This is a genomic window from Pseudomonas sp. GW822-FHT03F08 (assembly GCF_058801265.1).
The window spans coordinates 1-115,343 of sequence record NZ_JBXANC010000014.1 but is presented as its reverse complement, the minus strand read 5'-3'; the positions used below and the strand labels follow the sequence as shown (position 1 = coordinate 115,343).

At 59.7% G+C, this 115,343-nt stretch carries 96 protein-coding genes, 3 tRNA genes, 1 other RNA gene and 2 pseudogenes (1 of these 102 running past the window's edge); 29 read left to right on the top strand and 73 right to left on the bottom strand.

Annotation, left to right across the window (positions count from 1 at the left end; translation table 11 throughout):
• Positions 1-774, bottom strand: the 5' end (the start) of a protein-coding gene (locus AC1RME_RS27920) for a DUF1631 domain-containing protein (RefSeq protein WP_096818849.1). Its footprint begins 1,416 nt before the window's first position; only the first 774 of its 2,190 coding nucleotides appear in the window; it begins with the start codon at positions 772-774; the stop codon falls past the left edge of the window.
• 255 nt (positions 775-1,029) lie between these two features.
• Between AC1RME_RS27920 and nadC the strand changes: the two genes are divergently transcribed.
• On the top strand, positions 1,030-1,878 hold the full coding sequence (gene nadC, locus AC1RME_RS27915) for a carboxylating nicotinate-nucleotide diphosphorylase (RefSeq protein WP_085711842.1): 849 nt from the start codon (positions 1,030-1,032) through the stop codon (positions 1,876-1,878).
• 51 nt (positions 1,879-1,929) lie between these two features.
• Here the strand turns inward: nadC and AC1RME_RS27910 are convergent, their stop codons facing one another.
• Positions 1,930-2,235, bottom strand: coding sequence for a DUF6388 family protein (locus AC1RME_RS27910; RefSeq protein WP_096819324.1), 306 nt, complete (start codon positions 2,233-2,235; stop codon positions 1,930-1,932).
• Positions 2,236-2,511: 276 nt separating this feature from the next.
• Here AC1RME_RS27910 and AC1RME_RS27905 point away from each other — a divergent pair, with 276 nt between their 5' ends.
• Entirely contained in the window at positions 2,512-3,015 is a 504-nt protein-coding gene (locus AC1RME_RS27905; RefSeq protein ID WP_096818848.1) for a hypothetical protein, read from the top strand.
• Positions 3,016-3,021: 6 nt separating this feature from the next.
• On the opposite strand, the gene AC1RME_RS27900 is transcribed toward AC1RME_RS27905, so the two are convergent.
• From AC1RME_RS27900 to rlmE, 16 genes are all read right to left on the bottom strand, one after another.
• Positions 3,022-3,097, bottom strand: a tRNA-Thr gene (locus AC1RME_RS27900).
• A 129-nt stretch (positions 3,098-3,226) separates the two neighbouring features.
• A complete protein-coding gene (pnp, locus tag AC1RME_RS27895; protein WP_096818846.1) occupies positions 3,227-5,332 on the bottom strand; it encodes a polyribonucleotide nucleotidyltransferase in 2,106 nt (701 codons plus the stop codon).
• Positions 5,333-5,526: 194 nt separating this feature from the next.
• A complete protein-coding gene (gene rpsO / locus AC1RME_RS27890; protein ID WP_011332409.1) occupies positions 5,527-5,796 on the bottom strand; it encodes a 30S ribosomal protein S15 in 270 nt (89 codons plus the stop codon).
• A 141-nt stretch (positions 5,797-5,937) separates the two neighbouring features.
• Positions 5,938-6,855, bottom strand: a complete 918-nt coding sequence (gene truB / locus AC1RME_RS27885) for a tRNA pseudouridine(55) synthase TruB (RefSeq protein ID WP_096818844.1) — start codon at positions 6,853-6,855, stop codon at positions 5,938-5,940.
• A gap of 4 nt (positions 6,856-6,859) precedes the next feature.
• Positions 6,860-7,261, bottom strand: coding sequence for a 30S ribosome-binding factor RbfA (gene rbfA, locus AC1RME_RS27880; RefSeq protein WP_096818842.1), 402 nt, complete (start codon positions 7,259-7,261; stop codon positions 6,860-6,862).
• A 159-nt stretch (positions 7,262-7,420) separates the two neighbouring features.
• Complete coding sequence (gene infB / locus AC1RME_RS27875; protein ID WP_102619400.1) at positions 7,421-9,940, bottom strand: translation initiation factor IF-2; 2,520 nt, start codon at positions 9,938-9,940, stop codon at positions 7,421-7,423.
• A 27-nt stretch (positions 9,941-9,967) separates the two neighbouring features.
• Positions 9,968-11,449, bottom strand: a complete 1,482-nt coding sequence (gene nusA, locus AC1RME_RS27870) for a transcription termination factor NusA (RefSeq protein WP_003221546.1) — start codon at positions 11,447-11,449, stop codon at positions 9,968-9,970.
• Positions 11,450-11,496: 47 nt separating this feature from the next.
• Positions 11,497-11,955 (bottom strand): ribosome maturation factor RimP, encoded by a 459-nt coding sequence (rimP, locus tag AC1RME_RS27865; RefSeq protein ID WP_039769696.1) that lies wholly within the window; start codon positions 11,953-11,955, stop codon positions 11,497-11,499.
• A gap of 138 nt (positions 11,956-12,093) precedes the next feature.
• Positions 12,094-12,170, bottom strand: a tRNA-Met gene (locus AC1RME_RS27860).
• 97 nt (positions 12,171-12,267) lie between these two features.
• Positions 12,268-12,353: transfer RNA gene (locus AC1RME_RS27855), tRNA-Leu, on the bottom strand.
• A 22-nt stretch (positions 12,354-12,375) separates the two neighbouring features.
• Complete coding sequence (gene secG, locus AC1RME_RS27850) at positions 12,376-12,759, bottom strand: preprotein translocase subunit SecG (RefSeq protein WP_011332406.1); 384 nt, start codon at positions 12,757-12,759, stop codon at positions 12,376-12,378.
• A 4-nt stretch (positions 12,760-12,763) separates the two neighbouring features.
• On the bottom strand, positions 12,764-13,519 hold the full coding sequence (gene tpiA, locus AC1RME_RS27845) for a triose-phosphate isomerase (RefSeq protein WP_096818836.1): 756 nt from the start codon (positions 13,517-13,519) through the stop codon (positions 12,764-12,766).
• Between the two features lie 65 nt (positions 13,520-13,584).
• Positions 13,585-14,922, bottom strand: a complete 1,338-nt coding sequence (gene glmM, locus AC1RME_RS27840) for a phosphoglucosamine mutase (RefSeq protein ID WP_102619399.1) — start codon at positions 14,920-14,922, stop codon at positions 13,585-13,587.
• Positions 14,923-14,938: 16 nt separating this feature from the next.
• The gene (gene folP, locus AC1RME_RS27835) at positions 14,939-15,790 is read right to left on the bottom strand and encodes a dihydropteroate synthase (protein ID WP_096818832.1); all 852 of its coding nucleotides are present in this window, start codon (positions 15,788-15,790) and stop codon (positions 14,939-14,941) included.
• Positions 15,791-15,798: 8 nt separating this feature from the next.
• Positions 15,799-17,706: an ATP-dependent zinc metalloprotease FtsH gene (gene ftsH, locus AC1RME_RS27830; RefSeq protein WP_096818830.1), complete on the bottom strand. Its 1,908-nt coding sequence runs from the start codon at positions 17,704-17,706 to the stop codon at positions 15,799-15,801.
• Positions 17,707-17,908: 202 nt separating this feature from the next.
• Positions 17,909-18,538, bottom strand: a complete 630-nt coding sequence (gene rlmE / locus AC1RME_RS27825; protein ID WP_096818828.1) for a 23S rRNA (uridine(2552)-2'-O)-methyltransferase RlmE — start codon at positions 18,536-18,538, stop codon at positions 17,909-17,911.
• A gap of 101 nt (positions 18,539-18,639) precedes the next feature.
• On the opposite strand from rlmE, the gene AC1RME_RS27820 reads away from it, so the two are divergent.
• Positions 18,640-18,948 carry a YhbY family RNA-binding protein gene (locus AC1RME_RS27820; protein ID WP_011332401.1) on the top strand — a complete coding sequence of 103 codons (309 nt, stop codon included), beginning with the start codon at positions 18,640-18,642 and terminating at the stop codon, positions 18,946-18,948.
• Positions 18,949-18,957: 9 nt separating this feature from the next.
• Here the strand turns inward: AC1RME_RS27820 and AC1RME_RS27815 are convergent, their stop codons facing one another.
• The 8 genes from AC1RME_RS27815 to grpE form a co-directional block, all read right to left on the bottom strand.
• Complete coding sequence (locus AC1RME_RS27815) at positions 18,958-19,362, bottom strand: MFS transporter (protein WP_096818826.1); 405 nt, start codon at positions 19,360-19,362, stop codon at positions 18,958-18,960.
• Between the two features lie 28 nt (positions 19,363-19,390).
• On the bottom strand, positions 19,391-19,867 hold the full coding sequence (gene greA / locus AC1RME_RS27810; protein WP_096819323.1) for a transcription elongation factor GreA: 477 nt from the start codon (positions 19,865-19,867) through the stop codon (positions 19,391-19,393).
• Between the two features lie 2 nt (positions 19,868-19,869).
• Positions 19,870-23,091, bottom strand: a complete 3,222-nt coding sequence (gene carB / locus AC1RME_RS27805) for a carbamoyl-phosphate synthase large subunit (RefSeq protein WP_096818824.1) — start codon at positions 23,089-23,091, stop codon at positions 19,870-19,872.
• Between the two features lie 126 nt (positions 23,092-23,217).
• Positions 23,218-24,354 carry a glutamine-hydrolyzing carbamoyl-phosphate synthase small subunit gene (carA, locus tag AC1RME_RS27800; protein WP_096818820.1) on the bottom strand — a complete coding sequence of 379 codons (1,137 nt, stop codon included), beginning with the start codon at positions 24,352-24,354 and terminating at the stop codon, positions 23,218-23,220.
• Between the two features lie 257 nt (positions 24,355-24,611).
• Positions 24,612-25,418: a 4-hydroxy-tetrahydrodipicolinate reductase gene (dapB, locus tag AC1RME_RS27795; RefSeq protein ID WP_085729543.1), complete on the bottom strand. Its 807-nt coding sequence runs from the start codon at positions 25,416-25,418 to the stop codon at positions 24,612-24,614.
• Positions 25,419-25,427: 9 nt separating this feature from the next.
• The gene (gene dnaJ, locus AC1RME_RS27790) at positions 25,428-26,552 is read right to left on the bottom strand and encodes a molecular chaperone DnaJ (RefSeq protein ID WP_085711856.1); all 1,125 of its coding nucleotides are present in this window, start codon (positions 26,550-26,552) and stop codon (positions 25,428-25,430) included.
• A 296-nt stretch (positions 26,553-26,848) separates the two neighbouring features.
• On the bottom strand, positions 26,849-28,765 hold the full coding sequence (gene dnaK / locus AC1RME_RS27785; RefSeq protein ID WP_096818817.1) for a molecular chaperone DnaK: 1,917 nt from the start codon (positions 28,763-28,765) through the stop codon (positions 26,849-26,851).
• A gap of 102 nt (positions 28,766-28,867) precedes the next feature.
• Positions 28,868-29,437, bottom strand: a complete 570-nt coding sequence (grpE, locus tag AC1RME_RS27780; protein WP_096818814.1) for a nucleotide exchange factor GrpE — start codon at positions 29,435-29,437, stop codon at positions 28,868-28,870.
• A 240-nt stretch (positions 29,438-29,677) separates the two neighbouring features.
• On the opposite strand from grpE, the gene recN reads away from it, so the two are divergent.
• Complete coding sequence (gene recN / locus AC1RME_RS27775) at positions 29,678-31,351, top strand: DNA repair protein RecN (RefSeq protein WP_096818812.1); 1,674 nt, start codon at positions 29,678-29,680, stop codon at positions 31,349-31,351.
• A gap of 75 nt (positions 31,352-31,426) precedes the next feature.
• Here recN and fur read toward each other — a convergent pair whose 3' ends face one another.
• Entirely contained in the window at positions 31,427-31,831 is a 405-nt protein-coding gene (gene fur / locus AC1RME_RS27770; RefSeq protein WP_064119476.1) for a ferric iron uptake transcriptional regulator, read from the bottom strand.
• 97 nt (positions 31,832-31,928) lie between these two features.
• On the opposite strand from fur, the gene AC1RME_RS27765 reads away from it, so the two are divergent.
• Positions 31,929-32,456 carry an outer membrane protein assembly factor BamE gene (locus tag AC1RME_RS27765; RefSeq protein ID WP_096818809.1) on the top strand — a complete coding sequence of 176 codons (528 nt, stop codon included), beginning with the start codon at positions 31,929-31,931 and terminating at the stop codon, positions 32,454-32,456.
• A gap of 60 nt (positions 32,457-32,516) precedes the next feature.
• Here AC1RME_RS27765 and AC1RME_RS27760 read toward each other — a convergent pair whose 3' ends face one another.
• From AC1RME_RS27760 to AC1RME_RS27750, 3 genes are read right to left on the bottom strand one after another with little or no spacing between them, the layout of a single operon-like run.
• Complete coding sequence (locus AC1RME_RS27760) at positions 32,517-32,831, bottom strand: RnfH family protein (RefSeq protein ID WP_096818807.1); 315 nt, start codon at positions 32,829-32,831, stop codon at positions 32,517-32,519.
• Positions 32,824-33,258 (bottom strand): type II toxin-antitoxin system RatA family toxin, encoded by a 435-nt coding sequence (locus AC1RME_RS27755; RefSeq protein ID WP_003221509.1) that lies wholly within the window; start codon positions 33,256-33,258, stop codon positions 32,824-32,826. The genes AC1RME_RS27760 and AC1RME_RS27755 overlap by 8 nt, the downstream gene beginning before the upstream one ends.
• A gap of 7 nt (positions 33,259-33,265) precedes the next feature.
• The gene (locus AC1RME_RS27750; RefSeq protein ID WP_096818805.1) at positions 33,266-34,669 is read right to left on the bottom strand and encodes a sodium-dependent transporter; all 1,404 of its coding nucleotides are present in this window, start codon (positions 34,667-34,669) and stop codon (positions 33,266-33,268) included.
• Positions 34,670-34,788: 119 nt separating this feature from the next.
• On the opposite strand from AC1RME_RS27750, the gene smpB reads away from it, so the two are divergent.
• The gene (gene smpB, locus AC1RME_RS27745; protein WP_007915208.1) at positions 34,789-35,271 is read left to right on the top strand and encodes an SsrA-binding protein SmpB; all 483 of its coding nucleotides are present in this window, start codon (positions 34,789-34,791) and stop codon (positions 35,269-35,271) included.
• A 56-nt stretch (positions 35,272-35,327) separates the two neighbouring features.
• Here smpB and AC1RME_RS27740 read toward each other — a convergent pair whose 3' ends face one another.
• On the bottom strand, positions 35,328-36,095 hold the full coding sequence (locus AC1RME_RS27740) for an FCD domain-containing protein (protein ID WP_096818803.1): 768 nt from the start codon (positions 36,093-36,095) through the stop codon (positions 35,328-35,330).
• Between the two features lie 261 nt (positions 36,096-36,356).
• Between AC1RME_RS27740 and AC1RME_RS27735 the strand changes: the two genes are divergently transcribed.
• The 10 genes and pseudogenes from AC1RME_RS27735 to AC1RME_RS27690 form a co-directional block, all read left to right on the top strand.
• Positions 36,357-38,051, top strand: coding sequence for a lactate permease LctP family transporter (locus AC1RME_RS27735; protein ID WP_096818800.1), 1,695 nt, complete (start codon positions 36,357-36,359; stop codon positions 38,049-38,051).
• 150 nt (positions 38,052-38,201) lie between these two features.
• The gene (locus tag AC1RME_RS27730) at positions 38,202-39,026 is read left to right on the top strand and encodes a (Fe-S)-binding protein (RefSeq protein ID WP_096818798.1); all 825 of its coding nucleotides are present in this window, start codon (positions 38,202-38,204) and stop codon (positions 39,024-39,026) included.
• On the top strand, positions 39,023-40,477 hold the full coding sequence (locus AC1RME_RS27725) for a LutB/LldF family L-lactate oxidation iron-sulfur protein (RefSeq protein WP_096818796.1): 1,455 nt from the start codon (positions 39,023-39,025) through the stop codon (positions 40,475-40,477). Before AC1RME_RS27730 ends, AC1RME_RS27725 begins: the two co-directional genes overlap by 4 nt.
• Complete coding sequence (locus tag AC1RME_RS27720; protein ID WP_096818793.1) at positions 40,477-41,148, top strand: LutC/YkgG family protein; 672 nt, start codon at positions 40,477-40,479, stop codon at positions 41,146-41,148. Before AC1RME_RS27725 ends, AC1RME_RS27720 begins: the two co-directional genes overlap by 1 nt.
• Positions 41,145-43,967, top strand: coding sequence for an FAD-binding and (Fe-S)-binding domain-containing protein (locus AC1RME_RS27715; RefSeq protein WP_096818791.1), 2,823 nt, complete (start codon positions 41,145-41,147; stop codon positions 43,965-43,967). The genes AC1RME_RS27720 and AC1RME_RS27715 overlap by 4 nt, the downstream gene beginning before the upstream one ends.
• 127 nt (positions 43,968-44,094) lie before the next feature.
• Positions 44,095-44,373, top strand: coding sequence for a PA2433 domain-containing protein (locus AC1RME_RS27710; RefSeq protein ID WP_096818788.1), 279 nt, complete (start codon positions 44,095-44,097; stop codon positions 44,371-44,373).
• A gap of 96 nt (positions 44,374-44,469) precedes the next feature.
• Positions 44,470-44,859, top strand: a transfer-messenger RNA (tmRNA) gene (gene ssrA / locus AC1RME_RS27705).
• A 67-nt stretch (positions 44,860-44,926) separates the two neighbouring features.
• Positions 44,927-45,409 (top strand): isochorismatase family protein, encoded by a 483-nt coding sequence (locus AC1RME_RS27700; protein ID WP_096818787.1) that lies wholly within the window; start codon positions 44,927-44,929, stop codon positions 45,407-45,409.
• 874 nt (positions 45,410-46,283) lie between these two features.
• Positions 46,284-46,856 (top strand): poly(ADP-ribose) polymerase family protein, encoded by a 573-nt coding sequence (locus AC1RME_RS27695; RefSeq protein ID WP_141401758.1) that lies wholly within the window; start codon positions 46,284-46,286, stop codon positions 46,854-46,856.
• 211 nt (positions 46,857-47,067) lie between these two features.
• A pseudogene (locus AC1RME_RS27690) lies at positions 47,068-47,460 on the top strand (isochorismatase family protein); the annotation flags it as partial.
• A gap of 73 nt (positions 47,461-47,533) precedes the next feature.
• Here AC1RME_RS27690 and AC1RME_RS27685 read toward each other — a convergent pair.
• The gene (locus AC1RME_RS27685; protein ID WP_493092011.1) at positions 47,534-49,396 is read right to left on the bottom strand and encodes a hypothetical protein; all 1,863 of its coding nucleotides are present in this window, start codon (positions 49,394-49,396) and stop codon (positions 47,534-47,536) included.
• Positions 49,397-49,647: 251 nt separating this feature from the next.
• Here AC1RME_RS27685 and AC1RME_RS27680 point away from each other — a divergent pair, with 251 nt between their 5' ends.
• The gene (locus AC1RME_RS27680) at positions 49,648-50,004 is read left to right on the top strand and encodes a DUF6124 family protein (RefSeq protein WP_096818781.1); all 357 of its coding nucleotides are present in this window, start codon (positions 49,648-49,650) and stop codon (positions 50,002-50,004) included.
• Between the two features lie 138 nt (positions 50,005-50,142).
• Here AC1RME_RS27680 and AC1RME_RS27675 read toward each other — a convergent pair whose 3' ends face one another.
• Positions 50,143-50,721 (bottom strand): GNAT family N-acetyltransferase, encoded by a 579-nt coding sequence (locus AC1RME_RS27675; protein ID WP_096818780.1) that lies wholly within the window; start codon positions 50,719-50,721, stop codon positions 50,143-50,145.
• Positions 50,722-50,877: 156 nt separating this feature from the next.
• Here AC1RME_RS27675 and rimJ point away from each other — a divergent pair, with 156 nt between their 5' ends.
• Positions 50,878-51,465, top strand: coding sequence for a ribosomal protein S5-alanine N-acetyltransferase (gene rimJ / locus AC1RME_RS27670; RefSeq protein ID WP_096818778.1), 588 nt, complete (start codon positions 50,878-50,880; stop codon positions 51,463-51,465).
• 30 nt (positions 51,466-51,495) lie between these two features.
• Positions 51,496-52,971: an ArnT family glycosyltransferase gene (locus AC1RME_RS27665; protein ID WP_493092009.1), complete on the top strand. Its 1,476-nt coding sequence runs from the start codon at positions 51,496-51,498 to the stop codon at positions 52,969-52,971.
• Between the two features lie 64 nt (positions 52,972-53,035).
• On the opposite strand, the gene AC1RME_RS27660 is transcribed toward AC1RME_RS27665, so the two are convergent.
• Together AC1RME_RS27660 and pmrG are read right to left on the bottom strand one after the other, a co-directional pair.
• The gene (locus AC1RME_RS27660; protein WP_096818775.1) at positions 53,036-53,857 is read right to left on the bottom strand and encodes a phosphatase PAP2 family protein; all 822 of its coding nucleotides are present in this window, start codon (positions 53,855-53,857) and stop codon (positions 53,036-53,038) included.
• On the bottom strand, positions 53,854-54,525 hold the full coding sequence (gene pmrG, locus AC1RME_RS27655; protein WP_096818773.1) for a lipopolysaccharide core heptose(II)-phosphate phosphatase PmrG: 672 nt from the start codon (positions 54,523-54,525) through the stop codon (positions 53,854-53,856). The genes AC1RME_RS27660 and pmrG overlap by 4 nt, the downstream gene beginning before the upstream one ends.
• 253 nt (positions 54,526-54,778) lie before the next feature.
• Between pmrG and AC1RME_RS27650 the strand changes: the two are divergent.
• Positions 54,779-55,840: pseudogene (locus tag AC1RME_RS27650) on the top strand (methyl-accepting chemotaxis protein); the annotation flags it as partial.
• Positions 55,835-56,698 carry a methyl-accepting chemotaxis protein gene (locus tag AC1RME_RS27645; protein WP_371858302.1) on the top strand — a complete coding sequence of 288 codons (864 nt, stop codon included), beginning with the start codon at positions 55,835-55,837 and terminating at the stop codon, positions 56,696-56,698. The pseudogene AC1RME_RS27650 and the gene AC1RME_RS27645, both read left to right, overlap by 6 nt.
• Before the next feature lie 169 nt (positions 56,699-56,867).
• Here AC1RME_RS27645 and AC1RME_RS27640 read toward each other — a convergent pair whose 3' ends face one another.
• The 7 genes from AC1RME_RS27640 to AC1RME_RS27610 all read right to left on the bottom strand — a co-directional run bounded on the left by AC1RME_RS27640 (position 56,868) and on the right by AC1RME_RS27610 (position 66,784).
• On the bottom strand, positions 56,868-57,080 hold the full coding sequence (locus AC1RME_RS27640; RefSeq protein ID WP_096818767.1) for a FitA-like ribbon-helix-helix domain-containing protein: 213 nt from the start codon (positions 57,078-57,080) through the stop codon (positions 56,868-56,870).
• A 103-nt stretch (positions 57,081-57,183) separates the two neighbouring features.
• Positions 57,184-58,557, bottom strand: coding sequence for a DUF1329 domain-containing protein (locus AC1RME_RS27635; protein ID WP_096818764.1), 1,374 nt, complete (start codon positions 58,555-58,557; stop codon positions 57,184-57,186).
• Between the two features lie 31 nt (positions 58,558-58,588).
• Positions 58,589-60,547, bottom strand: a complete 1,959-nt coding sequence (locus AC1RME_RS27630) for a DUF1302 domain-containing protein (RefSeq protein ID WP_096818761.1) — start codon at positions 60,545-60,547, stop codon at positions 58,589-58,591.
• Between the two features lie 45 nt (positions 60,548-60,592).
• Complete coding sequence (locus tag AC1RME_RS27625) at positions 60,593-61,882, bottom strand: phospholipase C/P1 nuclease family protein (protein ID WP_096818757.1); 1,290 nt, start codon at positions 61,880-61,882, stop codon at positions 60,593-60,595.
• Positions 61,883-61,998: 116 nt separating this feature from the next.
• The gene (locus AC1RME_RS27620) at positions 61,999-63,567 is read right to left on the bottom strand and encodes an FGGY-family carbohydrate kinase (RefSeq protein WP_096819322.1); all 1,569 of its coding nucleotides are present in this window, start codon (positions 63,565-63,567) and stop codon (positions 61,999-62,001) included.
• Between the two features lie 20 nt (positions 63,568-63,587).
• Positions 63,588-65,183 carry a glycerol-3-phosphate dehydrogenase/oxidase gene (locus AC1RME_RS27615; RefSeq protein ID WP_096818755.1) on the bottom strand — a complete coding sequence of 532 codons (1,596 nt, stop codon included), beginning with the start codon at positions 65,181-65,183 and terminating at the stop codon, positions 63,588-63,590.
• 5 nt (positions 65,184-65,188) lie between these two features.
• Positions 65,189-66,784: an FAD-binding oxidoreductase gene (locus tag AC1RME_RS27610; protein ID WP_096818752.1), complete on the bottom strand. Its 1,596-nt coding sequence runs from the start codon at positions 66,782-66,784 to the stop codon at positions 65,189-65,191.
• A gap of 211 nt (positions 66,785-66,995) precedes the next feature.
• On the opposite strand from AC1RME_RS27610, the gene gliR reads away from it, so the two are divergent.
• On the top strand, positions 66,996-68,024 hold the full coding sequence (gene gliR, locus AC1RME_RS27605) for an AraC family transcriptional regulator GliR (RefSeq protein ID WP_096818750.1): 1,029 nt from the start codon (positions 66,996-66,998) through the stop codon (positions 68,022-68,024).
• On the opposite strand, the gene AC1RME_RS27600 is transcribed toward gliR, so the two are convergent.
• The 10 genes from AC1RME_RS27600 to mdaB all read right to left on the bottom strand — a co-directional run bounded on the left by AC1RME_RS27600 (position 68,021) and on the right by mdaB (position 78,719).
• Positions 68,021-68,389, bottom strand: a complete 369-nt coding sequence (locus AC1RME_RS27600) for a glyoxalase superfamily protein (RefSeq protein ID WP_085734057.1) — start codon at positions 68,387-68,389, stop codon at positions 68,021-68,023. The genes gliR and AC1RME_RS27600 overlap by 4 nt on opposite strands.
• Before the next feature lie 64 nt (positions 68,390-68,453).
• A complete protein-coding gene (locus tag AC1RME_RS27595) occupies positions 68,454-69,866 on the bottom strand; it encodes a hypothetical protein (RefSeq protein ID WP_096818747.1) in 1,413 nt (470 codons plus the stop codon).
• Positions 69,867-69,978: 112 nt separating this feature from the next.
• Complete coding sequence (locus AC1RME_RS27590; RefSeq protein ID WP_096818744.1) at positions 69,979-71,445, bottom strand: N-acyl-D-amino-acid deacylase family protein; 1,467 nt, start codon at positions 71,443-71,445, stop codon at positions 69,979-69,981.
• A gap of 25 nt (positions 71,446-71,470) precedes the next feature.
• Positions 71,471-72,109 (bottom strand): YdcF family protein, encoded by a 639-nt coding sequence (locus tag AC1RME_RS27585; RefSeq protein WP_096818741.1) that lies wholly within the window; start codon positions 72,107-72,109, stop codon positions 71,471-71,473.
• The gene (locus tag AC1RME_RS27580) at positions 72,106-72,777 is read right to left on the bottom strand and encodes an HAD family hydrolase (protein ID WP_255261899.1); all 672 of its coding nucleotides are present in this window, start codon (positions 72,775-72,777) and stop codon (positions 72,106-72,108) included. Before AC1RME_RS27580 ends, AC1RME_RS27585 begins: the two co-directional genes overlap by 4 nt.
• A 1-nt stretch (position 72,778) precedes the next feature.
• A complete protein-coding gene (locus tag AC1RME_RS27575) occupies positions 72,779-73,954 on the bottom strand; it encodes an MFS transporter (RefSeq protein WP_096818735.1) in 1,176 nt (391 codons plus the stop codon).
• A 64-nt stretch (positions 73,955-74,018) separates the two neighbouring features.
• Positions 74,019-75,740 carry a carbamoyltransferase family protein gene (locus tag AC1RME_RS27570; RefSeq protein ID WP_493092007.1) on the bottom strand — a complete coding sequence of 574 codons (1,722 nt, stop codon included), beginning with the start codon at positions 75,738-75,740 and terminating at the stop codon, positions 74,019-74,021.
• A gap of 419 nt (positions 75,741-76,159) precedes the next feature.
• Positions 76,160-77,053, bottom strand: a complete 894-nt coding sequence (locus tag AC1RME_RS27565; RefSeq protein ID WP_096818729.1) for an NAD-dependent epimerase/dehydratase family protein — start codon at positions 77,051-77,053, stop codon at positions 76,160-76,162.
• Positions 77,054-77,156: 103 nt separating this feature from the next.
• Complete coding sequence (locus tag AC1RME_RS27560; protein ID WP_096818727.1) at positions 77,157-78,068, bottom strand: LysR family transcriptional regulator; 912 nt, start codon at positions 78,066-78,068, stop codon at positions 77,157-77,159.
• Positions 78,069-78,128: 60 nt separating this feature from the next.
• On the bottom strand, positions 78,129-78,719 hold the full coding sequence (gene mdaB / locus AC1RME_RS27555; RefSeq protein ID WP_096818724.1) for an NADPH:quinone oxidoreductase MdaB: 591 nt from the start codon (positions 78,717-78,719) through the stop codon (positions 78,129-78,131).
• 201 nt (positions 78,720-78,920) lie between these two features.
• On the opposite strand from mdaB, the gene AC1RME_RS27550 reads away from it, so the two are divergent.
• Positions 78,921-79,235: a putative quinol monooxygenase gene (locus AC1RME_RS27550; protein ID WP_096818720.1), complete on the top strand. Its 315-nt coding sequence runs from the start codon at positions 78,921-78,923 to the stop codon at positions 79,233-79,235.
• On the opposite strand, the gene AC1RME_RS27545 is transcribed toward AC1RME_RS27550, so the two are convergent.
• Positions 79,225-79,989, bottom strand: a complete 765-nt coding sequence (locus tag AC1RME_RS27545) for a sulfite exporter TauE/SafE family protein (RefSeq protein ID WP_096818719.1) — start codon at positions 79,987-79,989, stop codon at positions 79,225-79,227. The two genes, AC1RME_RS27550 and AC1RME_RS27545, sit on opposite strands and share 11 nt — an antisense overlap.
• Positions 79,990-80,071: 82 nt before the next feature.
• Here AC1RME_RS27545 and AC1RME_RS27540 point away from each other — a divergent pair, with 82 nt between their 5' ends.
• The 3 genes from AC1RME_RS27540 (at position 80,072) to AC1RME_RS27530 (ending at position 81,970) form a co-directional block, all read left to right on the top strand.
• Entirely contained in the window at positions 80,072-80,953 is an 882-nt protein-coding gene (locus AC1RME_RS27540; protein WP_096818717.1) for a LysR family transcriptional regulator, read from the top strand.
• Positions 80,954-81,125: 172 nt separating this feature from the next.
• Positions 81,126-81,635, top strand: coding sequence for a flavin reductase (locus AC1RME_RS27535; RefSeq protein ID WP_007953834.1), 510 nt, complete (start codon positions 81,126-81,128; stop codon positions 81,633-81,635).
• Between the two features lie 59 nt (positions 81,636-81,694).
• Positions 81,695-81,970, top strand: coding sequence for a helix-turn-helix domain-containing protein (locus tag AC1RME_RS27530; protein ID WP_085713206.1), 276 nt, complete (start codon positions 81,695-81,697; stop codon positions 81,968-81,970).
• A gap of 52 nt (positions 81,971-82,022) precedes the next feature.
• Here the strand turns inward: AC1RME_RS27530 and AC1RME_RS27525 are convergent, their stop codons facing one another.
• The 7 genes from AC1RME_RS27525 to AC1RME_RS27495 all read right to left on the bottom strand — a co-directional run bounded on the left by AC1RME_RS27525 (position 82,023) and on the right by AC1RME_RS27495 (position 91,313).
• On the bottom strand, positions 82,023-82,580 hold the full coding sequence (locus AC1RME_RS27525) for a chorismate--pyruvate lyase family protein (RefSeq protein ID WP_096818714.1): 558 nt from the start codon (positions 82,578-82,580) through the stop codon (positions 82,023-82,025).
• 75 nt (positions 82,581-82,655) lie between these two features.
• Positions 82,656-83,021, bottom strand: coding sequence for an ArsR/SmtB family transcription factor (locus AC1RME_RS27520; RefSeq protein WP_007953843.1), 366 nt, complete (start codon positions 83,019-83,021; stop codon positions 82,656-82,658).
• 129 nt (positions 83,022-83,150) lie between these two features.
• A complete protein-coding gene (locus AC1RME_RS27515) occupies positions 83,151-84,602 on the bottom strand; it encodes an efflux transporter outer membrane subunit (protein ID WP_096818713.1) in 1,452 nt (483 codons plus the stop codon).
• 9 nt (positions 84,603-84,611) lie between these two features.
• Entirely contained in the window at positions 84,612-87,689 is a 3,078-nt protein-coding gene (locus AC1RME_RS27510) for a MexW/MexI family multidrug efflux RND transporter permease subunit (RefSeq protein ID WP_096818710.1), read from the bottom strand.
• Positions 87,686-88,786: an efflux RND transporter periplasmic adaptor subunit gene (locus AC1RME_RS27505; protein ID WP_493092006.1), complete on the bottom strand. Its 1,101-nt coding sequence runs from the start codon at positions 88,784-88,786 to the stop codon at positions 87,686-87,688. Before AC1RME_RS27505 ends, AC1RME_RS27510 begins: the two co-directional genes overlap by 4 nt.
• A 134-nt stretch (positions 88,787-88,920) precedes the next feature.
• Entirely contained in the window at positions 88,921-90,078 is a 1,158-nt protein-coding gene (locus tag AC1RME_RS27500; protein ID WP_493092005.1) for an acyl-CoA dehydrogenase family protein, read from the bottom strand.
• A gap of 230 nt (positions 90,079-90,308) precedes the next feature.
• Positions 90,309-91,313 carry an NAD(P)-dependent oxidoreductase gene (locus tag AC1RME_RS27495; RefSeq protein WP_493092004.1) on the bottom strand — a complete coding sequence of 335 codons (1,005 nt, stop codon included), beginning with the start codon at positions 91,311-91,313 and terminating at the stop codon, positions 90,309-90,311.
• A 26-nt stretch (positions 91,314-91,339) separates the two neighbouring features.
• Here AC1RME_RS27495 and AC1RME_RS27490 point away from each other — a divergent pair, with 26 nt between their 5' ends.
• Positions 91,340-92,485 (top strand): LLM class flavin-dependent oxidoreductase, encoded by a 1,146-nt coding sequence (locus AC1RME_RS27490; RefSeq protein WP_493092003.1) that lies wholly within the window; start codon positions 91,340-91,342, stop codon positions 92,483-92,485.
• A 42-nt stretch (positions 92,486-92,527) separates the two neighbouring features.
• On the opposite strand, the gene rfbA is transcribed toward AC1RME_RS27490, so the two are convergent.
• The 5 genes from rfbA to AC1RME_RS27465 are packed head-to-tail and all read right to left on the bottom strand — an operon-like array spanning position 92,528 to position 99,013.
• Positions 92,528-93,451 (bottom strand): glucose-1-phosphate thymidylyltransferase RfbA, encoded by a 924-nt coding sequence (gene rfbA, locus AC1RME_RS27485; protein ID WP_085734075.1) that lies wholly within the window; start codon positions 93,449-93,451, stop codon positions 92,528-92,530.
• A 42-nt stretch (positions 93,452-93,493) separates the two neighbouring features.
• The gene (rfbB, locus tag AC1RME_RS27480; RefSeq protein WP_217993300.1) at positions 93,494-94,576 is read right to left on the bottom strand and encodes a dTDP-glucose 4,6-dehydratase; all 1,083 of its coding nucleotides are present in this window, start codon (positions 94,574-94,576) and stop codon (positions 93,494-93,496) included.
• Positions 94,577-94,630: 54 nt separating this feature from the next.
• Positions 94,631-96,808 carry a prenyltransferase/squalene oxidase repeat-containing protein gene (locus AC1RME_RS27475; protein ID WP_096818699.1) on the bottom strand — a complete coding sequence of 726 codons (2,178 nt, stop codon included), beginning with the start codon at positions 96,806-96,808 and terminating at the stop codon, positions 94,631-94,633.
• Positions 96,809-96,830: 22 nt separating this feature from the next.
• Positions 96,831-98,081, bottom strand: coding sequence for a glycosyltransferase family 28 protein (locus AC1RME_RS27470; protein WP_096818698.1), 1,251 nt, complete (start codon positions 98,079-98,081; stop codon positions 96,831-96,833).
• A complete protein-coding gene (locus tag AC1RME_RS27465; RefSeq protein ID WP_255261897.1) occupies positions 98,078-99,013 on the bottom strand; it encodes a DapH/DapD/GlmU-related protein in 936 nt (311 codons plus the stop codon). Before AC1RME_RS27465 ends, AC1RME_RS27470 begins: the two co-directional genes overlap by 4 nt.
• 604 nt (positions 99,014-99,617) lie before the next feature.
• Here AC1RME_RS27465 and AC1RME_RS27460 point away from each other — a divergent pair.
• A complete protein-coding gene (locus AC1RME_RS27460) occupies positions 99,618-99,962 on the top strand; it encodes a cupin domain-containing protein (protein ID WP_096818693.1) in 345 nt (114 codons plus the stop codon).
• A 94-nt stretch (positions 99,963-100,056) separates the two neighbouring features.
• Here AC1RME_RS27460 and mmsB read toward each other — a convergent pair whose 3' ends face one another.
• A complete protein-coding gene (mmsB, locus tag AC1RME_RS27455; protein WP_493092002.1) occupies positions 100,057-100,944 on the bottom strand; it encodes a 3-hydroxyisobutyrate dehydrogenase in 888 nt (295 codons plus the stop codon).
• Positions 100,945-100,953: 9 nt separating this feature from the next.
• Positions 100,954-102,480 carry a CoA-acylating methylmalonate-semialdehyde dehydrogenase gene (locus AC1RME_RS27450; RefSeq protein ID WP_102619357.1) on the bottom strand — a complete coding sequence of 509 codons (1,527 nt, stop codon included), beginning with the start codon at positions 102,478-102,480 and terminating at the stop codon, positions 100,954-100,956.
• Positions 102,481-102,629: 149 nt separating this feature from the next.
• On the opposite strand from AC1RME_RS27450, the gene AC1RME_RS27445 reads away from it, so the two are divergent.
• The gene (locus tag AC1RME_RS27445; protein WP_096818685.1) at positions 102,630-103,577 is read left to right on the top strand and encodes a LysR family transcriptional regulator; all 948 of its coding nucleotides are present in this window, start codon (positions 102,630-102,632) and stop codon (positions 103,575-103,577) included.
• On the opposite strand, the gene yfiB is transcribed toward AC1RME_RS27445, so the two are convergent.
• The 6 genes from yfiB to recC form a co-directional block, all read right to left on the bottom strand.
• A complete protein-coding gene (gene yfiB / locus AC1RME_RS27440; RefSeq protein WP_176504814.1) occupies positions 103,574-104,074 on the bottom strand; it encodes an outer membrane lipoprotein YfiB in 501 nt (166 codons plus the stop codon). The genes AC1RME_RS27445 and yfiB overlap by 4 nt on opposite strands.
• A complete protein-coding gene (gene dgcN, locus AC1RME_RS27435) occupies positions 104,074-105,342 on the bottom strand; it encodes a diguanylate cyclase DgcN/YfiN (protein WP_493092001.1) in 1,269 nt (422 codons plus the stop codon). The genes yfiB and dgcN overlap by 1 nt, the downstream gene beginning before the upstream one ends.
• Positions 105,339-105,914 carry a regulatory sequestration protein YfiR gene (gene yfiR / locus AC1RME_RS27430; protein ID WP_096818680.1) on the bottom strand — a complete coding sequence of 192 codons (576 nt, stop codon included), beginning with the start codon at positions 105,912-105,914 and terminating at the stop codon, positions 105,339-105,341. The genes dgcN and yfiR overlap by 4 nt, the downstream gene beginning before the upstream one ends.
• A 122-nt stretch (positions 105,915-106,036) precedes the next feature.
• Positions 106,037-108,142, bottom strand: coding sequence for an exodeoxyribonuclease V subunit alpha (gene recD / locus AC1RME_RS27425; protein WP_096818678.1), 2,106 nt, complete (start codon positions 108,140-108,142; stop codon positions 106,037-106,039).
• Positions 108,139-111,828 (bottom strand): exodeoxyribonuclease V subunit beta, encoded by a 3,690-nt coding sequence (gene recB / locus AC1RME_RS27420; RefSeq protein WP_096818676.1) that lies wholly within the window; start codon positions 111,826-111,828, stop codon positions 108,139-108,141. The genes recD and recB overlap by 4 nt, the downstream gene beginning before the upstream one ends.
• Positions 111,825-115,277 (bottom strand): exodeoxyribonuclease V subunit gamma, encoded by a 3,453-nt coding sequence (recC, locus tag AC1RME_RS27415; protein WP_096818673.1) that lies wholly within the window; start codon positions 115,275-115,277, stop codon positions 111,825-111,827. Before recC ends, recB begins: the two co-directional genes overlap by 4 nt.
• Between the last annotated feature and the right edge of the window lie 66 nt (positions 115,278-115,343).

The following is a 115,343-nucleotide window of genomic DNA, read 5'->3' as shown; positions in this document are numbered from 1 at the left end:
CGCGTCCGCCGGGGATTGATCGAGATCGTCGAATTCGCTGTGTGCACTGGCCGAAGCATGATCCCTGGCGCGACGGGCCGGTGCCGGTTTCAGCTCGGGCAACACACCTGTAGCGACCAACAGTTGATTGGCCTCCGCGAAGAGCTGGTCGGTATCGGCCAGCACATAGCGCTCGAACAGTTTGAGCAGGATCAGTTTGACCTTGATCTCCACGCCCAGATTACGCCCGGCCTGCAGGAAATACTCACACAGCATCGCCGGGCCCAGCGGGTTGTGTTGATCATCGAGGGATTTGCCCAGCAGCGCGCTGAGCCGCGCGGTCAATTGATCGAGGGCGAAACCGTCGCGATTCAGCACACGGCCGACCATGGTCTCGATCGCTACGCTGCGCTCCATGTCGTCGGTGCGCGCCGTGGTGTCTTCGTACTGCAATGCATGAGACACGACATTCTGGGCGGGATCATATTGAGTGAGGCCGACAAAGGCCTCGAAGAATTGCTCGAGAAAGCCACGCTCGATGTTCTTGCGCTTGAGGCGCAGGTCGCGCATGGCTTCGAAAAAGATGTTCTGTTCGACGTCGTTGCGCGCCCGGTCGGCCATTTCGAACAGCGTGTCGTCGGCGTTATCGAACAGCTCCTGCAAACCGTTGCGCAGGCGCTGTGCAGCCTTGTCGCGAACCTGAAGCAGAATCACAGGCAGGCGGGCGAGCGGCGAGTGAGTCGCCTGATCGGTAGCAGCCTTGTGCAAAGGCACTACATTCCCGTCGTTGTGCATCCAAGCCTCCTGAAACGGTGATTTGCCGACGTCAAAGCTATGGCGTCAAATGCAAGGCGGATTATCTTGCAAAAGTTGCATCCGGCGCCAGAGGCGTCAGGGTTTCCCCTACACGCCGACGCCTTCAAGTGACCACCCGGGAATCGGGTTTGCTCAAAGAAATTCGACCGGATGCAAGCCAACAGGGAAGTTCTCGCCTTGGGTTGGTCGATGCCATGCCCCTATAATCGGGCCACTTAGTTTGTGGAGCCCGTTATGCCGAATCTACGTCTCGCCGATTTGACCGCCGAAATCGAAGCCAACGTGCGCCGTGCGTTGCTCGAAGACATCGGCAGCGGCGACATCACCGCGCAACTGATCCCGGCCGAACGCCTGGCCAAAGCCACCATCATCACCCGTGACGCTGCCGTGATCTGCGGCACAGCCTGGGTCGACACGGTGTTCCGTCAGCTCGATCCTCGGGTGGCGGTGCACTGGCAGGTACGCGATGGCGAACGGGTTTCGCCGAACCAGCCGTTGTTTCACCTGGAAGGCCCGGCCCGTTCGCTGCTGACCGGCGAACGCAGCGCCCTGAATTTTTTGCAGTTGCTGTCCGGCGTGGCCACCCGCGCGCAATACCTTGCGGACTTCGTCGCAGAAACCGACGTAAAACTGCTCGACACCCGCAAGACCCTGCCGGGCCTGCGTCTGGCGCAGAAGTACGCGGTCACCTGCGGCGGTTGCCATAACCATCGCATCGGCCTGTACGACGCGTTCCTGATCAAGGAAAACCACATCGCCGCCAGCGGCGGAATCCCGCAGGCCATTGCCGCCGCGCACAAGATCGCGCCGGGCAAACCAGTGGAAATCGAAGTGGAAAGCCTGGATGAACTGAAGGAAGCGCTGGCGGCAGGCGCCGACATCATCATGCTCGACGAACTGAGCCTCGATGACATGCGCGAAGCCGTGCGCCTGAACGGCGGCAAGGCGAAACTGGAGGCCAGTGGCGGCATCAACGAAAGCACGTTGCTGCCGATTGCACAGACCGGGGTGGATTACATCTCGATCGGTGCGATGACCAAGGATGTGAAGGCCGTAGACCTGTCGATGCGACTCAGCCTCTGAATCGAACGCGCAATAAAAAACGCCAGCCCTTTCGAGGCTGGCGTTTTTGTTTCAGACCACCAGATTGTTCATCTCGCAGTACTCTTCCCACTCGACGCCCAGCACTTCAGCCGCCTCCTTGTGCAGCTCCAGGCGCTTGGCCTCGAACTCTTCAGGGGTGCTGGTGTATTTGAGCGTCAGTTCCCACGGCTGCAATCCCTGGGCTTCGGCTTCGTCTTCGAACGCCCATTGGATCTGGTCTTTCTGCTCATCGGGACTCAGATCCTTGATCTCGTCCATGAGCTCCGACGCATCAAGTTTGTACTTTTCCAGCGCCTGTTCGTGCCTTTGCTCTTGGGTCAATTCTTTCACAGTCATGTCGTTCTCGCTGATCATGGGAATGGAAGATGGATCTGGATCATCAAGGATCTCTCTGACGCGGATTGTCCGGCCTTCGGAACCATTCGGGATCATCTGAAAACTGCTGGGCGATGCTCATGCAGACAACGAATATAGGACGTTTGGCGAGCGAATTACACGGGTCTTTACATCTCTCCCACAAAAAGTTGACCTGGGGAACATAAACCGGAATTCCAAGTCATAGCGATGTGCCATATCGGCACTTACCTTCGCTGTTCACAAGGAAACCCAGTGATGCGCAGCTTTTCGAAGATTACTTCTGTTGTGTCCGCCACCGCTCTGACCGCCCTGCTGGGCACCCTGGCCCTGCCGGCCAGCGCAATGGCAGTTGAACTGAGTAGCAGCAGCCCTTCCTATGGCGACCAGATCTCCGCCATTCACAACGATTTCGGCAAAGACGTAGTGATCAAGAGCGGCATCGGTGTCGAGGAACTGAAAAAGATGCGCGACACCGTCAACGACCAGTCGCGTCAGATCGAAGAGTTCAAGCGCAGCAGCGGTTCCAGCTCAAGCTCCAGCGGCAGAGAAATCGACGATCTGAAGAACAAGGTCAAGGAACAGGACCGTCAGCTCGATACGCTGAGCCGTCAGGTCGAGGACCTCAAGCGCAACAGCGGCTCCAGCTCCAGTTCGAGCAACAGCGAAATCTCCAGCCTCAAACAGAAGCTCAACGATCAGGATCGCGCGATGGATCAGCTCAAACGTACCGTCGAGGAGTTGAGCCGCAAGGTGAAATAAGAGAAGTGGTGCCCGAGACAGGAATCGAACCTGCGACCTTCGCGTTACGAGTGCGCTGCTCTACCGGCTGAGCTACACGGGCGGTGGGCTAAACCTAGCACTGGTCTTGAAGGTCGGCAACTTCGCCGAATGTCTCGATATTTCGCAGGCAAAAAAATGCCCCGCCGTTTTCACGGCGGGGCATTTTTATTGCGCTAAAGCGACGGGGTGATTAAACGCCCGAAGCCTTGGCCGCTGCCACGTCTTTGATGGACAGTTTGATACGGCCGCGGTTGTCCACGTCCAGTACCAGTACTTCCACTTCCTGGCCTTCTTTCAGGATGTCGGTCACTTTCTCTACGCGAGCGTCGCTCAGCATCGAGATGTGAACCAGACCATCCTTGCCTGGCAAGATGTTGACGAATGCGCCGAAGTCGACGATGCGCTCAACCTTGCCGACGTAGATCTTGCCGATCTCGGCTTCTGCGGTGATACCCAGAACGCGCTGACGTGCAGCTTCAGCCGCTTCCTTGGTTTCGCCGAAGATCTTGATCGAACCGTCGTCTTCGATGTCGATCGAAGCCTTGGTTTCTTCGCAGATCGCACGGATGGTCGCGCCACCTTTACCGATAACGTCACGGATCTTGTCGGTGTCGATCTTCATCGCGATCATGGTCGGAGCGTTGGCCGACAGCTCGGTACGCGACTGGCCGATGATCTGGTTCATCTGGCCGAGGATGTTCAGGCGCGCTTCCAGGGCTTGGCCCAGAGCGATTTCCATGATCTCTTCGGTGATGCCCTTGATCTTGATGTCCATCTGCAGCGCGGTGACGCCTTTGGCGGTACCGGCTACTTTGAAGTCCATGTCGCCCAGGTGGTCTTCGTCACCCAGGATGTCGGTCAGAACAGCGAATTTCTCGCCTTCTTTAACCAGACCCATGGCGATACCGGCAACCGGTGCCTTCATCGGGACACCAGCGTCCATCAGGGCCAGGGAAGCGCCGCAAACGGAAGCCATCGAGCTCGAACCGTTGGATTCGGTGATTTCCGAAACCACACGGATGGTGTACGGGAACACGTCAGCGGCAGGCAGCATCGCCGAAACCGAACGACGGGCCAGACGGCCGTGACCGATTTCACGACGACCGGCACCACCCATGCGACCACACTCGCCCACCGAGAACGGAGGGAAGTTGTAGTGCAGCATGAACGGGTCTTTTTTCTCGCCTTCCAGAGTGTCCAGCAGCTGTGCGTCACGGGCGGTGCCCAGAGTCGCGACTACCAGAGCCTGGGTTTCGCCACGGGTGAACAGCGCCGAACCGTGGGTCTTCGGCAGAACGCCGACTTCGATGTTCAGCGGACGCACGGTGCGGGTGTCGCGACCGTCGATACGTGGCTTGCCGTTTACGATGTTCTCGCGAACGGTGCGGTATTCGATTTCGCCGAAAGCGGCTTTAACGTCGGAAGCCGAAGGCTGGCCTTCTTCGCCGGACAGCTTGGCAACAACCTGATCCTTCAACTCACCCAGGCGAGCGTAACGGTCGGCCTTGATGGTGATGGTGTAAGCCTGGGAGATCGCTTCGCCGAACTCGGCACGGATAGCGCCCAGCAGTTCGGTGGCTTCTGGAGCAGGTGCCCAGGTCCAGGTTGGCTTGGCGGCTTCAGCGGCCAGTTCTTTGACTGCGTTGATCACAACCTGGAACTCGTCGTGAGCAAACAGTACCGCGCCCAGCATCTGGTCTTCGGTCAGCTCTTTGGCTTCCGATTCAACCATCAGCACGGCGTCCGAAGTACCGGCAACGACCATGTCCAGGCTCGAAGCAGCTTGCTGTTCGTAAGTCGGGTTCAGCAGGTAGCCGGTGCTTTCGTGGAAAGCAACGCGAGCGGCGCCGATCGGGCCGTCGAACGGAATGCCCGAGATTGCCAGGGCAGCCGAGGTACCGATCATCGCAGCGATGTCCGGATCGGTCTTCTTGCTGGTGGAAACGACGGTGCAGACAACCTGCACTTCGTTCATGAAACCTTCTGGGAACAGCGGACGGATCGGACGGTCGATCAGTCGGGAAGTCAGGGTTTCTTTCTCGGAAGGACGGCCTTCACGCTTGAAGAAACCGCCAGGGATCTTACCGGCAGCGTAAGTCTTTTCCTGGTAGTGAACGGACAGAGGGAAGAAACCCTTGCCCGGATCGGCTTGTTTTGCACCGACTACAGTCACCAATACGCTGACGTCATCGTCAACGGTGACCAATACTGCGCCGGAGGCCTGACGGGCGATACGGCCAGTCTCGAGGGTAACGGTCGACTGACCGAACTGGAATTTTTTGATTACCGGGTTCACGGTGTCCTACCTTCTTTGTGGCTCTTGGGGGAACTGGTTTCTTGCGAAATTCTTGGGCAATGCCGGGAATCGGCCCGACGTCTGTCCGGGGTAAAACGTGTATCCAGATAAAACTTGAGGCTGGGAGCCTGCCATGCGCCAGCGGGAATCCCACTGACGCACGACAGACAACCAACCTCTAGCGCAATCGCTGATTAGCGACGCAGACCCAGGCGAGCGATCAGAGCGCTGTAACGGCTCACGTCCTTGCCTTTCAGGTAGTCCAGCAGCTTGCGACGCTGGTTTACCATGCGGATCAGACCACGACGGGAGTGGTGGTCTTTACCGTTGGCCTTGAAGTGACCTTGCAGTTTGTTGATGTTGGCGGTCAGCAGTGCAACTTGCACTTCTGGCGAACCAGTGTCACCAACAGCTTGCTGGTAGTCAGCTACGATTTGAGCTTTTTCTTGAACGTCGAGAGCCATGAGGCAATCCTTTTATCAGGAAACTGTTTCAAAAACAGTTTCAACAGGCCAGGGACAAATCCCTGTATCTATAAATGAGTAGTGACCGTGCCTGTTAACAGCCACACTCGCCAGCCTGCTGTTACACAGGCTGGTTTCCGGTCATTCTGACCGAATCAGTCGACGCGGCGCGATACGCCCGTCTTCGCTCACTTCACCGATACCGATGAAGCGACCGTTGTGATCCTGTACCCGCACCATGCCGAACTTCGGAGCATCCGGAGCACGTACCGGCTGGCCGTTGAGCCAGTAGAACGCACTGTGTTCCGAGAAGTGCAGCAGTGGCCAATCCTGCAGGCCGCTGTCCGATGGCATCAGGAAGCGGTCGACCGCTTCGTTGCCGCCTTCGGCATGTACCGCTTCAAGCTCTTCGAGGGTCACGGTTTGCGCCAGGGTGAAAGGCCCGGCCTGGGTACGGCGCAATTCAGCGACGTACGCACCACAACCGAGTTGCTCACCGATATCCTCCACCAGGGTACGAATATAGGTGCCCTTGCTGCAATCCACCGCAAGACGCGCAGTATCGCCTTCGAAGGCCAGCAATTCCAAGCGCGCAATAGTAACAGAACGCGGTTCACGCTCCACTACTTCGCCTGCACGGGCCAACTTGTACAGCGGCTGGCCATCACGCTTGAGGGCCGAGTACATCGGCGGTATCTGACTGATTTGCCCGCGAAATTTCGGCAGGACCGCCTCAATGTCGGCCTGACCAACGGTCACCGGACGCTCCTGCAAAACCTCGCCTTCGGCGTCTGCCGTGGTGGTGGTCTTGCCCAGTTGCGCCAGGGTTTCGTAACCCTTGTCGGAATCGAGCAGGTATTGCGAGAACTTGGTCGCCTCGCCAAAGCACAACGGCAGCACGCCGGTGGCCAGTGGGTCGAGACTGCCGGTGTGCCCGGCCTTCTCGGCATTGAGCAGCCAGCGAACCTTCTGCAACGCGGCGTTGGAGGTGAATCCCAGCGGCTTGTCGAGCAGGATGATGCCGCTGACGTTACGACGGATACGTTTGACCTGAGCCACCGAGTTACTCCTTGGTGTCTTCGGGTTCTGCCGCAACCACGTGCTGATTGTCCTCAGCCACGGCGCGCTCGATCAGGGCCGACAGGTGCGCGCCACGCACGACGCTTTCGTCGTAGTGGAAGTGCAATTGCGGCACGCTGCGCAGCTTCATTTCACGGGCCAACTGCATGCGCAGGAAACCGGCGGCAGCGTTGAGCACCTTGATGCTTTGCGCGATGTCTTCAGCGTTGTCCTGCCCCATCACGGTGATGAAGATCTTTGCGTGACCGACGTCACGGCTGACTTCAACAGCGGTAATGGTGACCAGGCCGACGCGCGGGTCTTTGACTTCACGACGGATCAGTTGGGCCAGCTCACGCTGCATCTGATCGCCGATACGTTGGGTACGGCTGTATTCTTTTGCCATGATTTGTTACCTGTTACTGCCCAGCGGTGAAACCCGCAAGGTCTGAAAGCGGCAAACGCCCGGCCTGACAAAAGCCAGACCGGGCGTTGCGTTTAGAGTCCTGACGCCGTGCCGCGCATTTTCATGCGACGGCCCGACGTGGCCCTTGAAGTGCGCGAGTCAGAGGCTGCGAGCAACCTGAACCTTCTCGAAGACTTCGATCTTGTCACCGACTTTGACGTCGTTGTAGCTCTTCACGCCGATACCGCATTCCATGCCGGCACGTACTTCGGAAGCGTCATCCTTGAAGCGGCGCAGGGATTCCAGCTCGCCTTCGAAGATCACGATGTCTTCACGCAGTACACGGATCGGACGGTTACGGTGAACAGTACCCTCGATCACCATGCAGCCGGCGATAGCGCCGAACTTAGGCGAACGGAACACGTCACGTACTTCGGCCACACCGAGGATGTTCTCGCGAACATCGCTGCCAAGCATACCGGTCAGGGCTTTCTTGACGTCTTCGATGATGTCGTAGATTACGTTGTAGTAACGCATATCCAGACCTTCCTGCTCGACGATCTTCCGTGCGCCGGCATCGGCACGCACGTTGAAGCCGAACAGTACAGCGTTGGAAGCCAGTGCCAGGTTGGCGTCGGATTCGGTGATACCACCGACACCGCCACCGACCACGCGCACTTGCACTTCGTCGTTGCCCAGGCCGTTCAGAGCGCCCTGCAATGCTTCCAGCGAACCACGGACGTCGGATTTGAGGACGATGTTGAGCGTCTTCTTCTCTTCCTGACCCATGCTTTCGAAGATGTTTTCCAGCTTGCCGGCGTGAGCGCGAGCCAGTTTGACTTCGCGGAACTTGCCTTGACGGAACAGAGCCACTTCACGGGCTTTCTTCTCGTCGGCAACCACGCTCATCTCGTCGCCAGCATCAGGCGTACCGTCCAGGCCGAGGATCTCGACCGGAATGGCCGGACCTGCTTCCTTGATCGGCTTGCCGTTCTCGTCGAGCATGGCGCGCACGCGGCCGTAGTTCGAGCCGACCAGCACCATGTCGCCTTGACGCAGAGTACCGTCCTGAACCAGAACAGTCGCTACCGGGCCACGGCCCTTGTCCAGACGCGATTCAACCACGACACCACGGCCAGGAGCCGATGGGGTTGCAGTCAGTTCGAGAACTTCGGCTTGCAGCAATACAGCTTCAAGCAGTTCGTCGACGCCGGTACCCATCTTCGCGGAGACCGGAACGAATGGAGTGTCACCACCCCACTCTTCGGAGGTCACGCCGTGGGCCGACAGTTCGCTACGGATGCGATCGAGATCAGCGCCCGGCTTGTCGATCTTGTTCACCGCAACCACCAGCGGAACACCAGCAGCAACAGCGTGCTGAACGGCTTCGATGGTTTGTGGCATCACGCCGTCGTCCGCTGCAACCACCAGGATCACGATGTCGGTCGCCTTGGCACCACGGGCACGCATTGCGGTAAACGCGGCGTGACCAGGGGTGTCGAGGAACGTCACCATGCCACGGTCGGTTTCAACGTGGTACGCACCGATGTGCTGGGTGATGCCGCCGGCTTCGCCTGCAGCTACCTTGGCACGACGGATGTAGTCGAGCAGGGAAGTCTTACCGTGGTCAACGTGGCCCATTACGGTCACGACTGGAGCACGGGAAACGGCTTCACCTTCAAACTTCAGGGACTCGGCCAGGGAATCTTCCAGAGCGGTGTCGCTGACCAGGGTCACTTTGTGGCCCAGTTCTTCGGCTACCAGCTGAGCAGTTTCCTGATCAAGCACCTGGTTGATGGTCGCTGGAGTACCCAGTTTGAACATGAACTTGATGATTTCAGCAGCCTTCACCGACATCTGTTGAGCGAGATCGCCAACAGTGATGGTTTCGCCGATCTTCACTTCACGCACGACAGGACCGGTAGGGTTCTGGAAACCGTGGGCGTTGCGTTTCTTCAGCTTGGCCTTGCCGCGACCGCCGCGACGGAAGCCATCGCTTTCTTCGTCGGTAGTGCGTGGCGCCACACGTGGAGCCGGTGCCTTTTCCTTGACCGAAGCGCGATGCGGAGCGTTTTTGCGCTCGCCATCGCCACTGCCGCGACGGTTGTTGTCGTCGGCACGTGGTTTGTCCGGACGGCGCTGTTCGTCGCGCTTGCGAGCGTCGGCAGCTGGCGCTGCAGCCACAACCGGCGCAGCTTCGCGCACAGGTTCAGCGGCTGGCGCAGGTGCTGCAACAGGCTCGGAAGTGGCGGTCGATGCAGCAGCAGGCTGGCGACGCGCTTCTTCTTCGGCGCGAACACGGGCTTCTTCTTCAGCCTTTTGACGGGCAGCATTTTCTACTGCGCGACGCTCATCCAGTTCACGCTTGCGCTCGGCTTCGATTTCTTCCGGGCTACGCTGTACGAAAACTTTCTTCTTGCGGACTTCAACGCTGATGCTTTTGCTGCCAGCCACACGCAGGGTGCTGGTGGTTTTACGCTGCAGCGTGATCTTGCGTGGTTCTTCCACTTTCGCCTTGTGGCTGCTCTTCAAGTGAGTCAGCAGGGATTGCTTCTCACTGTCAGTCACATGTTCTTCGGCGGCGGTGTGCGGCAGACCTGCCTCACGCATCTGCTGCAACAGGCGCTCTACCGGTGTTTTGACCTCATCGGCCAGTTGTTTCACCGTGACTTGCGTCATGCATTTCTCTCCTCAGGCCGCGCCTAATTACTCGAACCAGTGGGCTCGGGCGGCCATGATCAACTTGCCGGCACGATCATCGTCAATGCCGTCGATGTCGAGCAGGTCGTCAATAGACTGCTCGGCCAGGTCTTCGCGGGTAATTACGCCGCGCACCGCCAGTTCCATCGCCAAATCCTTGTCCATACCCTCAAGCGAGAGCAGGTCTTCGGCCGGATGGGCGTCTGCCAGCTTTTCCTCAGTAGCGATGGCTTTGGTCAACAAGCGATCCTTGGCACGAGCACGAAGCTCGTTGACGATGTCTTCGTCAAAGCCGTCGATGTTGAGCATTTCTTCCAACGGTACGTAGGCAATCTCTTCCAGGCTGGTGAAGCCTTCGTCAACCAGCACCTGAGCCAGCTCTTCGTCGACTTCCAGCTCGTCGATGAAGTTGCGCAGGATGTCGCCGGTTTCCGCTTGTTGCTTAGCCTGGATGTCCGATTCGGTCATCACGTTCAGGGTCCAGCCAGTCAGCTGGCTCGCCAGACGCACGTTCTGACCACCACGACCGATGGCCTGAGCCAGATTGTCTGCGCCAACGGCGATGTCCATGGCGTGGGCATCTTCATCAACGATGATGGCCGCCACTTCTGCCGGCGACATGGCATTGATCACGAACTGCGCCGGGTTATCGTCCCACAGGACGATATCGACACGCTCGCCACCCAACTCGCCCGACACGGCCTGGACGCGCGAACCGCGCATACCGATGCACGCGCCCTGCGGGTCGATGCGTTTGTCCTTGGAGCGGACAGCGATCTTGGCGCGCGAACCCGGATCACGGGAAGCGGCCATGACTTCGATGAGGCCTTCAGCGATTTCCGGCACTTCGATACGGAACAGCTCGATCAGCATTTCCGGCGCGGTACGCGACAGGATCAACTGAGGGCCACGGTTCTCGGTGCGGATTTCCTTGAGCAGCGCACGCAGACGCACGCCAACACGGAAGGTTTCGCGAGAGATGATGTCTTCACGGGCCAGCAACGCTTCAGCGTTATTACCCAGGTCGACGATCACGTTGTCGCGGGTCACTTTTTTCACGGTGCCGGAGATGATTTCTCCCAGGCGCTCGCGATAAGCGTCAACCACTTGAGCGCGCTCGGCTTCGCGCACTTTCTGCACGATGACCTGCTTGGCGGTCTGCGCAGCAATGCGGCCGAATTCGATGGATTCGATCTTTTCTTCGACGACGTCACCAACCTTGGCGCCAGGATGCGTTTCAGCAACCTTGCTTGGCCAGGTTTCGATGGCCGGATCATCGAGATCATTCTCTTCGACGACCGTCCAGCGACGGAAAGTTTCGTAAGAACCGGTGTGGCGGTTGATTTCCACACGCAGATCAACTTCGTCTTCAAAACGCTTTTTGGTAGCAGTGGCCAGAGCCAGCTCCAGCGCTTCAAAAATTACGCTTGCCGGTACGCCCTTTTCATTGGATACCGACTCAACAACCAGCAGTACTTCTTTGCTCATCGTACGCCTCGCCTTTCGCAAGCCATTGGATCCGCGGGATCCGCGTCTCAGTCAAAACTGGGAATAATGTTGGCCTTGTCGATCATATCGATCGGCAACAGGAATTCATGGTCATCTACCTGCACCACGACATCCTGTTCTTCTACACCGCGCAGAAGGCCCTGAAAGTTGCGTCGTCCTTCAAAAGGCGAGCGCAGCTTGATCTTCACTTGTTCACCGACATATTTGGCAAACTGCTCAAGAGTGAACAGTGGGCGTTCCATGCCTGGCGAGGAAACTTCAAGGGTGTATTCAACGGATATCGGATCTTCAACATCCAGCACACCGCTGATCTGACGGCTGACGATGGCGCAATCGTCCACCAGTACGCCGCCTTCCTTATCGATATAAACGCGCAACATTGAGTGGCGACCTTGAGCCGAAAACTCAATACCCCAGCATTCATAGCCTAGGGCCACGACCACCGGGGCCAGCAAGGCCTGCAACTCTTCTAGCTTGCTCGACACCTGAACCCCCTCGTGCATGTATGTGCATGCTATGCAAAATAAAAAAATGGGCGAAACGCCCATCCTTGAAACGCCGTCGAACAGCGGCGTTGAAAGTGTCCAGCTAACAAAAAGCCCCTTAAAAGGGGCTCCTTAAACTGGTTGCGGGGGCCGGATTTGAACCGACGACCTTCGGGTTATGAGCCCGACGAGCTACCAGACTGCTCCACCCCGCGACAAAGCTGGGGCGGAAGTATACGACCGATCCCCAATAGGGTCAATGTAACCTTCCACCTGCAAGAAAGCCCGCAACAGCGGGCTCTCCTGACTAATTGGTACCGAGAAGGGGACTCGAACCCCTACACCCTATGGGCACAACCACCTCAAGGTTGCGTGTCTACCAATTCCACCACCTCGGCAATACTACGTTTGAAACCCTTCTTACTTCTGCTCTTGAGCTGGAGGTACGTCAGTCGCTGGAGTAGCCGACTTTTGCTCTTGAAGCACCGGGACATCATCAGAAGCCGGTTGTTGCTTTGGAACTTCCAACACTGCCGGGTTTGGCAAACCTGCCTGAGTCAGCTGATGAGCCTTCTCTTTAGCAAAGTATCCTAACCCCAAGCTGGTTATGAAGAAACCGGCGGCAAGTATAGCAGTAAACTTACTAAGAAAGGTAGAGGAACCTTGGCTTCCGAACACAGTATTTGAAGCACCTGCTCCGAAAGACGCGCCAGCGTCCGCACCCTTACCCTGCTGCAGCAAAACCAGAGCAACTACGCCCAATGCACCCAGCAGATGAAAAACGACTACGACTGTTTCCAGCATTTTTTCAGTTTCCCGCGGCGCGACAGATCGCACCGAACTCATCTGCATTCAGGGAAGCTCCACCAATGAGCCCCCCATCGATATCCGGCATGCCGAACAGTTCGACCGCATTGGCCGCCTTCACGCTGCCGCCGTATAGAAGCCGCACACCTCGTGCGACTTCAGAATTCTCTGCCGCCAACTGCTCGCGAATGGCCTTATGCACATCCTGAGCCTGTTGCGGCGTTGCAGTCAGCCCGGTACCAATGGCCCAGACCGGCTCGTAAGCGATCACTGCATTGGCAAAAGCACCGACACCCAGCTCCTCTATGATACTGCCCAGCTGACGCCCGACAACCTCAAGAGTTTTTCCAGCTTCGCGTTGCTCCAGGGTCTCCCCCACACACAACACCGGAATCAAGCCACATGCCTGTGCCGCTGCGAACTTGCGATTCAGCATCCCGTCTCGCTCGCCCATGATCTGGCGGCGTTCGGAGTGCCCGACAAGCACCAGGGAACAACCTGCATCCACCAACTGACTCGGTGCAACTTCACCGGTCAATGCACCTTGCATCGATTCCACCGCAGAGTTCTGCGCGCCGACCGAAATCGACTTTCCTTTCAAGCCATCAATCACTTGATTGATATGCAGACAAGGCGGGAATACCGCGACATCAACACCGCTTGGCAAGGCCAGATGACGAAGGCCGTTGATCAGCTCAGCGACGCTGGCGCGGGTACCGTGCATCTTCCAGTTACCAGCTACCATAGGGCGACGCATGCTGTACCTCGTCGGTCAAAGTGGGCGCAGATGTTACCCAACACAATCATGGCTGGCAAGCCGTATCAGGCAGAAACTTCAGTTACCAGTTTTGCCAGTTCTTCGGCATAGCTGCGAACCTGAGCTTCATCCTCGCCTTCGACCATGACACGCACCAGAGGCTCTGTCCCGGACTTGCGCAGAAGCACACGGCCACGACCCGCCATCGCCTCGGTTACACGCTTGCTGGCTTCCTTGACAGCCGGGTGGTCGAGCGGACTGTCGCCGCCGCCAAAACGCACATTGATCAACACCTGAGGACACTTGCGCAGCGCCTGGCGGGTTTGCGCCAGACCTTCGTTGCGGGTTTTCAATGCCATCAACACCTGCAACGCCGCGATGATCGCATCACCCGTTGTGGTGTGATTGAAGCAGACGACATGCCCGGAGTTCTCACCACCGACCAGCCAATCACGCTCCAGCAACTCGGCAATCACATAACGGTCGCCGACATTTGCGCGCACAAAAGGAATACCCAGATCCGCCAGGGCCAACTCCAGACCCAGGTTGCTCATCAGCGTACCGACCACGCCGCCCTGCAACTTGCCGCGCTCATGCAGATCGCGCGCGATGATGAAAATCAGCTCATCGCCATCAACAACCGCACCGGTGTGATCAACCATCAAGACCCGATCACCATCGCCATCGAAAGCGATACCCAGATCGGCGTGTTCGGAAAGCACCGCCGCCTGCAACGGCCCCATGTGCGTCGAGCCACAGTTGTCGTTGATGTTCAGGCCGTTGGGCTGGGCGGACAACACCACAACCTCGGCGCCCAACTCACGGAAGACGCTCGGCGCGACCTTGTAGGTTGCTCCGTGCGCGCAGTCGATCACGATCTTGAGACCGGCAAAACTGGTATTGGTCGGCACGCTGCTCTTGCAGAACTCGATGTATCGACCGGACGCATCGTTGATTCGCGAGACCTTGCCGATCTTGCTCGACTCGACGACTGTCATTGGAGTATCGAGCAGCTCTTCGATCATCAGTTCCAGCTCATCCGGCAACTTGGTGCCGCGACCGGAGAAAAACTTGATGCCGTTATCGTCGTGAGGATTGTGCGAAGCACTGATCACGATACCGGCCTCAGCCTGGAATGTGCGCGACAGGTAAGCGATAGCAGGCGTCGGCATCGGCCCGAGCAGCATCACGTCGGCACCTGCCGATGTGAGACCGGCCTCCAGAGCCGACTCGAACATATAACCGGAAATTCGTGTGTCCTTGCCCACGAGCACCTTGCAGGCGCCCATTTTTCGGAATGCCATCCCTGCTGCCCAGCCAAGCTTCAGCATGAAATCCGGAGTAATCGGGTACTCACCGACGCGACCACGAATACCGTCGGTACCAAAGTATTTCTTGCTCATAAGTGCTCCATCATTCTTATTCGGCTGATTCCACGGCCGCGATCATCCGCACGACATCCACCGTCTCTGCCACATCATGGACGCGCAATATACGCGCGCCCTTGACGGACGCCAGTGCAGCCAGGGCCAAACCACCATACAGGCGCTCGCCCACAGGGCGATTCAGTGCCTGCCCGATCATGCTTTTTCGCGAGACGCCGACCAACAGAGGTCGCCCCAATGCATGAAGGGCATCCATATGCCTGAACAAGCTTAGATTGTGCTGCAGGGTTTTGGCGAAACCGAAGCCAGGATCGAGAATGATCCGCTCCGCAGGTATGCCAGCCGACGCGCATCGCTCCATACGCTCGGCGAGAAACTCACCCACTTCCCGAGTGACATCCTGATATTGCGGGTTGTCCTGCATGTCACCGGGCTCACCCAGCATATGCATCAGACAGACCGGCAACCCCGTGGCCGCAGCGGCATCCAGCGCACCGTCACGCCGCAGTGATCGCACGTCGTTGATCAACCCGGCGCCCAGGCGTGCAGTTTCCCGCATGACGGCTGGAGTCGATGTATCGACAGAGATGATCACATCCAGCTCGCGATTGATCAGCTCCACGATTGGCGCCACACGCTCCAGCTCCTCAAGCGGTGAAACCGCTCGCGCACCAGGCCGCGTTGACTCTCCGCCGACATCAATCAGCGTCGCACCGGCCAACACCATCGCCTCGGCATGACACAAGGCAGCATCAAGCTGGCTGTATCGGCCGCCATCGGAGAAGGAATCGGGAGTGACATTGAGAATGCCCATGACATGCGTCCGGGCCAAATCAAGAACCCGGTTGCCGCAAGGCAACCGGGTCAGGGACTGTACAGAAGTCATTTCAAACCTTAAACGTCAGCAGCCGGACCGCCAATCGGTGTTTCCGGACGCTCCTGAACCACCGGAGGAGGCGTGCCAGTGCCGGTGCCACCCGACCAGTCGCGAGGTTCGCGTGGCGTGCGACCCGCCATGATGTCGTCGATCTGTTCGGCGTCGATCGTCTCGTACTTCATCAGGGCATCGGCCATGGCATCGAGCTTGTCGCGGTTGTCCGTAAGGATCTGTTTGGCGGTGCCGTAGCACTGATCGATGATGCTGCGCACTTCCGAGTCAATCAACTTCGCGGTTTCACCCGAGAAGCTGGCGTTCTGACCACCGCCGCCACGACCCAGGAACACCTCGCCCTCTTCTTCCGCATACATCAACGGACCGAGTTTTTCAGACAGGCCCCACTTGGTCACCATGTTCCGCGCAATCTGACTGGCACGCATGATGTCGTTGGAGGCGCCGGTAGTCACACCGTCGAAGCCCAGGGTCATTTCTTCAGCGATACGACCGCCGTACAGCGAGCAGATCTGACTGATCAACGCACGCTTGGACAGGCTGTAGCGATCTTCTTCCGGCAGGAACATGGTCACACCCAGCGCACGACCGCGCGGGATGATCGACACCTTGTAGACCGGATCATGCTCAGGCACGACGCGACCGACAATGGCGTGGCCGGCTTCGTGATAAGCCGTGTTTTGCTTCTCTTTCTCGGACATGACCATGGATTTGCGCTCGGCACCCATCATGATCTTGTCTTTGGCCAGTTCGAATTCCTTCATCTCGACAATGCGCTTGCCAGCACGGGCAGCGAACAGCGAAGCCTCGTTGACCAGGTTCGCAAGGTCTGCACCGGAGAAGCCTGGAGTACCACGAGCGATAACAGCTGGAGCAACATCGTCACCCATTGGCACTTTACGCATGTGCACTTTGAGGATTTGTTCGCGACCACGGATATCCGGCAGACCGACCACCACCTGACGGTCGAAACGACCCGGACGCAGCAAAGCTGGGTCCAGTACGTCAGGACGGTTGGTTGCCGCGATGACGATGATGCCGTCATTCATTTCGAAGCCGTCCATCTCGACCAGCAACTGGTTGAGAGTCTGCTCACGCTCGTCGTGACCGCCGCCCATGCCAGCGCCACGATGGCGACCAACGGCGTCGATCTCGTCGATGAAGATAATGCAAGGTGCGTGTTTCTTGGCCTGTTCGAACATATCGCGAACGCGGCTGGCACCGACACCGACGAACATTTCGACGAAGTCGGAACCGGAAATGGTGAAGAACGGCACTTTGGCTTCGCCGGCAATCGCCTTGGCCAGCAAGGTTTTACCGGTACCCGGAGGACCGACCATCAGTACACCGCGAGGAATACGGCCACCCAGACGCTGGAACTTGCCCGGATCACGCAGGAACTCGACGAGCTCGCCGACCTCTTCCTTGGCTTCGTCGCAACCGGCAACGTCAGCCAGGGTGGTTTTCACCTGGTCTTCGGACAGCAGGCGCGCCTTGCTTTTGCCAAAGCTCATCGGCCCGCCCTTGCCACCGGCACCGCCCTGCATCTGGCGCATGAAGAACATGAACACCGCGATGATCACCAGGATCGGGAAACTGGCCACCAGAAGCTGGGTCCAGATGCTTTGCTGCTCAGGCTGCTTGCCTTCGACCACGACGTGGTTGTCGACCAGGTCGCCGATCAGGCCATTGTCCTGAATTGCCGGACGAATGGTCTTGAAGCTGTCGCCATCGTTGCGCTTGCCGGTAATCACGTAGCCGTCGACGGCCACGCGCTCGACCTTGCCATCCTTGACCTGCTGGATGAAGTCGGAATAGTTGAGGGTCTGCGGCTCGTTAGGGCTGGAGAAGTTGTTCATCACCGTCACCAAGACAGCCGCGATGATCAACCACAGGATCAGATTCTTTGCCATATCGTTCAATTAACTACCCTCTGAAGCAAGCTCCGCTACTGGCGCGCGCTTCGCATGATATTCACCGGCCTAACTTACTACATTACCTACAGCTCTGGCAGGCGCCGTCTGTAACCCTTTGTGAAACACTTTCTACACAATATTCGCTTATGCGCGCGGGGCGAAATACGAAAAACCTATCACCCTGCCAAAAAACCACACTTTACTCGCTACGACCGCGATAGCCCCAAGCCAGCATGTATTGCTCACGGGAGCTGCCACGTGAAGAGTCCGGCTTGATCATCTGGATCTTGTCGAATTTCTTGCGAGCATCCTTCAGGTAAACATCAAACCCTTCGCCCTGAAAAATCTTGATCACGAAATTGCCACCCGGCTTGAGTATCCGCTCCGCCAGATCAAGCGCCAGTTCGCAAAGAAACATGGCTTTTGGCATATCCACTTCAGGCGTACCACTCATATTGGGGGCCATATCGGAAATCACAAGGTCCACCTGCGAATTACCCACGGCCTCAAGGATCTGAGCGAGCACTGCGTCCTCGGTGAAGTCACCCTGGATAAAGGTCACGTCCGGAATGCTGTCCATTTCCAGGATGTCCGAGGCGATCAGTCGCCCCTGACCACCGATCAGCCGACTGGTGACCTGCGACCAGCCACCTGGCGCCGCGCCGAGGTCGACGACGCTCATGCCCGGACGGATCAGCTTGTATTTCTCCTGGATCTCCAGAAGTTTGTAACTCGCACGCGAGCGGTAGCCATCCTTCTGCGCTTGCTTCACATAGGGATCGTTGACATGTCGTTTCAGCCAACCAAGGCTTGTCTTGGAACGCGCCATTGGGCACCTCGTTGATTAGGGTCGTGATTAATTGGGCGGATCCACGAGCCCTCGGGTAAAATGGCCGCCATTTTACAGAATCCAGACGAAAGGGTCAGATTATGCCGCTCACTCCAGAGCAGAAGAAACAGTACAAATCCATCGGTCACCACCTGAAACCAGTTTTGACGGTGGCTGACAACGGTTTGACTGAGGGTGTTTTAGCCGAACTCGAACGCGCATTGGCGGATCACGAGCTGATCAAGATCAAGCTCAACATCCTCGATCGCGAAGCACGCCTGGCGTCCGTTGCAGAGCTGTGCAAGGTCGGCAAGGCCGATCTGGTTCAAGTCATCGGCAAGATGGCACTGATTTACCGCAAGAACTTCAGCGTCAACAAGCAGCTGTCGAACGTCCATCGCTTCAAGTGATGGCAAGGGTCAAGGGTGTGCTTCGCGCACCCTGCCACTCCATCCCGGCACCGGCTGCAACACCAGCACCAGCCCGGAAAAACCCAGAACAAGATAGCTGAACACCTGCCAGCGCTGCGCATCCGGCCAGCCGACACGCACTGCGATATACATCGCACTCGCATACAACGCCATCAGCAGCACTTGCCCGCGAAAATCCCGCCATAGACTGGCAAGGCCTTCGGCCTGTACCAGCACCAAAGCCTGAAAAAACACGCACGCGGCAGCGAAACCCACCACCGGCACCTCAAACGCACTGGCGACTTCGTCGATCAGCAGCGGCGCCAGGCCAATCTTGCCCAGCACCGGCCGCAGACCAAGGTGCACCAGCCATAATCCGCCGACCCACAGCATCTGGGTCAGCTGCCAGAGCATGGCGCCCGCATGCAGCGGGCGCCCTGTTTCAGATGTGACGGACTTCGACAATCTCGTACTCGATAACGCCACCAGGCGTTTTCACGGCAACGACGTCGCCCTCTTCCTTGCCGATCAGGGCACGGGCCAGAGGCGAACCGACCGAAATCTTGCCGAGTTTGAAGTCTGCCTCATCCTCACCAACGATGTGGTAAGTGACGCTTTCATCAGTCTCGACGTTGGCGATTTCAACGGTGGTGCCGAAAATCACTTTGCCCGTGTGAGGAATGGTCGTGACATCAATCACGACCTGATTCTGGATCCGGCCTTCGATGTCACGGATGCGCGCCTCGACCATGCCCTGCTGTTCGCGGGCAGCATGGTATTCGGCGTTTTCCTTCAAGTCACCCAGCTCGCGGGCCGTACCGATGTCCTGGCTGAGCTTCGGACGAACGACCTTGGTCAGGTGAGTATGTTCTTCTTCCAGGGCGCGAGCGCCCTGAACAGTCATCGGGTACTTGGTTATGCTCATGCCTTCAATCCTGCGTGTAGATCCTGCAAGCGGCGTACGGTCTTCTCGGGACCGAACTTCAGCGCTTCGCAGATAGCTTCGCCAGCAGCAATGGTGGTGGTGCAGTAAATCTTGTGCTGCAGGGCGTTGCGGCGAATGGAATAAGAGTCGGCGATCGACTGACGACCTTCGGTGGTGTTGATGATCAGGGTGACTTCGTCATTCTTGATCATGTCGACCACGTGCGGACGACCCTCGGTCACCTTGTTCACGCGACGCACTTTCAGACCTGCGGCCTCAATCAGCTTGGCAGTGCCGGCAGTGGCGACCACTTCGAAGCCCAAGTTGATCAGATCACGGGCCACGCCCGCAACCAGCGGCTTGTCGTCATCACGTACGCTGATGAATGCGGTGCCGCCGGTCGGCAGCACTTCGCTCGCGCCCATCTGGGCTTTGGCAAAGGCTTCGCCGAAGGTATCGCCGACGCCCATCACTTCACCGGTGGACTTCATCTCTGGGCCGAGGATCGGGTCCACGCCAGGGAATTTGGCGAACGGGAACACCGCCTCTTTCACGCTGTAGAAGTTCGGGATGATTTCCTTGGTGAAGCCGATTTCCTTCAGGGTCTTGCCGGCCATTACACGGGCAGCAATCATCGCCAGGGAAACACCGATGCACTTCGACACGAACGGCACGGTACGGGAAGCACGCGGGTTGACTTCGATGACGTAGATGTCTTCGCCTTGCAGCGCCAACTGAACGTTCATCAGGCCGACCACGCCCAGTTCCAGGGCCATTTTCTTGACCTGTTCGCGCATCTCATCCTGGATGTGCGCCGGCAGCGAGTACGGCGGCAGCGAGCACGCGGAGTCACCGGAGTGAACGCCCGCCTGTTCGATGTGCTGCATGATCGCACCGATCACAACATCCTTGCCGTCGCAGACCGCATCCACGTCCATCTCGATGGCGCAGTTGAGGAAGTGGTCGAGCAGCACCGGACTGTCGTTCGACACTTGCACCGCGTCACGCAGGTAACGCTTGAGTTCTTCTTCCTTGTAGACGATTTCCATCGCCCGGCCGCCCAGTACGTAGGACGGACGAACCACCAGCGGGTAACCGATCTTCGCGGCAGCGCGAACGGCTTCGTCTTCGCTGCGCACGGTGGCGTTTGGCGGCTGACGCAGGTTCAGGCGCTCAACCATCTGCTGGAAGCGCTCACGGTCTTCGGCACGGTCGATGGCGTCAGGGCTGGTGCCGATGATCGGCACACCGGCCGCTTCAAGTGCGCGAGCCAGTTTCAGAGGGGTCTGGCCACCGTACTGGACGATCACGCCTTTCGGCTTCTCGACGCGGCAGATTTCCAGCACGTCTTCCAGGGTCACCGGTTCGAAGTACAGACGGTCGGAAGTGTCGTAGTCAGTGGACACGGTTTCCGGGTTGCAGTTGACCATGATGGTTTCGTAGCCGTCTTCGCGCAGGGCGAGAGCGGCGTGTACGCAGCAGTAGTCAAACTCGATACCCTGGCCGATACGGTTCGGACCGCCACCCAGAATCATGATCTTGTCGCGACCGGACGGCGCTGCTTCGCACTCTTCCTCGTAAGTCGAGTACAGGTAAGCGGTGTCGGTGGCGAACTCGGCGGCGCAGGTGTCGACGCGCTTGTAGACCGGGAACACTTCCAGTTTTTGACGGTGAGTGCGCAGGTTCTTCTCGGTGACGCCCAGCAGTTTGGCCAGACGTTGGTCGGAGAAGCCTTTGCGCTTGAGCTTGAACATCAGATCGCGATCAATAGCGGACAGACCGAGGGTCTTGACCTTCTCTTCGTCCTTGATCAGATCCTCGATCTGAACCAGGAACCACGGGTCGATCATGTTCATGCCGAAGATTTCTTCGACGGTCATGCCGGCGCGGAAAGCGTCCGCCACGTACCAGATACGCTCGGCGCCCGGCACGGTCAGCTCGCGCTTGAGCACGCTCATGCTTTCCGGATTGCTCAGGTCGACTTTCTCGTCCAGACCGCAAACGCCCACTTCCAGACCGCGCAGGGCTTTCTGCAGGGATTCCTGGAAGGTACGGCCGATGGCCATGACTTCGCCTACCGACTTCATTTGAGTGGTCAGGCGAGCGTCAGCGTTGGCGAACTTCTCGAAAGCGAAGCGCGGCAGCTTGGTCACGACGTAGTCGATGGACGGCTCGAAGGACGCCGGGGTCTTGCCGCCGGTGATGTCGTTCGACAGCTCGTCAAGGGTGTAGCCGACTGCCAGTTTGGCCGCGACCTTGGCGATCGGGAAACCGGTGGCTTTCGAAGCCAGGGCCGACGAACGCGATACACGCGGGTTCATTTCGATCACGACCATGCGGCCGGTGTCCGGGCAGATACCGAACTGAACGTTGGAACCGCCGGTCTCGACGCCGATCTCGCGCAGTACCGCCAACGAGGCGTTACGCAGGATCTGGTATTCCTTGTCGGTCAGAGTCTGAGCTGGAGCCACGGTGATCGAGTCGCCGGTGTGCACGCCCATCGGGTCGAAGTTTTCGATCGAGCAGACGATGATGCAGTTGTCCTTTTTGTCGCGGACAACTTCCATTTCATATTCTTTCCAGCCGATCAGCGATTCGTCGATCAGCAGTTCCTTGGTCGGCGACAAGTCCAGACCACGGGCGCAGATTTCTTCGAACTCTTCACGGTTGTAAGCGATACCGCCACCGGTGCCGCCCATGGTGAAGGACGGACGGATGATGCACGGGAAGCCCAGGCGCTCGAGCACCGCGTTGGCTTCTTCCATGCTGTGGGCGATACCGGAACGCGGGCATTCCAGGCCGATGGACTTCATCGCCTTGTCGAAACGCGAACGGTCTTCAGCCTTGTCGATGGTGTCGGCGTTGGCGCCGATCATCTCTACGCCGAACTTCTCCAGAACGCCTTCGCGCTCCAGGTCCAGGGCGCAGTTCAGAGCAGTCTGGCCGCCCATGGTTGGCAGCACCGCATCCGGACGCTCTTTTTCGATGATCTTGGCAACGGTCTGCCACTTGATCGGCTCGATGTAGGTGGCGTCGGCCATGTCCGGGTCGGTCATGATGGTGGCCGGGTTGGAGTTCACCAGGATGACGCGGTAACCCTCTTCGCGCAGGGCTTTGCAAGCCTGAGCGCCGGAGTAGTCGAATTCGCAGGCCTGGCCGATAACGATCGGGCCAGCGCCGAGAATCAGGATGCTTTTAATGTCTGTACGTTTTGGCATGGGTTTGTCACTCAAATCCGCAGGTCAGTCGGCAAGCCGTCTTGATCGATTTCTGAAGTCCCGAGGGGGCCGCCGGTTTCGGGGCCGCCCTCGAGGGGCTTCTCGCTACAGTCTCAAGGCGAACGCTTAGCGTCGCTTGGCCATCTCGTTGATGAAGCGGTCAAACAGTGGCGCCACATCGTTCGGGCCCGGGCTCGCTTCAGGGTGACCCTGGAAGCTGAACGCGCTCTTGTCGGTGCGCTCGATGCCTTGCAGGGTGCCGTCGAACAGCGATTTGTGGATCGCGCGAACGTTGGCTGGCAGGGTCGCTTCGTCAACCGCAAAACCGTGGTTCTGGCTGGTGATCATCACGACGCCAGTGTCCAGATCCTGTACCGGGTGGTTGGCACCGTGGTGGCCGTGGCCCATTTTCAGGGTCTTGGCGCCGGAGGCCAGAGCCAGCAGCTGGTGGCCGAGGCAGATACCGAAGACCGGAATTTCGGTTTCCAGCACTTCCTTGATTGCCTTGATCGCATAGTCGCAAGGCTCCGGGTCACCAGGGCCGTTGGACAGGAACACGCCGTCCGGCTTCAGGGCCAGTACGTCGGCAGCCGGGGTTTGCGCCGGCACTACGGTGACGCGGCAGCCGCGCTCGACCAGCATGCGCAGGATGTTGACCTTGACGCCGTAGTCGTAGGCAACCACGTGGTAAGGCAACTCGGAGGCTTCGATGGTCGCGTGGCTGTCGGTTTTCAGATCCCAGACAGTGGAGCGCCACTCGTATTGGGTCTTGGTGCTGACGACTTTCGCCAGGTCCATGCCCTTCAGGCCCGGGAAGCCTTGTGCGGCAGCAATGGCAGCGGCTTCGGAGATGTTGTCGCCGGCCATGATGCAGCCGTTCTGTGCGCCTTTTTCACGCAGGATGCGAGTCAGGCGGCGGGTGTCGATACCGGCGATCGCCACGACATTGTTGGCTTTCAGGTAGTCGGACAGAGACATCGTGTTACGCCAGTTGCTCGCTACCAGCGGCAGGTCACGGATGACCAGGCCAGCGGACCAGACGCGGTCGGACTCGGCGTCTTCCGGCGTGGTGCCGGTGTTGCCGATGTGCGGGTAAGTCAGGGTAACGATCTGTTGGGCGTAGGAAGGATCGGTAAGGATTTCCTGATAGCCGGTCATTGCGGTGTTGAACACCACCTCACCAACGGTCTGACCGTCGGCTCCAATGGCTTCGCCGCGAAAAATGCTGCCATCAGCAAGGGCGAGTATGGCTGGCTTAGTCAAGAAGACCTCCCGTAAATAACGCATGAAAGGGCAATCGCAGGTTGTAAAAAAGCGGAGTGACGTATGGACACGTCACCCCGCTTCTTCACTGAATTATTCTGCGCGCTTTTAGTGGACACACTAAAGCTGTAGCTTACAGAAAAAGGGATTTTTGGTCTACCGCCAATGAGCCTGAAAGGCCGGAGAATGCGACAGGGCGTCGCCGGGCGGAGTAAAACCGGCACAAACAGGGCGTTTGCGCCGGATTCAAGCAAGGCTCAACGCAAGTCGAGCACGTCCTGCATGTCATACAGACCGGGCTCGCGAGCATCCAGCCACAGCGCCGCACGCACCGCGCCCTTGGCGAACGTCATGCGGCTCGAAGCCTTATGAGTGATCTCCAGACGTTCGCCTTCACAAGCGAACAGCACCGTGTGATCGCCCACGACATCACCACCGCGAACAGTGGCGAAACCGATGGTTTCACGCTCACGCACACCGGTATGACCTTCACGACCATAGACCGCAACCTTCTGCAGATCACGATCCAGCGCACTGGCGATCACCTCGCCCATGCGCAGGGCGGTGCCCGACGGCGCATCGATCTTGTGACGGTGATGAGCTTCGATGATTTCGATGTCCGCATCATCACCCAGCACACGGGCTGCCATGTCGAGCAATTTCAGCGACAGGTTGACGCCAACACTGAAATTGGCAGCAAACACGATCGGAATATCCTTGCCCGCTTCGGCCAGCAACTGCTTCTGGGCAGCATCCAGACCGGTGGTGCCGATCACCATGGCCTTGCCGGCCTTGCGGCAGAACGCCAGGTTTTTCAGCATCACTTCCGGCAGCGTGAAGTCGATCAACACATCGAACTCTTCCGCTACCGATTCCAGGTTACCGGACAGCGGCACGCCGATTCGGCCGAGCGAAGCCAGCTCACCGGCATCCACCCCGATCAGCGTACTGCCAGGGCGGACAATGGCGGCCGTCAAACCGGTCAGCGGCGCGCGCTGCTGCACGGCCTCGACCAGAATCTTGCCCATGCGCCCAGCAGCGCCCATCACAGCTATACGTCGCATGCCGACTCCTTACAGATCGCCGAAGAAGCGCTTCACGCCATCGAACCAACCGGTGGTTTTCGGCGAGTGGCTGTTGTCGTCCGCCAGGGAGCTGCGGAATTCTTCGAGCAACTCACGCTGACGACGATTCAGGTTGACCGGGGTCTCGACCGCTACACGGCACATCAGATCACCTGCACCGCCACCACGCACCGGCGCCACACCTTTGCCACGCACACGGAATTGCTTGCCGGTCTGAGTCCCCTCGGGGATCTTCAGCTTGACGCGACCGTCGAGGGTCGGGATTTCCAGCTCGCCACCCAGCGCCGCATCGACAAAGCTGATCGGCACTTCGCAGAACAGGTGCTTGCCGTCACGCTGGAAGATCGCGTGCTCGCGCACGTTGATCACCACGTACAGGTCGCCGGTCGGGCCACCCTGGGTGCCCGCCTCGCCTTCGCCGGACAGGCGAATGCGGTCACCGGTATCAACACCGGCTGGCACTTTGACGGAGAGGGTTTTGTATTCTTCGACGCGACCGTCACCGTGGCAGGAGTCGCACGGATCGGAAATGATCTTGCCCTGGCCATGGCAGCGCGGGCAGGTCTGTTGTACGGAGAAGAAGCCTTGCTGCATGCGCACCTGGCCGATGCCGCCGCAAGTCGGGCACGTCGATGGCGACGAACCTTTCTTGGCGCCCGAACCATCGCACGGCTTGCAGTTGACCAGCGTCGGAACGCGGATATTCACGGTCGTACCGCGCACCGCTTCTTCCAGGTTCAGCTCCAGGGTGTAGCGCAAATCGCTACCGCGCTGGGCGCCGCCACGGGAACCGCCGCGACCGCCACCGAAGAAGTCACTGAAGACATCGCCGAAGATGTCAGAGAAGTTCTGACCGCCAAAGCCTGCACCGCCGCCGCCCATGCTCGGGTCGACGCCGGCATGGCCGTACTGATCGTACGCCGCACGCTTGCTGGAATCGGACAATACCTCGTAGGCCTCGTTGGCCTCCTTGAACAGTTCTTCCGACGCTTTGTCATCGGGATTACGGTCCGGGTGATGCTTCATCGCCAGACGGCGATAGGCCTTTTTCAGGTCTGCTTCGCTTGAGCCGCGCTCAACACCCAACACTTCGTAATAGTCACGCTTTGCCATAAGTCTTTGCACTCTTAAGGACGTTCGGCAAACCCCTCCTGAGCTTCGCCAAACTCGTTGAGCCCCAATACAGGCCCGGACCCAACTCACGTCAATTCAACGATCCTGGTCTTTGATTCATGCGGCACTTTCAGCTCGAAAAGCAGGAGCATTTCCGGCCATGCCACCAACACACGAAGCTTGTCGCATGCTGTAAAAATTCGCGTATTCCAGATACGCCAACGCGGGAGCAAGCTCCCGCGCGGCAACATCCTACCAGTCAGTGCCCAAAGGCAGTCAACCGGCCGACCAACAACTTACTTGTGGTCTTTGACTTCTTCGAACTCGGCATCGACAACATCGTCAGCCTTTTCAGCTTTCTCTGCGTGCGGAGCCGCGCCTTCGGCAGGCTGAGCCTGTTCGGCGTACATCTTCTGGGCAACCGGCGCGGAGACTTTCGACAGCTCTTCAATCTTCGCTTCGATGGCAGCCTTGTCGTCGCCTTTGACGGCAGCTTCCAGGGCAACCACGGCCGCTTCGATTGCAGTTTTCTCTTCTGCAGTCACTTTGTCGCCAGCGTCGGTGACCATTTTGCGAGTCGAGTGAACCAGCGCGTCACCCTGGTTACGGGCACCGGCCAGTTCTTCGAACTTGCGGTCTTCCTCAGCGTTCAGCTCGGCGTCGCGGACCATCTTCTGGATTTCTTCATCCGACAGACCGGAGTTGGCCTTGATGGTGATCTTCTGCTCTTTGCCGGTCGCCTTGTCTTTCGCGCCGACGTGCAGGATGCCGTTGGCGTCGATGTCGAAGGTCACTTCGATCTGTGGCACACCACGTGGCGCTGGTGGAATCTCGGCCAGGTCGAACTTGCCCAGGGACTTGTTCTGTGCGGCTTGCTTGCGCTCGCCTTGCAGCACGTGAATGGTCACGGCGCCCTGGTTGTCGTCGGCAGTCGAGAACACTTGCGATTTCTTGGTAGGAATCGTGGTGTTTTTCTCGATCAGCGCAGTCATCACGCCACCCATGGTTTCGATACCCAGGGTCAGCGGGCTGACGTCGAGCAGCAGAACGTCTTTCACGTCACCGGCCAGAACGGCGCCCTGGATCGCAGCACCCATGGCAACGGCTTCGTCCGGGTTGACGTCTTTACGAGCTTCTTTACCGAAGAAATCGGTAACCAGCTTCTGTACCAGCGGCATACGGGTCTGACCGCCGACCAGGATCACGTCGTTGATCGCGCCAACGTCGATACCGGCGTCTTTCATGGCGATGCGGCAAGGCTCGATGGTGCGCTGAACCAGGTCTTCAACCAGTGCTTCGAGCTTGGCACGCGAGATTTTCACGTTCAGGTGCTTAGGACCGGTGGCGTCTGCAGTGATGTACGGCAGGTTCACGTCGGTCGACTGAGCGGACGACAGCTCGATCTTGGCTTTTTCAGCGGCTTCTTTCAGGCGCTGCATGGCCAGCGGGTCACCCTTGAGGTTCATGCCGCTTTCTTTCTTGAATTCGTCAACGAGGTAGTCGATCAGACGAATGTCGAAGTCTTCACCGCCCAGGAAAGTGTCACCGTTGGTGGCCAATACTTCGAACTGGTGCTCGCCGTCAACTTCAGCGATCTCGATCACGGATACGTCGAAAGTACCGCCACCCAGGTCGTAAACGATCACGGTGTGATCGCCCTTGGCCTTGTCCATGCCGTAAGCCAGAGCGGCTGCGGTTGGTTCGTTGATGATACGTTTTACGTCCAGACCGGCGATGCGGCCGGCGTCTTTGGTCGCCTGGCGCTGGCTGTCGTTGAAGTAGGCCGGAACGGTGATCACCGCTTCAGTCACAGCTTCGCCGAGGTAGTCTTCGGCGGTCTTCTTCATCTTCTTCAGAATTTCAGCCGAGATTTGTGGCGGCGCCATTTTCTGGCCGTTCACTTCAACCCACGCGTCGCCGTTGTCAGCCTTGGCGATTTTGTAAGGAACCATCTGAATGTCTTTCTGTACGACTTCTTCTTCGAAGCGACGACCGATCAGACGCTTTACCGCGTACAGGGTGTTGTGCGGGTTGGTCACTGCCTGACGCTTGGCGGACTGGCCGACCAGAATTTCGCCATCGTTGGCGTAAGCGATGATCGAAGGCGTGGTACGCGCGCCTTCGGCGTTCTCGATAACTTTGGCCTGGCCGTTTTCAAGAATGGAGACGCAGGAGTTGGTAGTCCCCAGGTCGATACCGATAATTTTGCCCATGTTAACTCTCCTGAAACTTTGGATTTGGTTGCCGCAGCGGTTGTGGCCAACTGCGGTAGCACTTAAACGCTTGACTTCTAAATGGGGGCCTTGCGGCTAATTTCAAGCCTTCTCGTCAATCGAAGGCGAAACGGGTGCTGGCGCCTTGCTGACCACGACCATTGCCGGGCGCAGCAGACGACCGTTGAGCTGGTAGCCCTTCTGGAACACCTTCAGAATGCTGTTCGGCTCCAGATCAGCACTTTCCTGCATGGCCATTGCCTGATGTTCCACTGCGTTGAACGGCTCGCCTTCCTGCGGGCTGACAGCTACAAGCTGATAACGCGCGAGGGTGTCGTGAAACATTTTCAGGGTCAGCTCGATGCCTTCGCGCATCGGACGGATGCTTTCGTCGTCCGGGTTCGACAGCTCGAGGCCGCGCTCCAGGCTGTCGACGATCGGCAACAAATCGCCGGCGAATTTTTCCAGCGCAAACTTGTGAGCCTTTTCGACGTCCTGCTCGGCACGGCGGCGGACGTTCTGCAGATCGGCAGCTACGCGCAGAGATTGATCCTGCGCGGCGGCCAATTGCTCTTCGAGCACTTGTACACGGGTCGCCAGGTCATCACCCGCAGTCTCGGGCGCCTGATTGGCTTCTGCTTTTTGCGTATCTACTGTCTGTTCGTCAGCCATAGAATTCTCCTTTCAATAACGTCCGCGAGCTCGACTCGCGCTTCTGCCCCGGTATATGGGGCCGCAAAATCAGGCTTCAAGGGCTGACAATGATTAACCCTACAAAAAAGTGCTGCATTGTCATTCCCGGGCGCGATAAGCATTTGATCGGATCAAGCCAATCGAGCTAAGCGAGGGCATTGTCAGGCCGAAACAAAACACTGTATAAATAACCAGACCTAAAGCCTGGGAGCGGCCTTTATGCTGGTGCACCTGTCCGTACACAACTACGCCATCGTTGAACATCTCGATCTCGAACTCGATCGCGGGATGAGCGTGATTACCGGGGAAACCGGCGCCGGCAAGTCGATCATGCTCGACGCGCTGGGCCTGACCCTTGGCGATCGCGCCGACAGCGGCGTGGTTCGCCCGGGCGCCGACAAGGCCGATATCCTGGCGACCTTCGACCTGGCCGACATTCCCGAAGCCAGCGCCTGGCTGGCCGAGCGCGACCTGGAAATCGACGGCCCGTGCATCCTTCGCCGAGTCATCACCTCGGAAGGCCGCTCCCGTGGCTATATCAACGGCACGCCCTGCCCGCTCGGCGACCTCAAGGCCCTCGGCGAGCTGCTGATCGACATCCACAGCCAGCACGAACACCAATCCCTGCTCAAGACGGATACCCACCGTCGCCTGCTCGACGAATACGCCGGCGCCACCGATCTGGCCCGCCAGGTACAACTGGCCGCCCAGCGCTGGCGCCAGACCCGCCTGGAGCTGGAGCGCCTGTCCAACTCCGGTGACGAACAGCGCGCCCGTCATCAACTGCTCAGCTATCAGCTCGAAGAACTGGAGAACCTCGGTCTCGGCGAGAACGAACTGGAAGATCTGGAGCAGGAACACAAGAACCTGACCAACGCCGAAACCCTGCTGGGCATCTGCCGGCAAGTGGTCGAGCAGTGCAGTGAAAGTGATTCCGGCAATGTGCTGAATGCACTGACCGCCAGCCTCAATCGCCTGTCGAGCGTGAACAACTCGATCGGCGCTCTGGGCGAAGCCAGCAGCTTGCTGACCAGCGCGCAGATCCAGGTCGAAGAGGCTGTCGGCGAGCTCAACCGCTTCCTCGACAACTTCGACGCCGATCCGGCGCGCCTGCAGTATCTGGAAGAGCGTCTGGACGCCATTTACACCCTGGCACGCAAGCATCGGATCCAGCCGACCGAAGTCGCCGAGATGCAGCAAAAGCTGCTGGATGAAATCGAAACCCTCAACGCCAACGACGAATCCATCGAGCGTCTGGGCGAAGAACTTGCTTCGTACGCCCGCCACTACCAGGAAAAGGCCCGCGAACTGAGTGATCTGCGCCATCAGGCTGCAGGCAGTCTGGCCAGCGCAGTCGAGCAGGAGATTCAACGCCTCGGCATGCCTGGCGGACGCTTCACCATAGAGCTGCGCCCCAACGCCAGCGGCGAACTCCTGCCCAACGGCCTCGAACAAGTCGAACTGCTGGTCAGCGCCAACCCCGGCCAACCCTTGAAGGCCTTGGCCAAAGTGGCATCCGGCGGCGAACTCTCGCGGATCAGCCTGGCGATTCAGGTCATCACCGCCCAGACCTCGCGCGTGCCGACCCTGGTATTCGACGAAGTGGACGTGGGCATCGGTGGTCCGACGGCCGAGATTGTCGGCCAGCTATTGCGGCGCCTGGGCGAACGCGGACAAGTACTGACCGTTACGCACTTGCCACAAGTGGCCGCCCAGGGTCATCAGCATCTGTTCGTGCACAAGGTGCGAGGCGAGCAGGCGACGCACACCGCCGTCTCGAAGCTGAGTAAAAATGACCGTATAGAAGAAGTCGCGAGGATGCTCGGCGGCATTGATCTGACCAAAGAGTCTCTGGCGCACGCCAAGAAGATGGTCGTTACCGCAAAAGTTTAAGCACGACAGAAAGCACGAAGGCGACCCTTGGGTCGCCTTCGTTCGTTTCGCGAACCTGAAATTCGCGCGACATGCTTACTTTTTCTTGCGGACGTACAGCACCAGGTTGTGATCTACCAACTCGACACCGTGCTCCTCGGCAATTGCCTTCTGGAGCTTTTCGATTTCGATGCTGACGAATTCGACAACCTCACCGGTTTCCACGTTGACCATATGGTCGTGGTGGCCACCATCGGCCAATTCGAATACCGCGTGACCGCCATCGAAGTTATGACGGACCACGAGGCCAGCCGCTTCGAACTGGGTCAGAACACGGTAAACCGTGGCCAGACCGACGTCCTCGCCAGCTTCCATCAACGCCTTGTAGACGTCCTCGGCACTCATGTGACGCTGCTCGGTAGAGTCGAGCATTTGCAGGATCTTGACCCGTGGCAGGGTCACTTTGAGGCCGGCTTTGCGTAGTTCGCTATTTTCAACCATGGTCAGCTTTCTCGCGATGCTGCTTCGCAGCTTCTCTTAATGCGGGTATGATCGGCGTTTACGTTGTCCCAGCCAAGATAGTGGAAGTCGCCCACCGATGCAAAACACCAAGCTCTTGCTAACCAGTTTCACCTTTGTGGGACTGCTCGCACTCGCCGGTTGTTCATTCCCCGGGGTTTACAAAATCGACATCCAGCAGGGCAATGTCGTCACGCAGGACATGATAGACCAGTTACGCCCGGGAATGACCCGGCCGCAAGTACGGTTTATCATGGGCAACCCTCTGCTTGTCGACACGTTCCATGCCAATCGCTGGGATTATCTGTACAGCCTGCAACCTGGTGGCGGTGAACGCCAGCAGGAACGCATGAGTGTCATTTTCGACTCAAACGACCGCCTTGTCAGCCTGTCCGGTGACTTCATGCCGGGCGTGAGCCGTGACGAAGCCATTCTCGGCAAGGAAAGTGGCACTAACGTGACCGCTCCTGCTGAAAACGCCGAGAAGCCAAAACCGGAAAAACCGGTCAAGCCAGGTTCCTTGCTGGATCAGATCCAGAAGGACGTCGATGGTGTGGAAACCGTTCCGGTTCCGACACCAGAGCCGCTGGACACCTCGCCGCAATAATTTGCGACGCAATAAAAAACCCGGAAATTCCGGGTTTTTTATTGCCTGCAGATTGGCGCATCACTGATTTCTGGCTTTGGCCTCGGCAGCCTTGGCGGCACGCAATCGGCGCACCTCTTTCGGATCAGCCAGCAATGGTCGGTAGATTTCGAGGCGATCCCCCGCCTGAACAACCCGCACATCCGGATCGGCAACCACTTTGCCGAAAATCCCGACCGGGCAACCGGCCAGATCCAGTTCCGGAAACTCGCTATCAATGCCACTGGCCAACAGCGCAGTACGCACCGTCGCCCCCTCTGCCACGCTGATCGTGCGCAACACCTGACGATCAACCGCCGCGTACACCACTTCTATTTCGATCACCGGCTCAACCATGCATCTGCTTGGCGCGCTGGCAGAATGCATCCACCAGCGTGTTGGCAGCCTGATTGAACAGCGGCCCGAGCGTGGCACGCACCAACGGGCCGGCATAATCGAAGGACAGATCGAGGCTGATCTTGCAGGCTTTCTCGTTCAACGCCTTGAACACCCAGACACCGTGCAACTGATTGAACGGACCTTCCTCGAGGTTCATTTCGATCGATTGTCCCGGCACCAGGGTATTGCGTGTCACGAAGTGCTGACTGAGGCCGCCCTTGGCCACACCAACGCTGGCGCGCATGTGTTCAGGCGAGCTTTCCAGGACTTCTGCGGACGAACACCACGGCAGAAACTCCGGATAACGTGCCACGTCATTGACCAGGTCATAGAGAAATTGCGCCGGGTAAGGCAGCAGCGCTGATCGTTGAATATGTGTCGTCATGTAAGCGTCACTTCCAGAGCTGGGTGGCAAACACTACAAGAATGCCGATGGGCGCCACATAGCGCATCAAGAACAGAGACAAGGCGAATAGCGCCGGGCTGCGAATCGACAATTCGTCGCGCACCGCGTCACGCCCCATCACCCATCCGGCAAACAGTACAAAGCACAGCCCGCCGAGCGGCAGCATGATCCGTGAGGTGAAGAAGTCGATCACACCAAAGAAGTCCAGACCGCCTGCGGCACCCCATTGGTAGAGATGGAACATTCCGCCTTCGTTCACGAAAAATTTCGCTTCCTTCCAGATATTGAAGGAAAACACCGTGCCCAGGCCGACAAACCAGCAGGTGAACGCCAACCAGAACGTCACCCAGGCACGACTGATTTTAGTCCGCTCGACCAGATAGGCGACCATCGGCTCCAGCAGGGAAATCGCCGAACTCCAGGCAGCAATGGCTACCAGAACGAAGAACACCACGCCCATCAACTGGCCGAAAAGCACATTACCGAAAGCAAATGGCAGGCTGACGAACATCAACCCCGGGCCTTCGCTCGGGTTCAAACCGCCAGCGAACACAATCGGAAACAAGGCCAGACCGGCCACCAGCGAAACGAAGGTATCGAGCAGCGCCACACCCACGACCGTGCCGGACAGCGAAGCTTCCTTCGTCATGTAGGCGCCGTAGATCATGATCGAGCCCACTCCCACGCTCAGGGAGAAGAAGGCGTGCCCCATGGCCGGCAGCAAGCCGTCGAGGACTTTCTCCGGGTGGAAGTCGAACATGAAATGCACGCCCTCCATGAAGTGCCCGGTGGTCATGCTATAGCCCAGCAGGACGAGGACCATCACAAACAACAGCGGCATCATGATCCGCAGGCTGCGTTCAAGCCCGGCGACCACGCCTTTGGCGATCACCACGGCAGACAACAGCATGAAAACCGTGTGCCACAGCGTGATGCGCCAAGGGTCGGCGATGACATTGCCGAAATAGGCACCGACCTGATCGGCCGTCGCCCCCTGGAAATCCCCGCGCCCCATATCAATGATGTAATCCAGCGACCAGCCGCCGACCACACTGTAGAAAGACAGGATCAGCAACGCCGTGATCATCCCGGCGAACGCGCCCCACGACCACTTGCCCGAATGCCCGGCTTCGATTGCCAGCACCTTGAGGGCGTTGGCCGGACTCAGCCGCGCACGCCGGCCGATCAGGGTTTCCGCGAGCATCACCGGAATGCCGATCAGCGCGATGCAGGCCAGAAACATCAGCACAAAGGCGCCGCCACCGTAGACCCCGACCATGTAGGGGAACTTCCAGATGCTGCCCAATCCCACGGCCGAACCGGTCGCGGCGAATATGAAAACCCAGCGGCTAGCCCAACTGCCGTGGACAGAAACCTTGTCTGTCGACATCGTTTATCACGCCCAAGCGTTAGAAAAAGAGGCCGCATTGTCCGGGATTCACTCAACCTGCTCAAGCACGCAGCATCACCGTAGCCGACAGCCGTTTATCTCCATATAATGCCGCCCCTATGGCTAAACAGAAGAAACACCCAACAGGGACCATCGCGCAGAACAAAAAGGCGCGACACGATTACTTCATCGAGCACAAGTTCGAGGCTGGTCTGGTCCTGGCCGGCTGGGAAGTAAAAAGTCTGCGGGCAAGCAAGCTGCAACTGGTCGACAGTTACGTCCTGCTCAAGGATGGCGAAGCCTGGCTGCTTGGCAGCCACATCACGCCACTGATGACCGCCAGCACCCACGTCATCGCTGACCCGGTCCGCACCCGGAAGCTGCTGCTCAACCGGCGCGAGCTGGAGAAGCTGGCCGCCGCCGTGCAGCAGAAGGGTTACGCCTGCGTATGCCTGTCCTGGTACTGGAGCAAGCACATGGTCAAGTGCGAGATCGCTCTGGGCAAGGGCAAGAAGGAATACGACAAGCGTGATACCGAGCGCGAACGCGATGCCGGTCGCGAGTTGCAGCGTGCGGTGCGCAACAAGGGCAAGGAAGACTGATTCTTCTGCCTGAATGACCATTCCCGCGCTCAGCGCGGGAATGGTCATGCCTGAACCTACATCCCTTTGCGCCGCTCGGCCCGAGCCACGCGCTGAACTTCCTGGCGCACCTCTTCCAGCACTTCCTGCACATACAGTATGTGTCGACTGGAAACCTCTCGCGCCTGCTCTGCACGTCCTTCGATAATCGCCTGGTAAAGTTCCCGGTGCTGAGTGATCAGCATGTCGCGGGTTTCCGTGCGCTGCTTGTACATGCCGCCGATGTTGGTCACCACATTGCGCTTGAGCAGGTCGAACAGACCGCGAATGGTGTGCAGCAACACAGCGTTATGGCTGGCCTCGGCGATAGCCAAGTGAAACTTCGCGTCCGCCGCGCCCTCCTCCGCCCGACTCACTTCGTCATGGCGCGAGTAGCAATCCTGTAGCTCTTCGAACGCCGCGGTCAGCCGCTCGCGATCCACATCGGTGGCGCGCAATGCCGCGTAATAGGCACACGATGCCTCCAGCGTGTGGCGAAATTCCAGCAGATCGCGCTGGGCCTCGGGATTACTTTCCAGCAGTTGCAGCAATGGGTCGCTGAAGGTCGAGCCCAGGCTTTCCACCACGTAATTGCCGCCGCCCTGCTTGCTGACCAGCAGCCCCTTGGCCGCCAGCTTCTGGATTGCCTCGCGCAACGAAGGCCGGGACACACCGAACTGCTCGGCCAATGTGCGCTCGGCCGGCAGGCGCTCGCCGGACTTCAATGTCCCCTCGAGGATCATCCCCTCAAGCCGCTCGACAATATCGTCAGACAAACGGCGCTGACGTATCTGATCAAACCCCATCACTCAATTCTCCACGATCCCGACCACTCGCCGGGCTCTCTATTCTGGCCTATCGGCGCCTTGCCGACACCTGCCAGATGAAACGCCCCGGACCGGATCAGATCGAGCCTGCACCGGTCATTCGACAAAAGTTTTAGGGCGGCAAATTGACACACCGACATCAAGGCTTTTACCCTAGCCAACAGCGATTGTAAATTGGTCTTACCAATTAACCAAGAACGCTGACAGTGCCTGACCAACAACAATTAGGGGCCACCCCATATGCAAACCTGGCAACAGCTCTACAGCCCGCTCGGCAGTCTCGGCGTGTCCGCACTCGCGGCCGTCATCCCCATCGTGTTCTTCTTCCTCGCCCTGGCGGTGTTCCGCCTCAAAGGTCATGTCGCCGGCAGCATCACGCTGGCCCTGGCGATCCTTGTGGCGATCTTTGCGTTCCAGATGCCGGTCGACATGGCGTTCGCCGCCGCCGGATATGGCTTCGCCTATGGTCTGTGGCCGATTGCCTGGATCATTGTCGCGGCGGTGTTCTTGTACAAACTGACGGTCAAGAGCGGTCAGTTCGAAGTCATCCGCAGTTCGGTCCTGTCGATCACCGATGACCAGCGCTTGCAGGTGCTGCTGATCGGTTTCTGCTTCGGTGCCTTCCTCGAAGGCGCAGCCGGTTTCGGCGCGCCGGTGGCGATTACCGCTGCGCTGCTCGTAGGACTGGGCTTCAACCCGCTGTACGCCGCTGGCCTGTGCCTGATTGCCAACACCGCGCCGGTCGCGTTCGGTGCCTTGGGGATTCCGATCATCGTCGCCGGGCAGGTCACCGGTATCGATGCGTTCAAGATTGGCGCCATGACCGGCCGCCAACTGCCACTGCTGTCGCTGTTCGTGCCGTTCTGGCTGGTGTTCATGATGGACGGCCTGCGCGGCGTTCGCGAAACCTGGCCAGCCGCACTGGTTGCCGGCCTGAGTTTCGCCGTGACCCAGTACTTCACCTCGAACTTCATCGGCCCGGAACTGCCGGACATCACCTCGGCCCTGGCCAGCCTGATCTCGCTGACCCTGTTCCTGAAAGTCTGGCAGCCAAAACGCACTGCGGGCGCACAGATCGCCGGTGCCACCTCGAACGTGGCAGTCACCGCCAGCGTCGGCGGTTTCGGCCAGAAACGCACCACCATCGCCTCGCCCTACAGCCTCGGGGAAATCTTCAAGGCTTGGTCGCCATTCCTGATCCTCACCGTGCTGGTCACCATCTGGACGCTCAAACCGTTCAAGGCCATGTTCGCCGCTGGCGGCTCGATGTACGCATGGGTGTTCAACTTCGCGATCCCGCACCTGGATCAACTGGTGATCAAGACTGCACCAATCGTCGCGACGCCGACAGCCATTCCGGCCGTGTTCAAACTCGACCCGATTTCTGCCACCGGCACGGCGATTTTCTTCTCGGCGCTGATCTCGATGATCATCCTGAAGATCAATTTCAAAATTGGTCTTACCACTCTGAAAGAAACTTTCTACGAACTGCGCTGGCCAATTCTGTCGATCGGCATGGTGCTGGCTTTCGCCTTCGTCACCAACTATTCCGGCATGTCTTCGACCATGGCCCTGGTGCTGGCCGCGACCGGCGCGGCGTTCCCGTTCTTCTCGCCGTTCCTGGGTTGGCTGGGCGTGTTCCTGACTGGTTCCGATACGTCGTCCAACGCGCTGTTCAGTTCGCTGCAAGCGACCACCGCGCACCAGATCGGGGTCAACGACACCTTGCTGGTAGCGGCCAATACCAGCGGCGGCGTGACCGGCAAGATGATTTCGCCACAGTCGATTGCCGTGGCCTGCGCCGCGACCGGGTTGGTGGGCAAGGAATCCGATCTGTTCCGCTTCACCCTCAAGCACAGCCTATTCTTTGCAACGATTGTCGGCCTGATCACCCTGGCCCAGGCCTACTGGTTCACCGGCATGCTGGTGCATTAAGACCACAAGCGACATGGAAATAACCGACGCCGGTTCGTGATTCCGGCGTCAGCAATTCACAACCCGGTCTGTAAGGCTGCTGAAAGCAATGCACTCTATATTCGGCAGCCTCAACAGACGGATAACCGGGCCCACCCGGAGACACGCCTGATGAGCGAGCTTTTTTACAACGCTGTGCCCAACGCCACTCGCGTTGCACCGCCACTGCCCGAGCCCCGGCAATACCCGAGCGAGAAACCGTCGCGGGTCTACCTGTTCGGCACCTGCGTGGTCGACCTGTTTTATCCCGAAGCCGGGATGGACGCGATCCATTTGCTGGAGCGCGAGGGCATTCGGGTCGACTACCCGCAAGGGCAGAGCTGCTGCGGACAACCGGCCTACACCTCGGGTTACACCGAGCAGGCGCGGACGGTGGCGCGCTCGCAACTGGCGCTGTTTGCCAGCGATTATCCGGTGGTGGTGCCGTCGGGTTCCTGCGCAGGAATGCTGCGCGAGCATTACGCCGACTTGTTCAAGGACGAGCCGGAAACGTTGGAACAGGTTCAGGCCCTCGCGGCCCGCACCTATGAATTGGCCGAGTTCCTGCTGTTCGTCTGCAAGGTGCAGCTCAAGGACAGCGGCGAGCCGGTCAAGGTGGCGCTGCACACCTCGTGTTCGGCGCGACGGGAAATGAATACCCACCTGCACGGCCGCGAGTTGTTGGCGCAGTTGAGCAACGTGGAACGGGTCAATCACGATCACGAAAGCGAATGCTGTGGCTTCGGTGGGACATTCAGCGTCCGTATGCCAGACATTTCCGGCGCGATGGTGGCTGACAAGACCCGAGCGTTGAAGGAATCCGGCGCGCATCAGGTACTCAGTGCCGACTGTGGCTGCTTGATGAACATCAACGGCTCGCTGGAAAAACAGAAGGAAGCGCTGCGCGGGCAACACCTGGCGAGCTTCCTCTGGCAACGAACCGGAGGTGCGCGATGAGCACTTCCACGATTATTCCTACGGTTGCCGTAGAAGAAGACTTCCGCACCCGGGCACACAACGCCCTGGGCGATTCGCAGTTGCGGAACAACTTCCGCACCGCGATGGATTCACTGATGACAAAGCGGGCAGCGGCTTTCAGCGATGCCCACGAAAGAGAACACCTGCGTGAACTGGGCAATGCGATCCGTGCCCGCGCGCTCTCCAAGTTGCCCGACCTGCTCGAGCAACTGGAACAGAACCTGACCCGCAACGGTGTGACAGTGCACTGGGCGGAAACGGTGGACGAGGCCAATGGCATCGTCCTTTCGATCATCCGCGCTCACGAGGCGCGGCAAGTGATCAAGGGCAAATCGATGGTCAGCGAAGAGATGGAGATGAACCATTTCCTCGAGGCTCGGGACATTGAATGTCTGGAGTCCGACATGGGGGAGTACATCGTCCAGCTCGACCACGAGAAGCCTTCACACATAATCATGCCGGCAATCCACAAGAATGCCGGTCAGGTCGCGTCCTTGTTCCACGACAAACTTGGCGTGGAATACACCAAGGACGTTGACCAACTCATTCAGATCGGTCGCAGGGTCCTGCGGCAGAAATTCTTCGAAGCGGACATCGGCGTCTCCGGCGTCAACTTCGCCGTGGCCGAAACCGGCACCCTGCTGCTGGTGGAAAACGAAGGCAACGGGCGTATGACCACCACCGTGCCACCGGTGCACATCGCCGTTACCGGCATCGAAAAAGTCGTGGAAAACCTGCGCGACGTGGTGCCGCTGCTGTCATTGCTGACCCGCTCGGCGCTGGGCATTCCGATCACCACCTACGTCAACATGATCTCCGGCCCGCGCAAGGAACACGAACTCGACGGCCCGCAGGAAGTGCATCTGGTGCTGCTCGACAACGGTCGCAGCCAGGCGTTTGCCGACAGCGAACTGCGCCAGACCTTGAACTGCATCCGCTGTGGCGCCTGCATGAATCATTGCCCGGTCTACACCCGTGTCGGCGGCCATACCTATGGCGAGGTTTACCCCGGCCCGATCGGCAAAATCATCACTCCGCACATGGTCGGCCTGGCGAAAGTCCCGGATCACCCGAGCGCGTCTTCGTTGTGCGGCGCCTGCGGTGAAGTGTGTCCGGTAAAAATCCCTATCCCCGCACTGCTGCGCCGCCTGCGCGAAGAGAACGTCAAAGCCCCCGACAGTCCTCACCAAGTGATGCGCGGCCAGGGCAGCAAGTATTCGCGCAAGGAACGCTTCATCTGGAACGCCTGGGCGAAGCTCAACAGCTCGCCGACTTTGTATCGACTGTTTGCGTTTTTCGCCACGCGCCTGCGCGCGCTGACGCCGAACAACGTCGGCCCGTGGACGCAGAATCACAGCGCTCCGAAACCCGCCGCCCGCTCACTGCATGACATGGCTCGCGAGCATCTGGCCAAACAAGGAGACCGTTGATGAGCGCCAAGCAAAATATCCTCGGCAAGTTACGGAACAGTCTGACGGGCACCACACCGATTGCCGACAACTTCGATGTCGATCTGGTGACCCAGCCTTACACCTACAGCGCCGAACAACGCATTCCACAACTGCGCAAATTGATGGAAGCGGTGCACACCGAAATCCACCTGACCTCCACTGAAGCGTGGCCGGCGCTGCTGGCGCAATTGCTGCGCGACCGCCAGTTGCCGAGCCTGCTGATCGCACCGACTACGCCTCACGGGCAGCGCATCACACAACACTGGGCGAACAATCCTGATCTGCCGGCGCTGAAGTCCTACGACCGACCGATGGAAGAGTGGAAAGCCGAGCTGTTCAACGACACCCCGGCCAGCCTCACCGGCACCCTCGGTGCCATCGCTGCCACCGGCAGCCTGATTCTGTGGCCGACCCGCGAAGAACCACGACTGATGAGCCTGGTACCGCCGGTGCATTTCGCCCTGCTCAAGGCCAGTCAGATTCGTGACAACTTCTATCAGGTCCAGCAGGAATTCGAGTGGGCCCAAGGTATGCCGACCAACGCGTTGCTGGTGTCCGGCCCGTCGAAAACCGCCGACATCGAACAAGTGCTGGCCTACGGCGCCCACGGCCCGAAAGACCTGGTGGTGTTGATCCTGGAGGACCAATGACCTTACCGGCGACTTTCCTGCGCGATGCGCAGCAGCTGATTCCGGCCGAACGGCGTTTCGACGATCCATTGTCGACTCTGGCCTTCGGCACCGATGCCAGCTTCTACCGACTGATTCCGCAACTGGTGATCCGCGTCGAATCCGAAGACGAAGTGGTCGCGCTGCTGAAACTGGCCCAGCGTGACCAGGTCCCGGTGACCTTCCGCGCCGCCGGCACCAGCCTGTCCGGCCAGGCGATCAGCGATTCGGTGCTGATCGTGCTGGGGGATAACTGGAATGCCCGTGAGATCCGAGGGCAAGGCATGCAGATCCGCCTGCAACCGGGGGTGATCGGCGCTCAGGCCAACGCGTGGCTCGCGCCATTCGGGCGCAAGATTGGCCCCGATCCGGCGTCGATCAATGCCTGCAAGATCGGCGGCATCGTCGCCAACAACGCCAGCGGCATGTGCTGCGGCACTGCACAAAATACCTATCACACGCTGGCGGGAATTCGTCTGGTTTTGGCCGACGGAACCCGACTCGACACCGAGGACGCTTCCAGTGTCGCGGCGTTTCGAACGAGCCACGGTGAATTGCTGGAACGCCTGGCAACACTGGGCCGCGAGACCCGCGCCAATGCCGAACTGGCTGCGCGAATCCGCCACAAATACCGTCTGAAAAATACCACCGGCCTGTCGCTCAACGCCCTGGTGGATTTCGATGAGCCTGTGGATATCTTGAGTCACTTGCTGGTCGGCTCCGAAGGCACACTCGGCTTCATCAGCGCGGTAACGTACGACACAGTGATCGACCACCCGAACAAGGCCTCGGCACTAATCGTGTTCCCCGACGTGGAAACCTGCTGCAACGCCGTCACCGTGCTGAAAAGCCAACCGGTGTCCGCCGTGGAATTGCTCGACCGCCGCAGTCTGCGCTCGGTGCAGGACAAACCCGGCATGCCGGATTTCGTACAGCAGCTGTCGAACAATGCCTGCGCTCTGCTGATCGAATCCCGCGCCGCTTCTTCCACGTTGTTGCAGGAACAACTGGCGCAGATCATGGCGTCGCTCGGTGATTTCCCGGTGGAAAAGCAGGTCGACTTCACCGAAGACCCGGTCGAGAACGCCCGCCTCTGGGCGATCCGCAAGGACACCTTCCCCGCCGTCGGCGCCGTGCGCAAGACCGGCACCACGGTGATCATCGAAGACGTGACCTTCCCGGTGGAGCAACTGGCCATCGGCGTGAATCGCCTGATCGAGCTGTTCGACAAACATCACTACGACGAAGCGATCCTTTTCGGACACGCGCTGGAAGGCAATCTGCACTTCGTCTTCACCCAAGGCTTCAATAGCCCGGAAGAAGTCGCACGCTATCAGGCGTTCATGGACGACGTGGCGCAACTGGTGGCCGTTGAGTTCGGCGGTTCGCTGAAGGCCGAACACGGCACCGGGCGCAACATGGCGCCGTTTGTCGAACTGGAATGGGGCAGCGATGCCTATCAATTGATGTGGCAGCTCAAGCGCCTGCTCGATCCCCAAGGCATTCTCAACCCGGACGTAGTGCTCAGCGAAGATCCACAGATCCACCTCAAGCACCTGAAGCCGCTGCCTGCCGCCGACGAGATTGTGGATAAGTGCATCGAGTGCGGTTTCTGTGAGCCGGTTTGTCCATCGAAGGGCCTGACCCTGAGCCCCCGCCAGCGCATCGTGATCTGGCGCGACATTCAGGCGCGAAAACGCGCCGGGATCGACACCACCGAACTGGAAAAAGCCTACGAGTACCAGGGCATCGAAACCTGCGCCGCGACCGGTTTGTGTGCGCAACGCTGCCCTGTAGGCATCAATACCGGCGAGCTGGTGAAAAAGCTGCGCAACCGTCACGCCACGCACACGAAAACTGCCAACTGGATCGAAGGAAATTTCGCCACCACCCTGCAAGGGGCACGCTTCACCCTGCACGTGGCCAACGGTGCGCGGATGTTGCTGGGAGCACCGCGTCTGGCGAAGCTTTCGGCAACACTGACGCGCTTGTCCAAAGGCCAGGTTCCACAGTGGAGCAACGCAATGCCGCAGCCGGAAAGAGCCATTCGCCTCAGTCCGACAATCTCGGACGAACGCCCGCGCGTGGTGTATCTGGCGGCCTGCGTGTCGCGGGTGATGGGCCCCGCAGCGGGCGACAAGGAGCAGATGTCGCTGTACGACAAAACCCGTGGCCTGCTGGAAAAGGCCGGTTATCAGGTGGTGCTCCCGGACAATCTGGACAACCTCTGCTGCGGCCAGCCGTTCGCTTCCAAAGGCTATGCCGAACAGGCCGAGCACAAGCGTCAGGAGTTGATCGGCACCTTGCTCCACGCCAGCCGAGGTGGGCTCGATCCGATCTATTGCGACACCAGCCCCTGCACATTGCGACTGGTGCAGGATGTGGGAAATGTTCGCCTTGATCTGTATGACCCTGTGCGGTTTATCCGTACGCACCTGATCGATCGACTGGAGTTCATCCCGCAGGAAGCACCGATTGCCGTTCATGTGACGTGCAGCACTCAGCACCTGGGGGAAAGTCAGGCGCTGATCGACCTGGCCCGCAAGTGCAGCAAGAACGTGGTTATTCCCGAAGGCATTCATTGCTGCGGATTTGCCGGCGACAAGGGCTTCACCACGCCGGAGCTGAACAGCCACTCGCTGCGCACACTCAAGGATGCGGTGCAGCATTGCAGCGAAGGGATTTCCACCAGCCGCACCTGTGAGATCGGTCTGACACAACATGGAGGCATCGACTACCACGGCCTGGCGTATCTGGTGGATCGAGTGACCCGAGCCAAACCCCGAGAAACCATCATCTGAAGAAAAATAGAACCCTTGCGAGCGACCACAGTCCACAGAACAAGCCCCGCTGACGGGGCTTTTCCTCCATTCGGTTGCCCGTCCTGACGGCCAGCGAAGTCTGGATCCTCAGTTCAAGGAGATTCATATGAAACGTTCTGTACTGTTAGGTCTGTTCGTTACTGCCTCGATGATGGCGTCTGCTTCGTTTGCCGCTGACAAGCCTGCCAGCCTTTGCGATACCAATATCCAGACCATCAACAATGCCAAGGGGCAGCTGTCATCGTCGCCCGAATTGAGTCAGCGAGCCGAAGCCAGCGTGCAGAAGGCACAGGCGCTCAAGGCCCAGGGCAAGATCGACGATTGCGTTGCAGAAACCCAGCAAACCATTCTGGAAATCCGAAAATCCAGTGGCACCAACAATTGATCGAAGCCGCGGCCAACCTTCGGGTTGGCCTTGACGGTCGATTGGCGTACACTGCACAGGCTTGCTGCTCTTCGAGATGTACAGAGCATCAGGCTCGGGGCCGTTTAGGATTCGACGCCGGTTGCGAAACTTTAGGTGCATGCCGACTTGGTAACAGAAGTCGTAAATCCACTGTTGCAACTACTTATAGTTGCCAATGACGACCAATACGGTGCTGCTCTCGCTGCTTAATTGCAGCTGACATGCACTCCTGGTACCTTCGGGTCCAGCAATCATCAGGGGATGTCTGTAAACCCAAAATGATTGTCATATAGAACAGAATCGCCGTGCAGTACGTTGTGGACGAAGCGGCTAAAACTTACACAACTCGCCCAAAGCACCCTGCCCGTCGGGTCGCTGAGGGTTAACTTAATAGACACGGCTACGCATGTAGTACCGACAGCGGAGTACTGGCGGACGGGGGTTCAAATCCCCCCGGCTCCACCAACTCTCAACGACAAGGCCCGCCAAGTGCGGGCTTTGTCGCATCTGGGGATTCATATCCGGAGAGCCCATGCGCCAGGCACTACTGATCATCGACGTACAACCCTGCTTTTCCCCGCCGCCATGGCTGGTCGAAGGCATCCGGTCGCTCATCGGCACACTGCCCAGCGTCGCCACGGTCGAACGTCACGACGAAAGCCGCACGCCTTTCCAGCGACAGCTCGGCTGGCACCCCGCGCCGGACGATGACAGCCTGATCGCTGCGGATCGCATTTTCATCAAATACGGTTATGCGCCGTCGCCGGACACGATCGATTATTTGAAAAACCTGAATCTTGATCGTGTGCTGGTTTGTGGTCTGCAGACCGAGACCTGTTGCCTCGCCGCTGGATTTGCGCTGTTCGATGCCGGTTTACAACCGACGTTGCTCACGGATCTGACGGTAGGTTCATCGCTGGATCGTTCGGGTGGGCTGGGTGTGCGATTATGGGAACATCACTTCAAGCACACGCTGACGTCGAGTGAACTTCGCTCCTGCCTGCTGGTGTCCTAGGTAACTTCCCGCAGCACGCGTCGACTTTCATGTACTGGTTCAAGATGCTTCCGAGCGCTAGTCTTCGCGCTCCGCTGCAAGCCGGCAGATGGTTTACCAAAGGAATTCGCCGGGAGCCTGAAACCATAGAGCGTTGTCATGAAAAAGACACTCGATGCCAAATTAAAAAGGGGAGAGATTGATTTCCTTCAAAATAAATCTGTCCCCTTTTCCCACAGCATTTCCTTCAGGGCCCCCCGGCTCATTCCAATCTAAGATCGATAGCCACATCACTATGAGGAAAAAGGAAACTGCAATGCATAAGCGCAAACGCCGAAGTCGCTTCTAGAAACTTTTCGATTTTGGCTGCACGATTGCGCGCACGTGCAAACCCATTCGCTTGTGACCTTTCGGTAGGCTCTTACCCAAAGCAATCTTTTACGTAAGGCTGGTATCGATCTCCAGCAGCTCATGAATACCCTGCTAATCTCCATAGCATGATCAAAAGCTATGCTTTCTTTCCTCCTCGCTTCGTCTCGTATACTTGGCGCTCAAGCCATACAACATACAAGGAGTTACGCATGGACAAGGAGCGTTATCCGCCGCATTTGGTGCAAAAAGGAAATCCAGGTTCGATAGGCATGCACCGCAGATCAGACTACCGGTCGCTGATACCTGGCGATAGCAGCCATCACGGCCATTTTACCACTCGAAAACCAATGAGCCGTCCATGATGGACTTGTTGGAGGCTGTCTTAGGCAATTACGCGAGCTAAAATAACCATGAGCACTTCAAATATAGATCAACTACCAAATCAAAATAACACGATCAAATATTCAGGTATAAATCTGAGTAGAACCAATACCCATCCGCTTCATTAAAACTGGTGAGTACAATGATCCCACTAACGCAACAACTTAACCAACGCCTTATGAATACTCCAACGCAGGGGGATGTAGGAGTTGCACATCTCGCCATGGTGAACGCTGGATATGTTTTTGTCGGCTATCACGGCACAAGTACTGCTAGCATGAGAAGCATGGATGCCTGGGGGCTTGATCCGCATTATGCTGGCTCATCCATGGGACTTGCCAGGGGAATAGGTTTTTATGTTGCTAAAACAAAAAACCTGGCACTAGATTTCGAAGGAGAAGGAGAAGCTCCTGTATTAATGCGTGTTTATGCTAGAAATTTCAGGGCAATGATTTCACCGCTACACTTTGAGTACGGCGGAATGAGCACAAACGTTGGGACACCCGCAGCAGTTATCGCACAAACAACCGAGATAGTATTTAGAATCCCAGCCTATCCAGCTTTATCTTTATTTCGAACATCAGAAGCAATTGAAGACATAATCAACGAGCCGGTTCCAACTTATGAAACTCAAGAAGAGCCTTCCAATCCAACCTGGACCACCCCGCCAGGTAGAAAGCGAAGAAACAGCCTTCCTTCACACTTCAAATTATAATCACCCCCAAACAACTTACAGGTTCACTTAAATAGCCGGATATATTCCGGCTATCGAACCGTCAGCACACTATATCTTTTTGGACGTTATCACAGGGTCAATCACCTAACGCCCAGTTACGTCATGCTGGTGCCCTTGATTTGTTAATCACATTCCAATATCTGTCGCATTCATTTCCAAACCCTACAGTAATCATCGAGCCTATCCATCCATCCGGTCGCTCATTGGCACGCTGCCCAGCGTCGCCACCGTCGAACGTCACGACGAAAACCGCACGCCTTTCCAGCGACAACTCGGCTGGCACCCTGCGCCGGACAATGACAGCCTGATCGAGGCGAATCGTATTTTCATCAAACACGGTTATGCGCCGTCGCCGGACACGAACGATTATCTGAAAAGCCTGAATCTGGATCGCGTGCTGGTCTGTGGTCTGCAGACCGAGACCTGTTGCCTCGCCGCCGGATTTGCATTGTTCGATGCCGGGTTGCAGCCGACGTTGCTCACGGATCTGACGGTAGGTTCTTCGCTGGATCGCTCGGGAGAACTGGGCATACAACTGTGGAAACATCACTTCAAGCACACACTCAAACCCAGCGAGCTTTAGACCCTGCCAGCCTTAAAGCCCTCCAACAGGGGTAGCGCCAACACGCCCCCCCTGTTTTTCACTGCCCTCACGCCTACCACGATAGCGCTTGCGCAATTTGATCTGCTGCAACTCTGGATCGACGATTATCCGTGAGAGGTGCCCGCAACAACGATCGTTGCCCGTTACGCTCCACAATCCAGAACGCCATTTTCGTCGGTGTTTCGTACGGGCCGCCAATGACAGGGTTTACGCTGGAAAAGCCCTGGCCATCCGGCAATGCCCTCACATCGAATTCCCACTTGTGGCCGGTGGGCGGGGAGTCATCATGGATGGCGGACTTGGGAGAGAATGTTGTCTTGTGAATACCTTCTGCTTGCAGGCCCAGGTTTTTCGACATGAAGGCGCGCAGCGTCGACTCCAGCTCCTGGTCTGATGACTGCGGCACGCCTACAGTGAGGCCGAGTTGGGCACCCGTTTGCAGATTTTCGTAAAAGAACCGGTTTTGGGTGTCGGGACGCAAACGGTAGTCACCTACGCGCAAGGGTAAATGCATGCCTTGACGTCGATTGACGAAAGCATTTTCTTCCTTCGGTACTGTCCATCCCAGAGTCGCATCGCTTTTCTGCCACTCAATAAGCTTACGGTTCAGGGAGACGGCCTCCTGACCTCGTCCCTGTCTATAGGCAATGTCCGCGGAGTAGTCCAGCGCACTGCGATAGAGGATTTCATTCTTGAAGGCACTTTCCCAGGCTGGTACAGCCAAACCCAACGAATGACGGGCAGCGTCAAGGTTTCCGCGCTGATATTGGGACAGACCGATGTAGGTGTGCATCCGCGCAATTTCGTCAGAAAAATACGCATCGGGGAGTGCCTGCTCGGCCAATTCGGCAGCTTTGGCCGCGCCATCAGGAAGCGTGGCGGACGATTCGATATCTCGGATCTGCTGGGCCATCGGCCGCTCACGAAACAGCGGCGGCGCACTACGCCACTGCAATGCTGCGAGCAATTGGCGTATTTGTTCAGCCGCTTGAATCTCGTCTCCCGATCCGAACGTAACATCGATATCCATGCGCCAGTCGCCCCGCAACGTCAGCCAATAAACTTTGATGCACTCCTTCTCCTCACATTCCGTTTGATCTCCCCGCTTGAAGGATGCCAGGCCATCGAAAGAGAGATCGGGCATTGTCACTTCCAGTGCACTCGGTAAGTGCCGCTTATGGAAAGCATCCAGCGATTCCTGTCGCTCGGCGGCGCTCAACTTGCGCTGAGCTTCGTCATAGGACAAAGAGATCTCAGCGTTGAGGCGGCCGTTCGCCAATTCCTGTGTGAACAGTAAACGGGAGGCGAAATCGCGCTTGGTGGCTGGCTCGAACCTGGTCAACTTCCACTGCCCCAGAATGAGGGGCATTGAGAAATCAGCCAAATCGTATCGCAAGCGCTGCTCATCCCGGGACAAAGTCCATAAACCGGGATCGGGACTTGCGATGGCGAACAACTTTGCTTGAAGTCGTGCAACTTCTGCTCTTTCACCCGCCATCATGCTCGCTTCGATTGCCCGACCCAGCCTGTCTGTTACTCGGGGGTCGCGCCTGCCCGATGCCCCGTTGGCAGCAGCTTGCTTCTCCCAGTACGCGATCTGCTCTTCAGCAGCGCTACGAGATTCGTCGTATCGGGCCTGCTTGTATAGCAAATCAACGAGCAATGCCCCCGCGTCAAGTTCCGTAAAATCGAGGGCACCACCTTTGCGACCGGCCTCTATGGCCGCTTGGGCAGAAACCGTAGCCTCCGCCAGCAATCCTTCGCGGTTCAGGCTCTGGGCTTCTCGCATCAGCCCTGCCGCGTCTGTCGCTCGAGTCTGGGCTTGAATCAGGGGCGCCATGAAGAAAGAAATACTGGATGACAGCAAAAGCGCGGCAATGAAGCGCCCGTGTCTTTTTTTTGTTGAACGCATCATTTTTTCTCTCTGATACGCCTCTCATGGACGTGTCACATAGGCTTTAGAACGCGCATTGTGGCATGGTCCTCGCTAACCAGTGGCCCCCGCCTCCCACATAACGAGTCCTAGGAAATTTCCCTCAACACGCGTCGACTTTCATGAACTGGTGCTCCCCGTTCCCCACGGTTACCCTCCGGACTTCGCTGCACTCAGGTGAACGGCACAGACCCGCCGAAGCGCAAGGATCACCCATCACATGGAGCCCGGTCATGAAAAAAGACACCCCGAATTCTGTCGAGAGCCCGACGATTACCGATCGATCAGACACTGCCGTTCGCACGGACAACACCAGCAGACGCAGTTCCCGGCTCGTACAGGTCAACCAGATCTTCAGCGTGCGGCCTGATGTCGACTTGCTCACCCTGTTGACCCACGCCAGCCAGAACCTCGCCTCGCTCAACGCCATTGCGCAGGATTTCATCCACCGCCCGGATGAAGCACAGCGCGCCCGGGCAGTCGCGATGCATCAGTTGGCCGGGTTGGCGGAGATGCTGGTCGACAGCGCCTTGAGCAAGCTTGGCCCGCAGTATTTGCCCGCCGAAACCAAGCCGATTCGCTGCCACTGACATCACAACGCGGGCGCATCAACCCACGATAAACGCTTGCTGCCCTGTTCTGTTGCAGCCTTGTCCGGGGGTGAGTCGGGACATGAATTTTTCTTCACAGCCCCTCCACCGCCAAAGCTGTACAGTCCGCTCGCTCATTCAAGAAACTACGGTTCGCCCGCTCTCCTGCGGGCTTTTTTTTGCCCGGGATGTGGCGGCGAAGCGATACACATACGTGTCCTGAACGCCGTGTTGCTCCGAATGCCGGGCCTGAGGATGAACCCTGATCAACGCGAAGCCAGCCGCTACTGCCAGGTGCTGACTGCGCAGGTTGGCGGAAGACGTAGTCAGGTAAAACGTGGCATCGGGAAATCGGCCCAGCACTTGAGTCAGCGCGGCACGCAGATACCCCTTTCCCGAGAGTTCGGTGTTGGCCCAATAACCAACGACGTAACGATGACGTCCCCGCGGCTTCAAACCGATGCAGCCGATGATCGCCGCCCCGTCGGCAGCAACGATGAAAAACCTGCGCTCGCCGGTTTCGCTGTCGAACTCAACACGAGCCTTGAGCAAAAACTCCAGCGCCTGCTCCTCGGTCGTGTGCGCACGGGCCCAGGACAAAAACTCCGAATGCTCCGGGTAACTGACGTTCAGCGCTCGCTGAAACGCAAGGTACAACGCCGGATCCGGGGATCTGACACGCAGTGACTCGCCCCCCGCCATTAACGCAAACTCCATCTCATCCTCCTTGAAAACGCCTTCGCACATGGCGAGCCCATACCTGACTGTGCAGCGAACGGCGCAAATTTATAGAACGAATCAAACCACCCGCGATTTGTAATTTCCTGCCTGCCGGGCAATTCTGTTGATCAATCCCGAGACCCGGAGCGTCCGATGCCGCTGTTGACCCTGCCCTGCCAACGCCTGACGCTCGCGGTGCTCGACCCGGATCAGGCGCCTCTGGAAAGCGATTTCTACCAACGCAACCTGCGCCATCTCGCGCCGTGGTCACCAATCCGCACCACCGATTATTTCTCCACCGAACAGATCCGCCGACGCCTTGAAATACAGGCCAGCGCTTTCGATGCAGGGCTGGCCGTGCATCTCGCGCTGCTGACTCCGAACGGCCAACAAATGATCGGCGCCTGCAATTTCAGCGGGATCATTCGGGGTGCGTTCCAGGCGTGTTATCTGGGTTATCACATCGATGCAGCCCATCAAGGCCAGGGCCTGATGCAGGAAGCGCTGGAATCCGCGATCGCCTACATGTTCGAGACCCAGAACCTGCACCGGATCATGGCCAACTACATTCCCGGCAACGAGCGCAGCGCACGGTTACTGGAACGGCTGGGTTTCGAGCGCGAGGGTTATGCCAAGGCGTATCTGAACATTGCCGGGCGCTGGCAGGATCATGTGCTGACGGCGCTGGTCAATCCGGCATTCGAAGCACCGGATCAGCGCTGGTCGCGACGTCTTGCGTGAGTTTCACAATTTGTTAAGCATTGGCGAAGTATGCTCACGCCTCTCGCCCCTTCCGGTTATCTGAAACCTATGTCGTCGCGTGCCGCCACTTCACTGTTCCTGCTTGCCGCCCTGCTGTTTTTCTTCGCGCTGGGTAACCATCAATTGCAAGGCTCCACCGAGGCCCGCGTCGCCGGCATCGCCATGGAGATGCACCTGGACGATGACTGGGTGACGCCCCGTCTGTTCGGCGAACCGTTTCTGGAAAAACCGCCGCTGAGTCTGTGGCTGGACGCCGGCGCCATGCGCGTGTTCGGTGTTTCTCCGTGGGCGGTGCGACTGGCATCGGCGGTGGCTGGCCTGCTCAGCGTGATGCTGTTGTACGGCATGCTGCGGCGCTTCGAACGGCCGAAAGCGATCGCGTGGACAGCGGGCATTCTGCTGGCGACCATGGCCAGTTACTGGAGCAACGTGCGCGGGGTCGGCGAGGATGCGTTGCTCGCACTCGGCGTGACCACGGCGCTGCTGGCGTTCTTCCAGGCGCAACGAGCATCGACGATAGGCAATTCGTTGCTGTTTGCCGTCGGGATTGCCATCGCCACGCTCAGTAAAGGTGTACTCGGTCTGGCGATGCCGGGGGTGGTGATTTTCGCTTACCTGCTGGCCGACAACCTGATGGACAAGCGCTTCAAACTGACCGAGTGGTTGCGTCCCGGTTTGCTGACAGCGCTCGGGCTGATTCCGCTGCTGATCTGGCTCGCGGTGCTCTATCAGCACGGCGGCGCCCAGGCAGTCAGAGAAGTCTTGCTGACCAACAGTCTCGGGCGTTTCAGCGGATCGTTCGTCGAAGCCGGGCACTATGAGCCGTTTTACTACTACATCGCCAAACTGCCCGAAGCGTTCCTGCCCTGGAACATTCTGGTGTACCTGGGGCTGTGGCACTTCCGTAAACAATTGAAGGCCAATCGTTACCTGCTGTTTTTCAGCCTGTGGATCGTTGCGCAGTTCATCATGCTGACCCTGGCCTCAAGCAAGCGCACGGTGTACCTGATGTCGATGACGCCGGCGGCGGCGGTGATCGCGGCCGAATATGCAGCCGTACTGTTCGAAAGGCTGAAGGAGCGTAACAGCGGTTTTGTCGGATGGATCGCCCGTCATCGTCAGGCATTAGCGGCCGGTATCCTGACCGTGGTGATCGCCAGCTACCTCGGTGCCGCGCAATGGGCACTGCCAAACGCAGACAAGGAATTGTCGTTCCTGCCACTGACCGAACACATCCAGTCGCTGCAAGCCAGCGGCCATCAGGTCGCGCTGTTCCAGGCCAACGAACGGGTCGGCGGCGCCAGCGTGTTCTATACCCAGAGCGTCCTCAAGGGGCTGGATACCGATGCGCAATTGAAGGATTTCCTCAGTGCCTCGCCTTCGAACATCGCGGTGATGTCAGGGGATAGCGAACCCGCCGCCCCGCTGAAAGTGCTCAAGACCATGATGGTCGGGCGCCAGGCGTACTACTTCGTAGGCTATTAATGCCGTGACGCACAAACGAAAAACCCGCCGATGATGGCGGGTTTTTCATTTCAGTGGCGACGCTTCAGAGAGAAACCTCAGGCTGTGTACTGAACACCTGTCGCTCACGCTTGCTCAACACCGGCAACTCCAGACGAGCCCGTCCATAAAACGCCAGCGCCGTCAGCAAACACGCCAGCCAGACGAAGATACCGGCCCAGAACGTGTGGGACATGTAGTGCCAGCCCTGCAGAACCCGCGTCGTGCCGTAGACGAAACCGAGCAACAGCGAGCCCCACAACAAGGCGCTGGAGAAGCGCCACTGATAACGACGCGCGACAAAATACAGCGCCAGCATGGTGAACCCGCCGGACGCATGCCCACCCGGCCAGCAACGACCGTCACCGGCTTCATGGAACAGCTGGAAATTGCTGTACCACTCGATGTGAGCCATTTTGCCGCCGTACAGCGTCGTCTCGATCGGGCAATAAACGCTGGTGTGGGCCTTGAGGAAGTGAATAACGCCGGTACACACCGCGAAGGCCACCACCACAAACAGAAAATCCCGGCGATGGTCAGCAGCAAAACGCAGCACCGGAGCCACTTTGCAGCGCTCCAGAAATCCGCCGAGACGCGGACGCTTCTGCGGATTGACCAACGGCCAGACCACCGACAGCATCGCGCCGACCAGCGCGATTTCAGCGGTCCAGTTCGGGATGATCCGCGCCCACTTGTGGGTCAGCTTTTCAAAGAAGTGAATCTTGTCGAGCGGGAAGGTATGGGTCAGCGGATCGAACAGCAGGTTGCTGAAGGCGATGTCGATGTTCGTCATGTCGAACATCAGGAACACCAGCGCCGCACAAAACAGCGGGATGCCGAAGTTGTAAGCGTAAAAGCGAGAAGTCATCGGGTGGTCACCGTACGCCAGTCAGAGGCCTCGATGAAGCCGAGCATCTTTGGAGCCGCCAGGCTGGCAGCGGAAACGAACAGCGAAGAACCATAACCGAGGGTCGAGGCCGGCACCTTGAGGTCTTTTTCCAGCTGCGCCATGCACTCGCTGTGGGTAACCAGAATCAGGTTACGCCCTGGGACCTTGTGCGCGAGCGCGTCCTGCAACATGCGGCCCTTGCAACTGATCAGCCAGTCTTCGCCGGCCGTCGCCCGGTTGAACATGTAACCGGCGGTCTGCACGGTGCGGGTCATCGGGCTGTTATAGATGTCGGCGTTGTTCAGGCCCAGGCGCTCGAATTGCGCACCGACAGCAACCGCGACACTGCGCGAACGGTCGGTGATGCCGTCATTGCCGCTCAGGCACGGCGCCGGGGAGTGATCGCAGCGCTCGACATGGCGCACCAGCACGATCATGTCGCCCTTGGCCCAGCCGGTCGCCAACGCCTGCGCGCCGGCGACATTGCCGTGGGCGAGGTCAGGCACCGCCGCCGGGGCGAGCAGCCACAGGGTCAGCGGAATCACCAGTGCCGACACGGCCAGAACAACCCCGGCGTTTCGAAAGCGGGCCAAACCACTCAGATCGATCGAGCGTTTGACGCCGAACAGACTCAGTCTCAATTCCACAAAAATTCGCCTCGCCAGCCTATATCACTGTCATTTGATGCGGCGAAGGTACAGACGCCCCCGTGGGCGGCCGGTGAAAGTCATGTGAAAAAAGTCTTGGGATCCCTTGTTACAAATTCCGTCGGACAAAATCCTTTCAGCTCCAGGATTTGCGGCCGATACAGTCCTGCTAACACCCTTGCTGGCTCAAAAAAACAACAATCTTCCAGCCTAACCGACGATCAAGAAGCACAACGTTTCTGGAGGAATTGTGATGAATAGCTGGTTCGGCAACATCAGCGTGAACCTCAAACTGGGGCTGGGATTCGGTCTCGTCCTGGCCCTGACCTGCATTCTGGCCCTGACGGGCTGGACCAGCCTGGGCGGCCTGATTGACCGCAGCAACTGGATGAGCGACATCACCCAGCTCAACTCTGGCCTGACCAAGCTGCGCGTGGTGCGCCTGCAATACATGCTGACCAACGGCGACGAAACCGCCGCGCAGAACGTGCAGACCACCCTCGACGGTTTCGCTGCGCAACAGCAGGCGCTGATCGGCAAATTCAAGAGCCCGGAAAACGTCAAGTTGCTCAAGGCGCAGGCGGCGACCATCGCCGAATACCAGACGTCCCTGAACAAGATGCGCAACGCCTACCGCACCGGTAACACGGCGCGCGACACCATGAGCGTCAATGCCGAGACCGCGTACGACCTGATCGAATCGATCAGCACCCGCGTCCAGCAGATGGCCATGAGTGAACAGCGTTTCGAGCAGTTCCAGGCCATTACCGCCGCCAAGGAAGCCTTCATCCTGGCGCGCTACGAAGTGCGCGGCTACACCGCCACCACCAACGCCGAGACCGAGCAGAAAGCCGTCGGTCAGTTGGACGTGGCCATCGCCAGCCTCAAGCAACTGAACGCGCATTTCGCCGACACCCAGCAAGACGCCCTGCGTCAGCTGGAAACCGCGCTGACCAACTACCGCAGCGCGTTGCAGGCTTACAAGAATGCCAACACCGATGCGGTGCAGGCACGCAAGGAAATGACCGATCAGGGCGCCACCATCGTGACCCTGAGCGAGCAGATGTATCAGATCCAGCTAGACCGTCGTGACATGGAAAGCGCTCAGGCCCGCACCCTGCAACTGATCAGCACCCTGCTGGCCTTGCTGGTGGGCGTCATCGCTGCCTTCATCATCACCCGCCAGATCACCCGTCCGCTGCAGGAAACCATGGCCGTGGTGGAACGCATCGCCAGCGGCGACCTGAGCCACAACGTGATCGTCACCCGCCGCGATGAACTCGGCGTGCTGCAACAAGGCATCGCGCGCATGGGCGTAACCCTGCGCGACCTGATCAGCGGCATCCGCGACGGCGTGACCCAGATCGCCAGCGCCGCCGAAGAATTGTCGGCCGTCACCGAACAGACCAGCGCCGGCGTCAACAGCCAGAAGATCGAGACCGATCAGGTGGCCACCGCCATGCACGAGATGACTGCCACCGTGCAGGAAGTCGCGCGCAACGCCGAAGAAGCCTCGCAAGCCGCGGCCGCCGCTGACGGCGAAGCCCGCGAAGGCGACAAGGTGGTGAACGAAGCCATCGCCCAGATCGAGCGTCTGGCCAGCGAAGTGGTGCGTTCCACCGAAGCCATGAGCGTGCTGCAACAGGAAAGCGACAAGATCGGCAGCGTCATGGACGTGATCAAGGCCGTGGCCGAACAGACCAACCTGCTGGCCCTCAACGCCGCCATCGAAGCCGCCCGTGCCGGTGAAGCCGGTCGTGGTTTTGCCGTGGTCGCCGACGAAGTCCGTGGTCTGGCTCAGCGCACCCAGAAATCCACCGAAGAAATCGAAGGCCTGGTGGCCGGTCTGCAGAACGGCACGCAACAGGTTTCCGCCGTGATGAACAACAGCCGCGCCCTGACCGACAGCAGCGTCGCCCTGACCCGCAAGGCCGGTTCGTCCCTGGAAAACATCACCCGCACGGTGTCGAATATCCAGTCGATGAACCAACAGATCGCCGCAGCCGCCGAACAGCAAAGCGCCGTGGCCGAAGAAATCAGCCGCAGCATCATCAACGTCCGTGACGTGTCGGAACAGACGGCGGCGGCGAGTGATGAGACCGCCAAGTCCAGCGTTGAACTGGCACGGTTGGGTGGGCAGTTGCAGCAGATGGTTAGCCACTTCCGCGTCTGACCTACAGTCAGCGCTGAAGCGAAATTCAATCGCGGGCAAGCCCGCTCCCACAAGGTTCTGAGGCGTGCACAGATACTGTGTTCGACTCTTTACCTGTGGGAGCGGGCTTGCCCGCGATTGCGATGTAACTGCCTATGAAGATAGGTCCTGCAAAAAAAACCGTGCCGTATCAGCGTAAAGGCAACTCCAATTCAACCCCGTCAAAACGTCTAAACCGTTCGTGGATTCGAGTTCCCAAGCCACCGGTAGATTGATTCTGCTCCAGCGCATTGCGCAACATCACACACGCCTGCTCCTCAATCGAACGACCATTGAATCTTGCCGTGGCCTCCAGCTTTTTATAGAGCTGATAGTCAACATTCCTGATGATTAAACTCGCCACAATCCCTCCAACGTATTGGCCCCTGAAGCATCGAAGCTAGCACGCAGCGTTTGATGCAAGGTTTCAGGTTGTAACGAAGGGATGGAGATCGCGTCTTGCCCACTCACCGCGTCCCCCGCTGCCGCAACGCCGACGGCATGAAGTACGAATCCTCCGGCACCGGTTGCGAGAAGTCGACGGTCGAGGCCTCTTCGTTATCCAGGTTCTGCACGTAGTACCGACGGGCCTGCAAGTCGTGGAAGACGTCGAGTGCGCTCCAGGTGGTGGGCAGGTCGTAGAAGTTTTTCAGGTAGGCCATCGACACGCGCCACAGCTCCCCTCGCCCGTCGTATTGATCCACCAGCGCGGCGCCCCAGCTGTCTTCGTCGAGGAACAGCACGCGTTTGGAATAGATATGTCGTGCGCCTGGTTTGAGTGTGCCTTCCACCACCCAGACCCGGTGCAGCTCGTAGCGGGTGTATTGCGGGTTGAGATGGCCGGGGGTGAGCAGTTGGGCGTATTTCACGTCGGGGCTGCCGACTTTGTAGTTGTTGTAGGGGATGTAGATTTCCTGCTTGCCCTTGAGCTTCCAGTCGAAGCGGTCCGGCGAGCCGTTGAACAGGTCGGTGTCGTCTGCGGTGCGCAGGCCATCGGATGAGGCAATCGGCGTGTCGTAGGCGAGGTTCGGTGCACGGCGGACGCGGCGTTGGCCGGCGTCGTAGATCCAGGCCTGGCGGGCGTCCTTGAGCTGGTCCAGTGTTTCGTGCACCAACGCTGCACCACCGGCGAGGCGGGCCGGGCTTTTCACGAAGGCGAGGTAGTAGAACAGGATGTTTTTCAGGTCGGCGAATTGACCGCCCGGGCGGTAGTAATTGAAGAAGCCCTCTTGCTGCGAGGTCACCAGCGCGAAGCTGCCGTTGCGCTGCACAGGTGCTTCGGAGGCGCGGCGGACCACGTAGATGCCGCGATAGCGAGTGATGTGATTCCACAGCACTTCGACACCATCCTTGGGTACCGGGAACGGTACGCCGCCATAGGCATCGGCGAACCCGCTGCCGCCCTCCAGCAACTTGGCCGAGGTCGCATTCTTCAGGGTGTTGTCATACAGCCACTGCGGCGCCGAACCGGATCGGCGCGAGGGATAGACCGGCATCTGGAAGGTGTCGGGGTAGCTGTTGAACAGCGCGATCTGGCCGGGGCTGAGGTGCGCCTTGTGCTGGTCGAGATTGGCCTTGGTGATGGTGAACAGCGGTTTGTCCGCCGCGTACGGATCGGGGTGATGCTGGCCGGGCTTGTAGCCGGCCGGCGCCTGGGTGATGCCGCCAGTCCAGGCCGGGATGGTGCCGGCAGCGTTGCCGGCACGCTCGGCGCCCATGGGGGTCAACGAGGTTTTCAGTTGTTCGGCTTGCTGGGGCGAGATGGCGGCCAGCGTACTTGCAGCGGTCAAACTCAAAAGCAACGCCAGTGTGGTCTTGGTCAGTCGTGATGCAGGAAACATGTTCGTTCTCCGAATTCAAAAACCTGTGGGCTCACAAGAAATACTTGAGGTTGAAACCGACGTTGTCGCGGTCGCGAATACCGTTGTTCTGCCCGCCGCCCCAGAACTCGGTGTATTGCAGTTCGGCTTCGAGCTTGTTCTGGTAGTTGGCCTTGACCCCCAGCGTGTAGGCCTTGCGACCCTCGATGGCATTGCCGGCCTGGTAGCTGTTGCCCTTGAAATCGTCCTTGTAGACGACGTAGGGCGAGACGTTGATCCCGGCGTACACGTCGTTCCAGGTGCCGTTGAACATCACCGTGTAGCTGTAGGAATTGCGATTGACCTGATCGTCGCGATCACCGCCGGACACGTACGAAGTGTTGCCGGTGCCGGCGTAGTAACGGGTGCTGCCGTCGTAGGCGGTGTATTGCAGGCTGCTGCCGCGCAGGTGCTCGGAGGCCAGTTCGAAGATGCCGAACATCGAGTCGAACGACAGCGTCGGGCCGAAGTTGTAGATGCTGCCTAGCGAAGTGTTGAACGCTTCCACCCGCTCGGCGTTGTTGATCTGGCTGTCGAGGGTGACCATTTGCCCGCCGACGTTGATGGTCTTGCCGGACACTGCTGCGGCAGCACCGTTGGCCAGATCGCCGATCAGGTCGTTGGTGGCCGCGACGCCGATGGGCAGGTTCGGTCGATAGGCCACTTCACCGAACACCGAGGCATTGCCCAGCGTGGTGTTGAAGCTGAAACCGTACATGCGGATGTCTTCGGCATACCGCCGATGGGCCTGGATGTTGCCCATCACATCGGCGGTCGCCAGACCGTTGGCGAGAGCCCCAGCCTGACTGCCGGCAACGCTGGAGAGCATGTTGGTCAGAGCATTCATGTCGATGCCCTTGTAACCGCCAAGGTCAGCGGCGATGGTCGGTTCCTTGGCGTGGTAGTTGACCATGTACAGGCCGAACTCGGTGCTGTTGAGCTCTTCGGCGATGTAGCGAAAGGCAAAGCCGAACTGGCCGTCATTGCGCGCGTTGTAGTCCTTGCCGATCGACGCCACCTTGAGGGTGTTGCCGTAGGCCGGGGTCACGCCATTGGCGTAGAGGCCGGTGGACTTCAGCGCCGGGCCGAGCAACGGGTTGTTGCCCAGTGCGCTGTACAGACCGATGACATTGCCAAACCCCGGCACCGGCGTATCAAGTGCGGTGCCGCTGAAGTTGTTGTAGGCGGTGTTACCGCCGTCGGCGAACAGGTCGGTCTGCGAGTAGAACGTGCCGACCGGGTCGATGCGGGTTTCTTTCCAGTTGGTCTGGTAGAAGCTCTCCATCGTCAGGCTGTCGGTCAGGCCGATGTTGAAGCTGACCGCCTCCACCGGCATCAGCACTTCCTTGACCTCGGCACCCGGCAAGCGGTACTTGGCGGCGTCCACCGGATTGGTGGTGTTGACCCCGCCGCGATAGAAAATCCCCTCGCCCCAGTTGAACACCTGACGCCCCACCCGCGCCGTGACCGGCATTTGCGCAACATCCCAGCTGCCGTGGACGTAGGCGTCGAGCATCTCGATCCGGCTGCCGGCGATGTCGCGGGTCTGGCTGGTGAAACGGTCGTCCTGGGGATAACTCTGGCTCGGCTGCGACGGGCTGTTGTTGTGGTAGTAGTCGTTGCGCTTGTCCATCAACTGGGTGTCGTAGAACGCGGTGCCGCGCAGGAACATCCCGTAGTTCTGGTAGTTGGCTTCCAGCTCCGAAGTGATCTTGTACACCTCGGAAACCAGCCCGGTGTCGAAGTTGCGATTGCCGTCGTTGGTGTTGACGTCATCGTTGTTCTTGTCCCGGCCCTGCACCCGCCACAAGCGGCCATAGGACAAGGTCGTGTCGAGCGAGCCGGTGACCTGATTGTCCAGCACGCTGAACTCGGCGGCCTGCACCGCGTCGACTGCGCAGAGTTGCAGCAGCCCTGCCAAACCGACACCGGGGAGCGCTACGCCAGACAGGCGCAATCGAGTGTTGATCATCTGTTCCTCCTTCCCTGTTCTTATTGTTGTGTGTTGCCGCGATGCTTAGGGCGCCAGCCCCGCACGAACATAAATCCGGCTGTGGGCGCCGAAATGGCCGAGCAATTTGAGCAATTGCCGATTGAGTTCCGGGTGCTCGAAGGTCTCGCGCTGCAACTGATTGCCCGCGCTGAAATCGCTGGTGACCGGCGCCGTTTCCAGCCACTGGCCGATGGCTTCATCGAAGGCGGCAGAGTCGTCGACGGACTCGGCGCTCACCACTTCGCGCAGGTAGTCCACGGAGTACGGCGGGTAATGCGCGTCCCCGGCGGCATCGGCGTAGGCGTCGATCATCGGATGCGGCTGACCGGCGCGCAGCACACGGCGCAGCCAGGTCGACTGGTATTTCTCGACCTCCATGTGGCGGGTCGCGACCCGTTCGATGGACGCCTGTTTGTCATCCGCAAAACCGGCCAGCGCCTTGCCCTCCAGCAGCAGAAGGCTCGGCAGTTCGACGCCCGGCAACGGCTTGGCGTGATACGGCTGGGTCAGGTCCTGAACGTGGTGCAGGCCCCAACCGAGAAAGCGATAACCCCAGTAAGGATGGCCGCTGGCAAACGCCAGTCGCGCCAGCCCCATGTATTGATACGCGCGCCAGTCCGGCCAGCTGCGCTCAAGAAATCCGGCAGCCGCATACACCACCGGGCTCTCATGGAAGAAGCCCATGTGGAACGGCGCCTGGGAGCTGTACTGGAAGCGCGCATCGCCAAACGGCTGCGGGCCGAAGCCGTACAACGCGGCGACTTCACCGGGGTTGTCGCTGAACAGATTGATGTCGTGGCCGTAATCCGGCTCATCCGCGGCGCTGGCCAGCACGGCCAGGGGCGCGACTTTTTCGTGATCGGCTACGCGGATGAAACGCTGGCGATTCCACGGCGAAAGCGTTTGCTCCACCATGACCTGATCGGCCTGCAGATGCTCGCGCTCCGGCAGGTCCTTGCCCGGCAACGGCTGGATGACCATCGCCAGATAAATCTGCGGGTTGATCCGCAGCGCGGTGAGGAAGTCGTGGCGCAGATTGTCGCTCGGCTCGGCGGGCAACTTGAGGTTGTCGGGGCGCGGCGGGTACTGGTTGAAATGCTCGCGGGCGAAGCGTTCCTGCTCATCGAGCAACGCGGCGATGGCCGGATATTGCTCGGAGAGAAACCGCTCCAGCGGTTCGACTTCAACAGGTGGCGCATCGCGCAACGCCGGCAGGTCCTGCAACGCCAGGTAGCTGCCCACCGTATGATTCGACCAGCCCCACGCCGTCGGGACCATTCCACAAAGCAGCAGCAGGAGGAATGTCAGCTTCATTGCTTTTAGTTCTTGTTGGATGTGCTGTGGGGGATGAGCCTAACAACCGACCTCGCCCCTGACACTGTCCAATCTCACCAGAAAAGTTCTCCGATAGCGCCACATGCACTGTTCTTTCAGGCCGGGTAACCGGTGATCCTGCGAATGCTCTGGTACAACGGTTTGAGCTGCCGATACATGCGCAGATAGACGTCCTTGTACAGTCGCTCGTAGACCTGCTGCGCCTCGGGTTGCGGCTGAAACACCGCGCCAACCCGGGTCATCGCCGCAATTGCTGTGGGGAAATCCGCGTGCAACCCAAGCCCCACCGCGCAACAAATCGCCGCGCCAAGACCGGACGCTTCATAGACGTGCGGACGCTCCGCCGGCAGGCCGAAGATGTTCGCCGTCAGTTGCATCGCCGCATCACTTTGCGAGCCACCGCCAGCAACACGTAAACGGGTGACGGAGATCTTCGAGCGCTTCTCGATTTTCTCCATGCCCTGACGCAACGCATACGCCAGACCTTCAAGAATCGCCCGGTAAATGTGCGCACGGGTATGCACGTCGCCGAAGCCGATCATCGCGCCTTTGGCCTCCACACCCGGCTCACGAATCCCCGGCGACCAGTACGGTTGCAGCATCAACCCCATCGAGCCCGGCGGCACCGCATCGACCAGCGCATCGAACAGTTGTTCAGGCTCGATACCCTGCTCCTTGGCCTGCTGCATTTCCCGCAGGCCGAACTCGTTCTTGAACCAGCTGACCATCCAGTAGCCGCGATAAATCATCACCTCGCAGTTGTACTGATCCGGCACCGCCGACGGGTACGGCGGAATCAACGGGACGATTTCCAGATAGCGCGAGCGGGTGCTGGTGATCGTCGCCGTGGTGCCGTAGGACAGGCACACCGTGCCCGAGTCGACGACGCCGGAACCGAGCACTTCACAGGCCTTGTCGGCCCCCGCCGCGATCAGCGGAACGCCTTCGGGAATGCCGGTGTGAAGACTCGCTTCAGCGCTGATGTGGCCGAGGGTTTCACCGGGTTTGTGCAAGGTCGGCAACTGCTCGGGACGCACCGCCAGCGCCTGCCATTTCCAGTCACGCGGCGCGGCCCAGCGCAGACGTTTGAAGTCGAACGGCAGGTAACCGACGCAACATCCCACCGAATCGACGAAGCGCCCGCACAGGCGATGCGTGAGAAACCCCGAGAGCAGCAGAAACTTGTCGGTCGCCGCCCACACGTCAGGCTGATGCCGGGCGATCCAGTTGGCTTCGGCCTGGGTGCGAAAGTAATCCACGGTGGCCTGCGCGCCAGCCAGTTTGAACAGCCAGCCCCACGGTCCCTTGATCCCGCCTTCGACTTCGCTCTGGCGCTGATCGAGCCAGAGAATCGCCGGGCGCAGCGGCTTGCCTTGGGCGTCGACATTGATCACCGTGCCGCGCTGCGTCGTGAGAGAAACCCCGGCAATCTGCGAACGATCGATGCCGGTTTGCGCCCACACCTGCTGGCAGGCCTCGCCCAGTTTCGCCCAGTAATATTCCGGATCCTGCTCGGCCCAGCCCGGCTGCGTCGAGTAATAGGCCTGCAATTCAACCTTGCCCTTGCCGAGCAGGTTGCCCTGCAAATCGAAGAGCAGCGCGCGCACGCTCTGGGTGCCATTGTCGATGGCCAGCAGGTAACGCTTGTTCGGGTGGTTGTCCATGGAACTCTCTTCGAGGGGCATCACTGCGCGATTTCCGGCAGGCCGTGATGGCGTTGCCATAACGCCTGGTAGCGTTGCTGTTCCTGTTGCCAGTGTTCGTCGTTCCAGCCCAGTCGCGGCTGGCAGAGTTGGCGAATGGCCGGGAAATAATCTGCTCCACCATGGGGCAGTAACAGGCCGAGACGGGTTCGGCGCAGCAGCAGGTCATCCAGGTGCAGGACCATTTCCGCTTCGCAGGCGAAGGCCAGTTCTGCCCACAAGGTGTCGGTGGCGCCGACGGTGTCGTGGCCCAGTTCGGCGAGCAGTTGCGCCAGTCTCGGCAAGTCCCGGCCATGTCGCCCGGCCAGACGTCGCCACTGGCCCGGGCTGAGGCCGGGGATTGTCAGTGGCGGCACGGCGGCAAACACCGGCGCGGCATCGTCATCGAAGGAACGGCCGAGCATGTCGGCGCACGCCTTGAGCACTTCGATGGCTTGCGGGCGGAACGTCGTGAGTTTGCCACCGGCCAACGTGACGCAGCCTGGCTCCTGCCACAGCACATGTTCACGGGTTTCGTTCGACGGTTTGTCTTGATGCTCACCCGCCGCACTGCCCACCACCGGGCGCACGCCCGACCAGGTTGAAAGCACATCAGCCGCTGTCACTTCAGCGCCGGGAAACTGCTGTCGGCAGGCGGCCAGCAGATAGTCCAGTTCTTCGCCGCTGATGCTCGCGCTCTGGTCCAGATTCTCGCGATGATCAAGGTCGGTGGTGCCGACCACTGTGGCGCCTTCCCAAGGGAAAACGAACACAGGACGCCGATCCTGCTCGTGCATAAACGTAAAGGCCTGCGCCACCGGCAAGCGCCAGCCCGGCAGCAGCAAATGACTGCCGCGCAACGGACGCAACTGGCGCGGAGCCTCGGGCGGACGCAAGCGTTCGGCCCAGGCGCCGGTAGCCACTGCCAGCACACCACAACGCAATTGAATTGAAGCGCCGGCTTCGCAGTCCTCGACCTGAACCCCGCACACCCGCCCGTTTTCACGCAGCACATGTTCGACACGCATGCCGTTGAGTACCACTGCGCCGTCGGCCCGCGCTTCGCTCAACACGCGCATCACCAACCGTGCGTCATCGGTCAGCGCATCGACAAAACAGGTGCCGCCCAACAGGTCATTTTCTTTCACGCCCGGCGCGAGATAACGCAGTTGCTGCGCGTCATGGAAACGATGGTCGCGCCGCCCCGCCAGTGCGTCATAGATCGACAACAGACCACCCAGCACCCGCGGCCCGGGAAAGCCGCCGCGATAGTGCGGCATCATGAAACTCATCGGTTCCACCAGCCCCGGCGCTTCGTCGAGCAGACGCTGGCGTTCGCGCACCGAATCGCGGGTCAGTCGCCACTGGCCCTTGGCGATATAACGCAAACCGCCATGAACCATTTTCGATGATCGACTGGACGTGCCCCAGGCAAAATCTCGCTGCTCCAGCAGCAGGCAACGCCAGCCACGACGCGCGGCTTCACGCAGGATTCCGGCACCGCTGATGCCGCCGCCGATCACGATCAGGTCCCAGGTTTCACCCGCCAGTGTCGGCAGGACCTGCTGGCGCCATTCGGCGTTCCAGTCCGCGCTCATCGCCGTCACTCCTGCAACAGCGTGCCGGGGTTCAGGCGCCCGGCCGGGTCGAAGTGCCGGCTCAGCGCCTGCAAGGTGTCCATCGCCAGCTCGCCCTTTTCGCGCAGCAGGTACGGCGCGTGATCCTTGCCCACGCCGTGCTGGTGGCTGATGGTGCCGTGGTTGTCGACGATGGTCTGGCTGGCCGCGTGCTTGAGGGCCTTCCAGCGGGCCAGCGTCGCGGGATAGTCCGCCGCCGGGCGAAACACGTAGGTGGTGTAGATGCTCGAGCCTTCGCCGTAGACGTGGGACAGATGCGTGAACACATGCACCCGCTCTCCTTCAGCCGCGAGGGCATCGCGCAGGCTGTTTTCGATCAAGTTGAGCAGGTTGTCGACGTTGCTCCAGTCGGTGGCGGTTTCCAGGGTGTCGACCACGTAACCGGCGTTCCACAGGTTCTCTCGCAGGTAGGGAAAACGGAAGCGGTTCTGCGCCCACTTCTTGCCGAGCAGCGTGCCGGTGAACACCCCGCCGAATGCCTTAAGATGCCGGCGGGCCTGACTCAGGGACAGCGCATTCTGCTTGCGATTGCCGGTCACGCCGAAGGTCAGCAGGCACTTACCTTCCCCCGCTCCGCGCAAACTCAGATACTTTTCCAGCCAGGCGATCTGCTGCGGATGGCCGGCCAGCGCCAACTGGGTTTCGGTCTCCACCGCGTTGGAAAGGCGCAGCATCGACAGCGGCACCCGCGCTTGCGCAAGTTGCTGAATGGCTTGCAGTGCCTTGCTCCAACTGGGCAGAAACACGCCGTAGAAACGCTCATCGGCCGGCAGCGCGCTGACCCGCACTTTGACCTCGGAAATGATCCCGAAACGCCCTTCGCAACCCAGCACCACTTCACGCAGATCCGGGCCAGCCGCCGACGCCGGGAAAGTTGGAATTTGCAGGGGCCCGGCAAAGGTTTCCAGCGTCCCGCCGGCGAACAGTTGTTCGATCCGCCCATAACGCAGCGATTGCTGGCCACTGGAACGACTGGCCACCCAGCCGCCCAGCGTCGACAACTCCCACGACTGCGGGAAATGCCCCAGCGTGTAGCCTCGGGCGCGCAGTTGACTCTCGACCTGCGGCCCACTGGCACCGGGACCGAAAGTCGCCAGCAGGCTTGGTTCATCGAGGTCGAGCAGACGATTCATCCGCGCCAGAGACACCGTCACCACGGGCCGCGCAGAGTCGGGCGGATTGATGTGCCCGGCCACCGACGTGCCGCCGCCGTAGGGAATCAGGCACAGGTCCTGTGCCTGGGCGAGCGCCAGCAACTGGCGGATGTGTTCAGCGGTTTCCGGGAACGCCACGGCGTCGGGATAGTTACCCAACGCCCCTTCGCGCAATGCCAGCCAGTCCGGCAGGCTCTGCCCCCGGGCGTGCAGCAGACGGTCATGGGCATCGATGCTGTACAGCGCGTGCTCCGCCAGCCGCGAGACCGGTACGCGGGCCATCGCCGCTTCAAGCGTCGCATCGGGCAGCGCTCGGCCCTCCCCTAGTCGCTCATGGAGAAAACTTGCGCCCTGGGCCGGCAGTTCGACCACCGTTGTTGCATCTCCCCAGCCGTTCCAGCGTCGCATGCGTGTGTCCTTCTGTGCAGTCTGATCAGTGAGATTTCAGGCCCTCATACTAGTCAGCCGGCCGAAAGTGTCACGGTCGCATCCGGCCAGTTCGAGTAGCCAATTGAGTCAAACGTCGCGCAAGCGTCAGCCATTTACTTTAGTCGTGGATTCAAATTACCTTTCAGGGCGCTCATCCGCCCACGGCGGCCTCGATCAAGGGAATACGGTCATGCAATCGCTCGGCTTCACCTCCGTTCCGCCGCTGCTCAAGTACCTGCGCCATGCCGAACATCTGGGCATGGCCATCGAGCCTGCATTGACGGCGGCCGGGTTGCAGGCGCAGCAGTTGAGCGACAACAGCCTGCGCCTGCCGGGTGAAACCCATGAACGGTTGCTCGATTATTTCTGCGAACACTCGGGCGATCCGCTGTTCGGCCTCAACGCCGCGAATTTCGTGCTGCCCAACTCCTGGAGCGTGCTGGGCTACATCACCATGAACTGCGCGACACTGGGCGACGCCATGAGCCGCATCATGCCGTTCGAAAAACTGGTGGGCGACATGGGTGTGAGCCGCGCCGAGGTTCAGGACAGCCATGTGCACCTGATCTGGAGCTGCCGCTTTGAGCGCCCGCGAATTCGCCGGCATCTGGTGGAAAACGTACTCGGCTCCTGGCTGCAATACGCACGCTGGATCGCCGACACCCAATTGTCGCCGGCCGCCGTGTGGCTGGAGCACTCACGCCCGGCGGACACGACGCTGGAACAGTACGAACAGTTTTTTGAATGCCCGGTGCTATTCGATCAACCGTATTCCGCGCTGATCGTGCCGCTGCCGTATCTGCAGTTGCCGCTGCGTCAGGCCGATGCGCATTTGCTGCGCACCTTGGAAGAACACGCTCAGAGCCTGATGGCGACGCTGGAGGACGCGTCGCTGGAGCAACGGGTCAAAAGCATCCTGCGCCAGTTGCTCAAGGAAGGCCTGCCGCGCAAGGAACAGGTGGCCGAGCATCTCGCCGTGTCCGTGCGCACGCTGCAACGCCAGTTGCATCAGGCCGGCACGTCGTATCAGCAGATCCTCGATGACTTGCGCCAGGAGCTGGCCGAGCATTACCTGTTAAACAGTACGTTGCCGATTCAGGACATCGCCCAGTATCTGGGCTTCACCGAACCGCGCTCGTTTCACCGCACGTTCAAGAGCCGGCGTGGCATGCCGCCCGGTGAGTTTCGGCAGACTCACCGGGTAGCGAACGACAGTTAGAGACTGATCGCGTTGGTGAACACCAGACGGTTGCCGAACGGGTCGGCGATGGTCATGTCCTGGCTGCCCCACGGCATGGCCTGAATGCCAGGATGCGAAAACTTGTAGTTCTTCGCCAGCAGTTGCTGCTGGAAGGCCTCCAGCTCATCGGTCTCGATCCGCAGGGCCGAACCCGGTGTTGCATCGCCGTGATGTTCGGACAGATGCAGCACGCACTCACCGCGCGAGACTTGCAGGTACAACGGGAAGCCGGGTTCGAAACGATGCTGCCAATCGATCTTGAAACCGAGGAAGTCGACATAGAACTCCAAGGCCTTGGCTTCATCGAAAATCCGCAGGATCGGGGTGGTTTTACCGAAGCTCATGGGCATGTTCTCGCGTATGGGATTCGCCCGCCTGAGGCGGGCGTGTCAGGTTCAAACGGCCTGCTCAGCGCACTGTCTTGAGCGTGAGGTCATGGTAGTAGTGGTTGTTCTTGTCGGTACGGGCGAAGAAAAAGTAGCCGTAGTCCTGCAGGTAGTAATACGTATCCACCCGGCCGTACTGATCATTTTTCTGCTGGCAAGAAAGTTCTTTGGCCCCGCCGCTCAGCGTGGCATTGAGTTCATTGGCAGACAGGTCACGAACCACCGTGCATTCATTGCGGCGAGTGATTTCACCAAGCTTGCCGATCACCGAATTGGACGTGCGCAGTTGCATGATGTAACCCAGCTTGCCGTTGACCGGCATGTGCTGCCAGTCACCACTGAAGCTGAGCTCCTCCACGCTGGAGCCGTCTTTCATCGACGACGGCTTGCCCACGCCGAACTCCGTTTGTCTCACCAGCTCGAACAGCCCACGGAAGGTCACGCTGTTGCCCTCGTAGCCGTTGCCCGTCAAGCGCTGGGTCGACTGGCCACTGACAGCGTCGACACCGAGGAAACGTTCCTCGCGCATGTCCTTGGTCGTGGACTCGTAAGTGGACTTGCCTACCACTTCCACGTAGCTCAGAGGCTTGCTGACCGGGGTCATGTTCAGGTTCTTGATCGCGGAAAGTACCTTGTCGGATACCATCGGCAAAGTCGTCGGCTGGGTCTTCTTGGCACGGGGTACGAACACCGGCAACTGCGCGATGGATTGCGGCTTCTCACAGGCCAGTTTGAACAGCATCTCGTAGTCGTCGTTGCTTCCGGCAATTGGCTGGGCGGCCAGCGAAGTGCGGTCCTGGCCGTCGGTCACGGTGTTGTCGACATTGAGGTCATACCCCCCGATCGGACGGAACACCTGTTTGGAACAGTTGACGGCATAGTGCTCACGCTTTTGTGCATAAGGCGCGTTGTAGGGCATATCGAACGCTACATACGGATTGTCGTACGCGGCCCAGAACTTCAACTCATTGCCTTCGGTCTTGAGGCTGTTGCGGTCGATCATCACCCATTGCTGTTCGCCACTGCCCTTGACCACACGCCAGTCCGCCTGTGGCGTCTGCGCGCAGGCACGAATGAAATCAGGGTGACGCTTGAACGTCGGATACGCCGACGCAGGAATCGGCAAGCCCACGCTGTACTCGCGGCCATTGCCCCCCAGATAGCGACGCACGGAACTGGTCAGGTACAGAAGGCTGCCGCGATCCGCCGTGCAAGAGGCTTCAAGTTGCGCGAGGATCCCTGATCCCGCTTGAGCGTTGCCTGTGTCGCTGGTTTGAAAGCTCAAGACATCGCCTTCGCGAATGATCGAGTCCTGCACGATCGGACGCATCAGGATGCCCCCTGTTTCAGCCTGGGAGGCGGCGGTTCTGGCTTGCGGGGTGACGGCGCAGCCAGTCAACAGGGTGACGGCTACGAGCAAACTGACGCGATACATGAAACTCCCTGGGCGACGTACGCCAAATCCACTGGATGTCAGCAATTCGGCTTGGTCGAGGGAATCTTTAGTCTCAATGTGCCATCACACTATCAATCCAGCTTCCCTGCCCTCACAACGCGCGCGCGAATCCCGCGCGCAAATCCCCTTGTCTGGCAAGGAATCGGCCTTCACGCCGACCGCTGGCCTGTCCGTCGCGATAACTCAACACGCCATTGATCCACACACCATCGATGCCTTGCGCCGGTCGTTGCGGATCGCTGAAATCAGCCACGTCACGTACGGTTGCGGGGTCGAACAACACCAGATCGGCCCAATAGCCTTCCCGGATCTCGCCTCTTTCCTTCAAGCCAAAGCGCGCCGCCGAAAGACCGGTCATCTTGTGCACGGCGGTGTGCAGCGGAAACAGCCCGACATCGCGACTGAAATGGCCGAGCACCCGAGGGAAAGCGCCCCACAGGCGCGGGTGCGGGAACGGGTCTTCCGGCAGGCCGTCGGAGCCAACCATCGTCAGCGGATGGGCGAGGATCCGGCGCACGTCGTTCTCGTCCATGCCGTAATACACCGCGCCCGCCGGTTGCAGGCGTTTGGCGGCATCGAGCAGTGGCATCGTCCATTCGGCAGCAATGGCGGTCAGGTCGCGACCGCTGACTTCCGGGTGTGGCGTCGACCAGGTAATAGTGATGCGGTGGGCGTCAGTGACCTGCTTCAGATCCAGCGTCGAAGAACTCGCCGCATACGGGTAGCAATCACAGCCGACCGGGTGGGTTTTCGCCGCTTCTTCCAGCGACGCGAGCAACTGCGGACTGCGCCCCCAGTTACCTACGCCGGCACACTTGAGGTGGGAAACGATCACCGGCGAACGGGCGTGGCGGCCGATGCGAAAGGCTTCGTCCATGGCCTCCAGCACCGGTTCGAACTCACTGCGCAGATGGGTGGTGTACACGGCGCCGAACGCGTTCAATTCTTCAGTCAGCTGCATGACTTCATCGGTGGATGCCGAAAACGCACTGGCGTAGGCCAGACCTGTGGATAAACCAAGGGCGCCCGCCTCCAGGCTTTCACGCAACTGCTCGCGCATCGCGGCGATTTCATCGTCAGTCGCCGTGCGAAACAGATCATCGAGGTGATTGCTGCGCAGCGCCGTGTGCCCGACCAGTGCCGCGACGTTCAGCGTGGTGTTGGCCGCTTCGACCGCCGCGCGGTAATCGCTGAAACGTGGATAGACGAATGCGGCGGCAGTGCCGAGCAGGTTCATTGGATCCGGTGGATCGCCCTTGAGACTGACCGGCGCGGCGCTGATGCCGCAGTTGCCGACAATCACCGTGGTCACGCCCTGGCTGAGCTTGGGCAGCATCTGCGGCTGGCGGATCACCACGGTGTCGTCGTGGGTGTGCACGTCGATGAAGCCCGGCGCCAGCACTCGACCGGCGGCGTCGATTTCATCGGTGGCGCTCACATCGCGCAAGTCACCGATGCGCGCGATGCGGCCATCGAGGATTGCCACGTCAGCGGTATAGCCGGGGCTGTTGCTGCCGTCGATGACCAGGGCGTTGCGAATCAGTGTGTCGTACAGCATGTCAGTCTCCGGCGGCAGCTCGGCGTCAGTGTCTGCCTTTGATCAAATGGTGATCGAATCCTTGTTCGATCAGGTAGCGCCAGGCTACCTCGACTTCCTCGGGAATCACCTGCTCGACCTGAAAGCCCAGCGAAGGGTAAACCATGATCCGGTGCACATCCCCGACCATTTCGTCGATCAGCCCCAGAACCCCGATCAAGTTGCTGACCTCCCCCGGAAAACTGAAGGACGGCGCATCCACCCAGGCCTCAAGCCCTGGCCATTGAACGGGCAAGGTCAACGCCACGCGCCGGATCGAATTCGGCTTGGTCAGGAACGTCGCCCGGCGCACGTCCGGGAACAACGCTCGGGCAAATGCGATGTTCTCGGCGAAGTTAGTGGCACGGGATTCGAGGGTGAACTGATCCGCCGAAACACCTTGAATCATGGCCCGTTGCGCAAAAATATCCGCTTCGGTCCGTTCCCACAAATGCTTCGTCCAGTTACCAGTGTTGCCGGTAAACAACAGATGCGGGGCGACGCCTTTTTTCAGCAACTGACAGGCGTAATCGCAGACTCGAAGGTCGTAGGAGCCGCACACCACGATCAGCTCACAATCGCTGTGTTGGCGCCCCGCCCCCAGGAAATTCCACAGGACGGTCGCGTGTCGCAAGGTCGGTGTCATGAGCGTGCGAACCTCTGGGCAAGCTGCCCGCTGATAAACAACCCACCGTCGGCATAGAGGTGTGTATCCACCCCGCCCTGCGAGACCGGGAGCGCCGTGAAATCCGCGTACGTCCGCAGTGCCCCATGAGTGGTCAGCGTCGGATCGTCGCCGATACCGATGCACAGCGCGCCGCTGCTGACCGCCGACTGCACGCCGCTGACGGAATCTTCGAAGACCAGGCATTCATCGCTCTGACGCTCCAGTCGGGCGGCGGCCAGGCGATAAGGATCGGGAGCCGGTTTGCCACTGCGCACATCGTCGCGGCAGATGATGCAGTCGAAAACCGACGTCAGGTCGTGTTGCTGCAAAACGTGGTCGACTCGCGCTCGCCAACTGCTGGTCACCAGCGCCAGCGGCACGCGCCCATTCAATTGGGCGATGAACGCAGCGACGCCCGGCACCAGCGGACAGATCGAAACCTCTTCGATGGCGTCGACTTCTTGCTTGATGGCCACGCGCGTCTGTTCGTCGAACTGACCAAACAGGGCCTGCAGGGTGTAACCGCCCGGGCGACCGTGAATGTGATCGTCGATGAACGCCTGATCGACGGCAACACCGTAGTTGCGCGCCACCGTGGTCCAGGCGAACTCGATGACCTCGCGAGACTGGATAAGCACGCCGTCCATATCAAAGCAGACGGCTGTAAACGTTCGTTGTGGCATCGGTTGCACTTCGCATTTTCTGGTGAGCAATGAATGCCAGCACGGTTCCCATCAGGGCAAACAGCGCCATGACATACCAGGACCATTGTGGCTGCGTCTCGTACAGATACCCGGCAAAGGGTGTGGCCAGCCCCATGGGCAAGGCAACCGCCAGCGAGTAATAGACACCCTGGGTAAACACCTGGATATCTGGCGGGGCGTGATCGCGAATGCAGCGCATGATCGCCGAGTGATACGCCGCGAAACTCAAGGCGTGCAGGCATTGCCCCAGCAGGATCACCGGCACCGCATCGCTGTCGGAAAACAACGCCCAGCGCGCCGCCGCACAGACACTGGAAAACATCACGATGGACAACGGCGAACAGAACGACAGGACTTTGTTGGAGAACGCGAAATAAGTGATTTCCGCGATCACCGCCACTGACCAGAACACCCCGATGGCGGTTGAAGAGTAGCCCTTCACGCCCCAGCCGATCGACGCCGTGGAAAAGTACAGGGTGTGACTCAGTTGAATGAAGCTGGCCGCCGCAATCGCGACCAACAGACTTTTTTGCGCGAACAGCGCTTTCCAGTCCGGTCGTTCAAGGGTGCGACTGACCGGTTCCAGATGGGCACGGGAGACCTGACGCTTCAGCCACAGGCATGCCAGTGCGGTGAGCAACATGCACGCGGCAATCACCACCGGCACCCATGACTGGCTGTACTGCGCAAACAACAGGCCGCCGAGGGTCGAAGTCAGGATAAACGCTGAAGAGCCCACCGCACGGACCCAGCCGTAGTTCTGCAGGGCTTGCTTGTCACGCTTGAGCAGATAGGACTCGGACAGCGGCAACACCACCATCCACAGCCCGCCGAACAGGATGCTCAGGCACACGAATCCCCACAGGTGCACCGGCATGAAATAGAACAGCAACGTACACAACGCTGCGGAGAAACCGAGAAAAGCCGCGAGCCGCAATTGGTCCACGCGCCAGTCGGCCACGTAAGTGATCAACACTCCGGTCACGACTTGGGGCCAATAGACCGCCGCGATCAGCAGGCCAATCTGACTGGCGCTGAAACCCAGCGAATTCAGCCAGGTCGGCCAGAACGGATAGATGATCCCTTCTGCCGCAAAGAACCCGAAAAAGATCAGATACATGGGTCAACCATACGCTCGATGCTCCTGAGCAGGGCTCCAGCGGAGCCCTGTAACCATCCATCCATTATTCGAAGCGTTGTTGGGTGAAGCTGTTTTTGCCTTTGCGCCAGACAATCAGTGATTCACTCATCACCACCAGATCGACCATCCCTTCTTTCAACGCATCCAGCGCATCCTGAGGCGAACACACGATCGGTTCTTCGTGCCGGTTGAACGAGGTATTGATCAACGCTGCCTGACCGGTCCGCTCATGCCAGGCATTCAACAGCCGATGCATGAATGGATCACGCTCCGGGCGAATGATCTGCGGCCGCGCCGTGCCGTCGATGTGCACCACCGCCGGACTGGCCTCGCTGAACTGCGGATGACAATCGTAGGTCATGGTCATGGTGTCTGCCGCCACTTGATCCTCGTCCCAGCCGATGTAACAGGCCGCTGCCTGTTCAATGGCGGTGACCGGGCCGAACGGCATGAACTCGGTGCGGTGCATGCGTTTGTTCAGCCAGTCGTTCACTTCGCCATCCTGCGCGTGATAGACGATGCTGCGGTTGCACAGTGAGCGCGGGCCGAACTCCATCTTGCCCTTGAACATGCCCAGCACCTGGTTTTCCATCAGTGCGTCGGTCAGCACGTCGATGATGTTCGACGGTGTGTGATAACCGAGTTCAGGGTAGTCGCGATGGATCAGGTTGATGTTCTGCGAAACGCTGCGCGATTCCGGCCCGAGGGTCATCGCCGGGTTCGTGAAGCGTGTGCCGTTCTCCAGGTACGCCGCTCCGACGGCCGCCGCCAGTGCCAGCCCGCCATCGCCCATGCACGGCAGCACATAGACGTTTTGCACGCCGGGAATCTCGCGTAGGCGCTGGTTGAGTTTGACGTTGCCAAACACACCGCCGGCCAGGCACAGGTTGGTACTGCCGCGTTGTTCCAGGTGATGTTTGACGATCGCCACCAGCAAGTCTTCGGAGTGGCGCTGCACGGCGGCGGCGATATCCTCGGGGGTTTCCCGGGAGAAAAGGGTTTCCAGTGATTCGCTGTAGTGGTTGTAGGACGGCACGAACAGGTCGCCGCAACGGGCCTTGATGCGCCCGTCTTCAAAACGGATCATCTGCTGCATCACCCCCAGCAACTTCTGCGGATCACCAAAAGCGGCCAGTCCCGTGACCTTGCCTTCATGCCGGTTCGGTTTGTAGCCCAGCAAATGAGTGATCCGGCCGTAGAAGTAACCCAGGCTGTCGATGCTGGTTTCGCGTTGCAAAACCGTGGTTTCGGTCGGGCTGTACCAGGTCACGGTCAGCGACTGGAAGTCGCCGCGCCCGTCACAGGTCAGGGTCAAGGCCTCATCGAACGGCGAGCAGACATAAGCACCAAGGGCATGGCATTCATGGTGATCGATGTAATACGCCTTGCCGGCCAGGCCATTGGCGACAATGTATTGATCGAATTCGGCGCGCTTCTCTCTGTCGTTTCGGACTTCATCGGTAACACGCTGGCGGAACTGCGCCAGGCCTTCGGGGTTGTTCCGGACTTCCTCGACGATTCGGTCGAAATACAACTCAAGGTGTTTATCGGCGTTGAAACCGGCATTCCATCCGTAAGCCACGTAGTCGATATCTTCCAGTGACACGCCAGCCTGGCTCAACACAAACTCGATGGACTTGGCGGGCCAGATCTTGTGATCCTTGATGCGGGTGAAACGCTCTTCGCTGACTGCCGAGAGAATCTGACCATCGCGTACCAGGCAAGCGCCCGACAAATCGTTATTGGTAATGCCCAAAATGACCATAACTACTCCTTGTTCTTGCCAATTTCGCGGATGAGTGTGCCCACGACCGAAGAGCGCAATGCTCCGGCCAAGGCGCGTGGCGCCGTGTCATGAACCGTGAGGAGGCGAAATCATCTGGTTCGCCCGGGATATGCCTTTACGTGCAGGCAGCAGAGGTGCGTATTGCCATCGCAAATTCCTTTTTGCAGAAAAATTCCACGGGCGTTACCCACCGACCTGGCCTCATGGCCAGACAACCAGTGGGTGCCCGCTATCCTACAAACCGGCCAGCTGTGTTGGCCATGCCTGTGCGGGGATCAGGCTAGTAGGAAATTTCTGAACGTTTCGATGAGCCTCGGCATCCTGTCCGTCTTTTCCGGGGCATAAAAAAACCTGTGGGAGCCGGATGGCTCCCACAGGTTCAAGTGTGGTGTGTGGACTCACACCATTTCGTTGCGAATCCACTCGACCACTGACGTGCGCTTCGGTACCCAGCCCAGCAGCTCACGGGCGTGTTTGCCGCGTACCCGGCTGTTGGAGCCCAGGCCGTAGTTGGCCATTTCGTAGCCCCACTCTGCTTCGGCGTCTTTCAGCGGCCAGTCTTGTGGCTGGCCCAGATTCAGGGCTTCGGCCATGGCGGTGGTCATGTCGATGAACGACGCTTCGCCGCTTTCGACGAAGTAGAACGTGCCCGGGACGTTTTTGGTCAGCGCCAGCAGGTACAGAGACACCACGTCTTCGATGTGCACGTTGGACCAGATGTTCTGGCCAGTGCCGACGTGACGCACCACGCCGCTTTTGCGCGCCTGTTTCAGCAGGCGCGGCAGTTGCACGCTGTCGCGATGGACGCCCAGGCTGTGGCCGTAGATCAGGGTGTTGCAGATGACGGCCGAGTTCACGCCGTCCTTCGCTGCCGCGAGGATCAGGTTGTCGATGGCCACGCGTGCGGCTTTGTCGACAGTCGGCTCCGGCAGGTTGTCTTCGAAGTAGATGACATCGCTGGATTTGCCGCCCGACGCATCGCCGACGATGCTCGAACCGCTGGTGTGCAGGAACACTTTGTTCGAGCCGCGCAGGGCATCGAGCAAGGCTTCGACCGCGCCGCGATGGTCGCTGCTGGCGGCGTTGATCACAGCGTCAGCGGCGCGGGCCTGTTCGGCCAGCAGCGCGTTGTCGTCGAGGGTGCCGATCACCGGGGTAATGCCCAGTGCTTTCAGCTCATCGGCCTGTTCGGCACTGCGTACAAGACCGGTGACGGTGTGCCCGGCCTTGACCAGACCGGTAGCGATGGAGCCGCCGATAAAACCGGCAGCGCCGGTGACGAATACGTTCATGGAGAAACTCCCTGCGTGAATAAGTGATGCAACGAGTATCGACCGGCGAGTCCGGTGGAAAAACCCGCCCTCAGCCAATTCACTCTTGCGCAGGAGTCACGAATCAGCCTTTGAAATCGGCACTGGCGTAAGCCGCCAGTTTGCTCTGGATGAAATCCAGGAAGCACTGGATCCGCAGCGCCAGTTGCGAGTTGCGGTAGTACACCGCGTTGATCGGTTGGCGATAACCGCTGTTGAATTCCGCCAGCAACACCTTGAGGCGCCCGGCGCGAATGTCGTCGATGGTCATGAAATGCGAAAGGCAGGCAATGCCCTGGCCTTCCAGCGCCAGATGCCGAACCGTCTCGCCGCTGGAGGCGCTGATCACCGGGGTGATCGGCCAGCGATCGCCGTGCACGTAGCGCAGCGGCCACTGGTTGAGGCCTTCGTTCTGGGTGAAGCCGAGCAAGGTGTGTTCGCTGAGGTCGGCCACTTCCAGCGGCGCGCCGTGTTTTTCCAGATAGGCGGGACTGGCAACGATCAACAGCGGACTGCAACCGAGCGAGCGGGCATGCAACGTCGAATCGGCGAGGGTGCCGATGCGGATGGCGACGTCGGTGCTTTGTTCCAGCAGGTCAATGATCAAGTCATTGCTGTTGAGTTCGAGCTGGATGTCCGGGTACAGCCGCCGGAATTCGTCGATGTACGGCACGATGGCGTGGAGCATGAACGGCGATGCGGCGTTGATTCGCAGCCGACCGGACGGCGTCTGTTGGCGCGAAGAAAGGCGCTCCTCGAGCTGATCCATCTGGTCGAGGATCAGCTTGGCCTGCTCGAAGAAATACTTGCCCTCCTCGGTCAGGTCCATGCGTCGGGTCGTGCGGTTGATCAGCGTGGTGTCGAGCTTGGCTTCCAGCCGCGACAGCGTGCGGCTGACGGCCGACGGCGTCTGTCCGACCTGCTCGGCGGCGGCGGAGATCGAACCGCATTCGATCACGCAGACGAAAATCTGCAACTCATCGGATCTGGCTTTCACGGGTGTCCTCGAATCGAAAGGCCTGCTGCGCAAGCTCAGGCCTTCGATAGTAGCCGAGCGTCAGGCCTTGAGGCCAAACACCTCGGTCAGATGCTGCTCGTAACGTGCCACATCCGCTTCGATGTTCGGGCGCTTCATCACGTCCACGCAGAGGAAGGTCGGCAGGCCGGTCATGCCGAGGAACTCGTTGGCCTTGTGGAACGGGAAGTAAACGGCGTCCACGCCTTTGGCTTCGAAGAAGTCGGTCGGGTCATCGAACGCCTGCTGCGGCGCGTTCCAGGTCAGCGACAGCATGTATTGCTTGCCGTGGATCAGACCGCCGCTGCCGTACTTCTGCGAGGAATCGGAACGGGTGCGACCGTCGCTGGCGTACAGACTGCCGTGGCCTTCGGTGAACACTTCGTCGAGGTACTTTTTCACGGTCCATGGCGCGCCCATCCACCAGCCCGGCATCTGATAAATGATCACGTCGGCCCAGAGAAATTTGGCGACTTCTTCGGCGATGTCGTAACCCTCGTCGATGAAGGTGGTCTTGACGTCGACACCGCCGCGATCCAGCACGCTCAGCGCCGCTTCGTGCAGGGTGGCGTTGTAGCGACCGTCGGAGTGGGCGAATTTTTTACCGCCGTTGAGCAACAGCACTTTTTTCATGGGACAGCCTCGATCGGATTCCGATGCGCAGCGCATAGCGCCGGATGGAGAAGGGGAAAAACTGGATGGCGGCAGATTAACGATGCGCCTCGCGCGGAATAAGCCGCGGTTGCGCAAAATTCATTTGAGTAAAACGCACGAATCGAATGCCGATTGTTGCCTTAGGATTGGCCGCCATCTGAATCTGAGGAGTTTTTTACGATGAGCGAACGCCAGGGTTTCATCCTGCACGCCAAGACCCGCCCGGAAAAAGCCGAGGCCTTCGAAGCGTTTTTCCGCGCCTACGTCGAGCCGAGCCGCGCCGAACCCGGCTGCATCGAGTACCACATGCTGCGCGACAAGGAAGATCCGAGCCTGTTCATTTTCTACGAGATCTGGGAAACCCAGGCGCACCTGGACGTGCACTCGAACCTGCCGCACATGCAGCAGTTTCTCGCTCAGCGCATGGAGTATCTGGAGCGGGATTTCGACATCCGTCCGATCGACATGCTCAGCGATTCGTCCGCTAGCCGCTGATCAACAGATGGGCGCCGAGCGCGCCCAGACCGATGAAGAACACTCGCTTGAACAGCACGGCGCTGATGCGCTGGCGCAGCCATTGGCCGAACAGCATGCCGAGCACCGCCGGGATCAGCGCCAGCAACGAGGCGCTCAATTCTGCGCCGCCGAGCGACCCGCGCCAGAGCAATCCACCGGCCAGCGCCAGGGTCGACACGGTGAAGGACAGGCCCAGCGCCTGTACCAGTTCGTCGCGGTTCAAACCCAGTGCCTGCATGTAGGGGACGGCGGGAATCACGAACACGCCGGTGGCCGAAGTGATGACGCCGGTGACCACGCCACACAGCGGTCCCAGCCACGGTTCATGGCGGCGACTGACACTCAGCGCCGGCAGGAACAATCCACTCAGCGCATAGAGCAACAGCGCCGCGCCAAGTCCGCGCACCACCCAATGCCCACCCTCCATGCCGATCCACAAGATGCCGATCGCCGTGCCGAGAAAGATAGCCAGCAGCATCGGCCACAGCCGTTTCACAAGCCCGCGCAAATGCCCGCCGAACGCCAGTTGCCAGACGTTGGTCAAGGTTGCCGGAATGATCAGTAACGCCGCAGCCTGCGACGGCGCCATAGCCAGACCGAGCAAACCCATGGCGACAGTGGGCAGGCCGAGGCCGATCACACCCTTGATCAGGCCGGCGACGACGAAGGTCGCAATCACCAGCAATGACAGGGCCAGACCGAGGTTTTGATAAAAATCTGCGAGTGCGTTCATGGCGATACTGTGCGCCTGCGCGGATGAGCTGAAAATCTGTCATACACTGAGGCAGCCTCTCTCTCAGCAAGAGCCACGCGTCATGCACTTCGACCTCACCGACCTGCGCCTGTACCTGCACATCCTCGACAGCGGCAACATCACCGCCGGCGCCGCGCGCAGTCATCTGTCGCTGGCGGCGGCCAGTGCGCGGATCCGGGCGATGGAGGCTTCGTTGGGCACCGAGTTTCTTGAGCGCGGGCGCCGTGGCGTTACGCCGACGCCGGCCGGCAAAGCCCTGGCGCAACATGCGCGGGTGTTGCTGCAACAGGCCGACCGCCTGCAGCAGGATCTGGCCGAATACGCCCAAGGCGTCAAAGGCCAGGTGCGTCTGTTGTGCAACACCACGGCGCTCAGCGAATACCTGCCGGAGGTACTGGCGGATTTCCTGCGTGAGCACCCCAATCTCGACATCGATTTGCAGGAGTTGCCCAGCGCTCGCATCACCCATGCCTTGCGCCAGGGCGCGGCGGATCTGGGCATTGTGTCCGACGCGATCGACACCTCCGACTTGCAGACCCGAGCCTTTCGCGATGATCCGCTGGTGCTGATTCTGCCTCTGGAACATCCACTGTCTGATGCGACTGAAGTCAGTTTCAGCGACGCCCTGCGCCATGACTTCGTCGGCCTGCATGCCGACAGCGCACTGGCGGTGTACCTGGAAGAACAGGCCCTGCACAGCGGCTCGCGGATGCAGATGCGCATCCGCGCCGATGGCTTCGACGGCGTGATGCGCATGGTGGCCCGGGGCGCCGGCATCGGCATCGTGCCGCTGGCGGCGGTCCAGCGTGCCGCACCGCAGGCCTTCAAGTCCCTGCCGATGAATGAAGCGTGGGCCATGCGCAAACTGTTGCTGTGCGCCCGGGATTTCTCCACGTTGCCGGCCTATGCCACAGCCTTGCTGCAAGCCTTGGCACTCCCCTGAGATTTATCTTTTCATCTGCAAAATAAGCACAAGGAATAGCTTGCAAGGTACGGATACATACGTACTATATCGCCAGAGCGAACGTGTTGCCCGATACCCGTTTTCGCACAACGACAACGGACAAGGAAGAACGGATCGGCTCCATTAAACCTACATGGAATGAGGTGACGCGATGGTTGATTCAACGGAGTTTCGTAATGCAATGGCGATGCTGGGGAGTGCCGTCACCATCGTCACGACCGATGGCCCTGCGGGGCGTTTCGGCTTTACCGCGTCGGCGGTGTGCAGCGTGACGGATTCACCGCCCACGCTGCTGGTGTGCGTCAATCGCTCGTCGTCCAATCACGAGCATTTCAAGACCAATGGCGTGCTGTGCGTGAACGTCCTGACCGGCGATCACCAGTCGACCTCCGGGGCGTTCGCCAATCGGCAGTTGAGCATGCAGGAGCGTTTTTCCAGTGTGAATTGCCAGACATTGAAAACCGGCTCGCCGGTGATCGAAGAGGCGCTGGTCAGCCTCGATTGCCGGGTCAGCAAGGTCGACGAGGTCGGCACTCACAGCATCTTCTACTGTGAAATCCTCGAGCTGCAGCAACACAGCGAGGCCACGGAAGGCCTGGTCTATTTCAACCGCAGTTACTACCGTCTGAACGACGAACTGCGCCTGGCACCCGAGCAGTGATCCAGACACCCGCCGGCATCGCAGATTGCTAGCCGGCGGGTCATGACAGGGATGTAACCATGCTATTCAATGAAGACAACTTCGCGGATATCGACCTGAACCTGATCATCATTTTCCTGGTGCTGTTCCGCGAACGCAGCGTGTCACGCACGGCCGAACGCCTGCACGTCAAACAACCCGCCATCAGCGGATCGCTGGCACGACTGCGCAAGCGGTTCGATGATCCTCTGTTTCTGCGCTCATCCAGAACCATGCGCCCGACCTCGAAAGCCGAGGAGCTGGCGCAGGCCCTGACGCCGGCAATCAAGCAGATCGAAGCGGTCATCCGGCTCTGAACAACTTGCGAAAAAAAACCTGCGGGAGTTCGCTCCCGCAGGTTTCATTTTGTCAGGCCGACTTGAGCGCCTGAGCGTACTCGACCCGTGCCCAGAACGCCGGCAGGAAGCACTCGCAGACCAGCAGCGCAGAACCATTGCGGGTAAAACGCGAACGTCGGGCCAACAACCGTTTGGCCTGCGGCGCGTAGCGATAGGACAGCGCCGCCAACGGTGCGCCGGGGGACAGCAAGGCGCATTGGAAGGGTTCGCGCAGGGTCTGGTCCGACGTGTAGAGAATCTCGGCCAGCGGCCGGCGACCATAGCCGTTCAGATCCGCCCAGTCGCCGTTCAGCGCCGGCATGCTGGTCAGGCTGCGCGCGGTGACGCAGGCCTCGCCATCGAGCTTCATCACCACTTCACGCACCCAGCCGATGGTCGCCGGTGGCACGTTCAGCGCTTGCGCTTCTTCAGGATTGAGCGGGCCATGGGACTGCTCGACCACTTCGATTGAATAGTCGCCCATGGCTTTCAGACGCGGGGTCAGTGCCCCGGGCAAAAACAGCCAGTGATGCTCGGAGCCGGTCAATTCCGACAGGGGTCGCGACGACCAGTAATGACTTGTATCCATACCCGCACACACCTTCCTGGTGATGGTGAATTGATTGGTTGCCGTGGAAGGCCAACCCTTCACCGGCGGTGTCTGTCACTCGGCTCCGTTTTCTTCGGTCACTTCGTGTTTGCTGATCACGCTGATGGTCTGTTCATCGGTCTTGACCGCCGACAGCAGCGAGTCGAGAAGCCCCGGGAAACGCACGTCCATGTCTTCACGACGCAAGGACAGCAGGTTTTCCCGGCCGTAGGGGCGTTGCCAAATCAGACCGCTGTCGCGCAGGACCCGCCAGTGGTGAGTCATGGTCGACTTCGATGCGCCCTTGAGGATCCGGCCGCATGGATGTTCCTGGCCATCGGACAACACTTTCAATACGGTCAGGCGTAGCGGGCTTCCCAATGCGTTCAGCACATTTTCCAGAAGGATCTGATCCTGATTGGGATGATTCGGGACGTTCATAGGTAGGTACCCTTGATGATATAGGCGGGAATAATCCGGCTTGTATTCGTCTATACGAGAACAGTAAGACTATACACAAGATGCCTTTTTCCCGCGACAGCCGCCCCGAAGGCGGCGTCCCGAAAAACACTACAGAGCACTGCTCTGTGCCGTCTCCAGCGCGGGGGCCTGGAACCCGCCGCCCAGCGCCGCCATCAACGAAACCGAACTGTCGATGTGCTTGCTGTTGAGGAAGGCCAGGCGCATTTCGTCCTGAATCAATTGTTGCTCGATATTCAGGGCATCGAGGAACGTGTCCTCCCCGGCCTTGTAGCGCGACTGCGACAGATCGTAGGACGACTGCGCAATCGAACAGGCATCGCGCTGCACGACGATTTGCTGTTCGAAAGAACGCAACTGCGTCACCGAAATCGCCACCTCATGCAACGCCGAATTCAGCACCCGGTTGTATTGCGCGATAGAGCTGTCGAGTTCAGCGTTGCCGGCCTTCAGATCGGAGCGCAGACGACCCGCATCGAAGATCGGCAGCGACACCGTCGGCGCCACATTCCAGAACTTGCTGACCCCGGCGAACATCGCATCACCGATCAAGGCATGCGAACCCGCCGCCGCCACCAGATTGATGTTCGGGTAGAACGTGGTCTTCACCGCCTCGACGTTCTTGGTCTCGGCCTCCACTCGCCAACGCGCAGCGACGATGTCCGGACGACGGCCGAGCAACTGGGCCGGCAACTGCGCCGGCAATGCCACCACGCTGGCCTGCAGGTTCGATGGACGCTCGAGCGTGTGCGCACGGTCGACGCCCTTGCCAATCAGCGCCGACAATTGCAGCCGAGCGATTTCGATGTCTTCATTGGCGCCGATCAGGGTTGATTCCGAACGTGCCTTGAGGCTCTGCACCTGCTTGAGTTGCGACAGGTTGTCGAGGCCCGAGCCGTAGCGCGAATCCGTCAGCTCCACCAATTTGCTCAAGCGTTCCAGATCGCGCTGGTTGAGCTCCGACACCTGCCAGGCGTACGCCAGTTGGTTGTAAGCCTTGACCACGTTGGTCGCCAGAATCAGCCGCGACGATTGCAGGTCGACTTCCGCAGCTCGTGCACTGTTGAGCGCCGATTCCCAGGCGGCACGCTGGCCGCCCCAGAGGTCGAAGGTGTAGCTGAAGTTCACCGCCAGATTGCGTGCGGTGAAGTACTTTTCACCCTCGCCGCTGTAGTCCTCGAAGCGCGACAGCCGGCCGCGAGTGACACCTGCCGACGCGTCCATTTCCGGGTAACGCTCGGCATCGCGCAGGTCGAGAAATGCGTTGGCCTTGGCGACCCGGGCAGCGACTTCCTGCAAGTCCGGGTTGCTGGCATACGCCTCTTCGATCAACGCGCCCAGACGCGGATCACCCAGCGACGTCCACCAGTCCGCACGCGGCCACTGGGCCGGTGGCAACTTGTCTTTCAGGCTGTCGGACGGCGCATCGCCGACCGCCAGCAATTTGCTCTGATGATCGATCCCGGCGTAGTTCACACAACCCGCCGCCAACAGGATGGCCGCCGCCAGGGGCGCCAGCATCAAACGTGTAATCGAATACATGTCACGTCCTCACAGGATGGGTTGCGGCACACCGGCCGGTTCGGCTTCGGGTGCGTGGCTCGGTTGCTTGATCGAACTGAGCAGCGTGTACACCGACGGCAGAATGAACAGCGTGAACAAGGTACCGATCAGCATCCCCACCACAATCACCAGGCCCAGGCCGAAGCGGCTGTTGGCGCCGGCACCGCTGGCGAACAACAGGGGCGCGAGGCCGACCACCATGGCAGCGGTGGTCATCAGGATCGGCCGCAAACGTACTTGCGCGGCGTGCTGGATCGCTTGCACGCGGTCCATGCCTTGCTGGCGCTGCAACTCGTTGGCGAACGCGACCATCAGGATCCCGTGCTTACTGATCAGACCGATCAGCGTGATCAGGCCGATCTGGGTGTAGATGTTCATCGAAGTCATGCCCAGCGCCAGCGGCACCAAAGCCCCGCAGATCGACAGCGGCACGCTGATCAGAATGATGAACGGGTCGCGGAAGCTCTCGTACTGCACGCTCAGCACCAGATAGATGATCACCAGAGCCAGGCCGAAGGTGAACGCCAGGCTGTTGCCTTCCTGCACGTATTGGCGGGCATCGGACTGCCAGTCGAAACTGAAGCCGGCCGGGAAGTTTTCCGATTGCTTCTGCAGGAAGCCCACCGCATCGCCCAACGTCACGCCCGGCGCCGGAATGGCCTGGAACGTGGCGGAGTTCTGCTGGTTGAACTGGGTCAGGCGATTCGGCTCGACCTTGACGCTGAGGGTGGCCAGCGTCGACAGCGGCACCGGGTTGCCCTTCTGATCCTTCACGTAATACAGCTTGAGGGTTTCCGGGGTCAGGCGATCCGCCGACACCGACTGCGGGATCACATCGTAGGAACGACCGTGGAACGAGAACCGGTTGACGTACTTCTCGCCGATCAGGCTGTTGAGCGTCTCGCCGATGTCCTGCATGCGGATGCCCAGGGCGTTGGCCTTGGCGCGGTCAACCTGGATTTCCACTACCGGGTTGTTGAAGTCCAGATCGCTGTCGACCACCGCGAACAGGCCACTGGCCTGAGCCGCTTTCTTGAGCTGATCCATCACGTTGTACAGCGCCAGATAATCCTGATCGCTGCGGATCACCATCTGCACCGGCAGACCACCGGTAGAGCCCGGCAGCGGCGGCATCTGGAACACGAAAATGCTCGTGCCTTCGATCTGGTTCACCCGTGCCTGCAAGTCAGGCTGGATGGTGTTGGCATCGCGGCCACGCTTTTCCCAGTCCACCAGGTTGATCCCGCCGACGCTGTTGGACAGACCGTCGGAACCGTTCGCCACCCAGTTGCTGTAGCCCTCGGGGATTTCGTTGAAGGTCTTGTACAGCTCGTGTGCGTAGGCTTCGAGGTAATTCAGGTTGGCGTGCTGCGGCGCCTTGATCGCGGTCAGCAGGATGTTCTGGTCTTCCAGCGGCGCCAGTTCGGTCTGCGCCGAGCGATAGAGGAACGGCAGGCTGAAGAAGATCACCAGCGCCACGCTCAGGCTGATCCAGCGACGTGCCAGCGAACCGCCGAGCAGCGCGCCATAGCGACGGGACAGGTACTGGAAGAAACGGTCCGCCTTGACGGCCATGAAACCTTCGCTGGTTTTCGCGTCCAGCAGACGGGTACTCATGATCGGCGACAGGGTCAGGGCGACGATGCCGGAAATCACCACGGCGCCCGCCAGGGTCAGAGCGAACTCCTTGAACAGCGTGCCGGTGAGGCCGCCCATCAGACCGATCGGCGCGTACACCGCCGCCAGGGTGAAGGTCATCGCCACCACCGGCCCGGCCACTTCACGGGCACCGATCAGAGCAGCGTCGAACGGCGTCTTGCCCTCTTCGATGTGACGGTGAACGTTTTCCACCACGACGATGGCGTCGTCCACCACCAGCCCGATGGCGAGCACCATGGCGAGCAGGGTCAGCAGGTTGAGGCTGAAGCCGAACATCTGCATCAGCATGGCCGCGCCAAGCATCGACAGCGGAATCGTCACCAGCGGAATCAGCACGGTGCGGAACGTGCCCAGGCACAGGTAAATCACCAGCACCACAATCACCAGCGCTTCGAGCAGGGTGTAGCTCACCTCGTCGATCGACGACTGAATGAAGTGCGCCACTTCGAACGGGATCTGCACGGTCACGCCTGGTGGCAGGGTTTCCTGAATCTGCGGCAGCAATTCACGTACGCGTTTGACGATGACCAGCGGGTTGCCGGTCGGCGCGGCGTCCAGACCGAGGAACAGCGCCGGTACGTCGCTCATCGCGCCGCTGGTGTCGGTGGAGGCTGCGTTCAGTTCCACCGTGCCGACGTCACGCACACGGATGATGTGGCCGTTGTCGTTGCGCAGCACCATGTCGCGGAAGTCTTCGACGCTGTTCAGGTCGGTGTTGACCCGCAGGTTGCTGACCACGTACAGGCCTTTGACCTGGCCTGGTGCTGCCTGGAAGTTGTTGCCTTCGATGGCGGCCGAAACGTCCTGCCCGGTCATGCCGTAACCGGCCAGACGCTGCGGATCGAGCCACAGGCGCATGGACAGTTTCTGCTCGCCCATGATGTTGATCTTGGCCACGCCTTCGATGCCGGCGAACATCGGCTCGACGACACGGGAGATGTAATCCGACATTTCCGGAATGGTCAGGTTGGAACTGGCGAACGCGACGTAAGCCACGCTGGTGAAACCGCCGGAAGTACGTTCAACCACAGGGTCGTAGGCGTCCTTCGGCAAGCGATATTTGATCTGGTTGACCTTGGCCATGACCTCGGTCAGCGCCGCGATGGAATCACTGTTCAGTGCCATGCGGATCGTCACCTGGCTGCGACCCTGGGTCGAGGCCGACGACAGATAGTCGATGCCTTCGACCGAGGCCACGGCCTGGCTGATCGGTTGGGTGACGAAGCCCTGCATCAGCTCCGAAGAAGCGCCGGGATACTGGGTCGTGACCGTGATGGTCGACGTTTCCAGCATCGGGTACTGACGGATCGGCAGGTTCATCAGCGCACGCACCCCAAACAGCAGGATCAACGTGCTGACCACCACGGCCAGCACCGGGCGGCGAAGAAAGAGGTCGGTGAAATTCATTTTTCCAGCCCACTGAGTTTAAGAGCAATCGTGTCCGGCACGCCTTCCACCGCCACGCCGTCGTGGAGTTTGAGCTGACCGGAAGTCACCACCTGCACACCTTCGATCAAGCCCTTGTCGACCACCGCCCAGCCGTTGCGACGCTCGCCGACTTTGATCGACTCACGCTTGACCTTCTGCACGCCGGTCTCGTCGGTGTAGACCGAGAACACGCTCTCGCCGTAGGCGTTGTAGGTGATCGCGGTTTCCGGAATCAGCAGCTCGGCGGACTGTGGCAGGGTCACCGAGACCCGTGCATACATGCCGGGACGCAGGCGTTTTTGCGTGTCGGTGATGACCGCTTGAACGTTGATGGTGTGGGACTGGTTGATCTGCGGGTCGACAGCAACGATCTTGCCGGCGAAGGTCGCGTCACCCCAGGCATCGACCTTGGCCTGCACGGTCTGGCCCAGTTGCACTTGCGAGCCATCGCGTTCGGCGAGGGTGAAGTTGACGCGCAGCAGGCCCGGATCCGTCAGGGTCGCTACCGCGCTGCCGGCTTGCAGGTACTGGCCCAGATGCGCCTGGCGAATGCCGAGGGTGCCGCCGAACGGCGCACGAATGTGCCGTTGAGCAATCTGCGCCTGCATGCGTTCCATGTCGCCCTTGGCCGCGTCGTATTGAGCGCGGGCACTGTCGAAGGCGCGACGGCTTTCGGCGCCGGTCTTGGCCAGTTCCTGGACACGGGCAAACTGCGCCTTGGCGGATTCGTACTCGCCTTTCAGGCGAACCAGTTCACCTTGCTCGGGTGCGTCGTTGAGCTTGAGCAGCACCTGCCCCGCCTTCACTTCATCACCGGACTCGAAATCGATGTCCACCACTTTGCCGCTGACTTCGGCCGACACCAGCACCTGACGCTGCGCTTCGAGTTTGCCGATGGCTTCGAGGTAGTAGGTGTACGGTTGTTTCTTGACCACGGCCAGACCGACCCGGGTGCTGGGGATACGTTGCTCGGCCGCAGCCGGTTGCGGCGACCAGAAACGCCAGCCCAGCGCGGCGGACAGCACCACGACCAGAATAATAAACACCAGCGACTTAATAATATTTCGAGCAAGCATGTGGCACTCCCTTGACTCTTTACTGCGAGCACAAAAGTTTGAGATTTAAGAAAATAAAGGTGCAACTTGAAACGGGCGCGCTATTGATCCCTGTGAACATTCACTGATAACGCGCCCGTTTTATTTATCCGCTATTACGCCGCGGCCAGTAAGTTGGTTTTATCCAGGTAATACTTGCCGATACCGTGCAAGTTCAAAGGCGACAGAGTGAAGTGCTTCGAACCGGTATGAATATCGCGGAAGCAACGCTCCAGGAAGTGCGACTTGTAGACGGCTTTGGAACCGGCCATCGAGTAGATCTGGTTGACGGCGTTGACCGAGTTTTCAGTCAACACCGACGCTGCCAGACCGACGCGGGCGCTGACCGGTTCACCGATGGTTTCACCGCGGTTGATCACCTGATGGATGGCATCTTCAAGCAGCAATTGCGCGGTGTGTACCGAGGAGATGGCGCGGCCGGTCTTCTCGAAGATCACCCCTTCCAGGCCCGGGTCGGTGTTGATCGCACGGTCGTTGCGGAAGTGATCCACGGCGGCCCGGGCCACGCCCAGCACGGTGGACATTGCTGCCAGGGTGCCGAACTCGTAGTAGCCGGTGGCGTAGGCACGGGAGCTGCGCGCTTCGGGGGATTTTTTCAGAGTTTCGACGTCCAGCGAGAACGCCTTGTTGACGATGACGTTGGAGCACTGGAAGTGATGGCTGCCGGTGCCGCGCATGCCCAGGGTGTCCCAGGTCGACAGAATGGTGCACTGGCTGGCGGGGACGAAGAACATCCGCACTTCCGGGGTGGTGTTGTTTTCGGTGCCTTTGACGGTGGCGGTGCAGACCAGCCAGTCGGCGTGGGCCGAGCCGCTGGCGAAGGCCCACTTGCCGCTCAGCAGGTAATCGTCACCCATTGGCAGCGCTTCGCCACCGGAGTGAATGGCGCCGATCACGAAACCGTCGCAGTGGTTGTAGATCGCTTCGGAAGTGGCTTCCGGCAGGTAATCCGAGAGGCGCCCCATCGCCACTTGTACCGCCAGCTGCCAGGACAGCGAGGCATCATGCCGGGCAAATTCCAGCACCAGCGCGGAAGTGGTCTGGATATCGACCTGGGAGCCGCCGAACGCCCGGGAGACCGACGTACGGCCAAAACCGTCCTTGAAGAAGCGGGACATCACATCCTTGTGAGTCGCATTGGTCTGCTCGCTGTACTCGCGGTGCTGAACAATCAGCGGATTCAGTGCACGCACCTTCTCGAGCCATTCATTGGATTCGGAGGGAAGGCTGTTCCATTGCATTAGATTTTTCATAACGGCTCCTAGCTATTATTTATTTACGATCAGCAGACGAAAAAACAGACGAACTTTTATTGTTGTTAAACCCCGATAAAAATGTACGTCTACAGTCGTACATTTGACAAGCATTATTCTCAGACTTCTTTCACTTTTCAGTAAAAGGCAAATAACTGTCCGACAATAATTAACAGCGCAAGATTCCAACCGAACTAGCAAGGCAAGTTACGGCGTTTAAATCCGATTGATTACTTCACGCCGGCACGCCGGTCACTGACCCGCGACAGCGATGCCCAGTCCTGATCGGCCTGACCATGAGCCATGCCGTCCAGCAAGTTGTCCTTCAACACGCTGGCAAACGGCAACGGCACCTGGGCAGCCTCCCCGGCCTCCAGCACCAGGCGCACATCCTTGAGGCCCAGTGACAATTTGAAGCCGGCCGGCTCGAATCTCTCATCAGCCATCTGCTTGCCGTAACCCTGATAGACCGGAACGGGAAACAACGTCGAAGTGATCATGTCGATGAACGCCGCACGACTGATGCCGTAACCACCGGCCAGGGTCGAGGCTTCGGCCAGGGACTCGATCGCCGAGGCGACCATCAGGTTGGCCGACAGTTTGGCGGCGCACGCCACGTCGGCGGCTTCACCGAAGTGCCAGGTCTTGCGCCCCAGCACATCGAACAGCGGCTGCACCCGGACCAGTGCTGCGGCAGGCCCCGAGGCGAGAATATTCAGATTGCCGGCGGCCGCCACATCGACCCGCCCCAGCACCGGTGCCGACACGTAACCGACGCCGCGCGCCTCGTGCAGGGCCGCCAACTCTTTGGCCAGTGCCACGGACACCGTGGACATGTTGACGTGAACGCTGCCGGCCTGCAGACCGTCCAGCGCCTTGGCGTCGAGGAACACCGAGCGGATCGCCGTGTCATCGCCAAGCATTGAAATCAGCACGTCGGCCTGCGCTGCCAGCGCGGGGGTGTCGACAGGTTCGGCGCCAGCCCTGGCCAGCTCTTCCAGCGGTGCCGACGAGCGATTCCACACGCGGACCCGATGCCCGGCCTTCAGCAGGTTCAGCACCATCGGCGCACCCATCGTGCCCAGACCGATAAATCCCAGTTCCATGTCGTGTTCCTCTCTCGATGAGGTCTTCAAATCCGTTTGTACAATGCCCCACGATTGCGATTGTACGTGTACAGGCGTACATTTCAAGTGCCACGTTGATTCATTCTTCGCGGCAAGGGTTTCAAACACACCTTTACCCAAGGCAAGGAGGCTTTATGCAATTCGGGATCTACACCGTTGGCGACGTCACACAGGACCCTACCAACGCCCGTACCCCCAGTGAATCCGAGCGCATCCAGGCCACCCTGAAAATTGCGCAGAAGGCCGAAGACATCGGACTGGACGTGTTCGCCACCGGCGAGCACCACAATCCCCCGTTCATCACCTCCTCTCCCACCACGCTGCTGGCGTACATCGCAGCGAAGACCCAACGCATCATTCTTTCGACGTCCACCACCCTGATCAGCACCAACGATCCGGTGCGGCTGGCCGAAGAGTATTCGCTGTTGCAAAACCTCTGCGGCGGACGCATGGACCTGATGCTCGGCCGTGGCAACACCGCGCCGGTCTATCCCTGGTTCGGCAAGAGCATCGCCGACGCCCTGCCCCTGGCGATGGAAAACTATCGCCTGCTGCACCGGCTCTGGCGCGAGGAAGACATCAACTGGAGCGGACGCTTTCGCACACCGCTGAACCACTTCACCTCGATCCCGCGACCGCTGGACGACCTGCCGCCCTTCGTCTGGCACGGCTCGATCCGTACTCCGGAAATCGCCGAACAGGCGGCCTATTACGGCGACGGTTTTTTTGCCAGCCACATCCTCTGGCCCCGGGAACACTTCATGGCGCTGGTCGAGTTCTACCGCACACGGTTTGCCCACTATGGCCATGGCACGCCGGAGCAGGCAATCGTCGGTCTCGGCGGACACATCTTCATGCGTCGCAACTCCCAGGATGCACGTCGGGAGTTCCGCCCTTACTTCGATAACGCCCCGGTGTACGGCCACGGTCCATCCCTGGAAGAGTTCATGGAAATGACCCCGCTGGCCGTCGGCAGCCCTCAGGAAATCATCGACAAGACCCTGACCTTCCGCGAGCACTTCGGCGACTATCAGCGCCAGTTGTTCCTGTTCGACCACGGCGGTATTCCGCTGAAGACCGTGCTGGAACAACTCGACATGTTCGGCAAGGAAGTGTTGCCGGTGCTGCGTGAAGAAACCCGCAAACGCCGCTCGCCACTGGCGGCCGAAGCGCCGACTCACGCCAATCGCCTGGCCCGTTTGCAGTCCCTGCAACCGTCGCCAGCCGAACCACGCCCGGGCGTCAAAACCCCGCAACATGACAGTGTGACCGGCCACTGAGACCGTGGGAGCATCCGTGCTCCCACATTGATCTCGCAACGGTCAGGCAGCGCCTTTCAGCGGGCGCTGCGCGTCCATCGAAACCACCACATCATCGTTGATCAGCCGCGCCAGATACTGACCGTAACCGGTCTTGCTCATGCTGCCCGCGTGCACCAGCAACTGCGCGTCGTCGATCCAGCCCTTGTTATAGGCGATCTCTTCGAGGCATGCGATTTTCAGGCCTTGGCGTTTCTCGATGGCCTGCACGAAGTTGCCGGCCTCCATCAACGCATCGTGGGTCCCGGTGTCGAGCCAGGCCATGCCACGCCCCATCACCGACACATTCAACTTGCCGCGTTGCAGGTAGACGTTGTTGACGTCGGTAATCTCCAGCTCACCGCGCGGCGACGGCTTGATGTCGGCGGCAATCTGCAGCACTTCGTTGTCGTAGAAATACAGGCCGGTGACCGCGTAGTTGGACTTCGGATCGCTCGGTTTTTCGCAGATGCTCAGGGCCTTGCCGGCGGCATCGAATTCCACCACGCCAAAGCGCTCGGGATCGGCCACGTAGTAGCCGAACACCGTGGCGCCCTCATCGCGAGACGCCGCTTGCAGCAAGGTTTCACCGAAACCGGCGCCGTAAAAAATGTTATCGCCGAGCACCAGGCAGACGTTGTCTTCACCGACGAATTCACGACCGATGATGAACGCCTGGGCGAGGCCGTCCGGGCTCGGTTGCACCGCGTAACTCAGGCTCAGGCCCAACTGGCTGCCGTCGCCGAGCATGCGCTGGAAGCCCGGCAGATCTTCCGGGGTGGAGATGATCAGGATCTCGCGGATTTCCGCCAGCATCAGCACCGACAGCGGGTAGTAGATCATCGGTTTGTCATACACCGGCAGCGACTGTTTCGAGACGCCCAGGGTGATCGGGTGCAGACGCGAACCGGCGCCGCCTGCCAGCAGAATTCCTTTGTACTTGGCCATGCTTTTTTCCTTTCAAGCAGTGAGATTTGAATGACTGTGTGTTCAGGCCACGAGGGCTTCGTTGCGTTGCTCGCCGAGACGCTCCAGCGCGTAGGCACCGGACATCACCCGGACCCACCAGGCGCGGTTGTCGAGGTACCAGTCGACGGTTTTCTTCATGCCGCTTTCGAAGGTTTCCTGCGGCGTCCAGCCCAGCGTCGCGTGGATTTTCCCGGCATCGACGGCGTAGCGTTTGTCGTGGCCCGGACGGTCCTTGACGAAGGTGATCAGGTCGCGGAAGTGCGCGATGCCCGCCGGTTTTTCCGCCCCGCGCGCTTCGAGCAGATCGCACAGGGTTTGCACGACTTCAAGGTTGGTCTTCTCGTTGTGGCCGCCGATGTTGTAGGTCTGCCCGACCTCACCGCGCGTGACCACCGCATACAGGGCGCGGGCGTGATCCTCGACAAACAGCCAGTCGCGGATCTGAGCGCCATCGCCGTAAACCGGCAGCGGCTTGCCTTGCAGCGCATTGAGAATGACGTGAGGAATCAGTTTTTCCGGGAAGTGATAAGGCCCGTAATTGTTCGAGCAGTTACTCATTACCACCGGCAAGCCGTAGGTGCGATGCCAGGCGCGAACCAGATGATCGGAACCGGCCTTGGTCGCCGAATACGGCGAGCTTGGCGCATACGGCGTACGCTCGGTGAACGCCGGATCTTCGGGTTCCAGGTCGCCATACACTTCATCGGTGGAAATGTGATGGAAACGGAACGCCGACTGACGCGCCGCGTCCAGCCGGTTCCAGTAACCACGTGCGGCTTCGAGCATCGTGTAAGTGCCGACGATGTTGGTTTCGATGAAGGCTTGCGGGCCATCGATCGAACGGTCCACGTGGGACTCGGCGGCCAGGTGCATCACCGCATCCGGTTGCAGCCGTGCGAACAATTCGTCCAGCGCCGGCTTGTCGCAGATGTCCACCTGACAGAACCGATAACGCGGCGAGTCGGACACATCGGCCAGCGACTCGAGATTGCCGGCGTAGGTCAGTTTGTCGACGTTGATCACTTCACATTCGGTCTCTTCGATCAGAAACCGCACCACGGCCGAGCCAATGAAGCCCGCGCCCCCTGTCACTAAAATTTTCATCAGCGCCTCCCCTGGCAAAATGATGATTTAACGTCCTTCGATGCTGTGTGCAGGTCAGTTCAACAATGCCACCCAGTATTGCGACAGCCCTTGCTCGAGAATCAGCAGCGTCTGAATGCAGACGAAACTTTCATCGGTGGTCGCCGAGGTCGCATTGAGCGGGCCGAAACCACCGTCCTGCTTCTGATGGGAAGCGATCCAGTCTTTCGATTCCTGCAAATGCGTCGGCTGCGCGTCGAGCAGAAACATCGCCGCGATGGCCATGTAAGTCCCCACCAGGCTGACCGCTTTGCCCGGCCGGTAGTGGAACGAACCATTGGCCAGTTGCAGGCTCTGCAGCCAGGCGACGGTCTGTTCGGCATCGACGATGCGTCGGTTGAGAATGAACAGCGTCGACACCACGCGGTACACCGAAAAGGCGTCCGGCGGATACCCGGGTTTGTTGGCGAAACCGCCGTCGGCCGAGCGGCAGCGCAAGGCAAACGCCATCACGCCCTGCTCGTCCGGCGCCTTGGCTTCCAGCGCATGCAGCGACAACACAGCCAGGTTGGTGTGCCAGATGTCCGAGCCGAAACCCGGCACATCGCCGAACCCGCCATCGGGGTTCTGGCACGCTTGCAGGTAACGCACGCAACCGCCGATATCGTTCGGCAACGCGCCCAGAACCCGCAGCGACAACACCGCGCAGTAGGTGGCGAACACATCGCTCAGGTGCCCCGGCTGCTCGGCAAATCCACCGTCGGTGTTCTGCGAGGCCCTGATGCAATCGATCAGGCTGGCCTTGTTTTCGATTTGCAGACCCAGGGCGTGCAAGTCCGAAATCACGTGCAATCCGGAAAACACCTGCCAGGTTTTGTCGGCACGAAAACCCAGCGGCGCAGTTTCGGCGGTCAGCCCGTAAGGGGTTTCATTCGACGCCCGGGCCTTGGCCAGCCACGCGAGATAACGCTGCAGATCGACATTGATGGTCGGCACGCCATTCGGGTGAATGCGCTGCACGTCGCCACCGCCATCAATCACTTGCAGCTCACGGTTTACCAACGCCGCATCGTCATGATGAGCAACGGCAGCGGCCGGTTCGATGGCCTGCAAGGCGTGGGCGGCGGCGAGCTGGGTTTTCAGGCTCTTCAAGTGCAACGGCAGGTACGTCAGGTTGCCGATGCTGAAGATCCCCGGCTGACGCGGCGGCGCCCAGAACTGCCGAATGAACGGCACGGTCGGGTCATCAGGTGTCGACCAGAAGTAGCCCTTGCCCATGAACAGTCCGCCATTGCGGGCGTCGTGAAACTCCAGCAAGGCTGCCGTCACCGAAGACCGGTCAGCTTCGCTCGCGCCGGACGGCAAGGCCTGAATGGCCTGCAACAGCAACGCCACGTCGTAGGCGGTTTTGATCGGGAATGGCGACTCGTGGTTCTTGTACGAGGTGTGCCAGTCGCAACGCACTTTGCCGTTGATGCCTACCCGGTCCCAGTACCCGCCGTAGGCCGGGTCGCGAAACAGTGACAGGGTTTGCAGCAGGAACGAACGGGCCAGGTTCGACAGCGCGTTGTCGTCCCGCACATCGGCCAGACGCGCCAGCACCAGGCTGACCTGAGCGCGTACGGCGCAGCGGGTCAGGGACACATCGACACAGGATGCACTGTCACTGCCGGCCACGCGACCGATCAGGTTTTCTGCGTGAATCTGCAAGTGCCCGACCAGCCCCAGACCCAACGGCTCGTTGCCGATGCGCGCCAGCAAGGCCGTGGCGCTGATGTCCAGATCGATCGAGGTCGCCAGCTCCAGCGGCGTCGACCAGTCGCTGCTGTACAGGCCGGCAACCGTGGAACGGGCGTAAAGTGCTTCGACCTTTTCCAGCATGCTGTGGATCACGGCATCGTTCGCCGCGTCCTGCGGCACTCGACGCTGATAGGCAATCAGCGCCTCCAATGCGTCCAGTTGCAGCGCCAGCGTTCGGCAACGCCCCGAACCATGCGGCGTCCAGTAGCGGTCAGCGAGCTCGTGAAAACCGGCGTTCGGCGCATCGTACAAACGCATCAACCCGTCGTGGGCAAAACGCAGTTGAACATCGTCACCGTGGTCGGCCTGGTAGAGCGTGGCCGCGACCTGATCCTGCAACTGCTTGTCAGTGGAAATCGCGACTTCGCCACTGGCATCGGTGACAGCAAAAAAACCGCCGTACTCAATGTCCTTGAGGCCTTGATCAAATACAAACTGCGGATGCAGCGGCATGGTAAATCCCTCTTCCTTGAGGTTAAGCGGCTTTGCTTTCAGTCAGCGACACAACACTGCCCTGACACAATTCGATGATGCGCATGGCGGCACGGGCAGCACCTTCGCCGTCCGGCGCGGCCACTTGACGATGAGGCGCGTAGTAGGCGGAAGCGCGAGTGTCTTTCTCCAGTTCGCCCTGAATCAGCTCGACGATGGCATCGCGATCGTGACCCAGATGCGTCGGGAAACCGAGCAGCTCCAGGCGGCGCAGCGCTTCGAGTTCGTGGTATTCGGATTTGGACGGCAGCACGAACAGGGTCGGAATCTGCAGCGCGGCGATTTCCGTCACGGTGATCCAGCCCGGCGCCGAAATCAGCAGACTGGCTTCGCGCAGCAGGCCCATCCAGTCCGGGTAGTACGGCACGCAAACCACGCCGTCCTGGGCCTGGATATCCTGACGGCCGAGCAACACCAGTTTCAGTTCCGGATTGCGTTCGCGCAGGACCTTGAAGCTGTCAAGGTAAGCAGCGAGCAGCGCGTCCTTGTTCTGCGCAAACATCGTGGTGCCGCTGATCGAGGCAACAACGAACGGCGCATCGCCCAGGTTCAATTGCTCGCGAACGTTCAAACCGCTCTGGACATTGATGTCGCGGATCATCGGCCCGACAAAATGCGCTTTGCCGCTGATCAGCGCTTCGGCGACCGGTGTGCCCTGATCGAGGGAAGGCACGTACGGCTTGTCGGTCAGCACCAGTTGGCTCTGATTGATCATCCAGTTGAACTGGCTGTGCAGCGCGGTACGGGCCCGGGCCATTTCCAGCGCATTGACTTCGAAACCACCGTCGGCCAGGTCGTGATCCTGGAGCTGGCAGAGTGTGAAATCATAACGCTCGGTCACGAACACCAGCGGCGTGCCACTGAAAATCGCGGCCAGGCAGGCGGCCATGTTGTAGTCAGACACCAGGGCGGTCGGCTTGTACTCGGCGATCAGGGCCAGGTAAGACAGAATCCGCTCACCGGACAAGAAGGTATTGGCGATATAACCGCCAATGTAATTATTCCAGTCGAGTTCTTTCGACAAGTTGCTCTTTTTCGAGTAATCGACCAAACGACCGGCAATATCCACCACTTCAACGCCGGACTTTTCGAACATCGGCGTAAAGGTGGGCTGCAAAGAAGCCAGCGCCACGGTCAATGGCATATCCGGACGTTGCTTTTTAATCGCCTGAGCGATCGAAAGCGCGCGCATGTTGTGGCCTGAACCGGTCGGATTGGGGGCAAATAAAATCATTCTTGAATCTCCATTAGTTGAACAACGCCATGAACCACAGTGTTTTCCAATACATCCCTTATCACCACTGAGTACGGCTTGATAACTGCACCGTCACCGATATTCAGTGGACCTACCAAGATGGCGCCCTCGCCAATTACGCAACGACTTCCAATGCGCACAGGTGCCTCCTCCCAAGGCAGTGAGCGGAACGAATGATCATGAGTAGACGCAACAATCGTGACGCCTTCGGCCAGCTCGCTGAAGGCACCGATGGTCACGCCACCGGCCGCTTCGATAACCACGCCCGGCGCCAGTCGAGCGCCAGTGCCCAGTTCGATGCCGCCCAGTTGCGACATGCCGCCCTGGCGGCTGCTGCGTCCGATCAGAATGCAGTCCCGGGCGATTTCCACCGAAGCCCCGCCGCGCAATTCGGCATCGATCAAGGCTTCGTCACTGATGTCCCAGGTCGCGGTGTCGGGGTTCAACGCCTTGAGCCGCGGCACCGACTGCGTCGACCGATCGAGCATTGACGGCAAGCCCTGGCGCGCACGATCCCGGACTTTCGCCAGCACCGGCGCCGGGCTCGGCAGGCCGTCCTCGACCACCGTGCGCAGAGCAATGACTCGCGCCGGGCGGCCGACCACGATGGCATCGGCCGGTACATCAGCAGTCACCAGCGCTCCGGCAGCGATCACCGCTCCCGCGCCGATGGAAACGCCCGCGGTCACGGTGGCCTTGGCGCCCAGCCAGACATTGTCGGCAATGTGTACCGGTGATTGCGCAGTGCCCAGGCACCGTGCGCCGGTGGCCAGCATGCTGGACGCGCCAATGGAGGCGAACTGCAAATCACACTTGAATCCGATGAAACAATCATCGGCGACCTGAACGTTTTGCAGGCGGCTGCCAGCACGAATCCAGACATGCCGGCCCAATTCACTCGCGTTATTCACGGTCGTCGAAACTTCAATTACGTTTATGTCGTCCACAATAAAGCCTCATTCCATTGATGCCGGGCACATATAAATTCGAAAGGCGTGCGTATCCCGCAGATATAATTCCGCCGATGCACAAATAACAATTAACTGTTTATTTATGGCTTCTATTCAAAGCACGCACAACATTGCGTCTGCGCAACTTATTAACTGACCGGTTCATTCAATTGTCGTTATTCATTAACAACAGGTAGACGTTCACGCTTGCGCCGATGGCCAAGTCAGTTTTATGTGAAGAAAAGCCGATTCAAGTCTGTCCGTGACTCTGGTGTAGCTCCATTAGGGTGGGATTGTCCTTTAGTACGAATGTTATAGTACAGACGATTTTGTTTTGCAATAGGTGCCCGGATGGTTATCTCGTTTTGGTCTAAAAATTTATTGAACTTTTATGGTGCGCGCTTGTATTAAAACCGTCATGTATGCACAGCATTGGTGCAAGTGGCCGGTTTCAGGGGGGATCCCCTCCAGCGCTAACAGGCATCTGGAGGTCGAACCCAGACATTCCGACAGTGCTGACCAACGTTAGGGTGGCGACTCAAACTGCCTTTGGCCTGGAGCCGTCATGCCCGCACCTATCACCGTTCTGCGCGACACCCACCCGCTGCCAGTACTCGACGCCTGCAAATGGGAGAAGCTCGAGGGCGACCCGCACACCGTCAACCTCAACGCCTACACCAGCGAAGACGGCAGCAAGATCATGGGCACCTGGATCTGTACGCCAGGCAAGTGGCGCGTGGATTACGTGAAATGGGAGTACTGCCATTTCCAGGAGGGCTACTGCATCATCACCCCGGACGGCCTGGAGCCGATCCACCTGCGTGCCGGTGACATCTTCGTCGTCGAACCGGGCATGAAGGGCACCTGGGAAGTGGTCGAGACTGTGCGCAAATATTTCGTGTTCGCCTGATACAAAAAAGCCGGGAAACCACCCGACGTGATTTCCCGGCAACACCTACTGCATTGGATGTTCAGGCCTGTGACAAGCACAGGCCTGACGACGATTACTGCGGCTTGCGATAGCTGTTGATGATCGCCGAGAAGTCCTTGCCACCTTCCCCGCGCTGACTCATTGCCTGATACAACTGTTGCGCCACAGCACCCAGCACCACCGGCTGATGCGCCTGACGCGCCGCCTCGGTGGCCAGCCCCAGATCCTTGAGCATCAGCTCGGCGCCAAAGCCACCGGTGTAACCACGCGAGGCCGGCGCCGTTTCGACGATGCCCGGCCACGGGTTGTACATTTCCGAGCTCCAGCAACGGCCGGTCGAGCTGTTGATAATCCCGGCAAGCACGCCGGTGTCGATCCCCAGCGCATCGCCGAGGGCCATCGCCTCGCTGACGCCGACCATCGAAATAGCGAGCAACAGGTTGTTGCAGATCTTGGCGATCTGCCCGGTGCCGACTTCACCGCAATGCACGATGTTGCGGCCCATTTGTGCCAGCACCGGTTGCAGAGTGGCGAACAGTTCCGGGGGGGCGCCGACCATGAAGGTCAACGTACCTGCGGTGGCGCCGCCGGTGCCGCCGGAAACTGGCGCATCGGCCATGGCCACGCCTTGTTTGGCAGCCGCCGCTGCCACGTCGCGAGCAGTCTGCGGATCGATGGTGCTGCAATCCACTGCCGGCACACCTTTGCCGATCCCGGCGAGCACACCGTCTTCACCGAGCCAGACGCTGCGCACATGCACGGTGGCCGGCAACATGGTGATCACCAGTTCCGCGTCCTCTGCGGCTTCGCGAGCCGAGGCGCGGATGGCGCCGCCCAGTTGCTCGAGCTCCGCCAGCACGGTTTTGTTCAGGTCCACCAGGTTCAGCGAATGCCCGGCCTTGATCAGGTTGCGCGCCATCGGCGCGCCCATGTTGCCCAGACCGATAAATGCGATTTTCATGGCCATACCTCAGCGCAGGTTAATGGTGGTGTTCACGCCGTCGTTGACGCTGTCGTCATCGAACCAGCGCGCCGTGACCGTTTTGGTCTGGGTGTAGAACTGCACCACTTGCTTGCCGTACGGGCCGAGGTCGCCGAGTTTCGAACCGCGCGAACCGGTGAAGCTGAAGAACGGCACCGGCACTGGAATCGGGATGTTGATGCCGACCTGACCGACGTCGATTTCATTCTGGAATTTACGCGCCGCCGCGCCGCTCTGGGTGAACAGGCCTGTGCCGTTGCCGAACGGGTTGGCGTTGACCAGCGCAATGGCCTGATCGAGGGTGTCGACTTCCAGCACCACCAGTACCGGGCCGAAAATTTCCTGGGTGTAGATCTGCATGTCGGTGGTCACCCCGGAGAACAGGGTCGGGCCGACGAAGTTGCCTTTCTCATAGCCCGGCACGCTGATGTCGCGACCGTCCAGCTCGAGTTTGGCGCCTTCCTTGATACCGCTTTCGATCAGATCGAGAATCCGCGCCTTGGCCTTTTTCGAAATGACCGGACCGACATCGGTGCCCGGCTCGCTGCCGGCGTTGACCTTGAGTTTCTGCGCCAGCGCTTTCAGATCCGGCAGCCACTGCTTGGCCGCGCCCACCAGTACCACCACCGAGGTAGCCATGCAACGCTGACCGGCCGCACCGAAACCGGCGCCGACCAGGGCATTGAGCGCTTGCTCGCGATTGGCGTCCGGCAGCACCACGGCGTGGTTCTTCGCGCCCATCATCGATTGCACGCGCTTGCCGTGTTTACCGGCCAGGTCATAAACGTGGGTGCCGACGGCGGTCGAACCGACGAACGAAATCGCCTTGATGTCCTTGTGGGTGCACAGGCCATCGACCACGTCCTTGCCACCGTGCACGACGTTGAGCACACCCGCCGGAACGCCGGCCTCAATCGCCAGTTCCACCAGCAGCATGGTCGACAGCGGATCCTGTTCGGACGGCTTGAGCACGAAGGTGTTGCCGCAGGCGATGGCCATCGGGAACATCCACAGCGGAATCATTGCCGGGAAGTTGAACGGCGTAATGCCGGCGCAGACGCCGATCGGCTGGCGCAGGGTGTAAGTGTCGACGCCGCCGGCAACGTTTTCGGCGAACTCGCCCATTTGCAGGCTGCCGATGGAGCACGCGTGCTCGACCACTTCCAGGCCACGGAAAATATCGCCTTCAGCATCGGCAATGGTCTTGCCCTGTTCGGCGCTCAGCACCACGGCGATGCGTTTGGAGTGTTCGCGGATCAACGCTTGCAGCTTGAGCATGATGCGCATGCGCGCGCCGATCGGGGTCAGCTTCCAGGTCTGGAAGGCGCGCTGGGCGGCACTGACGGCAGCGTCGACTTCAGCGGCGGTGGCGAACGGGACTTTGGCCAGCACCTGCTGGGTCGCCGGGTTGACGATGTCATGCCACTCGGTGGTCTGCGACTCGACCCACTCGCCGTCGATCAGCAGCTTGACCTTCTGGATCGTGGTTTCGTTGGGCGTAAGCGATGCGTTCATGCTGGTCTCCAGAACTTGTTTTTATCTTAGGAGCCAAGGCGAAGGGTTCGCCTTGAGATGAGGCGTGTGTCACGAATTGGTTGTCGGACTGTTTTTGGAGTATAGATGTGCAAACTTCTAATAAGAACGCACATATAAGCCCGTCCATCATGCAAAAAAACATCACATCTTTAGGCTCGCTGAACTGGGACGACCTCAAGTTTTTCCTCGAAGTCGCCCGTACCCGCAAGGCCAGCACTGCGGCCAAACGCCTGGCGGTGGATTACACAACGGTGTCGCGGCGAATCAGTTCGCTGGAGGCGGCGTTGGGCACGTTGCTGTTCGAAAAGTCCCGCACCAGCGGTTTCGTGCTGACCGCCGAAGGCCAGCGCCTGTTGAGTTATGCCGAGTCGATCGAAAGTACACTGCACATGGCCTGCGAACAGGTGTCCGGCTCCGGTGTCGCACTTTCCGGGCATGTGCGGATGGGCTGCACCGAAGGTTTCGGCAGTTTCTTTATCACGCCGCAACTGAGCCACTTCGTCGACGCCTACCCGGCAATTTCGGTGGACATCCTGCCGCTGCCGCACTTCATCAGCCTGTCCAAACGCGAGGCCGACATCGTCATCGCCCTCGAACGCCCGGAACACGGGCCGTATGTATGCTGCAAACTCTGCGACTACCGCTTGCAGCTCTACGCGACCCAGGAATACCTCGACAAACACCCGCCGATCCGCCGCCCCGCAGACCTGGGCAAGCATCAATTCATCAGTTATGTGGATGATCTTGCGTTCAGCTCGGAGCTGCTGTATCTGGCGAACGTGGTGCCCGGCGCCAGCGCCAATTTGCGCAGCACCAGCGTGATCGCACAATTCGTGGCGGCGCAGCAGGGGCGCTCGCTGGCGATTCTGCCGTGTTTCCTCGCGGCTCGGGACCCACGCCTGTTACCGGTGCTGCCGGAGGAAATCGACATCACCCGGCAGTTCTGGATGTACTGCCGGGAGGACTTGAGGAAGCTCAAGCGGATCACCCTATTGTGGGATTACATCCGCGAGGTGACCGAGCGCAATCAGGCGCTGTTGATGGGGCAGACGCGAGAGATGCAGTTTGCCGATTAATCGGCGCTGACCACAATCGATACCCGGCGGTTTTCGGTGCGGCCGGCAACGGTGTCGTTGGAGGCCACCGGTTCGCGGCTGCCGAGGCCTTGCAGCTGGATATTCTCTTCCTTCATGCCGACCGTGGTCAGCACTTTGCCGACGCTTTTCGCTCGGCGCAGCGACAGCTGCTGGTTGTAGCTTTCCTTGCCCGAGGCATCGGTGTGACCATCCACTCGCACCCGTTCGATGCCGACACCCAACAAGGCTTTACCGATACGCTCGACGATTTCGGTACTTTGCTTGTTCAGGCTTTCGATGTCGCTGCCAAACAGCACTTTGCCCGACAGGCCGAACTCCCAACCATCGTCGGTCAGTTCAAAGCCTTGCTGTTTGAGCACGGCAATCTGCGCTGGCGTCAGGCCTTTTTGCGGGGCGGTCTGGCATCCGGTCAGGGCCAACATGGCCATCAACATCAGTGTGGAAAACAGTCGAACGGAAAGTGAGAACACGGGCATTAGCTCCTGGTTTGAACGGGATCGACCGGGTGCTCCGCCCCGGCCGTGAATTGGGCGCCACGCGACAGGCGCTTGGCTTGATACATGGCGGCGTCAGCCGCATCAAGCAAGGTGCCGGGTGTGGCGCCATGATCGGGGTAAACCGCAATGCCGATACTGAGCGAGGTCACCACACTGGTGTCGCCCGGCAATGCAATCGGGGTGTCCATGCTGGCGAGGATCTTGTCGGCAATGCGCTCGGCGTCTTCGGTCTTGTGCAACGGCGTCAGCAAAACGGCAAACTCATCGCCGCCCAGACGCGCCACCAGATCCTCTTCGCGTAACTGCGCCCGAATCCGGTTAGCCACCGCCACCAGCACCGCATCGCCGGCGGCATGACCGAAACTGTCGTTGATGCCCTTGAAACGGTCACTGTCGAGAAACAGCACCGCCATCCGCTCGTTGAGTTTGCTGGCGCTGCGTAGTGCGCGGATCAGACGGCCTTCGAAGAACGCGCGATTGGGCAATCCGGTGAGGCTGTCGTGGCTGGCCTGATGGGCGAGGGTTTCGTTCTCGCTTTGCAGGTGGGTCTGCCAGGACTCCAGCTCATCAAGCAGGGCATTGAAGTCATTACCGAGGTTGTCGAGTTCGGCGATTTTCGCCGGAGGTACGCGCCGGTCGAGCGCCCGCTCACTGCGGGCGGCGTGGGCGACTCCCGCCAGGCTGTGCAGCGGGCCGATGATCCCGCGCAACTGACGGCGCGCCAGATAGAGCGCCACCCAGGCGCTGATCGCGGTGCAGAGAATGATGCCCGCCAGACCGCTCAACAGAAACTGCATCAAGCTGCCGCCGTGCCCCGTCAGCAGGATCCGGCCGATCTCGCGATCCTGATGCAGGATCGGCAGGCTGATCGGTTTTTCCAGAACGACCCGCGTTATCTGCATTTCCAGCCCGGAAAACAAGCCGTTCTCCGGACGCTGCCAACGCGCAAGCTCCTGGCCCTGGCTGTCCAGCACCTGCGCGTCCGCCACCTCTTCGGTCGAGGCGATCAACGCCAGCGCTTCCGTCGCGGCAGGCTTGTCGTTGAACACCACCGCCGCTTCCACGGTGTAACTGATCGAACGAGCGATCAGGTGCAGGTTGTGATCGGCATAGACCCGCAGCGCCAGCACACCGAGCAGGGTCAGGGACACACTGGCCATTCCCACGGCAACCAGCGCGACAATCAAATGCCCGCGACCGATGACCGAACCCAGGGTCGGACGCCCTGTGGATTTGTTGCGTCTCATGGGGCCGCCGGCTTGCGGCGCGACAACTGCAGCACGCTCGGATGAATGCGCACGCCGCTGCGGGCGACGGAGTCGAGATTGACCTCGAACGACACCTGCTCATCACCGACTCGCAGACAGAACAGACTGCCGACCGTGCACTGATCGCCGCCCTCGCTGATGCTCAATACCGGGTGGCCAATCAGCGAAGCGAACAGTCGGCTGCGTTCATCGGCGGTGAGTTTGCCGATGTACACCGCATCGCACTCGCTGACGATAGACGGGTTGTCGGCCAGCAGGCGACGCACCGTGACAGGTCGGCCCGTGGCCTGGGTCGTGCCTTTCACCAGGTCGTCGGTGTATTCGGTGGGACCGACGATGCACAGGCGCAATTGTGCAGGTTCAACCGGCCAGCGGGCATAACTGAGAATGCCGAGGACCACCTGAGTAACGGATTTTGCCCGTTGCTCGGCCATACCCACCGGTGTTTGCGGCTGGGCAGCAGCCACACCCGTGAGCAAACAGAGCAGACCGGCAAGCAACACTTGCTTGCTGCCAACTACGCGCTCTGTCGCCCAGACAGCCAGCTTCATGCAGGGATTCTCTTGGATCGTAACGAGATGATGCCGCAACGATAGCACAGCGTTGGAACGCCAGCGATACAGCACCCTCTGACCGGCTGGTCAGATAACGCCGGGATCCGTCAGCATTTTCATTATCGAGGTCCCACGCCCTCCTCCAGTTCCAGCATCAGACCGCTCAAGCGCTTGACCTTGCGCTGCACCGCCTCTTCAAATACCCCGGCTCGCGGTTCGATCAAGGTGAACCAATGCTTGGCTCGGGTAATGCCGGTGTAGATCAGCTCTTTGGTCAACACCGGATTCAAGGCGTCCGGAAGGATCAGTGCGGTATGGGCAAACTCCGAGCCTTGCGACTTGTGCACCGTCATCGCGTACACGGTTTCCACATCATTGAGCCGGCTCGGCAACACGAACCGTACCCCGCCGCGCCCGTCGTTACGCGGGAACGCCACCCGAAGGACCGCTTCACCGACGTTCGGCCCATCACGCTCGGGCAGTTTGAGAGCAATGCCGATGTCACCGTTCATCAGCCCCAGGCCATAGTCATTGCGGGTCATCAGGACCGGACGACCTTCATACCATTGCTGGTCGCTGTCGATCAGCCGCGCCTTGAGCAGCGCGTCGGTGATGCGCTGGTTCAGCCCCTCGACACCCCACGGCCCTTTACGCACCGCGCACAGCAGCTGGAAGGTATCGAACGCCTGCAAGACCTCACGCGCCCAATCGAGCCAACCTGGATGCTCAAGGGGAGCTCCGGCAGGCGGACGCTGATTGCGCAGAACGCTCAGATAATGCCGATACCCGTGGGGGCCATCGCCATGCCCTTCCAGAACAAGCCGCTCCAACGCGTGGTCCTGCTCACCTTTAAGCGCCAGTGAATACACGTCGTCATGGCTTCGCCCTGCCAACAGTTGGCGAGCCTCATCCGGCAATTGCTGATTCACCCGACGCGCGAGCTGGCCGATGCCACTGCCCTCGCCGAAACGCCGCGAGTGACGCAACATCACCACTTGTTGCGCCAACGGGTGTGTACCGTCGATGTCCTCATGCAAACCGCTGTCCTGCAAGGACTCACCGCTCACGGACTCCAGCCATTGGCGGGTCTGCGGACTGTACCAACCCGCCTCGGCGTCGCGGCACAGATCCCCCAGCACCGCACCGGCCTCGACGGAGGCCAGTTGATCCTTGTCGCCCAGCAACACCAGACGAGCGTGCGACGGCAACGCATCAAGGAGGTTGGCCATCATTTCCAGATCGATCATGGACGCTTCGTCGACCACCAACACATCCAGCGGCAGACGGTTCCCGGCATGGTGACGGAAGTGTCGGGTGCCGGGACGGCTGCCGAGCAAACGGTGAACAGTCGTGACCTCGGAAGGAATCTTTTCCCGAACGGTGTCGGTGACTTTCAGCGATTGCACTTGCTGGCTGATGGATTCGGTCAACCGCGCAGCCGCCTTACCCGTGGGGGCGGCCAGGCGAATACGCAGAGGCTGACCGGCTTCGACCGCCGGGGCCTGAAGCAACGCCAGCAAACGCACCACCGTGGTGGTCTTGCCGGTGCCAGGCCCGCCCGTGACGATGCTGAAAGCACCTCGGGTCGCCAGCGCGCAGGCGAGTTTCTGCCAGTCGATCGCGTCGGCGTTCTTTGCCGATCCGAACAACTCGTCCAGCCGCTGCGACAGATCGCCCGGCGTCGGCTCATGCTCCGCCAAGCGCTGACGCAGAGCAGTGTCGATGCGTCGCTCATAGGCCCAGTACCGCCGCAAGTACAGGCGTTTACCGGACAGCACCAGAGGACATTGCCGTGCAGACTCACTGTCATCGGCAGCCAGCGCCACCAGCGAACTGCCGGCCAGCACCTTGCACCAGTGCGCCCCTTCCAGGGTTTCAAGCAATTGCGATGGCAGCAACAACACACCCGATTGCACGTCACCCTCCGGCGGCAGGGACAGGGCGAAGTCCGGGGCCTTGAGGGTTTCGAACAAATCCAGACACACATGACCGTGGCCGAGTTGATGACTGGTCAACGCGGCGGCAAGTAATACCAACGGATCAACGTCAGGCGCCAACTCGTAAAGAAATGCCACGAATGCCTTGTCCAGCGCCCGCAGCCATCCACGCTCGACCCAGAGGTTCAGTAGCTGCAACAGGTCATGGGCTCGCGTCAGAGGGGTGAGCTGCGCGAGGCCGTCGGCATCCAGTGAAACCGGCGGAAAATCCGCGATGGTGCGGCTCATAGCAATTCTCCCTGTTCCCACGCGGGCTCGGCTTTCGGTTCCGGTTTGCCCTGGAACATCCGATCCAGACGCTCGATCAGTTCTCGCGGCGGCCGCACGAAATACACACCACCGCTGTCAGCACGAGAGCCCCGCAGGAACAGATACAGCGCACCGCCAACATGCCGGTCGTAATCGTAATCGGCGAGGCGGGCCTTGAGCTGACGATGCAGTGCCAGCAGATACAGCACGTATTGCAGGTCGTAACGGTTTTCCAGAATCGACTGTTCCATGGCCAGTTCGGTGTAGGCGGCGTCATCGACGCCCAGCCAGTTGGATTTGTAGTCCGCCACGTAGTAACGACCGTCATGTTCAAAGGTCAGGTCGATGAAGCCTTTGAACATGCCGTTGAGTTGCACCGCTTCGGCGGCAACCCGGGCAACGCCGTTGTGGGTGAACTTGCGGACCTGTTCGTCGAGTCTGACGACATCGACCTTGTGGCTGGCGAACCAGAACTCCATCTCGACCCGATACTGTTTCAATTGCTCCAACACGACCGGTGGTCGACCGGTGCCTGCGGGCATCGGTGATTTGAGCAGGTGCTGCAGCCAGTCGCTGAGGGTCGTGATCCAGCCTTCCCAGCCGCGTCGATTGCAACGCCGGGCGATCGCATCTTCCAGTGCCTCGCGAGAAACCGCGAACCCTTCATCGCCTGCCCATTCGAGCAGTCCATGGAGGAACGTCCCCGGATTCGGTCCTCGGGGGAAGCGGTGAATCTCGGCCCCTCCCGGAATGATCTCGCGAGGGGCATCGGGCTCAAGGCGCTCGTCGTCGAACAGTTTTTGCGCTTGCGGGCTATCCGGTGCTTCATCACTGCCCACGCTCAACACGTCACTGATGCGCAAGGCACTGTAAGAGGCGATCCACCAGTTTTCGCTGGCCTTGCGTTTGGGGATCAACGTGGCACTTGGGATCGCTTCGTTGCGTGGCGGCTGGTAGCGTTCGCTGGTTGCCAGTGGCATTTCAACGATGCTCAGCGCAGGGCAATGTTGCTGCAGATCGTCGAGCCAGCGAGCCAGACCGCTGGATTCACTCAATGACGCGCCACCACCCACCAGATAACCAAGTGCTGAAAGATGCAGGACCGAGCTGCTGTTATTGCCGCGCTTGAGGTCCGTCACGCCAAGCCAGCAGGCATGTTGTGCCCGGGTCAGAGCGACGTAGAGCAAACGCAGGTCCTCCGCCAGCCGCTCATTGTCGGCCAGGGCAATCAGCTCGGCATCAGGCTTGAGACTGACCTGAGCCTTGCCGGATGCATCGTGGTAATGCAACGGCAGCCGGCTGCCGTCCACGGGTTTGGCCGAGCAGATAAAAGGCAGAAACACCAACGGATACTCAAGCCCCTTGGACTTGTGGATCGTCACGACCTTGACCAGTTGCTCGTCGCTTTCAAGGCGCAGGATCTGCTCCTCACCCGCTTGACCGGACAGCGCAAGGTGCTCGGCCAAATGCCGGATCAGCGCCTGCTCGCCATCGAGTTCGGAGGCTGCCTGCTGCATCAGCTCCGACAGGTGCAACAGGTTAGTCAGCACCCGCTCACCATCACTGCGCGCGATCAAGGTTTGCGGCAGATGGAAGTCATGCAGAAAACGCCGCAACATCGGCAGCACGCCTTGTTTGCGCCAGATCTCGCGATAGGCTCGGAACTGCATGACGCGTGCTTCCCAGACCAGTTCGTCCTGATTCAGGCGCTCCAGCTCAGTCAACGGCAGGTTCAGCGTGGTGCAGGCCAGGGCTGCTTTCAACGATCGCTCGACATCCGGTTCGGCACAGGCCTTGAGCCAGGCCAGCAAGTCATGAGCCTCCTGGGCCGCAAAGACAGAATCCTTGTCCGACAGGTAAACACTGCGCACTCCTCGGGCGGCAAGCTCACCGCGTATCGCTTGGGCCTCTTTGCCGTCACGCACAAGAATTGCGATGTCCGCCGGTTGCACCCCGCGAAAATCCTTGCCGTCCTGCGCGAAACCAGCGCTGCCGGCTTGCCCGCCATTGAGCAGGGCAGTGATTTCACTGGCGCAGGCCGCGGCCAACTGTTGACGATAGACCGCACCGGAGACTGGTTGCTCGGTGGATAAATGCCAGATATTCAGCGCCGGCACGTCTTGCCCGGAAATCAGTAAATGTTCCTTGCGCCCCTGAGAATCCACGGGCTGAAACGGCACCGGGTTATCACCGTTTTTCTCTCGAAACAGAAACGCGCCGCGCCCCTGCTCACGAGACTCCGCGCGTTCGAATACCTGGTTCACCGCACGGACCATTCCGTGGCTGGAGCGGAAGTTCGTGCCCAGCGTGTGTAGTCGCCCTGCGGTGGCTATTCGCGCGCGCAGGTAGGTGTAGATGTCTGCACCACGGAAGGCATAGATCGCCTGCTTCGGGTCACCGATCAGGAACAGACCGGTCTCTGGATTGTTTTCCTCGATGCGATAGATGTTCTCGAAGATCCGGTACTGCACCGGATCCGTGTCCTGGAATTCGTCGATCAGGGCGACCGGAAACTGCTCGCGAATAAGCGTGGCGAGGCGCTCGCCGCCTTCGGATTGCAAGGCTGCGTCGAGTCGCAGCAGCATGTCGTCGAAACCCATTTCAGCACGTCGACGCTTTTCTTCTTCAAAGCGCTCGCCCACCCATTTGGCGGCGTGCTGCAGCACCGCGGCGTCGGGGGTTGGCAGCTCATCGAGGCTTGATTTGAGTGCCTGCATGGCGTCCAGTCCCGGATGGCTCGGTGGCTCGCCTTTCCAGGCCTCGGCCATGCCGTCAGGCGTGAGCCGGGTAAATCCGGTACCGATATCCAGTTGCTCCAGTGACTCGTCTTCAGCCCAGGCCTTGAGTTTCTCGAACCAGGGCTCGAAGTAGCGAGCCTGCATCTTGCGCCCGTCGACTGTCTTGCTGGCGACGCCCTGATGACAAATGGCGAGCAGCTCATCCGCCCACCGCTGCCAGGGCTTTTTCAATTCAACCAATGCTGCTCGACGTTCTTGCAGGCATTCTTCGATCAACTCGGCCGGAGATCTGCCTTCTGCTCCATTACGTTCAGTACCGAAGAGAGCACGTACGCGAGGCAACAAAGCGGCCGGACCGCCCCAGTGACTGCGAACCCAATTCAGTACATCCCCCTGCATCGGATAGCAGAACAGGCGCCAGTAATCGCGGAGCACTTCGCCCAACAGATCGCTGTGATCGGTTTCGAGGGTCTGGGTAAACAGACTACCGCTGTCGAATGCGTGTTCGCGCAGCATTCGCTGACACCAGCTGTGGATCGTCGAGACGGCAGCCTCGTCCATCCATTGCGCGGCGATGTCCAGACGATTGGCGCAACCGGGCCATTGCTGAGGGTCGAACTGCGCGCGCAACTCATCGATCAACGTATCTGGAGGCGGTGTCTCGTCACGGAAGAAGCGTGCGGCCTCAGCCAAACGTGTGCGAATACGTTCGCGCAACTCCTTGGTCGCTGCGTCGGTGAATGTCACCACCAAAATCTGCGGTGGCAGCAGCTCGCGACCGAAGCCACTCGTGTCACCACCGTGGCCAAGGATCAGGCGCAGATACAACGCGGAGATTGTAAATGTCTTGCCAGTACCCGCGCTGGCCTCGATCAGTTGACTGCCCTTTAACGGAAACGCCAAGGCAAGAGGCTGCTTTGCGCTCATGAACGTTCCCCCGCGCTGGCCAAGGATTGCCAAGGGGCTTCGAGCACTGGGCGGTATAAAGCGTTGCACCAATCGGGGAATGTCTCTTCGGCCAACAATGCATCGTAATCCGGGAATTGACGGGCCAATGCGGGGCTTTCGCGTCGCTCACCTTCGCTGGTCTGGCCATCACCTTCATAGGCTTTGCGGGCAGCGGCTTCAGCTTTCAGCGGGTCATTCTGGCCCAGCCATGCAAAAGCGGTTTTCACCGCCACCGGGAGCGGTTGACGCATTCCTGACTGCCAGGCGAGCAGCAGGTCTTCGAGTATTTTCCAGGCCCGATCCTGCTCCATCGGTTCAAGCAAAAGGGTGTCGTCACCGGCGACCAGCGCCGTAGTCAGAGAAAGCCCACTCGCACAAGCGACCAGATGATTGACCCATGGTTTGGTCAGACGGTGCCATTTGCGGTTCTTGATCGAACCGATGCTGTTGGGGATCGTCGTCACCGACAGCACACCGCCATCGGCGCGTTGATGCAGACCTCCAAGCCATCCTTCCAGGCGTAATCCCTGACATTCATGATTGATCGGGATCGCGCTGGTCAACGGAGTCGGCCAAAGCGTCAGTAGCTGCTGATAGCGTTGCAGCAAATCAGGAAGCGGTTCGATCAACTCTCGCTGCAGGCACTCACCAAATCCCGCCATGGGCAGCAGCCCGCTGTTTTGCAGGCGCCGAGCCTGAGCCTCAAGCGCCTGATCAACACTCTCCGGATGTCTCAGGGCCGCTTCGAGCAAACTGTCGCTGAGGGTATATCGCTGCAACGCATCCAGGACAAAGGGTTCTTCATCGGCTTGAGGTACTTGTGCCGCTTCAAAGTAAACCTTCAATCGCTGAGTGAAAAAGTGTCGCACCGGATTGCGCAGGAAATCCTGCAGCAGTGCGAGACTCAACGGCTCCTCCTGGACATGGGGTTCAAGTATTCCTTTCACATCAACAGGCTCATGACGTAGATGCAGCATCTGCCATTCGCTGGCGTAGCTGAACAGCTCATTTCCCTCATGGAAGTAACGTGAACTGAATGGCTGCAGCGGATGTTCCTGAGTCATGGCATGCAAAAGATCCGCACTGTCGTCAGTCGTGCACCAACCGTTGGCGAGATGATCGCGCAACTGACCGATCAGCACCGAGGGTGGCCGCTCACTGTTGTCACGAATACTGCGTCCAACCCAACTGATGTAGAGCTGATGACGCGCAGACAACAGTGCTTCTAGCAACAAATAGCGATCATCTTCACGGCGGGAGCGATCTCCCGGCCGGTAATCGCTGCCCATGAGGTCGAAGTCCAGCGGTGGTTGTGCCCGGGGATAATCGCCATCGTTCATGCCCAGAAGGCAAACCAGCTTGAATGGAATTGCCCGCATCGGCATCAGGGTACAGAAGTTCACCGCTCCGGCCAGAAAGCGTTGAGAAAGGCGCCCCTGATCCAGTCCAGCCAGCCAGGCCTCGCGAACAACGGTCAGCGGCAACTCGTCTTCCAGTCCGACAGACTCGCAGGTCTCCAGCCATGTTTCGCGCAGCTCTTCAAGCTGGGTCAGCAAGTAGTCGTCATGCTCATTGCTCGCTTTGAAAAACACCTGCATCAGTACCTGTAACCGGCTCCCCCACTCTTGAGGTTTCGCAGGCTTCAGCAATTGCTGGTGCGAGTACTCCAAGGCATCCAGCAAGGCGACCAGAGGACCGATCAATGCGGCATCGAGACCGCCAATTTCATCGTAGGGCTCAATACCCGCGCAGGCACTTGAGTCGCCAACCGCATACCCGAGGAGCATCCGCCTCAGGCCGAAACGCCAGCTGTTCTGCTCCAGTTCATTTGGCAATCCCAGTCCGGCGCGCTGATCAGCGTCCATCCCCCAACGCACACCGGCGCCTTCGATCCAGCGATGCAGAGTCGGCAAGTCCCGCTCCTCCACTCCGAACCGTGCGCGTAACGCTGGAACATCGAGCAAGTCGAGGATTTCGCTGACGGGGAAACGACTGTCTGGCAGTTTGAGCAGATGTTCGACAGCGATCAGTAATGGATCGCGACCGCGTTGCCCCTGGTCTGCCAGTGTGAAAGGAATGAACCGTGGATCATGACGATCCAGCTGCCCGAACACCGCACGGACATGCGGTGCATAGCTGTCGATATCAGGCACCATCACGATTACATCGCGCGGGCGCAGTTCGGGATTGGCGCTGAAGCGGGCCAGAAGCTGATCGTGGAGAATCTCCACTTCACGCTGGGCACTATGGGCAATGTGGAATCGAATCGACTGGTCGTGCTTCAGATCGACGTCGGGCCAGAGCTCACGCGTCTCGTCGAGTGGGCGCAGCTCCAGAATGTCATCCTGCAGTTGATTGAGCATATTTTGCGGGACTGTTTCGCTGAACAGATCGATACGACCATTGCGAAATGCCGCGCGATAGCTGCCGGGGTCGTCATAGCTGTCGAGCAGATTGATGTAGTCACGACCTTGCTTGCCCCAGGCTGCCAGTAGCGGGTGGGCATGTTGATGCAGTGATTCCGAATCCAGAACCACGGGCATACCGTTCTTGCGAGCCTGACGTTTGTATTGATGGCGCAACAGATCCTTGTCGGCAACGATATCGGCCCAATGATAACGGCAAGGGTTGTGGACACAGAGCAGGACCTGGCTGAAACGGGCCAGCCCTGCCAATGCTTCGAGCACTTGCGCAGGCAGTGAGGAAATTCCGAAAACGATTACTCGTGAAGGCAAACCTGTCGGTGCTTTTTCAAGGTTGTTGATGCACTCGATGAATCGCTGGTGCACGCCCGCACGGCTTTGAGCCATGCCTTGTTCACCGACATCCTCAAGCAATGCGCGCCACAGCTCCGCCTGCCAGCAACTGGTGATGGGCAGCGGTTTTATTTCACCTCTGACATTTCGTAGTTGATGACGCCCCTCGGCCCAATCCTCAAGCCAGTCGGCACGGTACACCTGATACTGATCGAATAGATCAGCCAGACGCTCGGACAGCTGGTAGCGCTTGCGCAAGTCGGAGTCATGGGTCAGGAATCGTTGCAGCGGTTCGAAATGCGGCAGGTCGATGACCTGCGGCAACAAGCGCATCAGCCGCCAGGTCAGAGGTGCCTTGTCGAGCAGGGACTTTGCCGGGATCTCATCTCGCCCCAGGACCATGCGGTAAAGCTGCCACATGAAACTGCCCGGCAACTGCACATCAATTGCGGCGGCAATACCGCAGCCGCCAAGGTCATCCTCTTCAGGATCCTCGGCTAATGCCAGCTTGAGCCATTGAGCGATGCCGTTGCTCTGCACGAGCGCAATTTCGTTCTCCAGAGGAGCCAGCGGATAGCGCCGCATTATGCTGATCACAAGGCTGCGCAGTTCGTCCAGGCTGTTGCTCTGAACCACCATGAATGCAGCGTTGAGGGACTGAGTGTCCGGCATGAAGGCTTCCTTGGAAAAGTACAAAAGCTAGGGCTGAACCTTAGCATTGTCGGCAGGCGAGGACAG

Bases quoted from the DNA above. Each gene is read 5' to 3' on its own strand.
- AC1RME_RS27720 (WP_096818793.1), top strand. From the start codon at position 40,477: ATGAGCGCCAAGCAAAATATCCTCGGCAAGTTACGGAACAGTCTGACG.
- AC1RME_RS27460 (WP_096818693.1), top strand. From the start codon at position 99,618: ATGCCCGCACCTATCACCGTTCTGCGCGACACCCACCCGCTGCCAGTA.
- AC1RME_RS27590 (WP_096818744.1), bottom strand. From the start codon at position 71,445: ATGCTGTACGACACACTGATTCGCAACGCCCTGGTCATCGACGGCAGC.
- AC1RME_RS27625 (WP_096818757.1), bottom strand. From the start codon at position 61,882: ATGAAGCTGACATTCCTCCTGCTGCTGCTTTGTGGAATGGTCCCGACG.
- AC1RME_RS27520 (WP_007953843.1), bottom strand. From the start codon at position 83,021: ATGAACGTCCCGAATCATCCCAATCAGGATCAGATCCTTCTGGAAAAT.
- AC1RME_RS27595 (WP_096818747.1), bottom strand. From the start codon at position 69,866: ATGTATCGCGTCAGTTTGCTCGTAGCCGTCACCCTGTTGACTGGCTGC.
- AC1RME_RS27910 (WP_096819324.1), bottom strand. From the start codon at position 2,235: ATGACTGTGAAAGAATTGACCCAAGAGCAAAGGCACGAACAGGCGCTG.
- AC1RME_RS27760 (WP_096818807.1), bottom strand. From the start codon at position 32,831: ATGGTTGAGCCGGTGATCGAAATAGAAGTGGTGTACGCGGCGGTTGAT.
- dnaJ (WP_085711856.1), bottom strand. From the start codon at position 26,552: ATGGCAAAGCGTGACTATTACGAAGTGTTGGGTGTTGAGCGCGGCTCA.
- AC1RME_RS27545 (WP_096818719.1), bottom strand. From the start codon at position 79,989: ATGAACGCACTCGCAGATTTTTATCAAAACCTCGGTCTGGCCCTGTCA.
- tpiA (WP_096818836.1), bottom strand. From the start codon at position 13,519: ATGCGTCGCCCTATGGTAGCTGGTAACTGGAAGATGCACGGTACCCGC.
- AC1RME_RS27450 (WP_102619357.1), bottom strand. From the start codon at position 102,480: ATGAACGCATCGCTTACGCCCAACGAAACCACGATCCAGAAGGTCAAG.
- recB (WP_096818676.1), bottom strand. From the start codon at position 111,828: ATGAGCGCAAAGCAGCCTCTTGCCTTGGCGTTTCCGTTAAAGGGCAGT.
- AC1RME_RS27515 (WP_096818713.1), bottom strand. From the start codon at position 84,602: ATGTATTCGATTACACGTTTGATGCTGGCGCCCCTGGCGGCGGCCATC.
- AC1RME_RS27680 (WP_096818781.1), top strand. From the start codon at position 49,648: ATGAAAAAAGACACCCCGAATTCTGTCGAGAGCCCGACGATTACCGAT.
- AC1RME_RS27905 (WP_096818848.1), top strand. From the start codon at position 2,512: ATGCGCAGCTTTTCGAAGATTACTTCTGTTGTGTCCGCCACCGCTCTG.
- rlmE (WP_096818828.1), bottom strand. From the start codon at position 18,538: ATGGCGCGTTCCAAGACAAGCCTTGGTTGGCTGAAACGACATGTCAAC.
- AC1RME_RS27750 (WP_096818805.1), bottom strand. From the start codon at position 34,669: ATGTCGACAGACAAGGTTTCTGTCCACGGCAGTTGGGCTAGCCGCTGG.
- AC1RME_RS27755 (WP_003221509.1), bottom strand. From the start codon at position 33,258: ATGACGACACATATTCAACGATCAGCGCTGCTGCCTTACCCGGCGCAA.
- AC1RME_RS27695 (WP_141401758.1), top strand. From the start codon at position 46,284: ATGATCCCACTAACGCAACAACTTAACCAACGCCTTATGAATACTCCA.
- AC1RME_RS27665 (WP_493092009.1), top strand. From the start codon at position 51,496: ATGCTCACGCCTCTCGCCCCTTCCGGTTATCTGAAACCTATGTCGTCG.
- AC1RME_RS27600 (WP_085734057.1), bottom strand. From the start codon at position 68,389: ATGAGCTTCGGTAAAACCACCCCGATCCTGCGGATTTTCGATGAAGCC.
- AC1RME_RS27660 (WP_096818775.1), bottom strand. From the start codon at position 53,857: ATGACTTCTCGCTTTTACGCTTACAACTTCGGCATCCCGCTGTTTTGT.
- AC1RME_RS27585 (WP_096818741.1), bottom strand. From the start codon at position 72,109: ATGACACCGACCTTGCGACACGCGACCGTCCTGTGGAATTTCCTGGGG.
- recC (WP_096818673.1), bottom strand. From the start codon at position 115,277: ATGCCGGACACTCAGTCCCTCAACGCTGCATTCATGGTGGTTCAGAGC.
- AC1RME_RS27615 (WP_096818755.1), bottom strand. From the start codon at position 65,183: ATGAGCGCGGACTGGAACGCCGAATGGCGCCAGCAGGTCCTGCCGACA.
- AC1RME_RS27740 (WP_096818803.1), bottom strand. From the start codon at position 36,095: ATGGGGTTTGATCAGATACGTCAGCGCCGTTTGTCTGACGATATTGTC.
- gliR (WP_096818750.1), top strand. From the start codon at position 66,996: ATGCAATCGCTCGGCTTCACCTCCGTTCCGCCGCTGCTCAAGTACCTG.
- AC1RME_RS27475 (WP_096818699.1), bottom strand. From the start codon at position 96,808: ATGCCGCTGCATCCGCAGTTTGTATTTGATCAAGGCCTCAAGGACATT.
- yfiB (WP_176504814.1), bottom strand. From the start codon at position 104,074: ATGCCCGTGTTCTCACTTTCCGTTCGACTGTTTTCCACACTGATGTTG.
- AC1RME_RS27610 (WP_096818752.1), bottom strand. From the start codon at position 66,784: ATGCGACGCTGGAACGGCTGGGGAGATGCAACAACGGTGGTCGAACTG.
- AC1RME_RS27815 (WP_096818826.1), bottom strand. From the start codon at position 19,362: ATGCTCTGGCAGCTGACCCAGATGCTGTGGGTCGGCGGATTATGGCTG.
- nusA (WP_003221546.1), bottom strand. From the start codon at position 11,449: ATGAGCAAAGAAGTACTGCTGGTTGTTGAGTCGGTATCCAATGAAAAG.
- AC1RME_RS27580 (WP_255261899.1), bottom strand. From the start codon at position 72,777: ATGGACGGCGTGCTTATCCAGTCTCGCGAGGTCATCGAGTTCGCCTGG.
- rbfA (WP_096818842.1), bottom strand. From the start codon at position 7,261: ATGGCAAAAGAATACAGCCGTACCCAACGTATCGGCGATCAGATGCAG.
- recD (WP_096818678.1), bottom strand. From the start codon at position 108,142: ATGAGCCGCACCATCGCGGATTTTCCGCCGGTTTCACTGGATGCCGAC.
- AC1RME_RS27500 (WP_493092005.1), bottom strand. From the start codon at position 90,078: ATGAAAAATCTAATGCAATGGAACAGCCTTCCCTCCGAATCCAATGAA.
- recN (WP_096818812.1), top strand. From the start codon at position 29,678: ATGCTGGTGCACCTGTCCGTACACAACTACGCCATCGTTGAACATCTC.
- AC1RME_RS27730 (WP_096818798.1), top strand. From the start codon at position 38,202: ATGAGCGAGCTTTTTTACAACGCTGTGCCCAACGCCACTCGCGTTGCA.
- AC1RME_RS27565 (WP_096818729.1), bottom strand. From the start codon at position 77,053: ATGAACGTATTCGTCACCGGCGCTGCCGGTTTTATCGGCGGCTCCATC.
- AC1RME_RS27710 (WP_096818788.1), top strand. From the start codon at position 44,095: ATGAAACGTTCTGTACTGTTAGGTCTGTTCGTTACTGCCTCGATGATG.
- dgcN (WP_493092001.1), bottom strand. From the start codon at position 105,342: ATGAGACGCAACAAATCCACAGGGCGTCCGACCCTGGGTTCGGTCATC.
- rfbB (WP_217993300.1), bottom strand. From the start codon at position 94,576: ATGAAAATTTTAGTGACAGGGGGCGCGGGCTTCATTGGCTCGGCCGTG.
- ftsH (WP_096818830.1), bottom strand. From the start codon at position 17,706: ATGGCAAAGAATCTGATCCTGTGGTTGATCATCGCGGCTGTCTTGGTG.
- secG (WP_011332406.1), bottom strand. From the start codon at position 12,759: ATGCTGGAAACAGTCGTAGTCGTTTTTCATCTGCTGGGTGCATTGGGC.
- dnaK (WP_096818817.1), bottom strand. From the start codon at position 28,765: ATGGGCAAAATTATCGGTATCGACCTGGGGACTACCAACTCCTGCGTC.
- glmM (WP_102619399.1), bottom strand. From the start codon at position 14,922: ATGAGCAAGAAATACTTTGGTACCGACGGTATTCGTGGTCGCGTCGGT.
- AC1RME_RS27530 (WP_085713206.1), top strand. From the start codon at position 81,695: ATGCTATTCAATGAAGACAACTTCGCGGATATCGACCTGAACCTGATC.
- AC1RME_RS27505 (WP_493092006.1), bottom strand. From the start codon at position 88,786: ATGCTTGCTCGAAATATTATTAAGTCGCTGGTGTTTATTATTCTGGTC.
- AC1RME_RS27445 (WP_096818685.1), top strand. From the start codon at position 102,630: ATGCAAAAAAACATCACATCTTTAGGCTCGCTGAACTGGGACGACCTC.
- nadC (WP_085711842.1), top strand. From the start codon at position 1,030: ATGCCGAATCTACGTCTCGCCGATTTGACCGCCGAAATCGAAGCCAAC.
- AC1RME_RS27490 (WP_493092003.1), top strand. From the start codon at position 91,340: ATGCAATTCGGGATCTACACCGTTGGCGACGTCACACAGGACCCTACC.
- AC1RME_RS27525 (WP_096818714.1), bottom strand. From the start codon at position 82,580: ATGGATACAAGTCATTACTGGTCGTCGCGACCCCTGTCGGAATTGACC.
- AC1RME_RS27715 (WP_096818791.1), top strand. From the start codon at position 41,145: ATGACCTTACCGGCGACTTTCCTGCGCGATGCGCAGCAGCTGATTCCG.
- rfbA (WP_085734075.1), bottom strand. From the start codon at position 93,451: ATGGCCAAGTACAAAGGAATTCTGCTGGCAGGCGGCGCCGGTTCGCGT.
- rimJ (WP_096818778.1), top strand. From the start codon at position 50,878: ATGCCGCTGTTGACCCTGCCCTGCCAACGCCTGACGCTCGCGGTGCTC.
- mmsB (WP_493092002.1), bottom strand. From the start codon at position 100,944: ATGAAAATCGCATTTATCGGTCTGGGCAACATGGGCGCGCCGATGGCG.
- AC1RME_RS27540 (WP_096818717.1), top strand. From the start codon at position 80,072: ATGCACTTCGACCTCACCGACCTGCGCCTGTACCTGCACATCCTCGAC.
- AC1RME_RS27635 (WP_096818764.1), bottom strand. From the start codon at position 58,557: ATGTTTCCTGCATCACGACTGACCAAGACCACACTGGCGTTGCTTTTG.
- folP (WP_096818832.1), bottom strand. From the start codon at position 15,790: ATGACTTCTGTACAGTCCCTGACCCGGTTGCCTTGCGGCAACCGGGTT.
- infB (WP_102619400.1), bottom strand. From the start codon at position 9,940: ATGACGCAAGTCACGGTGAAACAACTGGCCGATGAGGTCAAAACACCG.
- AC1RME_RS27685 (WP_493092011.1), bottom strand. From the start codon at position 49,396: ATGATGCGTTCAACAAAAAAAAGACACGGGCGCTTCATTGCCGCGCTT.
- AC1RME_RS27575 (WP_096818735.1), bottom strand. From the start codon at position 73,954: ATGTATCTGATCTTTTTCGGGTTCTTTGCGGCAGAAGGGATCATCTAT.
- rpsO (WP_011332409.1), bottom strand. From the start codon at position 5,796: ATGGCTCTCGACGTTCAAGAAAAAGCTCAAATCGTAGCTGACTACCAG.
- dapB (WP_085729543.1), bottom strand. From the start codon at position 25,418: ATGCGACGTATAGCTGTGATGGGCGCTGCTGGGCGCATGGGCAAGATT.
- AC1RME_RS27765 (WP_096818809.1), top strand. From the start codon at position 31,929: ATGCAAAACACCAAGCTCTTGCTAACCAGTTTCACCTTTGTGGGACTG.
- AC1RME_RS27535 (WP_007953834.1), top strand. From the start codon at position 81,126: ATGGTTGATTCAACGGAGTTTCGTAATGCAATGGCGATGCTGGGGAGT.
- AC1RME_RS27735 (WP_096818800.1), top strand. From the start codon at position 36,357: ATGCAAACCTGGCAACAGCTCTACAGCCCGCTCGGCAGTCTCGGCGTG.
- yfiR (WP_096818680.1), bottom strand. From the start codon at position 105,914: ATGAAGCTGGCTGTCTGGGCGACAGAGCGCGTAGTTGGCAGCAAGCAA.
- AC1RME_RS27675 (WP_096818780.1), bottom strand. From the start codon at position 50,721: ATGGAGTTTGCGTTAATGGCGGGGGGCGAGTCACTGCGTGTCAGATCC.
- AC1RME_RS27645 (WP_371858302.1), top strand. From the start codon at position 55,835: ATGGGCGTAACCCTGCGCGACCTGATCAGCGGCATCCGCGACGGCGTG.
- AC1RME_RS27700 (WP_096818787.1), top strand. From the start codon at position 44,927: ATGCGCCAGGCACTACTGATCATCGACGTACAACCCTGCTTTTCCCCG.
- AC1RME_RS27630 (WP_096818761.1), bottom strand. From the start codon at position 60,547: ATGATCAACACTCGATTGCGCCTGTCTGGCGTAGCGCTCCCCGGTGTC.
- AC1RME_RS27470 (WP_096818698.1), bottom strand. From the start codon at position 98,081: ATGATTTTATTTGCCCCCAATCCGACCGGTTCAGGCCACAACATGCGC.
- carB (WP_096818824.1), bottom strand. From the start codon at position 23,091: ATGCCAAAACGTACAGACATTAAAAGCATCCTGATTCTCGGCGCTGGC.
- AC1RME_RS27620 (WP_096819322.1), bottom strand. From the start codon at position 63,567: ATGGACAACCACCCGAACAAGCGTTACCTGCTGGCCATCGACAATGGC.
- smpB (WP_007915208.1), top strand. From the start codon at position 34,789: ATGGCTAAACAGAAGAAACACCCAACAGGGACCATCGCGCAGAACAAA.
- AC1RME_RS27550 (WP_096818720.1), top strand. From the start codon at position 78,921: ATGAGCGAACGCCAGGGTTTCATCCTGCACGCCAAGACCCGCCCGGAA.
- fur (WP_064119476.1), bottom strand. From the start codon at position 31,831: ATGGTTGAAAATAGCGAACTACGCAAAGCCGGCCTCAAAGTGACCCTG.
- mdaB (WP_096818724.1), bottom strand. From the start codon at position 78,719: ATGAAAAAAGTGCTGTTGCTCAACGGCGGTAAAAAATTCGCCCACTCC.
- AC1RME_RS27725 (WP_096818796.1), top strand. From the start codon at position 39,023: ATGAGCACTTCCACGATTATTCCTACGGTTGCCGTAGAAGAAGACTTC.
- AC1RME_RS27820 (WP_011332401.1), top strand. From the start codon at position 18,640: ATGCCGCTCACTCCAGAGCAGAAGAAACAGTACAAATCCATCGGTCAC.
- AC1RME_RS27570 (WP_493092007.1), bottom strand. From the start codon at position 75,740: ATGGTCATTTTGGGCATTACCAATAACGATTTGTCGGGCGCTTGCCTG.
- grpE (WP_096818814.1), bottom strand. From the start codon at position 29,437: ATGGCTGACGAACAGACAGTAGATACGCAAAAAGCAGAAGCCAATCAG.
- AC1RME_RS27510 (WP_096818710.1), bottom strand. From the start codon at position 87,689: ATGAATTTCACCGACCTCTTTCTTCGCCGCCCGGTGCTGGCCGTGGTG.